The sequence below is a fragment of the Novosphingobium sp. SG707 genome, assembly GCF_012275515.1.
Classification (GTDB): Bacteria; Pseudomonadota; Alphaproteobacteria; order Sphingomonadales; family Sphingomonadaceae; genus Novosphingobium.
This window is the reverse complement of the sequence record NZ_JAAZQL010000002.1, coordinates 287,582-402,924: the sequence shown is the minus strand read 5'-3', so window position 1 is coordinate 402,924 and position 115,343 is coordinate 287,582. Positions and strand designations below refer to the sequence as shown.

At 63.3% G+C, this 115,343-nt stretch carries 103 protein-coding genes, 1 tRNA gene and 1 pseudogene (2 of these 105 running past the window's edge); 45 read left to right on the top strand and 60 right to left on the bottom strand.

The features are described 5' to 3' along the window. Together FHW92_RS06610 and FHW92_RS06605 are read left to right on the top strand one after the other, a co-directional pair. Window positions 1-2,294: the 3' portion of a TonB-dependent receptor gene (locus FHW92_RS06610; RefSeq protein ID WP_168602872.1), read on the top strand. 37 nt of this gene lie to the left of the window's left edge; the window shows 2,294 of its 2,331 coding nt (coding positions 38-2,331); its start codon lies beyond the left edge, outside the window; it ends in the stop codon at window positions 2,292-2,294. Window positions 2,295-2,508: 214 nt separating this feature from the next. Further along, the gene (locus FHW92_RS06605) at window positions 2,509-2,778 is read left to right on the top strand and encodes a hypothetical protein (RefSeq protein ID WP_168602464.1); all 270 of its coding nucleotides are present in this window, start codon (window positions 2,509-2,511) and stop codon (window positions 2,776-2,778) included. Window positions 2,779-2,794: 16 nt separating this feature from the next. Here FHW92_RS06605 and FHW92_RS06600 read toward each other — a convergent pair whose 3' ends face one another. Next, entirely contained in the window at window positions 2,795-4,810 is a 2,016-nt protein-coding gene (locus tag FHW92_RS06600; RefSeq protein WP_168602463.1) for a hypothetical protein, read from the bottom strand. A gap of 48 nt (window positions 4,811-4,858) precedes the next feature. Between FHW92_RS06600 and FHW92_RS06595 the strand changes: the two genes are divergently transcribed. Both FHW92_RS06595 and FHW92_RS06590 read left to right on the top strand, forming a co-directional pair. Beyond that, the gene (locus tag FHW92_RS06595) at window positions 4,859-5,263 is read left to right on the top strand and encodes a thioredoxin family protein (protein ID WP_168602462.1); all 405 of its coding nucleotides are present in this window, start codon (window positions 4,859-4,861) and stop codon (window positions 5,261-5,263) included. Window positions 5,264-5,585: 322 nt separating this feature from the next. Then, window positions 5,586-6,503, top strand: coding sequence for a LysR family transcriptional regulator (locus tag FHW92_RS06590; protein ID WP_246869977.1), 918 nt, complete (start codon window positions 5,586-5,588; stop codon window positions 6,501-6,503). Here the strand turns inward: FHW92_RS06590 and FHW92_RS06585 are convergent. Then, a complete protein-coding gene (locus tag FHW92_RS06585) occupies window positions 6,493-7,707 on the bottom strand; it encodes a cation:dicarboxylase symporter family transporter (protein ID WP_168602461.1) in 1,215 nt (404 codons plus the stop codon). The two genes, FHW92_RS06590 and FHW92_RS06585, sit on opposite strands and share 11 nt — an antisense overlap. Window positions 7,708-7,875: 168 nt before the next feature. On the opposite strand from FHW92_RS06585, the gene FHW92_RS06580 reads away from it, so the two are divergent. The 5 genes from FHW92_RS06580 (at window position 7,876) to FHW92_RS06560 (ending at window position 14,681) form a co-directional block, all read left to right on the top strand. Further along, window positions 7,876-8,748 carry a substrate-binding domain-containing protein gene (locus FHW92_RS06580; protein ID WP_246869976.1) on the top strand — a complete coding sequence of 291 codons (873 nt, stop codon included), beginning with the start codon at window positions 7,876-7,878 and terminating at the stop codon, window positions 8,746-8,748. Then, window positions 8,745-10,055, top strand: a complete 1,311-nt coding sequence (locus FHW92_RS06575; RefSeq protein ID WP_168602460.1) for an MFS transporter — start codon at window positions 8,745-8,747, stop codon at window positions 10,053-10,055. The genes FHW92_RS06580 and FHW92_RS06575 overlap by 4 nt, the downstream gene beginning before the upstream one ends. 35 nt (window positions 10,056-10,090) lie before the next feature. After that, a complete protein-coding gene (locus tag FHW92_RS06570) occupies window positions 10,091-12,952 on the top strand; it encodes a TonB-dependent receptor (protein ID WP_168602459.1) in 2,862 nt (953 codons plus the stop codon). Between the two features lie 60 nt (window positions 12,953-13,012). After that, complete coding sequence (locus FHW92_RS06565; RefSeq protein WP_168602458.1) at window positions 13,013-13,222, top strand: hypothetical protein; 210 nt, start codon at window positions 13,013-13,015, stop codon at window positions 13,220-13,222. Window positions 13,223-13,307: 85 nt separating this feature from the next. Continuing rightward, window positions 13,308-14,681, top strand: a complete 1,374-nt coding sequence (locus tag FHW92_RS06560) for an MFS transporter (protein WP_168602457.1) — start codon at window positions 13,308-13,310, stop codon at window positions 14,679-14,681. Window positions 14,682-15,100: 419 nt separating this feature from the next. Here FHW92_RS06560 and FHW92_RS06555 read toward each other — a convergent pair whose 3' ends face one another. Both FHW92_RS06555 and FHW92_RS06550 read right to left on the bottom strand, forming a co-directional pair. Next, window positions 15,101-18,034: a TonB-dependent receptor gene (locus FHW92_RS06555; protein ID WP_168602456.1), complete on the bottom strand. Its 2,934-nt coding sequence runs from the start codon at window positions 18,032-18,034 to the stop codon at window positions 15,101-15,103. A 173-nt stretch (window positions 18,035-18,207) separates the two neighbouring features. Continuing rightward, window positions 18,208-19,602, bottom strand: coding sequence for an MFS transporter (locus FHW92_RS06550; RefSeq protein WP_168602455.1), 1,395 nt, complete (start codon window positions 19,600-19,602; stop codon window positions 18,208-18,210). Between the two features lie 255 nt (window positions 19,603-19,857). On the opposite strand from FHW92_RS06550, the gene FHW92_RS06545 reads away from it, so the two are divergent. After that, window positions 19,858-20,871, top strand: a complete 1,014-nt coding sequence (locus FHW92_RS06545; RefSeq protein WP_168602454.1) for a TauD/TfdA family dioxygenase — start codon at window positions 19,858-19,860, stop codon at window positions 20,869-20,871. Between the two features lie 40 nt (window positions 20,872-20,911). Beyond that, window positions 20,912-21,826, top strand: a complete 915-nt coding sequence (locus FHW92_RS06540; RefSeq protein ID WP_168602453.1) for a fumarylacetoacetate hydrolase family protein — start codon at window positions 20,912-20,914, stop codon at window positions 21,824-21,826. A 262-nt stretch (window positions 21,827-22,088) separates the two neighbouring features. Here FHW92_RS06540 and FHW92_RS06535 read toward each other — a convergent pair whose 3' ends face one another. The 5 genes from FHW92_RS06535 to FHW92_RS06510 form a co-directional block, all read right to left on the bottom strand. Continuing rightward, complete coding sequence (locus FHW92_RS06535; RefSeq protein ID WP_168602452.1) at window positions 22,089-22,793, bottom strand: SDR family oxidoreductase; 705 nt, start codon at window positions 22,791-22,793, stop codon at window positions 22,089-22,091. Then, window positions 22,790-23,665 carry a TauD/TfdA family dioxygenase gene (locus tag FHW92_RS06530; protein WP_168602451.1) on the bottom strand — a complete coding sequence of 292 codons (876 nt, stop codon included), beginning with the start codon at window positions 23,663-23,665 and terminating at the stop codon, window positions 22,790-22,792. Before FHW92_RS06530 ends, FHW92_RS06535 begins: the two co-directional genes overlap by 4 nt. A gap of 112 nt (window positions 23,666-23,777) precedes the next feature. Next, the gene (locus FHW92_RS06525) at window positions 23,778-24,701 is read right to left on the bottom strand and encodes a LysR family transcriptional regulator (protein ID WP_216662323.1); all 924 of its coding nucleotides are present in this window, start codon (window positions 24,699-24,701) and stop codon (window positions 23,778-23,780) included. A 192-nt stretch (window positions 24,702-24,893) separates the two neighbouring features. Then, window positions 24,894-25,745 (bottom strand): 3,4-dihydroxyphenylacetate 2,3-dioxygenase, encoded by an 852-nt coding sequence (gene hpaD / locus FHW92_RS06520; protein ID WP_168602449.1) that lies wholly within the window; start codon window positions 25,743-25,745, stop codon window positions 24,894-24,896. A gap of 762 nt (window positions 25,746-26,507) precedes the next feature. Beyond that, window positions 26,508-26,597: transfer RNA gene (locus FHW92_RS06510), tRNA-Ser, on the bottom strand. A 154-nt stretch (window positions 26,598-26,751) separates the two neighbouring features. On the opposite strand from FHW92_RS06510, the gene hspQ reads away from it, so the two are divergent. Continuing rightward, entirely contained in the window at window positions 26,752-27,132 is a 381-nt protein-coding gene (gene hspQ / locus FHW92_RS06505) for a heat shock protein HspQ (protein WP_168602447.1), read from the top strand. Between the two features lie 80 nt (window positions 27,133-27,212). On the opposite strand, the gene FHW92_RS06500 is transcribed toward hspQ, so the two are convergent. Further along, window positions 27,213-28,106, bottom strand: a complete 894-nt coding sequence (locus tag FHW92_RS06500; protein ID WP_168602446.1) for an ABC transporter permease — start codon at window positions 28,104-28,106, stop codon at window positions 27,213-27,215. 111 nt (window positions 28,107-28,217) lie between these two features. On the opposite strand from FHW92_RS06500, the gene FHW92_RS06495 reads away from it, so the two are divergent. From FHW92_RS06495 to FHW92_RS06485, 3 genes are all read left to right on the top strand, one after another. After that, window positions 28,218-28,919: a GcrA family cell cycle regulator gene (locus tag FHW92_RS06495; protein WP_168602445.1), complete on the top strand. Its 702-nt coding sequence runs from the start codon at window positions 28,218-28,220 to the stop codon at window positions 28,917-28,919. 107 nt (window positions 28,920-29,026) lie between these two features. After that, window positions 29,027-30,778: a hypothetical protein gene (locus FHW92_RS06490; protein WP_168602444.1), complete on the top strand. Its 1,752-nt coding sequence runs from the start codon at window positions 29,027-29,029 to the stop codon at window positions 30,776-30,778. A 71-nt stretch (window positions 30,779-30,849) separates the two neighbouring features. Beyond that, window positions 30,850-32,037: a GGDEF domain-containing protein gene (locus FHW92_RS06485; protein WP_168602443.1), complete on the top strand. Its 1,188-nt coding sequence runs from the start codon at window positions 30,850-30,852 to the stop codon at window positions 32,035-32,037. 81 nt (window positions 32,038-32,118) lie between these two features. On the opposite strand, the gene pnp is transcribed toward FHW92_RS06485, so the two are convergent. The 6 genes from pnp to rbfA all read right to left on the bottom strand — a co-directional run bounded on the left by pnp (window position 32,119) and on the right by rbfA (window position 37,596). Then, on the bottom strand, window positions 32,119-34,425 hold the full coding sequence (gene pnp, locus FHW92_RS06480) for a polyribonucleotide nucleotidyltransferase (protein WP_168602442.1): 2,307 nt from the start codon (window positions 34,423-34,425) through the stop codon (window positions 32,119-32,121). A gap of 280 nt (window positions 34,426-34,705) precedes the next feature. Further along, entirely contained in the window at window positions 34,706-34,975 is a 270-nt protein-coding gene (gene rpsO, locus FHW92_RS06475) for a 30S ribosomal protein S15 (RefSeq protein WP_168602441.1), read from the bottom strand. A gap of 5 nt (window positions 34,976-34,980) precedes the next feature. After that, window positions 34,981-35,898: a tRNA pseudouridine(55) synthase TruB gene (truB, locus tag FHW92_RS06470; RefSeq protein ID WP_168602440.1), complete on the bottom strand. Its 918-nt coding sequence runs from the start codon at window positions 35,896-35,898 to the stop codon at window positions 34,981-34,983. Window positions 35,899-35,902: 4 nt separating this feature from the next. Continuing rightward, the gene (locus FHW92_RS06465; RefSeq protein WP_168602869.1) at window positions 35,903-36,577 is read right to left on the bottom strand and encodes a site-2 protease family protein; all 675 of its coding nucleotides are present in this window, start codon (window positions 36,575-36,577) and stop codon (window positions 35,903-35,905) included. Between the two features lie 5 nt (window positions 36,578-36,582). After that, a complete protein-coding gene (locus tag FHW92_RS06460; protein ID WP_168602439.1) occupies window positions 36,583-37,164 on the bottom strand; it encodes a thymidine kinase in 582 nt (193 codons plus the stop codon). A 9-nt stretch (window positions 37,165-37,173) separates the two neighbouring features. Next, a complete protein-coding gene (gene rbfA, locus FHW92_RS06455; RefSeq protein WP_168602438.1) occupies window positions 37,174-37,596 on the bottom strand; it encodes a 30S ribosome-binding factor RbfA in 423 nt (140 codons plus the stop codon). A 151-nt stretch (window positions 37,597-37,747) separates the two neighbouring features. Between rbfA and FHW92_RS06450 the strand changes: the two genes are divergently transcribed. Continuing rightward, window positions 37,748-38,113, top strand: coding sequence for an RcnB family protein (locus FHW92_RS06450; protein ID WP_168602437.1), 366 nt, complete (start codon window positions 37,748-37,750; stop codon window positions 38,111-38,113). Between the two features lie 190 nt (window positions 38,114-38,303). Further along, window positions 38,304-38,660 carry an RcnB family protein gene (locus FHW92_RS06445; protein WP_168602436.1) on the top strand — a complete coding sequence of 119 codons (357 nt, stop codon included), beginning with the start codon at window positions 38,304-38,306 and terminating at the stop codon, window positions 38,658-38,660. A gap of 182 nt (window positions 38,661-38,842) precedes the next feature. On the opposite strand, the gene infB is transcribed toward FHW92_RS06445, so the two are convergent. From infB to pspF, 6 genes are all read right to left on the bottom strand, one after another. Next, window positions 38,843-41,455 (bottom strand): translation initiation factor IF-2, encoded by a 2,613-nt coding sequence (infB, locus tag FHW92_RS06440; RefSeq protein ID WP_168602435.1) that lies wholly within the window; start codon window positions 41,453-41,455, stop codon window positions 38,843-38,845. A gap of 22 nt (window positions 41,456-41,477) precedes the next feature. Then, window positions 41,478-42,230 carry a DUF448 domain-containing protein gene (locus FHW92_RS06435; protein WP_168602434.1) on the bottom strand — a complete coding sequence of 251 codons (753 nt, stop codon included), beginning with the start codon at window positions 42,228-42,230 and terminating at the stop codon, window positions 41,478-41,480. Next, window positions 42,211-43,863: a transcription termination factor NusA gene (gene nusA, locus FHW92_RS06430; RefSeq protein ID WP_168602433.1), complete on the bottom strand. Its 1,653-nt coding sequence runs from the start codon at window positions 43,861-43,863 to the stop codon at window positions 42,211-42,213. The genes FHW92_RS06435 and nusA overlap by 20 nt, the downstream gene beginning before the upstream one ends. Before the next feature lie 2 nt (window positions 43,864-43,865). Then, on the bottom strand, window positions 43,866-44,438 hold the full coding sequence (gene rimP / locus FHW92_RS06425) for a ribosome maturation protein RimP (protein WP_168602432.1): 573 nt from the start codon (window positions 44,436-44,438) through the stop codon (window positions 43,866-43,868). Window positions 44,439-44,580: 142 nt separating this feature from the next. Further along, on the bottom strand, window positions 44,581-45,351 hold the full coding sequence (locus tag FHW92_RS06420; RefSeq protein ID WP_168602431.1) for an AAA family ATPase: 771 nt from the start codon (window positions 45,349-45,351) through the stop codon (window positions 44,581-44,583). Window positions 45,352-45,402: 51 nt separating this feature from the next. After that, on the bottom strand, window positions 45,403-46,428 hold the full coding sequence (gene pspF, locus FHW92_RS06415; RefSeq protein WP_168602430.1) for a phage shock protein operon transcriptional activator: 1,026 nt from the start codon (window positions 46,426-46,428) through the stop codon (window positions 45,403-45,405). Window positions 46,429-46,803: 375 nt separating this feature from the next. Between pspF and pspA the strand changes: the two genes are divergently transcribed. From pspA to FHW92_RS06370, 9 genes are read left to right on the top strand one after another with little or no spacing between them, the layout of a single operon-like run. Continuing rightward, window positions 46,804-47,517, top strand: a complete 714-nt coding sequence (gene pspA, locus FHW92_RS06410) for a phage shock protein PspA (protein ID WP_292692892.1) — start codon at window positions 46,804-46,806, stop codon at window positions 47,515-47,517. Between the two features lie 3 nt (window positions 47,518-47,520). Next, a complete protein-coding gene (gene pspB, locus FHW92_RS06405) occupies window positions 47,521-47,838 on the top strand; it encodes an envelope stress response membrane protein PspB (RefSeq protein ID WP_168602429.1) in 318 nt (105 codons plus the stop codon). After that, entirely contained in the window at window positions 47,835-48,212 is a 378-nt protein-coding gene (gene pspC, locus FHW92_RS06400; RefSeq protein ID WP_168602428.1) for an envelope stress response membrane protein PspC, read from the top strand. The genes pspB and pspC overlap by 4 nt, the downstream gene beginning before the upstream one ends. A 26-nt stretch (window positions 48,213-48,238) precedes the next feature. Continuing rightward, window positions 48,239-48,529 carry a hypothetical protein gene (locus FHW92_RS06395; protein WP_168602427.1) on the top strand — a complete coding sequence of 97 codons (291 nt, stop codon included), beginning with the start codon at window positions 48,239-48,241 and terminating at the stop codon, window positions 48,527-48,529. Window positions 48,530-48,550: 21 nt separating this feature from the next. Beyond that, entirely contained in the window at window positions 48,551-48,844 is a 294-nt protein-coding gene (locus tag FHW92_RS06390; protein WP_168602426.1) for a hypothetical protein, read from the top strand. A 27-nt stretch (window positions 48,845-48,871) separates the two neighbouring features. Further along, window positions 48,872-49,126: a hypothetical protein gene (locus FHW92_RS06385; RefSeq protein ID WP_168602155.1), complete on the top strand. Its 255-nt coding sequence runs from the start codon at window positions 48,872-48,874 to the stop codon at window positions 49,124-49,126. 30 nt (window positions 49,127-49,156) lie between these two features. After that, a complete protein-coding gene (locus FHW92_RS06380; protein WP_168602425.1) occupies window positions 49,157-49,390 on the top strand; it encodes a hypothetical protein in 234 nt (77 codons plus the stop codon). Between the two features lie 25 nt (window positions 49,391-49,415). Beyond that, the gene (locus FHW92_RS06375; RefSeq protein ID WP_168602424.1) at window positions 49,416-49,823 is read left to right on the top strand and encodes a SufE family protein; all 408 of its coding nucleotides are present in this window, start codon (window positions 49,416-49,418) and stop codon (window positions 49,821-49,823) included. A 7-nt stretch (window positions 49,824-49,830) separates the two neighbouring features. Continuing rightward, a complete protein-coding gene (locus FHW92_RS06370) occupies window positions 49,831-50,181 on the top strand; it encodes a YbaN family protein (protein WP_168602423.1) in 351 nt (116 codons plus the stop codon). 265 nt (window positions 50,182-50,446) lie between these two features. Here FHW92_RS06370 and FHW92_RS06365 read toward each other — a convergent pair whose 3' ends face one another. From FHW92_RS06365 to tpiA, 3 genes are all read right to left on the bottom strand, one after another. Continuing rightward, window positions 50,447-52,078: a CTP synthase gene (locus FHW92_RS06365; RefSeq protein ID WP_168602422.1), complete on the bottom strand. Its 1,632-nt coding sequence runs from the start codon at window positions 52,076-52,078 to the stop codon at window positions 50,447-50,449. 180 nt (window positions 52,079-52,258) lie between these two features. Next, window positions 52,259-52,600 (bottom strand): preprotein translocase subunit SecG, encoded by a 342-nt coding sequence (gene secG / locus FHW92_RS06360; RefSeq protein ID WP_168602421.1) that lies wholly within the window; start codon window positions 52,598-52,600, stop codon window positions 52,259-52,261. A gap of 118 nt (window positions 52,601-52,718) precedes the next feature. Continuing rightward, window positions 52,719-53,471, bottom strand: coding sequence for a triose-phosphate isomerase (gene tpiA / locus FHW92_RS06355; protein WP_168602420.1), 753 nt, complete (start codon window positions 53,469-53,471; stop codon window positions 52,719-52,721). Window positions 53,472-53,759: 288 nt separating this feature from the next. Between tpiA and FHW92_RS06350 the strand changes: the two genes are divergently transcribed. From FHW92_RS06350 to trpC, 5 genes are read left to right on the top strand one after another with little or no spacing between them, the layout of a single operon-like run. Then, entirely contained in the window at window positions 53,760-55,685 is a 1,926-nt protein-coding gene (locus FHW92_RS06350) for a peptidyl-prolyl cis-trans isomerase (RefSeq protein ID WP_168602419.1), read from the top strand. A gap of 27 nt (window positions 55,686-55,712) precedes the next feature. Further along, window positions 55,713-57,239 (top strand): chorismate-binding protein, encoded by a 1,527-nt coding sequence (locus tag FHW92_RS06345; RefSeq protein WP_168602418.1) that lies wholly within the window; start codon window positions 55,713-55,715, stop codon window positions 57,237-57,239. After that, window positions 57,236-57,829, top strand: coding sequence for an aminodeoxychorismate/anthranilate synthase component II (locus tag FHW92_RS06340; RefSeq protein ID WP_168602417.1), 594 nt, complete (start codon window positions 57,236-57,238; stop codon window positions 57,827-57,829). The genes FHW92_RS06345 and FHW92_RS06340 overlap by 4 nt, the downstream gene beginning before the upstream one ends. Then, complete coding sequence (gene trpD / locus FHW92_RS06335; protein ID WP_168602416.1) at window positions 57,826-58,821, top strand: anthranilate phosphoribosyltransferase; 996 nt, start codon at window positions 57,826-57,828, stop codon at window positions 58,819-58,821. Before FHW92_RS06340 ends, trpD begins: the two co-directional genes overlap by 4 nt. Continuing rightward, entirely contained in the window at window positions 58,818-59,606 is a 789-nt protein-coding gene (gene trpC, locus FHW92_RS06330) for an indole-3-glycerol phosphate synthase TrpC (protein WP_168602415.1), read from the top strand. Before trpD ends, trpC begins: the two co-directional genes overlap by 4 nt. On the opposite strand, the gene FHW92_RS06325 is transcribed toward trpC, so the two are convergent. Then, window positions 59,603-60,163, bottom strand: a complete 561-nt coding sequence (locus FHW92_RS06325) for an NUDIX hydrolase (RefSeq protein ID WP_168602414.1) — start codon at window positions 60,161-60,163, stop codon at window positions 59,603-59,605. The genes trpC and FHW92_RS06325 overlap by 4 nt on opposite strands. A gap of 92 nt (window positions 60,164-60,255) precedes the next feature. Between FHW92_RS06325 and moaC the strand changes: the two genes are divergently transcribed. From moaC to lexA, 3 genes are all read left to right on the top strand, one after another. Next, window positions 60,256-60,729 (top strand): cyclic pyranopterin monophosphate synthase MoaC, encoded by a 474-nt coding sequence (moaC, locus tag FHW92_RS06320; protein WP_168602413.1) that lies wholly within the window; start codon window positions 60,256-60,258, stop codon window positions 60,727-60,729. Further along, entirely contained in the window at window positions 60,726-61,931 is a 1,206-nt protein-coding gene (glp, locus tag FHW92_RS06315) for a gephyrin-like molybdotransferase Glp (protein WP_168602412.1), read from the top strand. The genes moaC and glp overlap by 4 nt, the downstream gene beginning before the upstream one ends. Before the next feature lie 66 nt (window positions 61,932-61,997). Next, a complete protein-coding gene (lexA, locus tag FHW92_RS06310) occupies window positions 61,998-62,681 on the top strand; it encodes a transcriptional repressor LexA (protein WP_168602411.1) in 684 nt (227 codons plus the stop codon). Here the strand turns inward: lexA and FHW92_RS06305 are convergent. Then, the gene (locus tag FHW92_RS06305) at window positions 62,675-64,777 is read right to left on the bottom strand and encodes a ComEC/Rec2 family competence protein (RefSeq protein ID WP_246869975.1); all 2,103 of its coding nucleotides are present in this window, start codon (window positions 64,775-64,777) and stop codon (window positions 62,675-62,677) included. The two genes, lexA and FHW92_RS06305, sit on opposite strands and share 7 nt — an antisense overlap. A gap of 171 nt (window positions 64,778-64,948) precedes the next feature. Here FHW92_RS06305 and gltX point away from each other — a divergent pair, with 171 nt between their 5' ends. Both gltX and gltA read left to right on the top strand, forming a co-directional pair. Next, window positions 64,949-66,403, top strand: coding sequence for a glutamate--tRNA ligase (gltX, locus tag FHW92_RS06300; protein ID WP_168602409.1), 1,455 nt, complete (start codon window positions 64,949-64,951; stop codon window positions 66,401-66,403). A gap of 36 nt (window positions 66,404-66,439) precedes the next feature. Next, complete coding sequence (gltA, locus tag FHW92_RS06295; protein ID WP_168602408.1) at window positions 66,440-67,723, top strand: citrate synthase; 1,284 nt, start codon at window positions 66,440-66,442, stop codon at window positions 67,721-67,723. Window positions 67,724-68,039: 316 nt separating this feature from the next. On the opposite strand, the gene FHW92_RS06290 is transcribed toward gltA, so the two are convergent. The 4 genes from FHW92_RS06290 to FHW92_RS06275 form a co-directional block, all read right to left on the bottom strand. Next, window positions 68,040-69,407: a HAMP domain-containing sensor histidine kinase gene (locus FHW92_RS06290; RefSeq protein WP_168602407.1), complete on the bottom strand. Its 1,368-nt coding sequence runs from the start codon at window positions 69,405-69,407 to the stop codon at window positions 68,040-68,042. Further along, window positions 69,404-70,336 carry a hypothetical protein gene (locus tag FHW92_RS06285; protein ID WP_168602406.1) on the bottom strand — a complete coding sequence of 311 codons (933 nt, stop codon included), beginning with the start codon at window positions 70,334-70,336 and terminating at the stop codon, window positions 69,404-69,406. Before FHW92_RS06285 ends, FHW92_RS06290 begins: the two co-directional genes overlap by 4 nt. A gap of 36 nt (window positions 70,337-70,372) precedes the next feature. Further along, entirely contained in the window at window positions 70,373-71,608 is a 1,236-nt protein-coding gene (locus tag FHW92_RS06280; protein WP_168602405.1) for a hypothetical protein, read from the bottom strand. A gap of 108 nt (window positions 71,609-71,716) precedes the next feature. After that, entirely contained in the window at window positions 71,717-72,019 is a 303-nt protein-coding gene (locus FHW92_RS06275) for an Hpt domain-containing protein (RefSeq protein ID WP_168602404.1), read from the bottom strand. 71 nt (window positions 72,020-72,090) lie between these two features. Between FHW92_RS06275 and FHW92_RS06270 the strand changes: the two genes are divergently transcribed. Continuing rightward, a complete protein-coding gene (locus FHW92_RS06270) occupies window positions 72,091-74,442 on the top strand; it encodes an ATPase (RefSeq protein ID WP_168602403.1) in 2,352 nt (783 codons plus the stop codon). Between the two features lie 10 nt (window positions 74,443-74,452). Here FHW92_RS06270 and FHW92_RS06265 read toward each other — a convergent pair whose 3' ends face one another. The 19 genes and pseudogenes from FHW92_RS06265 to FHW92_RS06175 all read right to left on the bottom strand — a co-directional run bounded on the left by FHW92_RS06265 (window position 74,453) and on the right by FHW92_RS06175 (window position 92,681). Beyond that, on the bottom strand, window positions 74,453-74,737 hold the full coding sequence (locus tag FHW92_RS06265; protein ID WP_168602402.1) for a DUF1467 family protein: 285 nt from the start codon (window positions 74,735-74,737) through the stop codon (window positions 74,453-74,455). Continuing rightward, complete coding sequence (locus tag FHW92_RS06260; RefSeq protein WP_168602401.1) at window positions 74,734-76,338, bottom strand: ribonuclease J; 1,605 nt, start codon at window positions 76,336-76,338, stop codon at window positions 74,734-74,736. The genes FHW92_RS06265 and FHW92_RS06260 overlap by 4 nt, the downstream gene beginning before the upstream one ends. A 115-nt stretch (window positions 76,339-76,453) precedes the next feature. After that, window positions 76,454-77,233, bottom strand: coding sequence for a type III pantothenate kinase (locus FHW92_RS06255; RefSeq protein ID WP_168602400.1), 780 nt, complete (start codon window positions 77,231-77,233; stop codon window positions 76,454-76,456). A 25-nt stretch (window positions 77,234-77,258) separates the two neighbouring features. Then, window positions 77,259-77,966: a biotin--[acetyl-CoA-carboxylase] ligase gene (locus FHW92_RS06250; RefSeq protein WP_168602399.1), complete on the bottom strand. Its 708-nt coding sequence runs from the start codon at window positions 77,964-77,966 to the stop codon at window positions 77,259-77,261. Between the two features lie 14 nt (window positions 77,967-77,980). Further along, on the bottom strand, window positions 77,981-79,444 hold the full coding sequence (gene nuoN / locus FHW92_RS06245; RefSeq protein WP_168602398.1) for an NADH-quinone oxidoreductase subunit NuoN: 1,464 nt from the start codon (window positions 79,442-79,444) through the stop codon (window positions 77,981-77,983). Then, entirely contained in the window at window positions 79,444-80,988 is a 1,545-nt protein-coding gene (locus tag FHW92_RS06240) for an NADH-quinone oxidoreductase subunit M (RefSeq protein WP_168602397.1), read from the bottom strand. Before FHW92_RS06240 ends, nuoN begins: the two co-directional genes overlap by 1 nt. Before the next feature lie 28 nt (window positions 80,989-81,016). Further along, on the bottom strand, window positions 81,017-83,059 hold the full coding sequence (gene nuoL, locus FHW92_RS06235; protein WP_168602396.1) for an NADH-quinone oxidoreductase subunit L: 2,043 nt from the start codon (window positions 83,057-83,059) through the stop codon (window positions 81,017-81,019). Between the two features lie 5 nt (window positions 83,060-83,064). Then, window positions 83,065-83,370, bottom strand: coding sequence for an NADH-quinone oxidoreductase subunit NuoK (gene nuoK, locus FHW92_RS06230; RefSeq protein WP_168602395.1), 306 nt, complete (start codon window positions 83,368-83,370; stop codon window positions 83,065-83,067). Between the two features lie 10 nt (window positions 83,371-83,380). Then, window positions 83,381-83,998 (bottom strand): NADH-quinone oxidoreductase subunit J, encoded by a 618-nt coding sequence (locus FHW92_RS06225; RefSeq protein WP_168602394.1) that lies wholly within the window; start codon window positions 83,996-83,998, stop codon window positions 83,381-83,383. Between the two features lie 21 nt (window positions 83,999-84,019). Continuing rightward, window positions 84,020-84,505 carry an NADH-quinone oxidoreductase subunit NuoI gene (nuoI, locus tag FHW92_RS06220; RefSeq protein ID WP_168602393.1) on the bottom strand — a complete coding sequence of 162 codons (486 nt, stop codon included), beginning with the start codon at window positions 84,503-84,505 and terminating at the stop codon, window positions 84,020-84,022. After that, window positions 84,502-85,548: an NADH-quinone oxidoreductase subunit NuoH gene (gene nuoH, locus FHW92_RS06215; RefSeq protein WP_168602392.1), complete on the bottom strand. Its 1,047-nt coding sequence runs from the start codon at window positions 85,546-85,548 to the stop codon at window positions 84,502-84,504. The genes nuoI and nuoH overlap by 4 nt, the downstream gene beginning before the upstream one ends. Beyond that, a complete protein-coding gene (gene nuoG, locus FHW92_RS06210) occupies window positions 85,545-87,569 on the bottom strand; it encodes an NADH-quinone oxidoreductase subunit NuoG (RefSeq protein WP_168602391.1) in 2,025 nt (674 codons plus the stop codon). Before nuoG ends, nuoH begins: the two co-directional genes overlap by 4 nt. Beyond that, on the bottom strand, window positions 87,569-88,864 hold the full coding sequence (gene nuoF / locus FHW92_RS06205; protein WP_168602390.1) for an NADH-quinone oxidoreductase subunit NuoF: 1,296 nt from the start codon (window positions 88,862-88,864) through the stop codon (window positions 87,569-87,571). Before nuoF ends, nuoG begins: the two co-directional genes overlap by 1 nt. A 3-nt stretch (window positions 88,865-88,867) precedes the next feature. Beyond that, complete coding sequence (nuoE, locus tag FHW92_RS06200) at window positions 88,868-89,536, bottom strand: NADH-quinone oxidoreductase subunit NuoE (RefSeq protein ID WP_168602389.1); 669 nt, start codon at window positions 89,534-89,536, stop codon at window positions 88,868-88,870. Beyond that, window positions 89,536-89,859, bottom strand: a complete 324-nt coding sequence (locus FHW92_RS06195; protein ID WP_168602867.1) for a nuclear transport factor 2 family protein — start codon at window positions 89,857-89,859, stop codon at window positions 89,536-89,538. The genes nuoE and FHW92_RS06195 overlap by 1 nt, the downstream gene beginning before the upstream one ends. A gap of 35 nt (window positions 89,860-89,894) precedes the next feature. After that, on the bottom strand, window positions 89,895-91,109 hold the full coding sequence (locus FHW92_RS06190) for an NADH-quinone oxidoreductase subunit D (protein ID WP_168602388.1): 1,215 nt from the start codon (window positions 91,107-91,109) through the stop codon (window positions 89,895-89,897). An 11-nt stretch (window positions 91,110-91,120) separates the two neighbouring features. Continuing rightward, window positions 91,121-91,732 (bottom strand): annotated as a pseudogene (locus FHW92_RS06185) (NADH-quinone oxidoreductase subunit C); the annotation flags it as partial. Window positions 91,733-91,743: 11 nt separating this feature from the next. Next, entirely contained in the window at window positions 91,744-92,298 is a 555-nt protein-coding gene (locus tag FHW92_RS06180; RefSeq protein WP_168602386.1) for an NADH-quinone oxidoreductase subunit B, read from the bottom strand. Next, window positions 92,295-92,681, bottom strand: a complete 387-nt coding sequence (locus FHW92_RS06175) for an NADH-quinone oxidoreductase subunit A (protein ID WP_168602385.1) — start codon at window positions 92,679-92,681, stop codon at window positions 92,295-92,297. The genes FHW92_RS06180 and FHW92_RS06175 overlap by 4 nt, the downstream gene beginning before the upstream one ends. 309 nt (window positions 92,682-92,990) lie before the next feature. Here FHW92_RS06175 and FHW92_RS06170 point away from each other — a divergent pair, with 309 nt between their 5' ends. Continuing rightward, window positions 92,991-94,184 carry an acetyl-CoA C-acyltransferase gene (locus tag FHW92_RS06170; protein ID WP_168602384.1) on the top strand — a complete coding sequence of 398 codons (1,194 nt, stop codon included), beginning with the start codon at window positions 92,991-92,993 and terminating at the stop codon, window positions 94,182-94,184. A gap of 320 nt (window positions 94,185-94,504) precedes the next feature. Here the strand turns inward: FHW92_RS06170 and FHW92_RS06165 are convergent, their stop codons facing one another. From FHW92_RS06165 to FHW92_RS06145, 5 genes are all read right to left on the bottom strand, one after another. Then, window positions 94,505-94,999: an SH3 domain-containing protein gene (locus FHW92_RS06165; RefSeq protein ID WP_168602383.1), complete on the bottom strand. Its 495-nt coding sequence runs from the start codon at window positions 94,997-94,999 to the stop codon at window positions 94,505-94,507. Between the two features lie 146 nt (window positions 95,000-95,145). Continuing rightward, a complete protein-coding gene (locus FHW92_RS06160) occupies window positions 95,146-96,552 on the bottom strand; it encodes a nitronate monooxygenase (RefSeq protein WP_168602382.1) in 1,407 nt (468 codons plus the stop codon). Between the two features lie 179 nt (window positions 96,553-96,731). Next, entirely contained in the window at window positions 96,732-97,652 is a 921-nt protein-coding gene (gene bla / locus FHW92_RS06155; protein WP_210428391.1) for a class A beta-lactamase, read from the bottom strand. Then, complete coding sequence (prfB, locus tag FHW92_RS06150) at window positions 97,652-98,779, bottom strand: peptide chain release factor 2 (RefSeq protein ID WP_168602380.1); 1,128 nt, start codon at window positions 98,777-98,779, stop codon at window positions 97,652-97,654. The genes bla and prfB overlap by 1 nt, the downstream gene beginning before the upstream one ends. Before the next feature lie 370 nt (window positions 98,780-99,149). After that, complete coding sequence (locus FHW92_RS06145) at window positions 99,150-99,704, bottom strand: peroxiredoxin (RefSeq protein WP_168602866.1); 555 nt, start codon at window positions 99,702-99,704, stop codon at window positions 99,150-99,152. A gap of 122 nt (window positions 99,705-99,826) precedes the next feature. Between FHW92_RS06145 and FHW92_RS06140 the strand changes: the two genes are divergently transcribed. Both FHW92_RS06140 and FHW92_RS06135 read left to right on the top strand, forming a co-directional pair. Next, window positions 99,827-100,669, top strand: a complete 843-nt coding sequence (locus FHW92_RS06140; RefSeq protein ID WP_168602379.1) for an SGNH/GDSL hydrolase family protein — start codon at window positions 99,827-99,829, stop codon at window positions 100,667-100,669. A gap of 10 nt (window positions 100,670-100,679) precedes the next feature. Next, a complete protein-coding gene (locus FHW92_RS06135) occupies window positions 100,680-101,426 on the top strand; it encodes a metallophosphoesterase family protein (protein ID WP_168602378.1) in 747 nt (248 codons plus the stop codon). A 12-nt stretch (window positions 101,427-101,438) separates the two neighbouring features. Here the strand turns inward: FHW92_RS06135 and FHW92_RS06130 are convergent, their stop codons facing one another. Beyond that, on the bottom strand, window positions 101,439-103,922 hold the full coding sequence (locus FHW92_RS06130; protein WP_168602865.1) for a transglycosylase domain-containing protein: 2,484 nt from the start codon (window positions 103,920-103,922) through the stop codon (window positions 101,439-101,441). A 154-nt stretch (window positions 103,923-104,076) separates the two neighbouring features. After that, on the bottom strand, window positions 104,077-105,087 hold the full coding sequence (locus tag FHW92_RS06125; protein WP_168602377.1) for an N-acetylmuramoyl-L-alanine amidase: 1,011 nt from the start codon (window positions 105,085-105,087) through the stop codon (window positions 104,077-104,079). Between the two features lie 411 nt (window positions 105,088-105,498). On the opposite strand from FHW92_RS06125, the gene FHW92_RS06120 reads away from it, so the two are divergent. The 5 genes from FHW92_RS06120 to zapE all read left to right on the top strand — a co-directional run bounded on the left by FHW92_RS06120 (window position 105,499) and on the right by zapE (window position 111,483). Beyond that, window positions 105,499-106,008 (top strand): hypothetical protein, encoded by a 510-nt coding sequence (locus FHW92_RS06120; RefSeq protein ID WP_210428390.1) that lies wholly within the window; start codon window positions 105,499-105,501, stop codon window positions 106,006-106,008. Then, window positions 105,932-108,718, top strand: a complete 2,787-nt coding sequence (locus FHW92_RS06115; RefSeq protein ID WP_168602375.1) for a ribonuclease E/G — start codon at window positions 105,932-105,934, stop codon at window positions 108,716-108,718. The genes FHW92_RS06120 and FHW92_RS06115 overlap by 77 nt, the downstream gene beginning before the upstream one ends. A gap of 262 nt (window positions 108,719-108,980) precedes the next feature. Continuing rightward, on the top strand, window positions 108,981-109,763 hold the full coding sequence (locus FHW92_RS06110; RefSeq protein ID WP_168602374.1) for a succinate dehydrogenase iron-sulfur subunit: 783 nt from the start codon (window positions 108,981-108,983) through the stop codon (window positions 109,761-109,763). A 154-nt stretch (window positions 109,764-109,917) separates the two neighbouring features. After that, the gene (locus FHW92_RS06105; RefSeq protein ID WP_168602373.1) at window positions 109,918-110,325 is read left to right on the top strand and encodes a hypothetical protein; all 408 of its coding nucleotides are present in this window, start codon (window positions 109,918-109,920) and stop codon (window positions 110,323-110,325) included. 18 nt (window positions 110,326-110,343) lie between these two features. After that, complete coding sequence (zapE, locus tag FHW92_RS06100) at window positions 110,344-111,483, top strand: cell division protein ZapE (protein ID WP_168602372.1); 1,140 nt, start codon at window positions 110,344-110,346, stop codon at window positions 111,481-111,483. Between the two features lie 48 nt (window positions 111,484-111,531). On the opposite strand, the gene FHW92_RS06095 is transcribed toward zapE, so the two are convergent. The 3 genes from FHW92_RS06095 to xrtA form a co-directional block, all read right to left on the bottom strand. Further along, a complete protein-coding gene (locus FHW92_RS06095; RefSeq protein WP_168602371.1) occupies window positions 111,532-112,467 on the bottom strand; it encodes a crotonase/enoyl-CoA hydratase family protein in 936 nt (311 codons plus the stop codon). Window positions 112,468-112,664: 197 nt separating this feature from the next. Then, window positions 112,665-114,575, bottom strand: a complete 1,911-nt coding sequence (locus tag FHW92_RS06090; protein ID WP_168602370.1) for an XrtA/PEP-CTERM system amidotransferase — start codon at window positions 114,573-114,575, stop codon at window positions 112,665-112,667. Window positions 114,576-114,586: 11 nt separating this feature from the next. Continuing rightward, a protein-coding gene (gene xrtA / locus FHW92_RS06085) for an exosortase A (RefSeq protein ID WP_349237653.1) crosses the window boundary here: on the bottom strand, window positions 114,587-115,343 show its 3' portion. Its footprint extends 785 nt past the window's final position; only the last 757 of its 1,542 coding nucleotides appear in the window; the start codon falls outside the window, past its right edge — the gene reads right to left on this strand; its stop codon occupies window positions 114,587-114,589.

Genomic DNA, 115,343 nt, shown 5'->3' with positions numbered 1-115,343 from the left:
CGGCGGAAGGCAACGGCACCGGACTGACCGACATTGTCGTGACCGCCACCAAGCGCGAAACCAACCTGCAGAAGACCCCGGTGGCCATCTCGGTGGTCAGCGAGCAGGTCATCAAGGACCGCCATGTTCAAAGCCTGATCGACCTGGCCGATGGCGGCGTGCCCTCGCTGCGCGTGGCCACCTTCGAAGCGCGCCAGTCGGCACTGACGGTCGGCATCCGCGGCATCGTCCCCTTTGACCAGAACCAGACCGCCCGCGACAGCGGCGTCGGCGTCTATATCGACGGCGTGTATCTCGCCCGCTCGCAGGGCCTGAACGCCGCGCTGTTCGACGTTTCGCGCATCGAAGTGCTGAAAGGTCCGCAGGGCACCCTGTTTGGCCGCAACACCGAAGGCGGCGCCGTCAGCATCGTGACGCGCGACCCCAGCGGCCAGTTCGGCGGCCGCTTCTCGGCAGGCGTGGGCAATTACGGCAGCCACACCGCCGAGGGCCATCTGGACCTGCCCGAATTCAACAATATCGCGGTCAAGATCGACGCGGTGGAACAGCATCAGGACGCCACCGTCAAGAACCCGCTGGCCGGGCAAGCCGGGTGGAACCAGTATGAGCGCGTGGGCGGCCGCATCAGCGCCAAGTGGACCCCGATTCAGGGCTTCTCGGCGCTGGTGTCCTATGACAAGGGCCGCGACGAAAACACGCCCAATTTCAGCCAGCTCATCAACTACAACCCCAATGGCCTGCCGGTCGGAACCTACAACGGCTCCAGCCTGACGCTGAACGGCGCCAACTGCACCGCTGGCAAGACCTGCATCGCCCCGCTCTCGCCGCTGGTCACCCCCACGGGCGGCAACCGCCTGTCGACGGCCCCGATCGGCGTGCCCCAGCAGCCCAGCGTCGACCGCACCGAAGGCACCTCGCTGCACCTGAACTATAAGGTGATGCCGGGCATGGAGCTGCGCTCGATCACGGCATGGCGCCGTGTTTCGACCGAGCAGTGGGACAATTCGGGCGGCGCGGCGCGCACCATCTTTGCCCCCAACACCGCTTTCAGCCGCTACAGCCTGTCTTACCTGAACCAGCGTCAGTTCAGCCAGGAACTGCAACTGGTCGGCAGCATCCCGCAGGTCGACTATGTGCTGGGCGGCTATTACTTCAACGAACGCGCCCAGGAACAGGCATCGACCCCTTCGTCGAACACCTGGAATGCGGACGGCACCGGCTATACGATCAACAGCGAAACGGTCTCGGGCGCTGTCACCTCGAAAAATCAGGGCTGGGCCATCGGTCAGCAGTTCCTGCAGCGCGCCAGCGAAGCCTATGCCCGCAGCTATGCCGCGTTTGGCCAGATGACCTATACGCCCGAATGGCTGGACAACAAATTCCACCTGACGCTGGGCGGCCGCTACACCAATGAAAAGCGTCACGGCACGCTTTACTTGGTGCAGGGCATTTCGTCGAACTTCCTGTTCAACGAAAGCGTCAGCCGCTTCGACCCGCTGGCGGTTGCCGCCTATGAGTTGACGCGCAACGTCAACCTCTATGCCAAATATTCGACCGGCTATCGCGCCGGCGGCGCCAATGACCGTTCGCAGACCTTCAACTCGTTTGGCCCCGAAGTCGTGCGCTCGTATGAAATCGGCACCAAGATGGACCTGATGGACCATCACGTTCGCCTCAACCTGGCCGGTTACATGATGGACCGCACCGGCACGCAGACCGACTTCGACAATGTCGACACCAATCCCAACAGCCCGACCTTCAACCTGCACACCGAGGAAACCCGCAACGCGCCGGGCACGTCCAAGATCCGCGGCATCGAGGCCGACCTTACGGTCAAGCCGGCCGAAGGCGTCACGCTGGGCGCGTCCTACGCCTACACCTACACCTTTGTTCCGCCCACGGCCAATCCGTTCCTGAACAATGCCCTGTATCAGGTCTATACGGTCTATACGCCGCGCAATGCCGCCTCGGCCTATGCCGATTACGTTATGCCGGTGAACGCCAATGGCAGCGAGGTGCGCGTGCATCTGGACGCCAACTATGCCCAGTCGCAGTACAGCTTCCAGAACGAGCCGGTGAAGACCGACGCCAGCTTCGTCGTCAACGGCCGCATCGCTCTGGCCTCGGTGCCGATGAGCGGCGCGACCAAGGCGACCTTCTCGGTGTGGAGCCGCAACTTGTTCAACACCACCTACATCTATCGCCGCTCGGGCGCGAATGATGCGGTGTTGGGCGATTACGGCAACTTCAACTCGCCCCGCACCTTCGGCGGCGAGGTGCAGATCACCTTCTAATCGGCATTACCCCACACGAGGTGCAGACTCCCTCGTGGTATAAAGAGAAAAGACCCCCATCCTGGACGGGCGGCCCGCAAGGTCGCCCGTCTTTTTGCGTCCGCCGATCATCGCCGGTTTTATGCAGACTTCACGCAATTGCGCCCAGCTTCGCGTAGAGGCTTAACGCCCATCAGGCTTAGGGATGGCCCTGCTCAAAGGCAGGAATTGTCCGATGTCGCCCATCTATCGCTTTTTGAAATTCGCCCCCGGCCCGCGCGCTGATCGCGCCTTGCGGCTGACGGGGCTGGTCTTGCTGGCTTTGGCGGCGGGGCTGGCGCGGATGCTCTTTATCGGGCGCCATGCCCTGCCGCCCCACCCCGGTTCCCCCTGGGAAATGGCCGTTGCGATGGGCGCGGTGCTGCTGTTCTGGGCGGGCAATGTGCTGGCGATGGCGGGCGATGCCCTGCTGCGCCCTATGGCGCGCCCTCCTCGCCCGCTTTGAACCGGCTGTCCGATCCTCAACTCTTGGGCTTGATCACTTTGACCGTGTTTATATTGCCTGGGATCACAAAACGCACGAAATCGCTGCTGGCGCTGCATGCCGCGCCGCGTTCGGGGCGATAGCTGGACTGATAACGCACCCCGGTAAACATATCGCGCGCCGCATCGGTAAACACAAAGGGCGGATAGGCGATCACCGTGCGGACTTGCGCGGTATGGCCATCGGCCTGAATGTCGAATTCGGTGCGCGCCCATCCCTCGAAGCCATAGCGCAGCGCCTCGGTCGGGAAATGCGATGGCGCGCTGTTGCTATTGGTCAACGCCGGGCGCGGGCCGATCAAGGCGCACTGCTCCTGTGTCAGACCGGTGGTGGCGAACCATTGCCCGGCCTTGTCCAGATCGCCGCTGCGCGCCGCCTCATTGGCCAGCCGCAATTGCGCGAACTGGCGCAGGGGGTGATGTTCTGCAAGCCGCTGGTCCTGCGCCACGCGGATCAGGGCGGCCTGGATGCGCTCGGCCTGACTGCTGCGTGCGCGGGCCGGCGCCCCTATCAACAGCGCGGTGTCCTGCGCCAGAGCATCCTGCGCCAACGCTGGATCATCGGCCAGCGCCAGCAACTGATCCATCGCCACCCGCTCGCTATCCTCCCCTTTATGACCCGTTTGGGGCCGCGAGGATTCGAGCAGCACCAGCGCAGCATGTGCAGCCTCGGCAGGAATGGCCCGCGATCCGCCCCGCGCCAGCACCAGCCCGCGCTCAATCGAAGCCTGCCGGTCCTGTGCCCCGCGCAGATCGACCAGCGCCAGTCGCACAAGCGCCGCCAGTTCGGCATCCTCCTTGCCCGCCTTCTGCGCCGCCTCGGCCGCCGCGAGCCAGCGCGACCATGGCAGCCCATCCGACGCAGGCGCCCATTGCGAAAATCGGGTCAGCAGCGGATTGAGCGCGGAAATACCGCCTGTACCTTCCGCGCGGGTACACACGATCTCGACCCGCGTGGCGATGCGAAAGAACTCAGGAATGCGCGCGGCATCTTCGCGCGGCCATACCCATTGCTGTACCGCACGGGCAAAGGCGGAGGCTTTGGCATAGGAGCCATTGGCATAAACGGTCCGCGCGCTTTCCACCTGCCCCTGACCGCTGATGGTGAATTCAACCACGGCGCGATCCTCCGGCTCCAGCCCGGTGTCGGGGCCGCACATCGGGGGTTCCATTTGCCCCGCCTTGGTAAAGAGGGATTTTTCCAGCCTGCCTGCGCCGGATGCGGCCATAAAGCTATAGGCCGTCTCGCGGTCCTTCGTCAGCATAGCCGCCTGCGCCAGATCGGCGCGCAGCAGCGCCTCCTCGACCGAAAGGCGGCCATTGGTGCCGGGGCTGAGCTTGAGGGCCTGCTCCAGCGCCGCCCGCCCTTCCTTGACCCGGCCATGATTGAGCAGGATGCGCCCCTTCATCATCTGCCACATCGCCTGTGCATGTTTGTCCGGCTTGGCCTCGGCCGAGGCCAGCGCATAGCCTTCCTCCACCGTGTCCAGCGCCTGATTTCCGCTGTCGAAACTGGTCAGTTGCGCCAGCCACATCAACGTCTGCGACCGCTCCTGACCTTTCAACAGCGCCAGCGCGGCCTTGTAATGGGCCAGCGCCGTATCGTGGTCCCACCGCGCCGCAGCCAGATTGCCCAATCTTTGTTCGACGCGCACCACCTCATTGGCGAATTCCTCCCCCGCGCGGGTCAATTGAGGCAGGCCTTGCTGCACCATAAGCTCGCCCTGCGCGGTTTGCCCTGTGGCGATCAGGCAATCGCCACGCCGCACGGCAATCGCGGCATAGGGCAAAGTGCCCGGCCTGATGCGCGGATCATCGGCCAGTTGCGCAAAGATCGGCAAAGCCTTGACGCAATCATTGTTCGCCCATGCGTCGGTGGCGGCATTGAACAGCGATTGAAGGTCGGGCTTGGCAGCGGGTGCGATTTGCGCGCAAAGCGGCGCCCCCATTTGCAGAACCAGCGCAGCGCCCAGAGCAATACGTGAGATCTGCAAGACATCCTCCCGATTTACACAACCCATTCATGGGCATAGTAAGTAGCGATGCGCAAACTGTCTATCGCCCTATGCGGAGCTTTTCTGACTGCCCTCCCGGTGAAAGCGCAGGCGCCATCGGGCGGCGGACAGGTCATTTTGCTGGGTGCGCGCTGGTGTGCGCCCTGCATGGCCGAATGGCGCGATCTGGCCGTTTTGGTGGCGGCGGCAAAGCCCGATCAGGTGGTACTGGCATGGGTGGACCGGCCGATTCCACCGCCTCCCGCGCTGGCCGGTCAGGTGGCCGTCATGCCCCACGCTCAGGCGCAGGAACTGGCGCAGCGTCTGGGCGGCGAGGGTTTTGGCCTGCCCATGGCCGCCTATGTCCCGGCGGGCCAGCGCCCCTGCGCCCCGTGGCGCGCGCCTCTGCGGCCCAAGGATCTGGAGTCGCTGCGCAAATTGTGCGGCCGGTGACCGGAATTCATCAACCCTCGCCGTCAAGCTGCGCCTGCGCTGGCGGGCAGGCCCAAACATAAAGACGCAGCATCCATAGGTTCCCTGCGGGGAAAGCGGGGGCGGCCTGGCCGACATTGAAACGCGCAGATTCCGATCGACCCGTCCGCAAGTCTCCCACTTTTCTAGAACCTTGGGCAAGGATCCACCCCTGCCCCTACCCCATGCATGACACGCGGGCTCTTCAATTGAGCCAAAGACTGGCCCATAGAAAGGAGGAACCGCCCTGTGAGGCTGTTCACAGTTTCTCGATGCGCGCAGCACCATAATCAGACAGGCCGGTATGACCTTTCCAATCCCGATGAACTGCGAATTGCTGGACCTGCGCGCGCTGGTGGCGGTAGCGGATGGGCGCAGCTTCATGCGCGCGGCGCAACAGTTGAACCTGTCCCAGCCCGCGCTCAGCCGCCGGATCCAGAAACTGGAACAGGCGGTCGGCACGGTTCTGGTCGAGCGGACCACGCGGACCGTGCGGTTGACAGCGGCGGGTGCGCAGGTGGTGCCGCTGATACGCCGGATGCTGCAGGAAATCGACGGCTCGCTCGTCGGCCTGATGGCGCAGGGCGAACGTGCGGCGGGCCGCATCACATTGGCCAGTATCCCAAGCGCCACGGTGCAGTTCCTGCCCGAAGTGCTGCAACGCTTTTCGCTCGATTATCGCAACACCCGCGTGCGCATCCTCGACCTTTCCGCCGGGGAATGCGCCGAAGCGGTGCGCACCGGCGAAGCCGAATTCGGCCTGTCTTTGCCGGTCGGGCCGGATTCCGATCTTGCCTATACATCGCTGCATGACGATCCCTATGGGCTGGTGTGCCGCAAGGATGATCCGCTTGCGGCCAAAGGCGAGGTCGGCTGGGCCGATCTGGTGGATCGCCGGTTGGTGACGGTCCACCGGGCCAGCGGCAACCGCACCACGCTGGAGGCGGGATTGGCCGCCCAAGGCATCAATCTGAGCTGGTTTTACGAAGTCACGCGCCTGACATCGGCGCTGGCGCTGGCGGATGCCGGACTGGGGCCATCGGTGCTGCCGCAACTGGCCTGCGCGGGGCCTGAGGCGGGTAATCTGGTCTGGCGCCCGCTCAGGGACCCTGTGATTTTCCGGAGCATCGGGCTGCTGCAAAGGCCCGGCGCGCAATTGTCGCCCGCCTGCGCCCGGCTGGTCAGCCTGCTGTCCGAGGCTTGGACAAAGGCTAAAGCGTAAAGCGCCCGCCGTTCCATCGCGCCACCAGCAAGGTAGCGCTGATATTCGCCACGCCGCTGGTCAGGGCGCGCAGGGTAGAGAGAATGCGATCCACCGCAATCAGCATGGCCGCCGCCGCCACGGGCACATCGGGCAGCAGCGAAAGCGTGAGCAAAAGCGCGGAAAAGCCGCTGCCGATCACCCCGGCCGCGGCCTTGGATGTCACCAGCATGACCAGCAGATAGAGCGCGATCCGCTCGGGCGGCAGGGGGATATTCAGCGCCTCGGACAGAAACAGCGTGGCGACGATCAGATAGACCGCTGTCCCAGCCAGATTGAGCGTATAGCCCACCGGCATCACCAGGCCGACCACCGCCGGATCGCCGCCCATGCCTTCCAGCTTGGACATCAGACGGGGCAGCACCACCTCGCTTGACGAGGTGCCCGCGATGATCAGCATTTCATCCCGGAAATGCCGCAGCAGGGCAAACGGGCGCAGGCCTGTGCGCGCATGGACCACCAGCAGCAAGGCCGCCATCAGCCCAAGGCAGGCCAGCGCCAAAGTGGCCACCAGCAGGCCCAGCGAACTGATGAAACCAATGCCATAGGCCCCCACCGTATAGGCGATCGCCCCGAAAGCGCCGATCGGCGCCACCCGCAGCAGGAAACCTACGATGGCAAACTGCAATTGGGCCAGAACGCGCAAGCCCCGGACAATGGGCTCGCCCGCCGCGCCGATATGGATCAGCCCAAAGCCCACCAGACCCGCGATGAAAAGCACGGGCAGAATGTCTCCGGCGGTAAAAGCGGAAAAGAAGGTTTCCGGCACCATGCGCAGCAGAAATTCGCCCGGCCCATTGATGGGCGCTCCGGCCAGTTGGTGATGCAGATCGACGCCGCCGGCCACCAGCGGGGGAACCTGAAGACCGGCGCCCGGACGCAGCAGGCTCGCCACCAGCAGGCCCATCAGCAGCGCGCCGACGGTGATCGCGGCAAACACGATCAGCGCCCGCACCACCGTGGTGCCCGTGCGCACCGCCCCGCCATGCAGCACGATGCCATCCACGATGGTGCAGAACAGGATCGGGGGCACCATCATCCGCATCGTCTTGACAAAAGCAATGCCCAGCGGCCCCAGCTCCACGCCCAGCCGCGGCCAGAAATAGCCCACGACGATACCGGCCAGCGCCCCCAGCACAACCTGCACATAAAGATGACGCAGCACTCTTCATCCCCCCGGCTATTTATGCGCCTAACGCATTACGTGCGCCAATAATTGCATTTGATAAATATATGTCCGGTTGCTTCTATAGTCAAACACAGGCGGGCGCCATCTTGCGTCCGGCCAAAGGCAAAAACGCCCAAAGAGGCGATCCAAGGGAGCGAGGCTGTCATGCACCGGCTGATGAATAGCGATGCGCGGACCGGCGCGGGCGAACCTGCCTCGCGGCTTCGCCGGGGCGTCGTGCTGGGGCTTGTGCTGGCCCCGCTGCTGGCCGCTTGCCACAATCCGACCGCGCGCGCGCCATCCGCCGTGCCTGTCGCCGCAAACGAACTGCATGTGTTGACCTCGGGCGGGTTCAACGCCGCCTTTGACGTGCTGGCCGCGCAATACACGGCCCAAACCGGCACAAGGATCGTCATTGGCCATGGCCCCTCGATGGGCGCAACGGCCAATGCCATCCCGGCCCGGCTGGCCCGCGGCGAGGATGCCGATGTCGTTATCCTCGCCCGCTCGGCCCTCGACGCGCTGACGGCGCAGGGCAGGATTACACAGGGCACCTCGGTGGATCTGGCGCTGTCCAAAATCGCCGTGGCGGTGCGGGAAGGCGCCCCCGCGCCAGACATTTCCACCCCGCAGGCCCTGCGCCAGACGCTGATCGCGGCCCCCTCGGTGGCATGGTCCGACAGTGCCAGCGGCGTCTATATCCAGACCACCATGCTCGACAGGCTTGGCGTGGCCGACATTGTCCGGCCCAAGGGTCGCATGATCCCCGCGACGCCCGTGGGCGAAATCGTGGCGCGCGGCGAGGCCCAGATCGGTTTTCAGCAATTGTCCGAACTCAAACCCGTCAAAGGCATCCGCATCATCGGCCTTGTGCCCGACGAGCTCCAGAAAGTGACCGCTTTTTCGGGTGGCGTCGTGGCCAGTTCGCCCCGGCAACAGGCTGCCCGCAGCCTGCTCGATTTCCTGTCCTCTTCCAAGGCCGAAGCCGCCATCCGCGCCAGCGGCATGGAGCCGGCATCGCAGAAGGTAACGCCATGAACACGTCATCCACCCTCTCGGCAGACCGTATTGCAGATGCCGGGGCCGCGCGCGGCAAATCGGCCTTCAAATCGATCTTCATCGTGGCCAGCGGCAATTTCCTTGAAATGTTCGATTTCATGGTTTTCGGCTATTACGCCACCTATATTTCCAAGGCATTTTTCCCCACGGGCAGCGAATTTGCCTCGCTCCTGCTGACGCTGATGACCTTTGGCGCGGGCTTTTTGATGCGGCCGGTGGGGGCGCTGGTGCTGGGGGCCTATGTCGACCGCCATGGCCGCCGCAAGGGGCTGCTGCTGACGCTTGGCCTGATGGCGGTGGGCACATTGGCGATTGCCGTCACCCCCACCTATGCCCAGATCGGTCTGGCCGCACCACTCATCATTCTGGCCGGGCGACTGGTCCAGGGTCTCTCGGCCGGGGTCGAGGTGGGCGGGGTTTCGGTCTATCTCAACGAAATCGCCCCGCCCCATCGCAAGGGTTTCTTCACCGCGTGGCAATCGGCCAGCCAACAGGCGGCGGTGGTCTTTGCCGCGCTCATCGGGCTGCTGGTTTCCTCCAGCCTGTCGCCCGAAACCATGCAGGACTGGGGCTGGCGCGTGCCCTTCGTGATCGGCTGCGCGATGATCCCCTTCCTGTTCCTGATCCGCCGCCATGTCGAGGAAACCGACGCCTTTCTCAACCGCAAGGAACATCCGCAGATCGGCCAGATCATGCGCATGATCGGCAGCAACTGGGGTCTTGTCCTGCAGGGCACGTTGATGGCGGTGATGACGACGGTGTTCTTCTATATGGTCACCGCCTACACCCCCACCTATGGCAGCAAGGTGCTCAAGCTTGGCCCGGGCGAAAGCCTGTTCATCACGGCCTGTGTGGGCATCACCAATTTCGTGCTGCTGCCGGTTATGGGGGCGCTGTCGGACCGTATCGGCCGCCGTCCTCTGCTGATCGGGGCCACCGCGCTGGCGGCTGTGATGACCTATCCCCTTATGGTCTGGCTGGTGGCCAGCCCCAGCTTTGGCGGGTTGCTGACCGCCGAACTGCTGATGGCGGCGGTCTATGCCACCTACAACGGGGCCTTCATCGTCTATCTCACCGAGGTGATCCCCGCACACGTCCGCACGGTCGGCTTCAGCCTCGCCTACAGCATGGCCACGGCGATCTTCGGTGGCTTCACCCCGGCGATCTGCACCGCATTGATCGAGGCGACCGGCGACAAGGCCATTCCGGGCGCATGGTGCGCGGCGGCCGCTCTGCTTTCCCTGCTGGCCTTGCTGATCGGTGGCAGGCTCAATCGTCAGGCATAAAATTTCAATAATTATATAAGTTTAGGGAGATGAAAGTGACCAACACCAACGCGAAAAGCAAATTCATCCAGGGGGCGGCGCTGATGCCGGTTGCCATGGTCCTGCTGATGGCGGCCCCCGCGCTGGCCCAGCAGGCGGACCCGGCGCCCGCCGCAACCCTCCCCGCCGAAACGCCCCCGGCGGCCGAAACCGCCCCCGCCAGCCCCGCTGACGCCGCGATCGTCGTAACCGGCAGCCGCGTCGCCACCGGCTTTAAGGCACCCACCCCAGTCACCATCACCACCACCGAGCAGTTGCGCGCCTCGGCCCCGACCAATCTGGCCGATGGCCTCAACCAATTGCCGGTCTTCAACGGCAGCACCAAGACATCCAGCCCCTCGACCACCAACAGCCGGGGCGGCAACAGCGGCCAGAACCTGCTCAACCTGCGCGGACTGGGCGCCCAGCGCACGCTGGTCCTGCTGGACGGCCGCCGCATGCCCGCCACCAACAGCGGCGGTTCGGTCGATATCAACATCCTGCCCCAGGGCCTGATCAGCCGGGTGGATGTGGTGACGGGCGGCGCATCGGCGGCCTATGGTTCGGACGCGGTGGCCGGCGTGGTCAACTTTGTGCTCGACACCAAATTCAAGGGCTTCAAGGCCGAGGTGCTGGGCGGTGTGTCGGGCCATGGCGATCTGCCCTCGGTGGGCGGATCGGTGGCCTATGGCGTATCGGCGGCCGATGACCGCCTCCACTTCATTGCGGGGGCCGATTATTTCCATCAGGATGGCCTGCGCGCCGATCAGAACACCGGGCGGGCATGGTTTGACAACAATGCGGGCCTCATCGCCAACCCCGCGACCGGCGCCTTCCCGCGCAACCTTGTCATCCCCTCGATCCGCAGTTCGGCGGGCACCTATGGCGGGCTGATCTCTTCCGGGCCGCTCAAGGGCACGCAGTTCCTGCCCGGCGGCGTTTCGGCGCCCTTCAATTACGGGACCAACACCGGCACAGCCTTTCAAAGCGGCGGAGACGGGGCGCGGGCGAATATCGGCCTGATGCCCACGCAAACCCGCTATAACGCCTTTGCCCGTGCCGAATTCGACCTTTCCCCCGCCACCACTATCTTTGCCGAGGGGCTTTACGCCAACAGCCACACCACCCAGGGCGCCTTTGTCAGCCAGAACACCGGATCGAGCGCGGCCTATACGATCTATCGCGACAATGCCTATCTGCCGCCTGACGTTCTGGCGCGGATGGTGACGGCCGGTGTCCAGTCGTTCCAGATGGGCCGGTTTGAGGGCGAATTGCCGCTGTCGGAAAATGAATCGAAGATCAGCGTCTATCACGGATCGCTGGGCGTGCGCGGTGCGCTGGGCGGATCATGGAAATATGATGCCAGCTACACCTTCGGCCAGACGGATCAGGAACTGCGCTCCAACCACCTGACCATCGCGCGCAATCTCTATGCCTCGGCCGACGCGGTGCGCGATCCGGTGTCGGGGCGGATCGTCTGCCGTTCAACGCTCGCCGGGCTCGATCCGGGCTGTACGCCGCGCAACCTGTTCGGTCCGCAGGCCGCCAATCAGGCCATCACCGATTATGTGACGGGCGACAATGTGCTCAACCTGCGCCTGCGCCAGCAGGTTGTGTCGGCCAACATTCGCGGCGATCTGGGCGACAAGATCCAGTTGGCCGGGCCGATCGCGGTGGCCGCCGGTTTGGAATACCGCAAGGAAACCGCCAACCAGACCACCGACGCGCTGTCGCCCACTCGCATTGATTTCACCGGCATCCGGGGCGGCCCTTCGGCGCTCAACGGCCGTCAGGGGCCCTATCGCTTCTTCAACCCCCTGCCCTTTTCCGGCCAGTATGACATCCGCGAAGGCTATCTCGAAGTCGCCGTGCCGGTGCTCAAGGATGTGCCCTTTGCCCGTTCGCTCGATCTGAACGGCGCGGTGCGCTATGCCGATTACAGCACCTCGGGCGGGGTGACGACATGGAAGCTGGGCGGCAGCTGGCAGATCAATCAGGCGCTGCGTTTGCGCGGCACGGTCTCGCGCGATATCCGTGCGCCCAATCTGCTCGAACTCTACAATCCGGCCACCCAGCTTAACGGCAATGTGGTGTATAACGGCGTCCAGACCGCGCAGGTCAATTTCGCCACCGGCAACCCCAACCTGCGGCCCGAAAAGGCGCTGACCACCACCTTTGGCGCCGTGTTCCAGCCCGACTGGCTGCCCGGCTTCTCGGCTTCGGTCGATTATTACAAGATCAAGCTGGACGATGCCATCACCACCCTGACCGAACAGCGCGTGGTGGATGAATGCGCGGCGGGCAATCAGGTGCAATGCGCCAATATCACCGTGCTGCCCTCCGGTTCGCTCAGCATCCAGCGGCCCAACCTCAATCTGGCCGCGCAGACCGTGGCCGGGATCGATTTCGAACTGGGTTACAAAACCACGCTGGCGGGCGGCAAGCTGAACCTGCGCCTGGTGGGCAACCATGGGCTGCAGAACAACTCGCAATCGCCCGGTTCGCCGGTGCTGGAAGGGCTCGGGGAAACCACCACGCCCAAATGGAGCGGCGTGGCGCAGGCCACCTGGACCAAGGGCGATCTCTCGCTCTTCGTGCAGGAGCGCTTTATCAGTGCGGCCAAGCTGCGCGCGGATTGGGTTGAAGGAGTTGACGTGAACATCAACCACACACCCGCCGTGTTCTACACCAATGTGACGGGCACCTATAATCTCCATCTGGGCGGCGGCAATCAGCAGATCTATCTGTCGGTCGCCAATCTGTTCGATCGCGATCCTCCGCTCTCGCCGCCCCCCGTCACCACCTTCACCACGGCAGCCAGCAGCGCCTATGACCCCATCGGTCGCTATATGACCATGGGTGTGCGGGTCAGCTTCTGATTGAGCCGTCGGCGGGGGCCGGCCCTCACCGGCCCCCGCCATACACATGGGAGGCAAGCGATGAATGAGCCTTTGCCCAAGCATCAACGGGTCGTGCCACTGGACCTGGTGGAGCGCATGGCACAGCATCTGAACCGCCAGTCGCGCGATGAACTGATGGATCGCTATGGCATCAGCTACAACACATGGCGCAAATTGCGGGCGGGCGATCCTATCTGCGCCTCGGTGGCAGAGCGGCTGGAGCAGCGGGTCAGGCAGAATTTGGCCTGATACCGCCCTCTCATGTTGACGTGCGGGGTTGCGCATTGCAGGCGAACGCGATCATACGGTCCGCTTGATCGAAAGGACATGCAGCATGGACCTGCCGGCGGGCAAGCCGCGCAACTTTCGTCTGATCGCGCTGGTGATCGCCTCGGCGCTGTTGATGCAGCAACTGGATGCCACGGTGCTGGCCGTTGCCATGCCGGCGATGGCGCGCGATTTGAAAGTGCCTGCCTCGTGGCTCAGCGTGGGCCTGACGTCCTATCTGGTGGCCTTGGCGATTTTCATACCGGCCAGCGGCTATCTGGCGGACCGCTGGGGCGCACGGCGGATTTATTGTGCGGCCATCGTGGTGTTTCTGCTGGGGTCGGTTGGCTGCGCGCAGGTGCAGGGATTGGGCGCGCTGGTCGTGGCGCGCATGGTGCAGGGGTTGGGTGGTGCGCTGATGATGCCGGTGGGGCGTCTGATCCTGATCCGCTGTACCCCGCGCGAAGAACTGATGGCGGCTCTGTCATGGCTGGTGATGCCCGCGCTGGTGGGCCCCATTCTGGGGCCGCCGCTGGGGGGCTTCATCATCACCTGGCTGGACTGGCGCTGGATTTTCTACATCAACCTGCCGGTCGGCGTGTTGGGGCTGGTGCTGGCCCTGTGGCTGATGCCGCCTATGCCCAGTGGCGTCGCCATGCGTTTTGATGGCAAGGGCTTCGTGCTGTCTGGTGCTGCGCTGGGCTGCGGGGTGTTCGGGCTGGAGCTGGTGAGCCGCGCGTGGGGCGGGCCGTTGGCTTGGGCGCTGCTGGCGGCCGGGCTGATGTGGGGATGGAGCTATGTCCGCCATGCGCGCCGGGTTCCGGGCGCCCTTCTGGACCTTTCACTGTTGCGCATTCCCTCGTTTGGACTGTCGGTGGCGGCGGGCAATCTGATCCGTATTGCACAGGGAGCGCAGCCTTTCCTGCTGGCCTTGATGCTGCAGACCGGGTTCCACCGTTCCGCCGCCGCCGCAGGCGTGATCGCCATGGCGGGTGCGGTGGGAGCCGTAGTGATGAAGCCGCTGGCACCGCGCATCATCGGCCATTTCGGTTATCGCACCAGCCTGAGTGTGGCGGGCATCATCTCCAGCATCGGCTATGGCGCGCTGGCCTTTTGGCAGGAGGCCTGGCCAAGCAGCGGGATGATGGCCGTTCTGGCGGCGACCGGCTTTTTCACATCGCTGGGGTTCACCGGATACAACACTGCGGCCTTCCTCAACGTTCCTGCCGAGAGGATGAGTGCGGCCACCAGCCTTTATGCCACGATCCAGCAATTATGCTTTTCGTTAGGGATCTGCATCGCGGGCGTGGTGCTGGAAGTGGTTGGGCATGTCGCGGTGACGGGTGCAAGCGTCATTGGCTATCGCGCCGCCTTCCTCGCCGTCGCTGTGGTTTCAGCTTGGGCGCTTTTGTTCAATATCAGGCTTCTGAACCGGTATTGATCATGAATTGCAGCGAGGTTGGCGTCCATGGCGGCGGGATTGCCGCCGCAAGAGCAATATTCCCACGGCGAATTGGCCTTGTCGGAAGACGTCGTCCATTCACATTCCAACTGGCAATCCTGAAGGCCCCAGGCTGGAACAGACCGTCATATGGGCGCAGACATTCGCGCGCAGGCGGTGATGCGCGGTGGCGCATTGGTCCATGATTTCTGATCCGGGAAACGGGGCGTTGCCTGCAAATGTACAACGCGCCCTCCCCGCCGCGATTTCGGCAACCCCATCGGCAAGCATCTGGCGCAAGCTTTTCTTGAATTCACCACCCGGCCGCAGTTTGGCAAAATAGAGTAAAACGAAGCCCCGGTCCGCCTGTGATGGCGGACCGGGAGCATCTTCCGGCTCATGTCCAAGGCAAGGCGGGATCAGTAGCTGAAGCGGACACCTCCCGTGACACGGGCACCGACCAGATCATAGAAGCTTCCCGAATTGGCGATGGGGTTGATACCTCCCTGAACAACAATCGGTGGAGACTTGTCCAAAATATTATCGCCACGCAGGAACAGTTCCACCTTTTTTCCGGCCGTCGAGATGATTTTATAGGACACCGCCAGATCGAAATAGGAAACCGACGCGATGCTGTTGTTCTCAATGTAATTCGCAACACCGGGCGTGGTCGTTTGCGCCGTCACATCATAAACACCGGGGCCGACATAGCGCCATTGCCCAAACAGATCGAGCGGCCCGCGCGAATAGTTGACGTTGAAAGTATGGCGCCACTTGGGGCTGCCATTGGGGACGCCGTTGAAACCGTTTTGGGAAACTTCGCCCGCGCGATCCACGACTGCGCTGGCAAGCCCGGTGCCCTGATCGATAATCATGGCATTGAGCGCATTGCCCAGAAAACGAAATCCGATCCGCCCGCTACCCAGCGCCCGGTTATAAGCGACCTCCACATCGAGCCCGCGCGTCTTCAGCCTCTGGAGGTTGAAATTGGTGGCAATGATGTTCTTCAAGGAGCCATCCGCATTGCGGTTCACATAATTGCAATAGCTGGTGTCCTTGTTAAAGCCGCCCTGACCATAGCAGAAGTTCAGGATCTGCTGGGCGGTCAGCGAACCGATCACCCCGCCGACCTTGATGTCATAATAATCAAGGGCAATGCGCAGCCCCGGAATGACCGCAGGCTGAAGCGTGACGCCAGCGGTAAACGTATCGGCCCGTTCCGGCTTGAGCGCGGCATTGCCCTGCACCAGCCGCACAGCCTGCACCGAAGCATTGCCATTGCCATAATCCGTCACACCTTCGACAAAGGTCTGGGTGGAGAGGAACAATTCGTTGATGTTGGGCGCGCGGATATCGCGCGAGCGGGTCACGCGGAACATCACCCCTTCGATCGGCTTGACGGTGCCGCCCACCTTCCATGTGGTGACGGTTCCGCTGGTGCTGTAATCGGTCAGGCGGACGGCACCGTTCAGCGCGATGGCATCCGTGCCATGCGATTGCAGCAACGGCACGGCGGCTTCGACAAAGCCCTCCTTTACATCATAATGGCCGTTGATCGGCTTGGGGTTCCCGTAATTGAAACCGCCCGAGGGGAATGTTGCGGTCGATTGGTTCGAGATCGGGTCACTGTTGCCGACGAGGGATTCGCGGCGGATCTCAATGCCGCTCGACATGGCCACCGGCCCTGCCCAGGTCGAGAACGGCTCGCCGCTCAATGAGGCATCGGCAAAGGTTTGCCCCGTGTGGAAGTCGAAGGTCTGTGTGCCCATCACATAGGCCGCCGCCGCGCTGGAGATCGAATTGGTCCCGAACACATTCACCGGAACGCAACCGCCCCCGGCGCCAAAGCCCGCATAGGACGGGTTCGAGGTCATGGCCACATCGGCGGGGTTGGTGGAATTGATGCGGCAGATGATGGTGTTGTTCGGGCCAAGCACGGCATCCTGCGCCGCTTTCCAATTGGCCGAAATCAGGTGATTGACGATTTGCGAATGGTTATCGGTGCGCCCGTAACCGGCGGCCACATTCCATTTCCAGCTCGTGCCGAATTTGCCGTTGAAGCCGCCCACGATGCGCCACGTCTGGTTGTCCGCCGTCAGCGTGGTGCGCCCCAGCTCACTGTTGAAACGGCCGATGTTGTAAGACGCCGTGCCCGCCGGGGTAATCGCCAGCAAGGCTGCGGGGACATAAGGATTGGTCGTCAGGATGTTGATCCCAAGGCCCGCGTTGGGCGAAAACACGTCCAAGGCATTGGTGGACGACTTGGTGCGGCCATAGGACGCCTGCGCCGAAAAATGCACGTCGCTGCCGAGGTCATAATCCAGCGTGCCATAGAGCGTGCCGCGCTGGAGCGGGCTGTTCATGGCCTGCGTGATACCGGGGTTCACCCCCTGCCCGCCGACCTGAAGGTTGGCGTTGTTCTGGATGGGATTGCCCAGCGCGTCGGTACCATAGGCAAACGGCAGAACAGCGCCATTCGCACCAAACTGGATTCCCCGTAATGGATTGCCGACCGGCAGCAGACCGCCAGCGCCGGAAATGACCGTGCCGCCGGGCGCCAGAATGGGCGAGGTCGTGCCCGAGCGCAGATAACGCCCAGCGCCCGCCGCAGGATTGGCCGTGGGGCCGACCACATAGCCCCAACCCTGCGATGCCCAACCGCGGCTGGTGCCATAAAGGTAGTCATAGGATTTGCTGAGTTCGCCGGCCAATTGGACATGGCCTTTGCCATTGGCAAAATCACTGCCACCGGCCAGCGAGAAGGCATATTCGCGGGAATCGCCATGGGTCGATTGGCCATATTGCGCCGTTCCGGTCAGGCCCTGCAGGTTTTTCTTGAGGATGAAATTGGAAACGCCCGCAACCGCATCCGACCCCCAGGCGGCCGAGGCGCCGCCCGTCACCACCTCGATGCGCTCGATCAGACTGGTCGGGATCAGGTTCACGTCGACCAGATTGTTCACCGTCGTGGCAACGAAACGCTGATTGTCCACCAGCACCAGCGTGCGTACCGAACCCAGCCCGCGCAATTGCACATAATTGCCGCCCTGCTGCTGCGAAACGGTTGAGGGTGAAGTGGTCTGGCGCAGCGCTGGCAAAGTGTTGAGAACATCGGTGATGCGCACTGCGGCCTGATGCTCAACCTGTTCGCCGCCCACAACCGTGACCGGCGTCGGCGAGACAAAACCCTGACGCGAGACACGGCTGCCCGTGACGATGATGGAAGGCGCATCGTCATCGGCCTTGGGCGCTTCGTCGGCGGCCATGGCGGGAGCGGCGGCAAGGGCCAGTGCCAGCAGCGATGTGGAAAGCGCAAGGCGGCGAGCCCCGCGAAGCGTGGTGTTTCGTGTCATCGATTTTCTCCCCTGCAAATCCGCCAGTTTTCTTATGTCTGGCATTATCGGGCGGCCGATCCGTGGCCGCGGGTTACTCAACTCAAACGGCGTAAATCCCCGGCTTGCCCCCATCTGCCGGGCAAGCAGCCGATGCATGGGCACCGGCATCGGCAATTCCAATGCGCTCCATCTCACTTGTTTCCTTCGAGTACGTCGTCCCACATGCGCTGGCCGCTGCGATCGGGGATCCAGCGCCAGTAAATCGCGCCGCCCAAGGCCAACACCGCGATGGGCCACAGGATGCCGCCCATGCCGCTGGGCGTCAGGCTGGACAGCAACAGGGCGGCGCCGGGCGAAAAGCCGCCAATCACCCCGCCGACGGAAAAGGCCAGCGCCACCGATGTCGCGCGGCGCCGGGCGGGAAAGGCCTCGGTCATGGCGGCAAAGCCGGGGCCCACAATCATCGCGCCGGGCAATTGCATCGCACAGGCCCAGAACCACAGATCGATCCGTCCGGCGCGCGCGGCATCAACCAGCATGACATAGATCGGATAAAACAGGACCACGCCCGCCAGCATGCCGCAGATCTGAACCCGGCGGCGGCCCAGCCGATCCGACAGAGCCCCGAAACAGACCGTGGCCAGCGAGCCGAACAGGCTGCCAAAGGCAACCACCAGAGTGGCATAACCGGTATCCACATGGGCCAGCGTCTGGAGCGAATAGAGCGTGAACATCGACCCGGTCAGCCCTGCGGTGATTTGCGGCGTGCAGATGCCAAAGGCCACCGCCATGCAATCACCCAACGCCTGTTTGTTGGTCAGCACGTCGCGCAGGGGCGACTTGGCCACGCCCATCTTCGCCTTGAGGTGAAGGAAGATCGGCGATTCTTTAAGCTGGGACCGCACGAACAACGCGAAAACCAGCATTACCGCCGCAAACAGGAAGGGAATGCGCCAAGCATAGTCATTGAAAGCCTTCGGGCCGAAAACCCGCGAGGTGACGCTGACCGCGACCAGCGAGAGCAGCAGCGAAACGCTGGTCATGGCACCCAGCCAGCCGGTGTAGAAGCCGCGCCGAGCGTCCGGCGCATGTTCCACCACATAGGTTGAGGCCGCCGCATATTCCCCGCCGACCGCCAGCCCCTGAACAATGCGCAGGCCCAGAATGATCAGCGGCGCGGCCATGCCAATCGCCGCATAAGGCGGTACGACGCCCATGAGGATGGTGGCAAGGCTCATCAGGATCAGCGTCACCATGAAGGTGAACTTGCGCCCCACCGTGTCGGACAGGATGCCAAACAGCATGCCGCCCAAGGGCCGCACCAGAAAGGCCAGCCCCGTGGACCCCACCGCCAGAATGACGCCAGTTTTGGCATCCTGCGGCGGAAAGAAATGTACGCCGATCTGCACCGCCATCGAGGAATAGATGCCGAAATCGTAATATTCGATCACCGTGCCGATAGAGGCCCCGGCCACAACCTTAACAAGGGGGGGAGAGGCAGGCGCCACGGGATGCGCGCCATAGGGCGCTGCAGTGCCTTGCCGGTGGTCATCGCCGCCCGTTTCGCGAACCGATGTCACGTTCATTCCAGCTTCTCTCCCCAGACCCGGGCGGTTTGCCGCCGTGGTGCGCCATTTGCGTCGCTACCGACCTCGCATTTTCGGAAGGATCGACAAAATGCCAAAATGCGATAGCTGTATAAGCTGTGGCGATGGCCCTGGTGTCCGCCACAGCCCCCCGCCACATCGCCGCGTGCGATAGCCCCTTCGTCATCCGGTATTTCCCAGCCCTGCGTCCATGATGGCAGTCGGAAGCCATCAAAAATTGTGGGAGCAAGCCAGATGGCCGACGAAATGCTGTGCACTCCGATCACCGGGCGTGCATTGTGGGGGCCCGGGGACTTCAAGGGAGACGGGTGGATCTGGAGGATTACACCCGAAGAGGCTGACGAAATCGAGCAAGCCTTGCGCGCCGTTCAAAAACTGGGCCTTGGCGTGGGCCAATTCAGTCGTGAGCAGTTCACCCTCCCCCTTTTCAGCGTCAAGCTGGCCGCGATCCGCAAGGAACTGATCGAAGGCATCCGCTTTGCGCTGGTCCGCAAGCTACCGGTCGAGCGTTTCAGCGTGGCCGAGCTGGAAATCATCTATTGGGGCCTTGGCCTTTATCTGGGCACGGGCATCGGGCAGAACGCGGCGGGCGCCCTGCTTTCGCATGTCACTTTTCATGGCCTTGACGCGTCGACCGGGCGCGTGCGCGGTTATCAGGACCGGCGCCATCAGGAACCGCACAATGACCTGGCCGATGTCGTCGGCCTGCTCTGCGTGCGCAAGGCAAAGTCGGGCGGCGCCAGTTCCATCGTCAACATCCCGGCGGTCTATAACGAGCTGTTGGCGACGCGCCCCGACCTGCTGCCGGTGTTTTACCGCGGCTTTCACCTCGACTATCGCGGCGAAGGCGATGATCCCAACGCTACGACCAGCTATCGCGTGCCCAACTTTGGCGTGGCCGATGGCAAGCTTTGCGTCTTCTTCGGGCGGCGCGGGATCGAGGCGGCGATGCGCAAGCGCGGCGAAACACCCACCGCGCTGGAGGCCGAAGCCATCGACCTGTTGCAAACCTTGCTGGAAAAGCCGGAATACCGCGTCGATATGGAGCTGGAAACCGGCGACATGCAATTCGTCAACAATTACGCGGTGATGCATGCGCGCACCGCCTATGAGGATTACGATGATCCATCGCTGTGGCGGCTGATGCTCCGGCTGTGGCTCAATCTCGACGATATGGTGCTGCCCGAACGTCTGGGCCGCTTTACGCGCGCAGGCTTTGCCGACGTGGCCGTATCCGGCGCCGGATAAAGCCTCCCCTCCCCCACAAACCAGAACCAAGGTGAATGCGATGCGGATCGTTCGATTTGGTGCGCCCGGCGAGGAAGTGCCGGGCCTGTTGCTCGATGCCGGCATCGTGGCGCTGGCCCCGCTGATCGGGGGACGGGATGTGGAGGCCATTTTGCCCGATTGGGCCGATGTTGCCGCCGAAATCCCGGCCTTTTGTCAGACCGCCACGGCTATGCCGCTGGCCGGGCAAAGGCTGGGGGCGCCGCTGGGGCGCCCGCCCAAGATCATAGGGGTGGGCGCCAACTATCGCTCTGCCGCTGGAGAGGCCCCGCGTGGTCCCATCGACCCCATCCTGTTCTTCAAACCGGCGTCCAGCCTTGTCGGCCCGGCAGATCCCGTCATCTTGCCCTATGAGGCAGGCGTGGTGGTCGCCGAAACGGAGCTGGCCGTGGTGATCGGCCGCAAAGGCCACCGCATTGCCCCCGAACAGGCGATGGACCATGTCTTTGGCTATACCATCGCCAATGACATCACCGCGCCCGAAGTCATGCTCGGCGACAGCAGCCAAAGCCCGCTGTTTTTCCAGCAGGGGCGCGGCAAGGGCTTTCCCAGCTTTTGTCCGCTGGGGCCGTGGATCGTGCCCGCCAGCCACCTCCCCGATCCCAACGGGCTGCACATCACGCAGGAGATTGACGGCACCGTTGAACTGGCCGGGCCGACCACGCTGATGATCCATTCGATCGCCATGCTGGTCTCGGAGGCCAGCCATGCTTTCGGGCTGGAGCCGGGGGACATCATCCTGTCCGGCTCGCCCCGCCCCGCGCCTGGCGCCGGGCGCCGCCCCCTGGCAGGTGGTTCTTTGCTGGTCAGCCGCATTGATGGTATCGGCAGCATAGCCAACCCCATCATCGCCGAGGAGGACCGTTGGCCGGGCCAACCGCTTCGGCGTTGGGGCGCCAAAGCGGTCGGGTATTAGGCCGTATACCCATAAACTACGCCTTCGAGGTTTGAGGCCAACCGGCCCAGTGCAAGGAGGCGAGGTGAGGGAATATGTCGATATTTCGAGCCGAGCCGACGCCGCAATGGGCCGGTTGGGTCAAATCGCGGAGCGACGCCAAAATGGCTTCGATCTCGAACAAAAGCGTCCTTGGAAAGGCAACCAGCCTTCCCTGCGGCCGCTTCCGCCCGATCTCTTCGCCATTTTGGCGCCTCGAAGGCGTGGTTTATGGGTATACGGCCTAGAATGCGAAACGGTGGAAGCCGCCATCGACAGCGATAACTTCGCCGGTGATGTAACGGGCACGCGGACTGGCCAGAAAGGCCACCAGCGCGCCCACATCGGCAGGATCGCCATAATGGCCCGCAGGAATGGCGGACACCGGCACGGGCGCAGGCCCCTGCTCGCTGACGATAAAGCCCAAAGCGATGGTGTTCACGGTCACCCCGTCCGCCGCTACCATGTGGCTCAGGCTCTTGCCATAGACCGTGCTGGCCGCGTTGAAGACCGAGGCGGCGTTGACCACCTGCTGCACCTCGAAGCCGCCGCCGATCATGAAGATGCGCCCGTATTTCTGCGCCCGCATATGCGGCAGGCAGGCCTCGATCAATTGGCGTCGCCCGATGCCGCGGATCTGGTAACTCGCCTGCCAGTCCTCCTCCGACCCGCCGATGCCCAGCGGCGCCGAGGCACCGGCACAATTGACGAGAATATCGACCGCCCCCGCCGCCTCGGCCAGCGCTTTGGCTGTATCGGGCCGGGTCAGATCGATGGCGACGGTCTGCGCCCCGCCCAGTTCAGCCGCCGCGCGCTCCAACGCATCGGCGCGGCGCCCTGCCAACACCAGTTCCACACCTTCTTCGGCCAGCGCCCTGGCGATGCCCAGCCCGACCCCCGCCGACCCGCCCGTCACCAGCGCGCGGCGCCCTTCCAGACCCAGTTTCATCTGTCTTCCACCAAGGTGCGCACCAGTTGGCGCGGCTGATCATTCTCACGGTAACGACATGCGCGGTGCAGGGTCGAGCGGTTGTCCCAGATGACAAGATCACCCGGCGTCCAGCGGTGACGATAGCGATAGCGCGGATCGCACGCATGTTCGCGCAGCGCCGCGATCAACGCCCGCCCTTCCGGCATCGGCATCCCCTCGATATGGGAGAGGTGCGAACCGATGTTCAAAACCTGACGGCCGGAACCGGGGTGCGTTTCGATGATCGGGCGCGGTTGATCGGGCAGTTCGCTGAAGAACCCGCCCTGATCGGGCCGCGTGGCGCCCAGATGGTCCATGATGGTGCGCGGGCTGTGAATGCCGATCAGCCCTTCGGCCTCCTCGCGCAGCGCCTGAGGCAGCTCTTCGCACGCCGTTGCCATATCGGCGAATTCGGTATCGCCGCCATCCCGCGGCACCAGGATCGCCTGAAGGAAGGTGTATCGGGCGCGCACCGGGCGGAACGTGCTGTCGGCATGCCAAAACTGGTTCGCATATTGGAAAATCCGGCGCATGTCGGTGGCGCCAAGAATGGTCGCGCCATCCACCAGATTGGAAATTTCCGACACGCGCTGGTCGGTGTATTTCATGTCCTCGCGCAGCTTGCGATATTTCGGATTGCCTTCATCGGAGTTTTCCAGCGGCCCCAATTGCTCGCTGAAGGCGATCTGCTCATCAGGCGTCATTTTCTGACCGGCCAGCACCACCACCCCGAAGCGGTCGAGCGCCGCAAGGATGGTCTGGATTGTGCCGGCATCGCATGGTGGTGACAGCGCAATCCCTTCGGCTTTCCCCGCAAATGTCCTGCCCACCTGCTCAAAGGTGATCGACATGTCTGATCTCTCCGCATGTGAATTCTTGTTGGTGTGAACTCCTTCACACATAGGTCGGCGCAGTTCTAATCCTGTATGGTGATGGGGGTATGCGCGAAATCTATGGCATGCTTCAGCCCGCGATCCGCACATGCCGCCAGGCCGTGCGCATCAGCTCCTCCGTCAGCATCTGTTTGAGTTCGCGGGCCAGCACCCGGGCCGCAAGAGTGCGCGGGCGATCATTGGCAGAACACAGGGCCAGATCACGGCGCAGCGGCAAGTCGCGCAGACGTTTCAGGCATACGCGCCCACTGGCAATGTCGCTTTCAACGAAGCTGGCGGGCAGGATGCAGGCCCCAAACGAGCCCGCAATAAGATCGCGAATGGCCTCGCCGTCGATTTCGGCCTGAATGTTGAGATGGATGCCGCGATGGCGCAGATATTCGAGCAGATAACGCCCGCTGGCAAAAGACCGCGCCGTGGGAAAGACAAAGGGCAGACCGGACAATTGTTCGGGCGCGATCACATCTTCAGGCGGCAGGCCGGGCAAGTCGGGGCTGGCGACAAGGAAGAGTTCCTCGGTCAGCAGGAGATCGATGTCCAGGCTGCCAATTTCCTTGTCATGCACCAACAGCCCCAGATCGAGCAATCCATCGCACAGCGCCCGATACAGATCGCCGCTTTGGCCTGCCACAAACGAGAGCCTGACATTGGGATAGGCCTCGCGCACCCGCCTGGCCAGCGCGGGGCCGATCATGCGCGTCAGACTGTTGACGCAACCCACCCTTACCTCGCCGACCGGATTGTCTTCGGCGGAGTGGACCTGATCGATCACCTTGGCCATATCATGCAGAACACGCTGCGCCGCCTGATACAGCAAAAGCCCCTGCTCGGTCGCCCGTATCCCCGTATGTCCGCGATGCAGCAGAGGCACACGCATGGCAAATTCAAGATTGGCAATGCGCTTCGACAGTGCCGGTTGCGCGATGTTGCACAGGCGCGATGCCTTGGAAATACTGCCCGCGTCGACGACGGCCACGAAGTAACGCAACTGCATCAAATCGATATTTGCATTAACCTCAGTTATGTCCGCCATCCTCCCCCCAATCTCACACCGCGAAGGTCGAGCATGACCGAGCCGCCAGCCATGCCTGCCGTTATTTATTGTTGATACTTAACAATATCATCTTTTGCAAAGATATGCAAAATAAACAGGACGGCCCCGCGATGGAAACCACTGATCAGGGCATCAGGCCGCGAGCGGGAACTGGGCAATCACCTGCCCGGTGCCCGAAGCAATGAAATAGGGGACGATCACCTCGGCGCAACCTTGATAGGCATCCCAGCCGAGCGTCCCCATCAGCATCGCCGTATCATGCATCCAACCCTCGCCGCTGCAAGCGCGCGCATAGGTCGGCAGCATCCCCGCAAACTCCTTCCAGCGCCCCTGCGTCCACAGATCAAGCGCGCGCAGATCGCACTGGCGGTTGAATTCGTCACTGATCTCATAGGGGTGATCGAGCACGACCGCATTGTCGTGAATGCGATGCGACAGCGAACCACTGGCCAGCACCGCCACCTTGCGATCCGAAGCCTCGATGGCGGCGCGCAAGGCGGCCCCGACCTTCCGGCTCTCGTCGATGGACGCCCAGGCCAGCCAGCCCGACATGGAGACGACCTTCAATCTGTCGCCGGTATTCATAAAGTGCAAAGGCACAAGCGTGCCATATTCAAGCCCCATCGCCTTGTTTTCATGCGCAAAGGTCGGCACCCCGGCGGCCGAGGCGGCAGCCGCGATGGCATGGCCCAGTTCAGGATCACCGGGCGCGTGATATTCCAGATCCTTCAACTGAGTCGGAAACTCACTGCTCGAATAGACGCCATCAAAGTGTGACGCACAGTTGACATGATAGCCCGCATTGCTGAGCCAGTGCGTATCAAGCACAATCAGCGTTTCCGCCCCCGCATCGAGAATCCGGCGCCCAACCTCGCGCAACCCCTCGACGGCGTCGTCGCGACACCCATGCAGCGGGCCGGGCTGCTCCGACAGGATCATGCGCGGGATGTGAGTGATCTTGGCCGCGTAAACAATTTTGCCCATCTTAAGCTCCTCCACAAAGTGAAGGCGTGATGGCATATTGTGCAGTCAATGTTTTTAATATGGATCAAAAGTTAGATTATTTTTATAATTCCCCGGCCGTCAAGAGATCGACACCGCATAGCAACCTCCATTGCCATATCAGGGCCTGCGATCGGGCTGAACTGGTAGCCGAGGTTGTCGTCCCAAGCTTACCATTTGTCAAAACGGTCAAGTCCAACAGCCGAAGCTCAGATTACGGCCGGAACGCATTCCGTGGGACCTGGCGCCTGACTATCCAACGCTCCAAATAGAAGACTTTCGGCAGGACAACACTATCTCAATGGTGAAGATAGTGAGTGGCCGCCCCCTTTATGAACATCCTGATCGAGGAAGGGTCCCTGCCATCATCGAGTTGTGCACGTGTCTCGTCGCGCTTGCCCCGCGCTGCGACGAGGCTGACCGCCGGGTAACTCCCGAAGGCCATCGTTTTCCGCACGCCATCGAAGGCGTAATTCCACTTCCAGAGTTTGGAGCCGTTCGGCCTCACCAGAGGGTAAAGCCGATGTCTGTCGGTAAGCTTGCAGGCCTTGTCGCGCGGATTTTTGCGTCGCTCAACATAGTCATCGCCGAACCACGTTTTCCAAACGCCGAGACCACGAATCGAACCCACGCCATGAGTGGAGGCGTATGGACCGTTATGGTCGCCTCAGGCCGTTAAGTGTCGATTTTTAAGAAAAAACGTCAATCCGAGTGGACTGTTGCGCACCCCTCTGGAGGGGTAAGTGGCGGAGAGGCAGGGATTCGAACCCTGGATACCCTCACGAGTATGCCGCATTTCGAGTGCGGTGCATTCGACCACTCTGCCACCTCTCCGCAGAGGTTTTGGATGAAACCGCAAGGGCTTCGTCCCGGTCGGGAGCCGCCCTCTAGCCAACGAATCATACCTTGCCAAGCCCTAATTTCACATGGCTGTGGATTTTCTGATGCGCGCCTTGTTTTGCGCTGCAACAGGCCTATATTTCCCATCATGGACAGAACGAGTTTCTTCTCTCCCCAGGCCGGACGTCGGATTGACGTACCTCGCGCCGCACAGGCCCGCTTTGCGATCGGCGATGTTGTACGCCACCGCGACCATGATTTTCGCGGTGTGGTGTTCGATGTCGATCCTGTGTTCGCCAACAGCGAGGAATGGTACGAATCCATTCCGCAAGAGCTACGCCCCGACCGCGACCAGCCCTACTACCACCTCTTTGCCGAGAGCGAGGAGGACAGCTATATCGCCTATGTCAGCCAACAGAACCTGATCCGCGACACAGGCGGCGATCCGGTCGAACACCCTGCCCTGCCGCAGGTGTTCGAGCCGTTTGACGGGGCCCGCTACAGGCTGCGCGCCGGGTTGAGCCACTGAGGTCAGACCCGCCACGGAAACAAAAAACCCGCCGAGGATCGCCCCGGCGGGTTTTTTGTCGCCCGGCTTGGCCGAAAGGATCAACCCTTGAGCTTCCACCCCGATTTCAGCACCAGATAGGTCACCACGCCGATCACGGCATTGAGCGCCGCCAGACCCAGCGCGCCATGCAGTACCGCCTGATTGGTCGCGCCAATGTCGCTTTGCCCCAGAAAGCCGAAGCGGAAGCCGGAAATCACATAGAAGAAGGGGTTGACCCGGCTGACCGACTGAAACGCGGGGGCCAGGTTGTCGATAACGTAAAACGTGCCCGAGAGCAGCGCCAAGGGCTGCACCACGAAATTGGTCACGGCGGCGTTATGATCGAACTTCTCCGCCCAGACCGACGAGAGCAGCCCGATCAGCGAGAGCAGCATCGTGCCCATCAACCCGAACCAAACCACCGCCCAGGGATGCGCCACACTCAGCGTCACCCCCGGCCACAGCAGCATCGCCCCCGCCAGCGCCAGCCCGACCAGAATGCCGCGCGTCATCGCCCCGGCGATCATCCCGGCCATCAATTCAGCCGCCGTCAGGGGCGGCGTCAGGAAGTCGACGATGGTCCCCTGGATCTTGCCCGCAAGGAAGCTGAACGAGGCATTCTGGAACGCATTGTTCATCATGCCCATCATGATCAGGCCCGGCGCGACGAAGGTGGCAAAGTTCACCCCCAGCACGATCCGCCCCCCGCGCCCCATCGCCACGGTAAAAATCACCAGAAACAGCAGAGTCGTCACCGCCGGTGCCCAGATGGTCTGGGTCTGCACCTTGATGAAGCGGCGCACCTCCTTCATGTAGAGAGTCCACAGCCCAAGGCGGTTAATGCCATGGATCAGCGGCTCTCCCTGCACAGGAAATTGCCTTAAACGGGGGCGAACCGGCGAATCATCGGTGATAGCGGCGGTCTGGGCGGCATTGCGGGGTTGATCGGCCATGCTTGCCCGACTATCGGGTAGCGCGCGGGCTGGCAAGACTTGCACCGCGCTTTCAATCACCCCACATTAGGGCGAGCGGAAGATTTCAGGACAAAAGGCAGCAAGGCACGCATGAGCTGGACCGAAGAACGCATCGACAAACTGACCCGCATGTGGGAAGGCGGCGCCACCGCCAGCCAGATCGCTGAGGAATTGGGCGGCGTGTCGCGCAATGCCGTGATCGGCAAGGCGCACCGTCTCGGGCTCAAGGCCCGCCCCAGCCCGGTCAAGTCGAATGATCGCCACGAGGAAGCCGCGCCCGCCCCGGTTCAGGCCGCGCCGCCGCCGCCCCGCCCCGCCCCTGTCGAAGCGCCCGCGCCCCGCGCTGCGGCGCCCGCTCCGCGCCCGGCGCCTGCCGCCCCTGTGGCACCGCCGCCCGCGCCTGTCGCTGCTGCGCCTGCCGCGCCTTCGGGCGATGCTCCGGCCGCTCCGCCTGCCCCGCGCATCGTCTCGGTCGGCCCCGGCGGTTTTCTGCGTCAGGGTCCGGGTGAGCAGCAGGCCCCCATTCCCCCCGCCCCGCCGCGCCGCCTCGTGCCCGCCAAGCCCAGCGCCGATATTGCCGACAAGACCAGCCTGCTGGATCTGAACGACCGTATCTGCCGCTGGCCGATGGGCCATCCGGGCGAACCGGATTTCCATTTCTGCGGCGAGAAGGTGAACCCCGGTTTCCCCTATTGCGTCGAACATTGCGGCCGCGCCTATCAGGCGCAATTGCCGCGCGGCCATCGCCGCCCCCCGCCGCCGCTGCCTTTTGGCAATCCGCGCGTGCGATAAGTTCCTGTTGAGCAGCCAGGGCGCGCAAGTGGCATGATCGGCCACTTGCGCGCCCTGTTGCATTTGGCCACATCCAAACCGCAATTTTTGGGGCGCGCACCGTTTTCATGACCCTTGATCACACCAGACTGTTTCCCAATCTGCGCCGTGTGGTGGTGGCAGGATTGCTGATCGCGCTGGTCGCGGGGATGTTTCTGCCGATCTATTCCGACGAAATCGGCTGGCGGCTTCAGGAACGCGCCTGGCTCGATGGGCTGGACAAGCTCTATTCGGAAAATTGCGGGCCCAACACGCTGGCCGTACCGCCCTTTTTCATGTGGCCGGTGCGATGGTATTCGGCCTTTTTCAACACGCGCTTTCCCGATCCGCTGTTCGTGCGCGTTTCGGGCGTGGGCTATGCGATTGTGTTCATCATCATGGTGCTGCGTCTGGTCAAACAGATCGGGCGCAGTTCGGATGAACGCCATTCGCTGGCCATCATCGCCTCGGCTCTGATGGGGCTGGGCGTGATGCCGCTGCTTCTGGTGTGGAGCCGCCCGGAACAGCCGATCTTTCTGGCCGCCACGGCCGCCGTGCTGATCGCCAGCGCGGGCTGGCGCTCGCCGGGCAATCTGTTCGCGCCGTTCAACGGCATCGCCTATACCAACGCCACCGCCAGTCCCGGCACGGCATGGCGCCGCTCGCTGACCATTCTGGCGCTGGCGCTCATCGCCATGTCCTATCACTTCAAAGCGGTGCTGGTGGTGCCTGCATTTGCCGCCTGCATCATCTTTGCCAGTCGCGGGCGGCGGGCGCTGTTTGCGCGGGGGGTGGCCATTGTGCTGCTGCTGCTGGCCACGGGCAGCGCGGCGAAATATTGGATCAACCGCGTGGAATGCCCCGCCGATCCCGTCATCGCCAAGATGCATGCCCGCAACAACCTTGCCGGACAGCTCGACATTGGCGCGATCGGCAAGACGCAGCTGGTCCTCAAGGTTCTGCAGAACTACAAGCTCTCCGCCTATATCGACAAGGCTGCGCCCTCGGTCAGCCCACGCTCGATGTGGCTGCCCGTGGGCATGGTCAGCGATGACGAAATGAGTGGCTGGCGCGGGGGCATGACGATCATCTGGGCCACCGCCCTGCTGGCCGCGATCATTAGCTTTGTGGGCGGTGTACGCAATATGTGGCGAGAGAAGGTCATCCCGCCCGAGCCGGTGATCGCGCTGATGCTGCTGGGCGCGGTGTCGATCTGGTGCGTCAGCCAGTATGACCGCAACCCTTACGAATCCAGCTTTGTCCTGCCGCTGCTGATGCTGGCGATCATTCTGGCCATGGCCAGCCCCCATCGCTGGGAGGGCCTGCGCCGTTGGACCAGCACGCTGGCGCTGGCGATCGGGCCGCTGATGCTGCTGTCGATTGTGCTGGTGTCGGGCCTGTACGGCCCGCGCCTGATCGATGATGCCCAGCGACGTGACTGGTTGCCCTCGCATCCCTGGTCGGTGCCGGTTTTCGGCTATCACGCCTCGTATAAGGATATCATGGGCGCGGCCCGGCAATGCAACCTGCCCATGCCCCGTGAGGCGCGGCATCTGCTGCTCGATGATGTCACCTATTTCGCCTATATGCAGAGCCGGATGCCCGATCACGAACTGGCCGTGCTGCCCCCGCATTTCCGCGGCTCGATCAATGATCCGGTGGCCTATCTGGCCGCGCAGAACAGCGATGGCATCCTGATGCGCTGCAAACGGCTGCCGCCTTTTCTGCAAAACATCGCCCATCGCAGCGGCAATTATTGCTGCGTCACCCCCGCCGACTGGTCGAAACTGCCCCCCGGCGCCACGGTGTTTCAGGACAATCCCCCGCCCGCCAAGCCTTAATCTGCGAACTGCGTAAAAATCCGGTGCAAAGCGGCAACAGGCTTTCCATAGGCCTGGGCTAGAATGCGCCGATGACCTCGCATGATCCGAATCTTTCGCGGCGCCCGTCCAAAGGGCTGCTTGGCTGGCTGAGGGGCGCCGGGCGCGAAGAGGATATGCCGCAGGAGGATGAGGCCCGCGATACGTCGGTCGTGCTGGATCCGCGCCGTCTGGCCCGCAGCCAGTTGCTGACAGATATTGCCGATTTTCTTCTGGCCCATGATCTGGAAATCAACCCGATCACGCTGGGCGTGGCCCATAATTACCTGACCGGCGGCGACGGTTCGATAACGCGCAGCATCGATCAACGCATCCAGTCACGCCAGGCCCTGACGCTGGAATGGATCGAACTGATCCTGCGCGAGAATGGCGGGGACCAGAGCGAGTTTCTTAACCGGCTGATGAACCGGCTGGAATCAAACATCGAGGCGTTTGACCGCACCAGCACCGCCGCAAAAACGGCGGCCAGCGAATATGGCGATGCCCTTTCGGCCCATGTCGACGGGCTGGAGGAAATGAAGCCCGCCAGTGCGCCCGCCGATACGGGAGAACTCGTGCAGGAACTGGTTTCCATCGCACGCACCATGCTTGAGCGCACCGCCAGTCTGGAAAAGGATATGGCGCGCTCCATGCTGGAAACGCGCGCCCTGCGCCGCAGCCTCGAACAGGCCCGCCGCAGCGCCGAGGAAGACCACCTGACCGGCCTGCCCAACCGGCGCGCCTTTGAGCATCGCTTTGCCAGCGAATTTGCCAGCGCGCGCGATGCGGGCGACCAACTGGCGGTGGCCTTTTGCGATATCGACAATTTCAAGCGCATCAATGACGAGCATGGCCATGAGGCGGGCGACCGGGTGCTGCGCAATGTCGCCTCGGCGTTGACGCGGATTTCCGATGACCGCTGCCATGTCGCCCGCCATGGAGGCGAGGAATTCGTCGTCCTGCTACGCGGGCGTTCGCTGCATCAGGCATGGGAATTGCTCGACGATGCCCGCGCCGCGCTGGCCGAGCGGCGGATGGTCAACCGCGCCACCGATATGCCCATCGGCAAGGTCACCTTTTCGGCCGGGATTGCCGATGTGTTTTCCTTTGCCGATTCGCGCGCCGCGCTGCGGGCCGCCGACCGCGCCCTGTATCGCGCCAAGGCCGAGGGCCGCAACCGCGTGATCGTCGCCGAACCGACGCCGGAGGAACGGGCGCGCAGCAAACCCGCCGGCAAATAGAAAGGCCCGCCTCCATCGCTGGAGGCGGGCCTTTTCCTTGATCCCAAGGGAGAGCGCGAAACGCCCTCCCCTATTTTTGGATCAGTCTTCCGACTTCAGGAAAGCCGGCATGTGATCGGGGTTGCCACCCTCTTCACGGTCACGACGGGGACCACGGTCACGGCCACCATCGCGGCCGCCTTCACGGCGCGGCCCACGGTCGCGGTCGCCGCCGCGCGGACGGCGATCGCCGCCGCGGTCGCCACGATCAGCGCGCGGTTCGCGCGGTTCGCGGGGCGGACGAGTGTCTTCCAGCTCGGCGCCGGTTTCCTGATCGACGACGCGCATCGAGAGGCGGACCTTGCCACGGTTGTCGATTTCGAGAACCTTGACGAAGACTTCCTGGCCTTCCTTCACCACATCGGTCGGCTTTTCCACGCGCTCGTTCTTCATTTCCGACACGTGGACGAGACCGTCCTTGCCGCCCATGAAGTTCACGAAAGCGCCGAAATCGACGATGTTGACGACCTTGCCCTTGTAGATCTTGCCGACTTCGGCCTCTTCCACAATGCCCAGGATCCAGGCCTTGGCGGCCTCGATCTGCCCCAGATCGCTCGACGAGATCTTGATCACGCCTTCATCGTCAATGTCGACCTTGGCGCCGGTGGTGGCCACGATCTCGCGGATCACCTTGCCGCCCGTGCCGATGACGTCACGGATCTTCGACTTGTCGATGCTGATGGTTTCGATGCGCGGAGCGTGTGCCGACAGTTCGGTACGAGCTTCGCCCAGCGCCTTGAGCATTTCGCCCAGGATATGCGCGCGGCCTTCCTTGGCCTGAGCCAGAGCCTGCGCCATGATTTCCTGCGTGATGCCCGCGACCTTGATGTCCATCTGCATCGTGGTGATGCCTTCGGAGGTGCCGGCCACCTTGAAGTCCATGTCGCCCAGGTGATCTTCATCACCCAGAATGTCGGACAGCACGGTGAAATCGTCGCCTTCAAGGATCAGGCCCATCGCGATGCCCGAAACCGGGCGCGCCAGCGGCACACCGGCGTCCATCATCGAGAGCGAACCGCCGCAGACGGTGGCCATCGAGGAGGAACCGTTCGACTCGGTGATGTCCGAGAGAACGCGGATCGTGTAGGGGAAGTCTTCCTTCGACGGCAGCACCGGGTGCAGCGCGCGCCATGCCAGCTTGCCATGGCCCACTTCGCGGCGACCTGGGGCGCCAAAGCGGCCCACTTCACCCACCGAATAAGGGGGGAAGTTGTAGTGCAGCATGAAGTTCTGATACGACAGGCCATCAAGGCCGTCGATCATCTGCTCGGCGTCCTTGGTGCCCAGCGTGGTGGTGCAGATCGACTGCGTTTCACCGCGCGTGAACAGCGCCGAGCCATGGGTGCGGGGCAGGAAGCCGACCATCGATTCGATCGGGCGGATCTGCGTGGTGGTGCGCCCGTCGATACGCTTGCCGTCCTTGAGGATGGCGGTGCGAACGATTTCGGCTTCCAGCTTCTTGGTCACCTTGATGGCGACCATCTGGGTCTGGGGCGTTTCATCGGCGAAAGCGGCCTTGGCCTTGGCGCGCACTTCATTGAGCGCGTTGGAGCGGGCCGACTTGTCGGTCAGCTTGTAGGCAGCAGCGATGTCCTTGCCGACCAGCTTCTTGAGCTTGGCCTTCATGTCGGCAGTGTTGTCCGACAGGTCGACTTCCCAAGGCTCCTTGGCTGCCTTTTCGGCCAGTTCGATGATCGCATTGACGACCTTGCGGCTTTCGGCGTGGGCAAACATCACGGCGCCCAGCATTTCTTCCTCGGACAGCTCCTTGGCTTCCGATTCGACCATCATCACGGCATTGCCGGTGGCCGCAACAACGAGGTCGAGACGGCCTTCGGCCACCTGCGCCATCGACGGGTTGAGCTGGTATTCGCCATCCTTGAAGCCCACGCGCGCAGCGCCGATGGGGCCCATGAAAGGCACGCCCGAAATGGTCAGCGCGGCCGAGGCGGCGATCATCGCGACGATATCGGGTTCGGTTTCGCCGTCATAGCTCATCACCTGAGCGATAACGTTGATTTCGTTATAGAAACCTTCGGGGAACAGCGGGCGGACCGGACGGTCGATCAGACGGGAAACCAGCGTTTCCTTTTCCGTCGCACCGCGCTCGCGCTTGAAGAAACCACCGGGAATACGGCCTGCAGCCGAAAACTTTTCCTGATAGTGGACGGTCAGCGGGAAGAAGTCCTGGCCTTCCTTCACCGACTTGGCGGCGGTCACGGCGCAGAGCACCACGGTTTCGCCATAGGTGGCCAGAACAGCGCCGTCAGCCTGACGGGCGATACGGCCGGTTTCGAGGGTGAGGGTCTTTCCGCCCCACTCCAGCGATACGGTCTTAACGTCGAACATTTCTTATCCTTCAGCCCACATGGCCCTATTGCCATGCAGGGTTTGCTGCCGGGATAGCCGTCCCGGTGCGGTGCAGGGCTTTTGATCATGCCCCAAGGCCCCCGCCGAATTGCGGGAAAAGCCCCAAAATCAGTCATGCTCCCGATATGCAAACCGCCCCGAAGCGGGGCGTGTTCAACAAATCGGGCGCTGTATAGCGGAAAAGGCGGCGCCGATCCATCGGCAACCGCCTTTGCCTAAAAACGAAACGCCCCGGTTGGGGCGCTTCGACAAACCTGGCTTACTTACGCAGGCCCAGCTTGGCGATGAGAGCGTTGTAACGCGCCACATCCTTCTTCTTCAGATAGGCCAGCAGCGTGCGACGCTTGTTGACCAGCTGAAGCAGACCGCGACGCGAGTGGTTGTCCTTCGCGTGGGTCTTGAAGTGTTCGGTGAGGTTGACAATGCGCGTGGTCAGGATCGCAACCTGCACTTCGGGCGAACCGGTGTCGCCGGCGTGCTGGGCGTTGTCAGCGATCAGTTCCTGCTTCTTTTCAGCGGTAATCGTCATAATCTCTACTCCGCGACATCCGAAAGGTTGAACCCACGCTCGACCTTGGCCGAGCCCCCTTCGAGCCTCATCAACGCGACGGGCACATCGCCCAGCCGCGCCAGATAAAGCCCATCGGGATAGGGCTGCCCGAAAAGAACGCGGCCCTGACGGACCGCCCCTGCCTGTTCGGGCGAGAGGGATAGAGCCGGGATGTCGACCAGCCCTGCCTCAAGCGGCAGAAGTTTAGTTCCAAGCGGCGCCCCCTGACCGATTTCGTTCAAGGAGTCCAGCGAAATCGCGTGATCCAGCGTAAACGGCCCCGCCGAGAGCCGCCGCAGCATCGTTACCGACCCGCGCGTGCCCAGGGCCAGCGCGATGTCGCGCGCCAGGCTGCGGATATATGTGCCCTTCGACACATGGGCGCGCAGGGTCGCCCAGTCCTCGCCGGCGTCGATCAGGTCGAGCGCATGGATCGTGACCGCGCGCGTGGGCATATCCACCGCCTCGCCCCGCCGCGCGCGGTCATAGGCGCGCACCCCGTCGATCATCAGCGCCGAATAGGCGGGCGGCACCTGCTCGATCGGCCCGGTGAAGGACGGCAGAACCGCCGCAATTTCCGCCGCGATGGGGCGCACATCGCTGGTGGCCACAACCTTGCCCTCAAGATCGAGCGTCTCGGTCTCCTCGCCGAACTTCACCGTGAAATCATAGGTCTTGGACGCATCCAGCATCCGCCCCGTCAATTTCGTCGCCTCGCCCAGCGCGATGGGCAATATCCCGCTGGCCAGCGGGTCCAGCGTGCCGCCATGGCCCACCTTGATCCCGCCCTTCAGCTTCATGTTATAACCCGCCGCGCGCAGGTTGCGCTTGACCGCGCTGACGGCCTGCGTGCTGCCCAGCTCCAGCGGTTTGTCCAGAATGATCCAGCCGTGGACGCTCATCGCCCTATTCTCCCATCACCAGACGCGCGAGCGTGAGGACCTGTCGATAGGCCCAGTCAAACGGCGGCCCCACCCAACGGTCCACCAGATCGAAACCCGGCACCAGTTGCGGCAAAACCACCAGCAGAACCAGCACCAGCGCAAAGCCCAGACGGCGAAAGCGCGCATAAAACACCGCCGCCTTTTGGGGCAAAAGCCCCTCCACAATATGCGAACCGTCAAAGGGAGGGATCGGCAGCAGGTTGAACAGCGCCAGAAACAGATTGATCTGGATAAAGGTCAGCAGCATCTCGGCCGCTACCTGCACGCCCATCGCCTGCGGCAGATGCGCCATCGCGCCCAGCAGCAGCGCGCCCAGCACCGCCATCACGATGTTCGAAACCGGCCCCGCCGCCGCCACGATCATCATGCCCACGCGCGGATTGCGCAGCCGCCATTTGTTGACCGGGACCGGTTTGGCCCAACCGAACACCGGCAATTTGGCCAGAGCGAGCATCCCCGGCAGCAGGATCGTGCCTACCAAATCAACATGGCGCAGCGGATTGAGGCTCAGCCTTTTGGCCTCGTCGGCCGTAGGATCGCCCAATGCGCGCGCCGCCAGCCCATGCGCCACCTCGTGAAACACGATGGCGACCACCAAAGGCACGATCAGCCCGGCAAAGCGCAGGACGGGCAGCATATCCATCAGCCCGCGCGCCGCGCCTGCGTGAAATGCCGCCTGCAAAGCGCCACATAGCGGTCATTCCCGCCGATCTCGGTCTGCGCACCCTCGATCACCGCATGGCCCGCCGCGTCCACGCGCAGGTTCATCGTCGCCTTGCGCCCGCAATGGCAAACCGCCTTCAATTCCACCAAAGCATCGGCAATGCCCAGCAAGGCCGCCGATCCGGGAAACAATTCACCCTGAAAATCGGTGCGCAGACCATAGCACAGCACCGGAATTCCGCCCTCGTCGGCAATGCGCGCGGCTTGCCACACCTGATCGGCGGAAAGGAACTGCGCCTCGTCGATCAGCACGCAGGAAAGCGGCGTTTCGCCATGCGCGGCCATCACCGCGCCGTGAATATCCGTCTGTGCGCCAAACCGATGCGCATCCGCCGCCAGCCCGATCCGGCTCTCGATCGCATGATCGCCCCCGCGATGGTCCAGAGCCGCCGTCCAAAGCATCGTGGCCATGCCGCGTTCGCGATAGTTGAAATCGGCCTGGAGCAGCGTGGTCGATTTGCCCGCATTCATGCTGGCATAGTAGAAATAGAGCTTGGCCATCGGGCGGGCTTACTCGCCGTCCCCCTGCTCATCCCCATGCTCACCGATATCGCGCCGCACGCGCGGATCGGCCAGCAGCGCGTCGATCCGGCTCGCCTCGTCAAAGCTTTCATCGGGCAGAAACTTGATCTTGGCCGCATATTTCAGCTTCAGCTTGCCCGCGACCTCTTTCTGGAAAAAGGCGATGTTCGTGCGCAGGGCCTTGAGCACGATCTCCTCATCCTGGCCCAGAAGGGGTTTCACAAAGACCGTGGCATGGCGCAGATCCGGGCTCATGCGGACCTCGGTGACGCTGACCGAATGGGCGGTCAGCACGTCGTCATGCACCATCTGGCGCGTCAACAGGTCGGAAATCACATGCCGCACCTGCTCGCCCACCTTGAGCAGGCGGACCGAGCGGTTCTCGGGGGTGGAAGTTTGGTGGCGTGCCATAATGTCTCGTCAATTCTGTCGCCGGATCGTCCCGGCCTGTCGTAAATTTGCTTTGCTCACGGAACGCATCGCTTGGCAATGACTTCTGTGCTCCGAGCGGTATTGAAATCGGAGCTCAGCCGTCGATTTCAACGCCTTCAAGGAGGAATGAATGCGTAAAATTATCGGACTGGCGCTTTGCGCGCTGATTCTTGCCCCCACGGTTGCCTCGGCCGACCCCGATCATGGGCGCGGCGGGCGGGGGCATTGGGACCATGGCCGCCACGGCGGTCGCGGCCCCCAATGGCACGGCGGCCACGGCTGGGCGCCCCAGCCCGGTTGGCGCCAGTTCCGTCGCGGCGAACGCTTCTATGCCGAACGCGCCCCCAACTATGTCATCATCAACGATTACCGCCGCTGGCACCGCCTGCGCCCGCCCCCGCGCGGCTATCGCTGGGTGCGCAGCGGCGATGACGCCCTGCTGATCGGCATCACCAGCGGCATCGTCGCCAGCGTTATCGTGGGCGCCATGCGCTGATCGTCACGCCTGCCTCATCCAATGCGGCCCGCCTTGCATGGTCAAGGCGGGCCTTTTCGTTTGTGTCATCTTCGGTCGGCCATGCGACAATTTAACACAAGAATGACCGGCACCGTTCAGGTTCCCGCGCATTAGGCTCTTGTAAGAAAGGGACATTGAAGAGTTCAACTCTTCCTGAAGGAGAAGCAATATGAAGACCCTCATCGCGCTGGTGCTGGCCGCAGCCCTGCTGGCCCCCTCGGCGCCCGCTCTGGCGCAGCCGGGCAGGCATGACGGCCCGGGCGACCATCGCGGCCCCGACAACCGGGGCGGCCACGACTATCGCGGCCCGCAAGGTCACGGCCCCTCCGCCTTTGTCCAGTTCCGCAAGGGCGAGCGTTTCGACCGCCGCCGTGCGCCCAATTATGCCGTGGTCGACTATCACCGCTATCGCCGCCTTGGCCCGCCCCCGCGCGGCTATCAATGGGTGCGCAGCGGCAATGACGCCGTGCTGGTGGCCATCACCACCGGCATCGTGGCCAGGGTGATCGTCGGCGCCATCCGTTAAGCCTCTCAGGGCGGTGCCTTGCGCATCGCCCGACCCTGAACCCGCTTTGGCCCGATAATGGAAACATGGCAGGGGCCGTTCCCCCTTGCCCCCTTTCCCACCGGCCGGGCGGGCCTCAGACACGGAAAAGGGCGGCCTCCCCATCGGGAAGCCGCCCTTTTCTTCGTCGATCCGTTAATGGATCAGAGCGTGCGCTCGCGCATCTCGACTTCGAAGACTTCGAGCATATCGCCCGCCTTCACATCGTTGGTCGCCTCGAGCACCACGCCGCATTCCAAACCGGCGCGAACCTCGGCCACATCGTCCTTGAACCGGCGCAGCGAGGCCACGGTGGTCTTGGAGACGATGACGTCGTTGCGGGTAAGACGGGTGTGGAGACCCTTCTTGATATAGCCCTCGACGACCAGCAGACCGGCGGCCTTGTTGTGCTTGCCCGCCGGGAACACTTCCTTGACCTCGGCGCGGCCCACCACGGTTTCGATCCGCTCCGGACCCCAGACGCCCGCCATTTCCTTGGCGATGTCATCGGTCAGGTGATAGATCACGTCAAAATACTTCATCCGCACCTTGAAGCGTTCGATGATCTCGCGCGCCTTGGCATTGGGACGGACGTTGAACCCCACGATCGGCGCACCCGAAGCCGCCGCCAGATTGACGTCGCTTTCGGTGATCGCACCCACGCCGCTGGCCAGAACCTTGAGCTTGATCTCGTCATTCGACAGGCGGTTGAGCGCATTGACGATGGCTTCGACCGAACCCTGCACGTCCGCCTTCACCAGAATCGGATATTCGATCACCGACTGCTTGGCGGCCAGAGCCGAGAACATGTTTTCAAGGCTGGAAGGCGCCGAAGTCGTGCGCTTGGCGGTGGCCTGCTCCTGACGGAAGGCCGCCACTTCGCGGGCACGCGCTTCGCTTTCCACCACGGTCAGCGTATCGCCCGCCATCGGGACGCCGCCAAGGCCCAGAACCTCAACCGGCAGCGAGGGCGGAGCCTGCTTCACCTGACGGCCCTTGTCGTCCAGCATGGCGCGCACGCGGCCTGACTGGGTGCCGACCACGAAGATGTCGCCGACCTTGAGCGTGCCGCGGTTGATAAGCACGGTGGCCAGCGGCCCCTTGCCCTTGTCGAGCTTGGCCTCGATCACGGTGGCTTCGGCCGCGCGATCGGGGTTCGCCTTCAGTTCCATCAGTTCGGCCTGCAGCAGGATCTTGTCGATCAGGTCCTGAAGGCCCGCGCCGGTCTTGGCCGAAACTTCCACGTCCTGAACGTCACCCGACATCTGCTCGACGATGATTTCATGTTCGAGCAGGCGTTCGCGGATCTTCTGCGGGTTGAATTCGGGCTTGTCGCTCTTGGTGATCGCCACGATCATCGGCACGCCGGCCGCCTTGGTGTGGTTGATCGCCTCGATCGTCTGCGGCATCAGCCCGTCATCACCGGCCACCACCAGAATGACGATGTCGGTGACATTGGCACCGCGCATACGCATTTCGGTGAAAGCCTCGTGGCCCGGCGTATCGAGGAACGTCACCAGATCGCCGCCCTTGGTCTTGATCTGATAGGCGCCGATATGCTGCGTGATGCCGCCCGCTTCGCCGCGCACCACGTCCGTACCGCGCAGCGCGTCGAGCAGCGAGGTCTTGCCATGGTCAACGTGGCCCATGATCGCCACGACCGGCGGCCGGGTCTTGAGCGTTTCATCGGCGTCCACGTCAACGGTCGTGTCGATATCGACATCGCTTTCCGAAACGCGCTGGATGTTGTGGCCGAATTCCTCGACCAGCAACTCCGCCGTGTCCTGATCGATGGTGTGGTTGAGCGTCACCACCATGCCCATCTTGAACAGCGACTTGACCAGATCCGCGGCCTTTTCGGCCATACGGTTGGCCAGTTCCTGCACCGTGATCGCCTCGGGCACGATCACATCGCGCACCTGCTTTTCACGCTGCTGATACTGACCGCCAAAGTGGGCGCGGCGTTCCTTTTCGCGGGCGCGCTTGAGAGCGGCCAGCGAACGGGCGCGGGCGCCCTCGTCCTCGTTCAGCGCGCGGTTGACGGTCAGCTTGCCGCCACGACGCTCATCGGCGGCCTTGCGGTCGCGGCTGGGTGCGGGCTTCTTGGCAGCAGGCGCGGCAGCCTCGGGGCGACGCGGCGCGGGCGCAGGCGACTGCACCGGGGTAAAGCGGCGCGGCGCAGGGGCAGCGGGCTTTTCTTCCACCGGCGCGGCCTTCGGAGCCTCAACCTGAACCGGAGCGGCCGGAGCGGGCGCAGGCGCAGCCTCGACCACCGGGGCCGAGGCAGGAGCTTCCTCAACCTTGGGCGCTTCCTCAACCACCGGCGCGGGCGCAGCGGCAGCTTCGGCTGCGCGGCGATTTTCCTCGGCGCGGCGGCGCTCTTCCTCGATCTGGCGGGCCTTTTCTTCCTGCTCACGGCGCGTTGCCGCTTCGCTGGCGGCCAAGCGGGCCTCTTCTGCTTCACGCAGCAGGCGGGCCTGCATTTCCTGACGCGTTTCGCGGCTTGCGGCCACGGGCGCAGGGCGCACAGGCGGCAGCGGCGGGCGCACCGGCTGGGCCACGGGCGCGGGCGCAGGGGCGGGAGCGGCCGCAGGCGCTTCAGCGCCCTGCCCGCCCTCACCCGGCTTGCCCGGGATCACCTTGCGGCGTTTTACTTCAACCACCACCTTGTTGGTGCGGCCGTGGCTGAAGGTCTGCTTGACTTCGCCCGCTTCCACCGAGCGCTTCAGCCCCAGCGGCTTGCGGCCCAGTGTCGGTTTGTCATTGCTATCGGTCATCGGTTCAAACAGCCCTTCAGTCTCAATTCGTCTCAGCCGGCGACTCGCAGTCGTCAGCGTCATCATGATGTGCGTCCGGTTCGGCGGCATCGCCACCAAAGCCTTGATTATCTTTGGCAAGATAGTGATTCAGGCGCGCGAGCAAAGGGGCCAGCCTTTCGGCCGATGCCCGGTCGGTCAACGCCAGATGCACGACATTGTCCCGGCCCAATGCCACAGACAGGGTCGCCCGGTCCAGTGGCAAGGTATCACCCTTTTCACCGCTGCCCTCGGTTTCCCTTCCCACGCGCCAGGCCTGGTCCAGCTTGCGATTGCCATCGTCGCCGGCATCCGCCGCATGGGCCAGCCATACGACCCGCCCCGTGCGCGCATTTTCAGCGATGCGGTCGGAACCAACCAACAAGCGCCCGCTGCGCATTTCCAGACCCAGCCGGTCGGTAAAGGCGCGCGTCAAAGCGGCCTCAATCCTTTCGGGCAGGTCATCGGGAATGGCAATCTTCGCGCCCTTGTAGGCCCGCGCCAGAGCGCTCTTCAGACGCCCCTTGGCCATGGCCTGCACCAGTTCATCCTTGCGCACACCGATCCACGCCCCGCGCCCCGGCGCCTTGGCCAGGGCATCGGGCGCGACAAAGGCGACCCCATCAGGCCCGTCGGGCGAAATCGCCAGACGGATCAGCGCATCGCGCGGGGCCACCTCGCCGGAAAGGATGCATTTCCTTTCCGGCCCGGCGTCAGCAATGTCGGAGCTTACGCGCTCATTGCGAGGAATCCGCATCGGCGGCTCCCCCGTCTACTTCCGGCACACCAGCTTCCGGTTCATCGGCGAACCAGTGGGCGCGGGCGGCCATGATGATCTCATTGCCCTGTTCTTCGCTCAGGCCATATTCGCCCAGAACGCCGCCACGGCTGACTTCCTCGCGCTTTTCATCACGCTTGTCGTCGCGCTTTTCATTGCGGCGGCGCTGGTCATTGGCGCGCTTCTTGGCGATCAGCTCGTCGGTGGCCAGATCGGCCAGATCGTCGAGCGTCTTGATCCCCGCCTTGCCCAGCGTCACCAACATGGTTTCGTTGAGATGCGGCAGTTCGGCCAGCGCATCCTCGACGCCCAGCGCGCGGCGCTCCTGACGGGCGGCCTCTTCGCGGCGGTCGAGCGCTTCCTGTGCGCGGTTCTGGAGCTCTTCGGCCAGCTCTTCGTCAAAGCCTTCGATCTGCGCCAGTTCGGCGATTTCGATATAGGCTACTTCTTCCAGCTCGCTGAAGCCTTCGGCCACCAGCAATTGCGAGAGGGTTTCATCGACATCCAGCTCTTCCTCGAACAGCTTGGACTTTTCGGCGAATTCCTTCTGGCGCTTTTCGCTCGCCTCGGCCTCGGTCATGATGTCGATCTGACGGCCGGTGAGCTGGCTAGCCAGACGCACGTTCTGACCACGGCGACCGATGGCCAGCGACAGCTGATCGTCGGGAACCACGACCTCGATACGGCCTTCTTCCTCGTCAATCACCACGCGCGACACGGTCGCGGGCTGAAGCGCGTTCACCACGAAAGTGGCGGTGTCTTCGCTCCAGGGGATGATGTCGATCTTTTCGCCCTGCATTTCCTGCACGACGGCCTGCACGCGGCTGCCCTTCATGCCGACGCAGGCGCCGACCGGGTCGATGCTGGAATCGCGGCTGATCACGCCGATCTTGGCGCGCGAACCCGGATCGCGGGCGGCGGCCTTGATCTCGATGATATTGTCGTAGATTTCAGGCACTTCCTGAGCGAACAGGCGCTTCATGAAATCGGGATGCGCGCGGCTCAGGAAAATCTGCGGGCCGCGGTTCTGACGCTCGACCTTGAGGATCAGCGCACGGACGCGCTCGCCCACGCGGGCGGTTTCACGCGGGATCTGCTGATCGCGGCGGATCACGCCTTCGGCGCGGCCAAGGTTGACGATCACATGGCCGAATTCGACCGACTTGATGACGCCCGTGACGATTTCGCCCGCGCGGTCCTTGAACTCGGCATACTGACGGTCGCGCTCGGCATCGCGCACCTTCTGGAAGATGACCTGCTTGGCGCTCTGCGCGTCAATGCGGCCCAGATCCACCGGGGGCAGCGGATCGACGATGAAGTCGCCGATCTTGGCGTCCTTCTGCAGCTTTTCCGCCGCCTTCAGGTCAACCTGCTTGAAGTAGTCATCAACATGCTCAACCACTTCCACCACGCGCCACAGGCGCAGATCGCCGGTGCGCGGGTCCAGCTTGGCGCGAATGTCGTTTTCGGCGCCATAGCGGTTGCGGGCCGACTTCTGAATGGCCTCTTCCATCGCCTCGATAACGATCGCCTTGTCGATCATCTTCTCGGTGGCAACGGCTGTCGCAATCGCGAGCAGTTCGGCGCGGTTGGCGGAAATCGCACTGGCCATAATCAGTCTTCCTGCGTTTCGGTTTCTTCGTCGATCTCGTCGAAATCTTCATCGAGATCAATGGGTTTTGTTGCGGCCAGCAAGCGATCGGTCAACACCAGCTTGGCGGAATGAATATCGGCAAAGGGGAAAGTAACGCGGCCCGACTTCTTGTCGTCCAGCGCGATCACCTCGCCCTCGACCGAGAGAAGATTGCCCACAATGCTCTTGCGGTTGCCATCGACGGGCACGGTCAGATTGACCTTGGCCTCATGGCCGATCCACGCCGTGAAATCCTTGAGCCGGGTCAGCGGACGGTCGATGCCGGGCGAGCTGACCTCAAGGCGATAGGCCTCCTCGATCAGCGTCTCGCCCGCTTCTTCCAGCGCGTCGATCTTGTCCGAAATGCGGTGCGAGAGCGCGACGCAATCACCGATCACCAATTGCCCGGTTTCGGGGCGCTCGGCCATGATCTGAAGCGTATGCTCCTCATCGCCCACGTCCGACTTGCCAAACAGAATCACGCGCACAAGATCCAAGCCCAAAGCCTTCACCTCTGGTTCGACAATCTCGGTAATACGCGCGATATTGGCCATGTAAGTTCCTGTATTGAACGACAGAATAGCAAGCAGTTTCGCGCCGGCCCCTTCCGGCGCCAGCCCCGCTTTGCTTCACAATGTCGGGATTGATCGGGCCATTACGCCTGTTTGGAACGGAATGCAAGGGGGTGGTCGGCAATTACTCCTTCACCCACCCCTCATCCGTCGCCTGCGTCAGCCAGACCCCGCTGCCCAGCATCAGCTCCACCCGCGCCAGGACATTTTCCACCGCCGGCATGGCCGCGCTTTTGCCCGCAAATTCGGCCAGAGGCGCCTGTTTTTGCCCCATCTGCTCGATCACGCTGGCATGGGGGATTGCGGGCCAGTCGGGGTGCTGGGCCAGAATGTCGCGGTGCATCGCCTTGCGCCGGTCCACCATCGAGAGAACCGGCAGAATGCCCGGCGCCTTGCCGCCGCGCTCGGCCTCCAGATGCTCCTTCACCTGCTCCAAAGTCCGCATCGCCAGCGGCGCAGGCAGCAAAGGCACCACCAGCAGATCGGCGGCGCGGAAAATCTGATCCGAAATCCCGCCCAGACCCGGCGGGCAATCCACCACAATCCGGTCATAATCGGGCGAGAGACTCTCCAGCAATTTCTTCAACCGCTTGGGCTTGTCATCGGCCAGATCGCTTTCCAGATGGCGCAGCGACAGGTCCGCCGCGATCAGGTCCAGTTCGGGCCAGTTGGTCGGCACGATCGCATCGGCGGGATCGGCATCGCGAGCAAAGATCTTCTTCGCCTTGGCCGCTGCGCCCGACTGCCCCAGCAGGAAAGCCACCGCCCCCTGCGCATCAATATCCCAGATCAGCGTCCTTTTGCCCGACACCGCAAAGCCATGCGCCAGATTGACCGCCAGCGAGGATTTTCCCACCCCGCCCTTCATGCTGTAAACCGCGATCACCTTGCCCATGCGCGCGCCTTTCTCAACTTTGCGCGCAACTTAGCCCTCGCCGCCCCCAAGTCAAAGCAGATGATGTTTCCGCATTGTGTGGCGCAACTGGTCATAGGTCAGGCCCAGCGCCTTGGCGGTCTGGCGCTGATTATAGCGGTGGCGGGCAAGGGCGGCTTCGACAATGGCCTTTTCATGCGCATCAACCGCCCCGCGCAGATCCGACACCCCGGCCAGATCGCCCGCCATCACAGGCGCGGGCGCGGCCTCATGATCGGCGGCGCGCAGCGATTGGGTCGGCTTCCATGGCGAATCGAAGGGATCAAAGGTGATTTCGGCAATCGGCATTTCCGGACTGTCGCTGCGATAGACCGCCCGCTCGATCACATTGCGAAGCTCGCGCACATTGCCCGGCCAGTGGTATTTTTCCAACGCCGCCGCCGCCGCCCCGCTGAACCCCGGCCAGCGGTCCCAACCCATCTCGCTGGCCATGCGCCGCCCGAAATATTCGGCCAGCACCGAAATGTCGCCCTCGCGAGCGCGCAGCGGCGGTAGGGTGATAACCTCAAAGCTCAAACGGTCGAGCAAGTCGGCGCGAAAACGCCCCTCGCGCGCCATGCGGGGCAGATCCTCATTGGTGGCCGCCACGATACGCACATCCACGCGCAAAGGCCGAGAGGCCCCGATCCGCGTCACCTCGCCATATTCCACCGCGCGCAGCAGGCGCTCCTGCGCGCCCATGCTCAGCGTGCCCAGTTCATCGAGGAACAGTGTACCGCGATCCGCCTCTTCAAAGCGTCCCGTCCGCGCCCGCGTCGCCCCCGTAAAGGCCCCAGCCTCATGCCCGAACAATTCCGCCTCGATCAGCGTTTCAGGCATGGCCGCGCAATTGAGCGTCACCAATGGCTCATCCCAGCGCGAGGACAGGCGATGCAGGCGCTCGGCAATCAGCTCTTTGCCCGTCCCCCGCTCGCCGATCACCAGCACCGGGCGGCGCAGCGGGGCAGCGCGACTGGCGCGCTCGACCGCATCGAGGAAAGCGCCCGACTGGCCGATAAATTGCACATCGCGCGGAGCATGGTGGGGAGATAGCGCCATGAATTGCCTATCCTTGGTGAAATTTCCCGAAGTTTGGCAAAACCCACAAATCCCGTCAAGCGGCGGCGCAGCGCAAAACCCCCAATTTTCGCGCCATCCGCAAATTGGCACGGGCTTTGCGTTATATCCGGCATGACCAAACTTTCGCCTCTCGAACCCATCCCTCATGCCGAAACCCCCGGCATGGCGGGCGCATCGCCGACACACTCGATGCGCATTCCCATGGGTGTGGCGAAAGTCGGGCCGGAGGGGCCATTCGCCCGTCCGTCGGGCGATGATCGCGCAACGCCCCTGCGTGATCGCCACACTCCCCCTCCGGCCCGGTTTTTTTCGCTTCAGGATTTCTCGCGCGGCCACAACAGGCTAGAACGGGAAATCGAGAAACTGCAATCCAATCCACCTTCGGGAGCAAGCCGCATGGGCATTTTCAGCCGCACCCGCGACATTATCGCCGCCAATTTCTCCGATCTTCTGGAAAAGGCCGAGGATCCTTCCAAGATGATCCGCATGATCATCCTCGAAATGGAGGAAACGCTGGTCGAAGTGCGCGCGTCGGCCGCCCGCACCATCGCCGATCAAAAGGAGATGCGCCGCCATATCGCCAAGCTCGACCGGCTGCAGGCCGACTGGGGCGAAAAGGCGCAACTGGCCCTGTCCAAGGGCCGCGAGGATCTGGCCCGCGCCGCATTGGTGGAAAAGCGCAAGGCATCGGACATGGCCGACCAGCTGCAATCCGAAGTCTCGGTGCTGGACGATTCGCTGCGCGCCTTTGAGGCCGACATCGAAAAGCTCCAGACCCGCCTGCGCGAAGCCCGCAGCCGCCAGACCGCGATTGCCGCCCGTCTGGAAAGCGCGGAGAACCGCGTGAAACTGCGCACGCTGCTGGCCAGCGAGCGGGTGGATGAGGCGATGGCCCGCTTTGATGCGCTGGAACGCCGCGTCGATTATGCCGAAGGCCGCGCCGATGCGCTGGGTCTGGCCGACAATGCCAAGCCCAGCCTTGCCGACGAAATCGCCGCCCTCGCCTCGGGCGACAAGGTGGACGAGGAGCTTGAGGCTATGAAGCGCGCCTTGAAGAAGGAGGGCTAAGCCATGGATATCGTGCCTTTGGTGGCCATTTGCGCGCTTTTCATCGGCCTGCCGTGGATCATCCTGCATTATGTCACCAAATGGAAAACTTCCGCCACGCTGACATCGGATGACGAAGCGCTGCTGGAGGAGCTTTACCAACTGGCGCGGCGGCTGGATGAACGGATGGAAACGGTCGAGCGCCTCGTCGCCTCCGATCACCCCGATTTCCGCCCCGCCGCCCAAATGCCCAACCGCGAAATCGACAACCAACCGCTGCGCGAAATCGCCAAAGACATTGACCGCTTGCGCGCCCGCTCTTCCGACAGGAGCTTTCGATGAACCCGATCCACACCCGTTTTTACCGTGACAAGGCCAATGGCAAGTTCATGGGCGTTTGCGCCGGGATTGCCGATTATACCGGAATTGACGTGCTCTGGGTGCGGATCGCCACGCTGGTCCTGCTCTCGATGAGCGGGGGCACCGCCTGGGTGATCTATTTCGGCATCGGCTTTCTGGCACCCGACAAGCCCCGCGCGCTCTATACCGATCGCGAGGAGCAGCGTTTCTGGCAGGGTGTGCGCCAGTCGCCGGGCCGCACCACCCGCGAGGTCCGCGCCAAGTTCCGCGATCTGGACCGCCGTCTGGCTGCGGTGGAGGACTACTATGTCTCCTCCAACCCGCGCCTGTCCGAAGAAATCGAAAAGCTGCGCTGAAAGCACAGCATTTAGGGGGAAATTCCATGTCCGCTGGCACTATTGGCGCTCTGATCCCGATTGTCGCTTTGTCGATCCCGATCGTGGCGATCTGGACCAAGCACAAGACGCGCATCGCCGAAATGCAGATCCGCGCCACCGCCGACGATACCGCCGAACGCGCCGCGCAATATGTCACCAAAACGCGCGAGCTAGAGGAACGGGTCCGCGTGCTGGAGCGCATCGTTACCGACAAGGGCTATGACGTTGCCGCGCAAATCGAGGCCCTGCGCGATACAAAAGCGGTCGAAGATTACCGCCGCGACCCTCTGAACTGATCTCTCGCCGGAGCCAGTGCCATGAACTTCTGGGAAGCCATTGTTCTCATTGTCATCGTCACCTCGGTCGCCAAAGTGTTTCAGGCGGGCCTCTACAGCCGGTCGGGCCGCGCACGCCGCGTAACCATCGATGACAAGGGCAAGCAGACCATCATCGAACACGCCGACCGCGATGCCGAAACCGAAATCCAGAACCAGCGCCTGAAAAGCGAGGTCGCGGAATTGCGCGAACGCATCAAGGTGCTCGAACGCATCGCCACCGAGGACCGCAAGGCCCGCGATCTGGCCGATGAAATTGAATCGCTCCGTCGATAAGAGGGGCCGATAAAAGGGTTTGAAGCCATGTTGCATGATTTCATTCATAGCCTTGCCCCCCTGATGTGGACCGGCATCATCCTGACCGCCATCGTCCTGCGCCACCGCCGCAAGATGGCCGCGATGTCCTATGGCGAGGCACGCCCCGCCGCCCAAGATGCCGAGGTCGAGGCCCTGCGCGAGCGCATCCGCGTACTGGAACGCATCGCCACTTCCTCCTCGCTGGAGGGGCGCAGCGCGGATCGGCTCTCGGCCGAAATCGAAGCCCTGCGTGATCATTAAACCTGTGATCGTTAAACCGGAGGATTTCCCATGGACAGCCTGACCCTGCCCGAACTGGTCTCCGCCCTGACCGCCATCGCCATGCTCAGCATCGCCCTGCTGCGCGGATGGTCGGGATGGCTGACGCTCAAGCATCGCGAACTGGATCTGGTGAGCAAGGCCGATCAGCCCGCCCAGCCTTCGGCCACCCATCGCATCGAGATCGCAGACCTGAAAGAACGCATCCGCAAGCTGGAAGCGATCGCCGCCGGGGTTGATTTATAAGCCCCTTGGGCGCTATCGCATCCCCATGCGCAGCCTTTCCGATATTGCCGAGGAATATGAATTCCTCGAAGCCGACGAACGTTACCGCCTGTTGATCGAACTGGGCCGCGAGCTGGACCCCATGCCCGACGCGCTGAAAACCGACGCCACGCTGGTGCGCGGATGTTCGGCCAGCGTCTGGGTCTATCCGGTGGAACAGGGCGACCGGCTGCAATTCCTGGCCGATTCGAACGCGGCGATCACCAAGGGCATCATCGCGCTGGTTCTCTCGGCGGTGCAGGGCAAGCCCGCCGAGGAAGTGGCCGCGATGGACATTGCCGAGGCGCTCGCTCCGTTTGATCTGAAAAACCAGCTTTCCAGCAATCGGACGCAGGGCGTACCCAACATGATCGCGCTGATCAAGGATCACGCATCACGGCTCGCAGCGGGCTGAACCGGGAATGCGCCGCCACCTCTATCAAGCGGGCGGCCTGTTCTTTGTCGGCCTTGGCATTGTGGGGGCGTTTCTGCCGCTCTTGCCCACGGTGCCCTTCCTGCTGCTGGCGCTGTTCTGTTTTGCCCGCTCCAACCCCGCGTGGGAGCAGCGTCTGCTCGATCATCCCACCTATGGCCCGCCCCTGCGCCAATGGCGCGAGCGGCGGGCGATCCCGCGCCGGGCGAAGAAAGCCGCGCTGATCGCTATGGCGGTGTCGGTGGGGATTACCGCGTTTACGGCGGGGTGGCCGTGGGTGTTGATTCCCGCTGGGGTGATGGTTCTGTCGGGGACTTGGATCTGGACAAGAGCGGAATAGAAGGATGAATGCGAGGGTCTAGACCCTCGCGCTCCCGTTACTGTCTTCGTGGTGCCAAGGGTTCGGCGTTGTGTGTCGGACGCACCGTTCAAAATTAAAGCCTGCGGCGCCAATGATATGCGCCGCAGGCTTTAATCATAATAACACAAGGCTTCAAACCACCCCCATTAACGGGATTGCAAAGGGCGATCTTTGTTAGTCGCATTTTTCAAGAAAAATGCTCCGCGCCCTTTGCCCGCCGGAGGCACCCTTAAACCTTGAACCCTTAAACCAACCGCGCCTGACGCAACGCCGCGCCGATAAACCCGGCAAACAGCGGATGCGGCTCGAACGGACGGCTCTTGAGTTCGGGGTGGAACTGCACGCCCACGAACCACGGATGGTCCGGCCGCTCGACGATTTCGGGCAACAGGCCGTCGGGCGACATACCCGAGAACACCAGCCCGCCCTGCTCCAGCGCCTCGCGGTAATGCGAGTTCACTTCGTAACGGTGGCGATGGCGCTCGCTGATGGTCTCGCTGCCATAGATCGCCGCGACATGGCTATTGCCCGCCAGCTTGGCTTCATAGGCGCCAAGGCGCATCGTGCCGCCCAGATCGGTTTCGGCGGTGCGCTGTTGCAGCCCCTCTTCGCTCATCCATTCGGTGATGATGCCGACGACCGGTTCCTTGGTTTCGCCAAATTCGGTCGAGGAAGCGTCCGCGATCCCCGCCGTGTTGCGCGCACCTTCGATGCAGGCCATCTGCATGCCGAGGCAGATGCCGAAGAAGGGCACCTTGCGTTCGCGGGCAAAACGGACCGCCGAGATCTTGCCCTCGGTGCCGCGCTCGCCAAAGCCGCCGGGCACAAGGATGCCGTGCAGCGGTTCGAGCGTCGAGACGATCTCTTCCTCGTCCTTTTCAAAGATTTCGGCGTCGATCCACTTGATGTTGACCTTGACCTTGTTGGCAATGCCGCCATGCACCAGAGCTTCGTTCAGTGACTTATACGCATCCTGAAGCACGACATATTTGCCCACCACACCGATGGTCACTTCGCCCTCGGGGGCGGCATAGGTCTTGGTCAGCGCCTGCCACTGGTCGAGCTTTGGCTCGGGCGCGGTCAGGCCAAAGTGGTGCAGCACCGCATTGTCCAGCCCTTCGGCGTGATATTGAAGCGGCACGGCATAGATATTGGGCGCGTCGAGCGCCGGGATCACAGCTTCCTTGCGCACGTTGCAGAAGAGCGCAATCTTGCTGCGCTCATTCTCGGGCAATTCCTGCTCGCAGCGGCACAGCAGCACGTCGGGCTGGATGCCATACGAAGTCAGCTCGCGCACCGAGTGCTGAGTCGGCTTGGTCTTGAGCTCACCCGCCGCCGCGATGTAGGGCACCAGCGTGACATGGGCAAAGCAGGTCTGCTCGCGGCCCAGTTCGTTGCGAAGCTGACGGATCGCCTCGATGAAGGGCAGGCCCTCGATGTCGCCCACCGTGCCGCCGATTTCGCACAGCACGAAATCCAGATCCTCGGTGTCGGCCTGCGCGAAATCCTTGATCGCATCGGTCACATGCGGGATCACCTGCACCGTTGCGCCCAGATAGTCGCCGCGGCGTTCCTTGGCGATGATCGTCTGATAGATGCGGCCCGAGGTGATATTGTCGCTCTTGCGCGCCGAAACGCCGGTAAAGCGTTCATAATGCCCCAGATCGAGGTCCGTCTCTGCACCATCGTCGGTCACATAGACTTCGCCATGCTGATACGGGCTCATGGTGCCGGGGTCGACGTTGAGATAGGGGTCGAATTTGCGGATGCGGACCTTGAAGCCGCGTGCCTGCAACAAGGCGGCCAGTGAAGCCGCCATAAGACCCTTGCCCAGCGAGGAGACCACGCCGCCGGTGATGAAAATATACCGCGCCATGGGGATTGCGCCTTACCTTTTTTGAACCATCAATCCAAGCGCGCAATGCGCGCCAACGAGCAAGCAATCCACAGTCCTGTTCATGGACGCGCCAAAAACGCGCCGCAGACGGCGGAATGCCCAAACGCCAGACCACCCCACCGCGACTGCGGCAGGGTGGGCTGGCACAAATACACCAGATTACTTCTTGGCCGCGCCGGCCAGCGGATCGGCAGGAAGCGGAGCCGCAGGTGCGGCAGGCGCCGCAGCCGGGGCCGAGACGCTGCGGTCGAGCGAGGTGTCAACCTTCTGGCTCGACGCGCTGGCCACGGCCAAAGCCGCCAGAACAATCGACAGACCAACGAAAATCGCAGCCAAAACGCCCGTGCTGCGCGTCAGAAAGTCCGCCGCGCCGCGCGCCGACATGAATCCCGAAGGGCTGCCGCCAACGCCCAGACCGCCGCCTTCCGACTTCTGAATCAGGATCACCACGACCAGCATGGCCGCGACAATGGCCTGAAGCACAATAAGGAAGATGAACATGAAGCGCGACTCTCGACATGGCAGCCAGCAAAGGCCACCGCATGAATGGAATGGCGCGCATCTAGGCGCGCGAGCGCGTAGTTGCAAGGGGGTGCTTCCCCCCTGCAACAATACAGTATCAACCTTCGATGAGCATCGCGGCGGCATTGATGATCGCGGCAAAGCTCTCCGCCGTCAGGCTGGCCCCGCCGACCAGCGCGCCGCCGACATCGGCCACGCCCAGCAATTCCGAGGCATTGCCCGCATTGACCGAGCCGCCGTAAAGGATCCGCACGCCCTTGCCCGCATCGCCATAGATCGACACCAGATCGGCGCGGATCGCACGGTGCATGGCGGCCACATCCTCCACCGAAGGCACGCGGCCCGTGCCGATGGCCCAGACCGGCTCATAGGCCACGGCCAGACCCTCGGCGCTCTCCTTGGGCAGCGAGCCGTGAAGCTGGCCCGAAACCACCGCTTCGGCCTGCCCGGCGTCGCGCTCGGCCTCGGTTTCGCCCACGCACAGGATCACGCCAAGGCCCGCCGCGCGCGCGGCAAGCGCCTTGGCCTGCACATCGGCATTGCTCTCGCCATGCAGGCTGCGACGCTCGCTGTGGCCCACGATGGTGAAGCGCGCACCGGCATCTTCAAGCATGGGCGCAGAAATGTCGCCGGTATAGGCGCCGCTGGGCTTGGCATGGACGTCCTGACCGCCCACGGCCATCGCCTGGGCTTCCTCGGCCATCGCATGGACCAGCGTGAAGGGCGGGGCGATGCCCACATCCACCGCCGGATGGCGGGCCGCCACGCGGTCGATCGCGCGCGCCTCGGCCAGCGTGGCGCGCAGGCCGTTCATCTTCCAGTTGCCGACGATATAGGGCCGCAAAGCCATGATCCCTTTGTCCTTCCTAAATCGCGGGGAGCCAGGCTGTGGCCCGTCACAGGCCGCAAGCCGCCACGCTTCCCCAGCATGCGTATGCGCGCCTAGGGCAAGGAGGCGCCGCTTGTCAAAAGGCGCGTGGTCGACAACCCACCGAAAAGACGCAAACGCAGCATAAGGGCACCACAAATTTGCGCGATGGCGCCGCTTGCGGGATCCGGCCAAGCCGCCTAAAGCCGCCTGCTGATGGTTTTGACGGCGCGCGCCTTTTTGGCGGGGCCGCGGTGACGGGTTGGTTTGATGCTGCAAGTGTTCCGCAAGTTCTTCCACTCCTCGGTGGGCGTGTTCGCCGCGCTGGGGTTGATCGTGATGCTGGCCATGGCGTTTGCCGCGGGCGATGTGTCGAACATGATCTCATCGGGCAGCATCACCGGGGGCGACCGCGTGGCCAAGGTCGACGGCACCGCCATCGGCACCGCGCAATTGACCAAGCAGATGCAGCAGGCCGTGGAAATCACTCGCCAGCAGCAGCCCGGCGTCACCATGAAGAGCTTTCTGGCCGAAGGCGGGCTCGATCTGGTGCTGGACCAGATGATCGACGGCGAGGCCCAGATGGCCTTTGGCCGCAAGGTCGGCATCGTTGCGGGCAAGCGTCTGGTCGACAGCGAACTCGCCAAGATCCCGGCGTTTCAGGGCGCAGGCGGCAAGTTCGATCAAAACGCCTATCTCTCGGTTCTGGCCCAGCGCCAGATGAACGATGCCGATGTGCGCGACAGTTTCGCGCGCGATCTGGTCTCGCGCCAGTTGCTGGCTCCGGCGCAGTTCGGCGCCGCCCTGCCCCAGAGCGCGGTGGTGCAATATGCCTCGCTGCTCAAGGAACATCGCGCCGGTTCGGCCGCCATGCTGCCCTCGGCCGCCTTTGCGCCCAAGGGCCTGCCCACGCAGGCCGAAGTGACCGCGTGGTACAACAACCACAAGGCCGCCTACACCGTGCCGGAACGCCGCGTGATTCGTTACGCCCGCTTCGACGAATCGGTCATCAAGCAGTCCTCGGCCCCCACCGACGCCGAAGTGGCTGCCCGCTTCAAGGCCAATGCCGCCCAGTATGGCGCCAGCGAAACCCGCAAGGTGTCGCAGGTCATCGTCATCAGCGAGAGCATGGCCAAGGACATTGCCACCGCCGTTGCCAAGGGCGAAAGCCTTGAGGCCGCCGCCAAGGCCAAGGGCCTTTCGGTCGCCTCGCTGGGCGCGGTCAGCAAGGCCGACCTGACGATCAAGAGCAGCGCCGCCGTGGCCGAGGCCGCCTATGCCGCCAAGGCCGGGGCCATCGCTGGCCCGGTCAAGGGCGCGCTGGGCTGGGCGCTGGTGCGCGTGGATGCTATCGACGCCAAACCTGTGCGCACGCTGGAGCAGGTGAAGGGTGAGATCACCGCCGCCCTGACCGAGGAAAAGCGCAAGGCCGCGCTGGCTGCTCTCACCGAAAAGGTGAACGATGATTTCGGCAAGGGCGGCGCGCTGTCCGATACCGCCAAGGAACTGGGCCTGACCATGGCCGAAACCCCGCTGCTGACGGCCAAGACGCCCGCTGGCATGGGGCTTCCGGCCGAACTGGCCTCGATCCTGCCCGCCGCCTTTGGCATGGACCACGAAGGCCAGCCTCAGATCAGCGAACTGGTCGCGGGCAAGAGCTTTGTGATCTTTGACGTGACCAAGATCGTGCCCGCCGCCCCTGCCCCGCTTGACCAGATCAGCGCGCAGGTGATGGCCGACATCCAGCTTGAAAAGGGCTCGGTCGCCGCGCGCGCCGCCGCCATGAAGCTGCTGGCAGCAGGCAAGAAGGGTGGCGATCTGGCCGCGGAAGTGGCCAAGCTGGGCGTGGCCCTGCCCCCGGTGCAGCAGATGAATCTGGGCCGCGAGGAAATCATGTCGCGCGGCGGCCAGATCCCGCCCGCCGTTGCGCTGTTCTTCGGCATGGCGCCCGGCACGACAAAGCTGATCCCGATTGCGGGCAACAAGGGCTTTATGGCCGTGCAGCTGAAAACCATCACGCCGGGCGCCGTGGCCGCCAATGATCCGCTGGTCGGGCAGGTCAAGGGCGAGCTGGGCAATCTGGCGGCGCGCGAACAGGCCGAAAGCCTGCGCCGCGCGATCCGCACCGAAGTCAAGGTGGAGCGCAACGAAAGCACCATCAAGACCGTCGCCGGCCAGCTTGCCAGCGGCAACTGACGTTCAATCCCAAAAAGCGAAAGACCAATGACCGACAACACCCATCGCCCAGAAAACTGGGACGCCGCCCTTTCCTTGCTGTCTGGCGGGAATCCGGCGCTGGTGTGGCGTCGCGTCATTGCCGACACTGAGACACCCGTGGGCGCGGCGGTAAAGCTGTTCGCGGGCGAGCGGGGCGATTTCCTGCTCGAATCGGTCGAGGGCGGCGAAGTGCGCGGGCGTTACAGCCTACTGGGTCTGGCCCCCGATCTGGTGTTCCGCGCCACGGGCCATGCGGCTGAAATCAACCGCGTCTGGGCGCAGGACTGCGAGGCGTTTGAGCCTCTGGCAGGCGACGCGCTGGGCGAATTGCGCAAGCTTGTCGAAAGCTGCCGGATGGATGTGCCCGCCGCGCTGCCTCCGGCGCTGGCCTGCATCGTGGGCTATTTCGGCTATGAAACCTTTGGGCTGGTCGAAAAGCTGCCCCGTGCGCCGCAAAGCGCGCTGGAATTGCCCGACATGCTGTTTGTCCGCCCCACGGTGATCCTTGTGTTCGACCGGCTGGGCGATGAATTGTTTGCCGTCGCGCCGGTCTGGCCTTCGGATCGCGCGCCCGAAGCTGCGCTGGAAGTGGCACAGGAGCGCATTGATGACGCCCTGCGCGCACTGGCTGCGCCCGCGCCCGAACCTGTGCGCGCCGCGCCCGACATGCCCATGCCGATGCCGACCCCGGTGATGGCGCCGGGCCGCTATGGCGAGATGGTCGAGCAGGCCAAGGCGTTCATCGAGGCGGGCGACATCTTTCAGGTCGTGCTGGCGCAGCGCTTCACCGCGCCCTTTACCCTGCCGCCGCTCTCGCTTTATCGGTCGCTGCGCCGGGTCAATCCCTCGCCCTTCCTCTATTTCCTCGACCTGCCCGGTTTTGCCGTGGTTGGGTCCAGCCCGGAAATTCTGGTGCGGGTGCGCGATGGCGAGGTGACCATCCGCCCCATCGCGGGCACGCGCCCGCGCGGCAAGACTCCGGCCGAGGACAAGGCCAATGAGATCAGCCTGCTGGAGGATCAGAAAGAGCGCGCCGAACATCTGATGCTGCTCGATCTGGGCCGCAACGATGTGGGCCGTGTGGCCGCCAAGGGCACGGTCAAGGTCACCGAAAGCTATACGATCGAGCGTTACAGCCATGTGATGCATATCGTCTCGAACGTGGTGGGCGAATTGGACACCAATCGCGCCGATGCGATTGACGCTGTGTTCGCCGGTTTCCCGGCGGGCACCGTCAGCGGTGCGCCCAAGGTCCGGGCCTGCGAGATCATCGCCGGACTGGAAGGCGAAACGCGCGGCGCTTATGCCGGGGGCGTGGGCTATTTCGGGCCGGACGGCAATCTGGACAGCTGTATCGTGCTGCGCACCGGCATCCTCAAAGATGGCGTGTTGCACGTGCAGGCGGGCGCGGGCATCGTGGCCGACAGCGATCCGGTCTATGAACAGCGCGAATGCGAACATAAATCCGGCGCCCTCTTTGCCGCCGCCCGTGAGGCGGTGCGCGTGGCGCAGGAAGCGGGGTTTGGGCAATGAATAAAAAAATCCTCGTCATCGACAATTACGACAGCTTCACCTGGAATCTGGTCCATTACATCATGGAACTGGGCGCTGAGATCGAAGTGGTGCGCAATGACGCGCTGACCGCCGCGCAGGCGATTGACAGCGGCGCGGCAGGCTTCCTGCTTTCGCCCGGCCCCTGCACGCCAAACGAGGCCGGGATCAGCCTCGATCTGGTGGGCGCGGCGGCGGATGCAGGCAAGCCCTTGCTGGGCGTATGCCTTGGCCATCAGTCGATCGGGCAATATTTCGGCGGCACGGTGCAGCGCGGCGGCCTGATGCATGGCAAGACCAGCCCGGTGACGCATGACAACAGCGGCCTGTTCGAGGGCATCCCCTCGCCCTTCATCGCCACGCGTTATCACTCGCTGATCGTGACCGACATTCCGGCCTGCCTGCATGTGAATGCGCGCAGCGACGATGGGCATGTAATGGGCTTCCGCCATGTCAGCCTGCCGATCCACGGGGTGCAGTTTCACCCCGAGAGCATCGCCACGCAACATGGCCATGCGATGCTGGCCAATTACCTGAAACTGTGCGGGATTGATGCCCGTATGCCCGCATGAACGCCCTGCCCGAAGTCTCGGCCCATCCCTTTGACGAGGGTGAGGCGCAGAGCATTTTCGGCGCGATCCTTGACCGGCAGGTGTCCGACGAAGCGATTGCCGATTTTCTCGTCGCCCTTTCGGCGCGCGGGGAAACGTCGAGCGAGATCGCGGGCGCGGCGCGGGCCATGCGTGCGCGGATGATCGCGGTCCATGCGCCCGAGGGAGCGATTGACGTGTGCGGCACCGGCGGCGATGGGCATCATACGCTCAACGTGTCCACCGCCGTATCGCTGGTGGTCGCGGCCTGCGGCGTGCCGGTGGCCAAGCATGGCAACCGGGCGGCATCATCCAAGGCGGGCGCGGCCGATACGCTGGAGGCTTTGGGCCTTAATCTGGCCCATGCCGGAGAGCGGGCGGAAAGTACGCTGGGCGAGATCGGCATCGCGTTCCTGTTTGCGCAGGCACATCATCCCAGCCTCAAGCACATCGCCCCGATCCGGCGGGCGCTGGGCACGCGCACGATCTTCAACCTGATGGGGCCGCTGGCCAATCCGGCCAATGTGCGCCATCAACTTGTGGGCATCGCGCGCCCGGCCTATGTGCCGATCTATGCCGAAGCGATCCGCCGCCTTGGCACCGAGCGCAGCTTTGTCATTTCGGGCGATGAGGGGTTGGACGAACTGAGCCTTGCAGGCGGCAATGAAGTGGCCGACGTGCGCGGCGATGGGGTGGCGATGAAGCGCGTGGTTCCTGCCGACGCTGGCCTGCCCGAATATCCGGTTGAGGCAATCAAGGGCGGCGATCCGGCCTATAATGCCGATGCTTTGCACCGCCTGCTGATGGGCGAGCATGGGGCCTACCGCGATGCGGTACTGCTGAACACTGCCGGCGCGCTGATGGTCGCGGGCGAGGTTTCGAACTGGCGCGAGGGCGCCGAAGAGGCCGCAGAGGCCATTGACAAGGGGCTGGCCAAGGGGCTGCTCGATTGCTGGATCAAGGCTTGCGAATGACCGACAAACTGACCCAAATCTGCGACACCAAGCGCGAGGAAGTCGCCGCACGCAAGCCTTTGGCCAGCATCGCTGACCTTGACGCGCGCGCCAGCGAACAGACCCCCACGCGCGGGTTTGAAGCGGCGCTGCGCGCAAAGGCCGCCGATGGCTTCGCGCTGATTGCCGAGATCAAGAAGGCCAGCCCGTCCAAGGGATTGATCCGCGCCGATTTCGATCCGCCGGCCCATGCCCGCGCCTATCAAGCGGGCGGGGCGGCCTGTCTCTCGATCCTGACCGATGCGCCCTATTTTCAGGGGCATGAGGATTACCTGATCGCGGCGCGCGCGGCTTGCGATCTGCCGGTCCTGCGCAAGGATTTCATGGTCGATCCTTGGCAGGTGGCCGAGGCCCGCGCGATTGGGGCCGATGCGATCCTCATCATCGTGGCGGCCCTGTCGGACGCCCAGATGGCCGAGATCGAACAGGCAGCCATCGAGCGGGCGATGTCGGTTCTGGTCGAGGTGCATGATGAGGAAGAGATGGCGCGCGCCGCCAATCTCCGCTCACGCCTGATCGGGGTGAACAACCGCAACCTCAAGACCTTCAAGACCGACATCGCCACTACGGAGCGCCTCGCTCCGCTGGCGCCCGAGGGGACCTTGCTGGTGGCCGAGAGCGGGATCAACACTCATGCCGACCTGCTGCGTCTGGCCCCTTGCGGGGCGCGGACTTTCCTTGTTGGGGAAAGCCTGATGCGGCAGGCCGACGTGACGGCTGCGACAAAGGCCCTGCTGGGCCTTTAACCCCAGAGTTCAGGATGGCGCAGCATCAACGCCTGCGCCAAAATCAGCGTCTTGGCGTCCTCCAGCGTACCGGCCATCACCCGGTCGCGCAGGACGTCAAGGCTGATCTCGGCCACGCTGATATGCTCATCCTCGCCATCGGCCCCGCCGCCTGCGCCCACCCGATCGGCCGCAGTATATTCGGCCAGATAGAGCATCACCCGCTCGGTCGAAACCGGCGGAATGGGCCAGATATTGGCCAGCGGTTCGAGCGCGGAAAGGCGAATGCCGCCCTCCTCCATCGCCTCCTCATGAATGCGCTCCTCCGGGCTGGCCCCATCGAGCCCGCCCGCAATCGCCTCCAGCAAGGGCGGATGGCCCGCATCCAGCACCGCCGCGCGCGGCTGGGTGATCAGCATCGCCACCCGCCGCGCCCGGTCAAAGGGGAGCACCGCCACCGCCTGGCCATTGTCGATCAGGTGGCGTTCGGCCACGGTGCCGTCGGGCATCCGCAATTCCAGCCGGGAAAAGCGATACCAGCCATCGTAGATCAGATGCCGGGCAATAATTTCGGCCATATTTCCCTATTCCCTCAAAATCTTGAAGCAGGCTTACCCCAGCTCGCACATTTCTTCGTTGCCTGATGCCTCCGCTTTGGCAAGAGAGAAGCATGAGCGAATTGACCCATCTCGATGCCCAGGGCCATGCACGCATGGTCGATGTCGGCGCCAAGGCCGAAACCGCGCGCGTAGCGATTGCCGCAGGCCGCATCCGCATGAGCGCGGCGGCACTCAGCGCGATCCGGGACGGCGATGTGCCCAAGGGCGACGTTCTGGCGGCAGCCCGCATCGCCGGGATCATGGCGGCGAAGAAAACCGCCGACCTGATCCCTTTGTGCCACCCCTTGCCGCTGCACAGCGTGAGCGTCGATTTTGCCATTGAGGAAAGCGCGATACGGGCCACGGCCACGGCCAGCCTGACCGGCAAAACCGGGGTGGAAATGGAGGCATTGACTGCTGTTTCCCTTGCGCTCCTGACCATTTACGACATGGCCAAGGCCATCGACAAGGGCATGGTGATCGAGGAAGTGCGACTGATCGAAAAGCGCGGCGGCAAATCGGGCCACTGGAAGGCCGAGGCATGAGCCGCGCGCCCCTGCCGCTGGACGAGGCGCAGGCGCGCGTCCTGGCGCTGGCCAGTCTGACGCAGGCGCAGGAGACGCCCATTGAGGCCGCGCTGGGCTGCTATCTGGCCGCGCCGCTGCTGGCCCGCCGCACGCAACCTGCCGCTGATCTGTCGGCGATGGATGGCTATGCGCTGGCGCCGGGCGATCTGGCGGGACCGTGGGATATTGTGGGCGAAAGCGCGGCGGGCCATCCCTTTGCGGGCGCGGTTCAACTCGGACAGGCGGTGCGCATTTCCACCGGTGCGCTGGTGCCCGAGGGCGCGGGCGTGGTGCTGTGTCAGGAAGACACCGCGCGCGAAGGCAATCACCTCACCCTGACCGGAACCCCGCCCAAGCCGGAGGGGCGCCACATCCGCCGCAAGGGTCTGGATTTCCGCGACGGCGACATGGTTCTGCCCGCAGGTACGCGGATCGGTGCGGCACAACTGGCGCTGGCGATTGCGGCGGGGCATGGCGCGCTCTGCGTGCGGCGGCGCCCGCGTCTGGCGATCCTCGACAGCGGGGATGAGCTGATCGCAACGGGCCTTCCCTGCCCGCCCGACCGCCTGCCTGCCAGCAATGGCGCGATGCTGGGGGCGATGGTGGCCGGACTGGCCGGGGAAGTGCTGCGTCTGGGGCCGGTGGCCGATGATCTGGACGCGTTGGACGCGGCGCTGGCGCGCGCGGGCGATGCCGATGTGATTGTGACCAGCGGCGGGGCCTCGGTCGGCGATCATGACCTGATCCAGCCCGCACTGGCCCGCTGGGGCGCGCGGGTCGATTTCTGGAAAGTGGCGATCCGACCGGGCAAACCCTTGCTGGTGGCCACGCGCGGGGCGCAGGTGGTGATCGGCCTGCCGGGCAATCCGGTGTCGAGTTTTGTCACCGCCCATCTGTTCCTGCTGCCGCTGCTGCGCGCGATGCAGGGCGCGGGCGATCCCCTGCCCCGCACGGCGATGGCGCATTTGACCGAGCCTCTGGGGCCGGGCGTGGACCGGCGCGAGTTCATTCGCGGGTGGTGGGACGGGCGCAATGTGATGCCGCGCCCGATGCGCGATTCCTCGGCTTTGGCGGCCATGGCGGCCAGCAATTGCCTGATCGAACATGACGCCCATGCTCCCGCGATGGCGGCGGGCGACGCGGTGCGCATCCATTTGATCGAAAATGGCGGAAGCGCTTGACGAAAGGGTAATGGTTGCGTAATTGTTCCGCAATTGTTCACGCAACACCCCCGTTGGGAGGTTTCTATGCTCACCCGCAAACAGCACGAATTGCTGCGCTTCATCCAATCCAGCCTCGAAGAGTCCGGCGTCTCGCCCAGCTTCGAGGAAATGAAGGAAGCGCTGGATCTGAAGTCGAAATCGGGGGTGCATCGGCTGATCTCCGCGTTGGAGGAACGCGGCTTTATCCGCCGCCTGCCCAACCGCGCCCGCGCGCTGGAGGTTTTGCGCCAGCCTGAGGATGTGACGCCGCCGGTGGCGGCCAAGCCTGCCGCCCCGAAAAAGCCGGTTGAACTGGCCAGGCCCGCAGCGCCCGCGCCCGCCAATGATGTGATTGAAATCCCCCTGCATGGGCGGATCGCGGCGGGCGTGCCGATCGAGGCGATGGAAGGGCAGACAATGCTGCCGGTGCCTGCTGCGCTGCTGGGCGCGGGCGATCACTATGCGCTTGAGGTGTCGGGCGATTCCATGGTCGAGGCGGGCATTCTTGACGGCGATCTGGCGCTGATCCGCAAGACCGATATCGCGCGTGAGGGCGAGATCGTCGTCGCGCTGGTGCGCGGCGAGGAAGCGACGCTCAAATATCTGCGGCGTGAACGCGGCATGGTGCGGCTCGATCCGGCCAATGCGGCCTATGATCCGCAATATTATCAGCCCGGCGAGGTTCAGGTGCAGGGCAAGCTGGCCGGATTGCTCCGCCGCTATCACTGATCCAGCAATGTGACGGGAGGGGGCTCGATGGCCCCCTCCTGCGGTTTCAGACTGGGCGCGCGCCACCATGGATGCTGGCCCTGACTTTGCGCCACGGTGACGATCCGCCCCTGCGCCAGATAAAGCGCGAAGCCGCCGGTGCGATAGAGCAAAGGCTCATCGGCCCTCAGCAAGCGGGGGCGGCACGAAGGCGAAAGCGCCACCCGCGATACGACAATATCGACATAGGCGCAGGCCGCCGCCATCGCCCGCTCCTCCACCATACCGCCGCCCCGCGCCGCCAGAATGCGCCAGTCACGGCCGCCCTGCCGGATGGTGATGCGGCAAAAGCTCTCGTTGCATTCCGCGCCGCGCCATTGTTCGATGGGCATGGCCTCGCCGCTGGCGCCCATCGCCTCCTGCATCATGTCGCGGGCATAGGTGGAGCGGCCCTGTCCCAATATCAGCAATTGGCGGCTTTGCGGGTCGATCATGCCGAATTGGTGCCCATCGCCGGTGATGACCATATCGGGCGGCGTCAATAGCGCCAGCCACAGACATCCCACCACCGCCGGAACCAGCCCGAAGAGCCGCACATTGCCCCGCCAAAGCGCCAGCCACAGCATCCCCAGCACTATCAAACCATAGGCCCAGCCGCCCATCACCGGCAATTGCGCCACCGCATCGGGCCGCGCCGCCACCCATCGCGCCAGCGCCAGCAGCAGATCAAGCGACCAGCCGCACAGATGCCAGAAGGGCGCCCCCGCCCCGACCAGATCGAAGGCCAAGCCCGCCCCGATCAACGGCATGGAGACAAAGGTGGTCAATGGGATGGCGACCAGATTGGCCAGCGAGCCATAAATGCCCGCACGATGGAAATGGAAAAAGGCCACCGGCATGAGGGCCAGTTCGATCACCAGCCCGGTCAGCAACAGCATCGCCAGATCGCGCCCCAGCCGGATCCACCAGCCTTCATGACGCCGGGCGAGAAAGGCCCGTACCGGCGCGGCCTCATGCAGGGCCACAATCGCCAGCACCGAGCCGAAACTCATCTGGAAACTCGGCCCCACCACCGCCTCGGGCCAGAGCAGCATGACGAAACCGGCCGCCAGCGCCAGCAAACGCACCGAAAAGGGCCGCCGCCCCGCCGCCATCGCCGCCAGAGCCAGCAGCGCGCCAAGGCAGGAACGCACCGTCGGCACCTCCGCCCCGGTCAGCAGCGTGTAGCCGACCGCCGCCAGCACGCCCATCCCGCTGGCCAGCACGGGGAGGCGGACCCGTAACACCAGCCATGGCCACAGGGCCAGCAGGCGCAACGCGAGAAAATAGGTCGCGGCCACCACCGCGCTGACATGCAGGCCGGAGACGGACAGGAGATGCGTCAGGCCCGCGTCGCGCATCGCGGCTTCGTCGGCAGGTGTGATGCCTCCGCGTTCGCCGCTGGCAAAGGCCGCCGCCATGCCGCCCGCCGATCCCGGCACCGCCGCGCGCACATGAGCCGCCAGCGCATGGCGCCACGGCGCAAGGCCCGACTCGGCACCCTGCGACTCGACCTGAACTGGCCCCAAAGCGCTGCCCGTGGCGGCCAGACCGTCAAACCACGCCGCGCGGGCAAAGTCATAGCCCCCCGGCAGGCGCGGCGGCGCCGGAGGGAACAGCCGCGCGCGCAACCGGATCACCGCACCTTCGCGCGCGCCGGACGCCAAATCATTGGGCTTCAAAGAGATCCGTGCCTTGATCGCCCGATCCGCGCCCGGCAGGCGCAGGCCAACCACCAGCCGAATCCGCGACTGGGCGGTCAATTCCTGTCGCTCGAGCACCACGGCGCGCAGATCGAGTGCCAACGGGCCGGGAATCGCGGGCGCGCCGACCAAGGTCGACTTGCCCCAGACCAGACCGCAACCCAGCGCGACCGACAAAGAGAGCGACAAAATCGCCCGAGGCAGGCACACCAAATCGCCACCCCGGCGCAGAACCAGACCGGCCGCGACCGACGCCAATAAACACAATGTTATCAGATATATCCATTGCCTGACGTCAGCCAGAACAAACCACCCCGCCACACCCGCCGCCATGCCCACGGCCAGCCATGGCGCGAGGGTCGGCCCAGCGTTCAACAGAAAATGCTCTAAGACCAAAGCAAAACTTGCCAAGCGCGCGCGGCTGCGCCAAGGGCCATGTTGCGTTGCAGCGCTATCCCCCCCCAAAGAGGCGGGACGCTCTGCCGATTGGGTGTTGCTGTGGGTCGCTGGAACCATGGGCCCTTATAGGACAGAAAGGACAAGGGAATGACAAGTTCGGGGTTGGCTGGCAGCAATAGCACCGGCAAACGCCCTGTTGTCACCCGTTTTGCGCCTTCTCCCACAGGTTTTCTGCATATTGGCGGCGCGCGCACGGCTCTGTTCAACTGGCTCTATGCCCGTGCGACCGGCGGCCAATATCTGCTGCGTATCGAGGATACCGACCGCGCGCGTTCGACTGATGCCGCCATTGACGCGATCTTTGATGGTCTGCGCTGGCTGGGCCTTGATGGCGATCAGCCTGCGGTGATGCAATTCGAACGCTCGCCCCGCCATGCCGAGGTGGCGCATAAACTGCTCGACGCGGGCCATGCCTATCGCTGCTATCTGACGCAGGAAGAACTGACCGCAATGCGCGAGGCGGCGCAGGCCGAAAAGCGGCCCTTCCGCATTCAGTCGCCCTGGCGCGACGCCACGCCCGATCAATGGCCCGAGGGTCAGCCCTATGTGGTGCGCATGAAGGCGCCCCGTGAAGGCGCGACCGTGATCGACGATCTGGTGCAGGGCAGCATCACCGTGCAGAACGTCGAGCTGGATGATTTCATCATCCTGCGCTCTGACGGCACGCCGACCTATATGCTGGCCGTGGTGGTGGACGATCACGATATGGGTGTAACCCATGTGATCCGCGGCGACGACCATATCAACAACGCCTTCCGCCAGTTGGTGATCATCCGCGCGATGGATGCCATCGAAGGCAATTGGCCCGATCCCGAATATGGCCATATCCCGCTGATCCATGGCGCGGACGGAGCGAAACTGTCCAAGCGCCATGGCGCACTGGGCGTGGATGCCTATCGCGACGACATGGGCCTGCTGCCCGAGGCCGTGCTCAACTATCTGATGCGTCTTGGCTGGGGTCATGGGGATGAGGAAATCATTTCGATCGCGCAGGCCATCGAATGGTTCGACATCAAGGATGTGAACAAGGGCGCCTCGCGTTTCGACTTTGCCAAGCTGGCCAATCTCAATGGTCATTACCTGCGCGAAGCCGATGATGCGCGTCTGGCCGAACTGGTGGCTGCGCGGATCACAGATCTGCCGGTTGACCTCGACCTGCTGGCCCGCGCCATGCCGGTGTTGAAGGTGCGCGCCAAGGATCTCAATGAGTTGGCAGGCGCCGCGCGCTTCCTGTTCGTGTCGCGCCCGTTGGCGCTGGAGGAAAAGGCCGCCGCGCTGCTGACCGAAGAAGCGCGCGCCATTCTCCAAAAAATACACGCAACGCTGTTGCAGGAAACGCACTGGACAATCGAGGCCCTGGAGGCCACGGTCAAATCACTGGCCGGCGAGCTTGGGCTCGGTCTTGGTAAACTGGCGCAACCGCTTCGCGCGGCGCTGACCGGGCAAACCACGTCTCCGGGCATTTTCGACGTTTTGATCCTACTTGGGCGAGAGGAAAGCCTCGCGCGCATCGCGGAGCAAATGGAAACCACAAACATTTGAGCCCATATTTAGAGCCAAAGTACAAGGAGTGTTGCGGTGGGTGATACGGCAAAGTTCATCGTCGAGGGCAAGGAAGTTGAATCTCCGATCCTGAAGGGCAGCGTGGGTCCGGATGTTATCGACATCCGCAAGCTCTATGCCCAGACTGGCGCATTCACCTATGACCCCGGCTTCACTTCGACGGCATCGTGCGAAAGCGCGCTGACCTATATCGACGGCGACGAGGGTGTGCTGCTGCATCGCGGCTATCCGATCGGTCAACTGGCCGAAAATTCGTCCTTCATGGAGGTCTGCTACCTCCTGCTGAACGGCGAACTGCCCAGCGCCGCCGAACTGGACGGCTTTACGCGCACGATCACGCGCCACACGATGGTGCATGAGCAGCTTTCCAGCTTCTTCAAAGGCTTCCGCCGCGACGCCCACCCGATGGCCATCATGGTCGGCGTGGTCGGCGCGCTCTCGGCCTTCTATCATGACAGCACGGACATCTCCGATCCGGTGCAGCGCCGCATTTCGGCCCACCGCCTGATCGCCAAGATCCCGACGATTGCCGCCATGGCCTACAAGTATTCGGTGGGTCAGCCCTTTGTCTATCCCGACAACAAGCTGTCCTATGCCGGCAACTTCCTGCGCATGACCTTTGGCGTTCCGGCCGAAGAATATGAAGTTGTGCCCGCCGTCGAAAAGGCAATGGACCGCATCTTTATCCTGCACGCCGACCACGAGCAGAACGCCTCGACCTCGACCGTGCGTCTGGCAGGGTCCTCGGGCGCCAACCCGTTTGCCTGCGTTGCCGCCGGTATCGCCTGCCTGTGGGGCCCTGCCCATGGCGGCGCGAACGAAGCCTGCCTCAATATGCTGCGCGAAATCGGCACGCCCGACAAGATCCCGCACTATATCGAACGCGCCAAGGACAAGAACGATCCGTTCCGTCTGATGGGCTTCGGTCACCGCGTGTACAAGAACCGCGACCCGCGCGCGACCGTGATGCAGAAGACCGTGCGCGAAGTGTTCGAAGCACTCAACGTTCAGGATCCGCTGTTCGAAACCGCGCTGCGCCTTGAAGAGATCGCGCTGAACGATCCCTACTTCATCGAAAAGAAGCTGTTCCCCAACGTCGACTTCTATTCGGGCATCATCCTGTCGGCCATCGGCTTCCCCACCACCATGTTCACCGTGCTTTTCGCTCTGGCGCGCACCGTGGGCTGGGTGGCCCAGTGGAACGAAATGATCGAAGATCCCAGCCAGAAGATCGGCCGCCCGCGCCAGCTCTACACCGGCCCGACGCAGCGCGATTACGTGCCCGTTGGCCAGCGTTAAGCCTTAAGGCTCGACCATTCAGGAACGCGGGGGAAGGGAAACTTTCCCCCGCGTTTTTGTTCGGGGTTTGGGTATTGAGAAAGGGGTTGAATGCGAGGGTCTAGACCCTCGCGCTCCCATTACTGTCGGCGTTGCGTATCAGGATCGGCGTTTTGTGTCGGACGCGGCGTTGGAAAAATGGAAGCCTGCGGCGCCTATCATCTGCGCCGCAGGCTTTAATGATTACGGCACAACGGCCTCAAACCAACCCAAAATTAACGGGATTGCAAAGGGCCCCCGCCCTTTGCCCGCCGGAGGCACTCTTACCTTAAAACCCCTACCCCTGCGGCAATTCCAGCACAAACCGCGCGCCCTGCCCTTCATGCCCCTCAACGCTCAATTCGCCCCCCATCGCCCGCGCCAGACGCCGCGAGATATAGAGCCCCAGCCCCGATCCGCCATCCCCGCTGCGCCCCAGCCGTTCGAACTTGTCGAACACGCGGGCGGCGTCCTGCGGCGAAAGGCCCGGCCCCTGATCCGCGATGGTGATCCGCGCGCGCCCCGCGCCAGCGGTCAGCAGCACCGAGATGGCCGAGTTTTCCGGGCTGTAACGGATGGCATTGCCGATCAGATTGAGCAGCACCTGAAGCACCCGGCGAAATTCGCCCACCGCGCCCAGATGCATGGTTTCGTCCGGCGCATGGATGGTGATGTTCTTTTCCCGCGCCCGCACGCCCAGAATCCCCGCCGCCCGCCGCGCCACATCGGCCAGGTCAATGCGGTCCGCCGCGGGGGCAAAACCTTCCGCCTCGATGATCTCCATATCGGAAAGATCCTCGATCAACGTCAGCAGATGCTGCCCCGCCGCCGCGATATCGCCCGCATAACCGGCATATTCCTCGGTCAGCGGACCCGCGCGGCGGGTGCGGATGGTTTCGGCATTGGCGATAATCCGCGCGATGGGCTGGCGCAGAACAGGCGCCATTTCCCGGCCGATCACCGAACTGGCCTTGCTTGGCGGGCTGGGAGCAGGAGCCGCTGGTTCGACCGGTTCCGGCAAAGGCTGATCGCTGGTCAGGCACAGGTCGAAACCGAGCGTTTCACCCTCCGGCCCGGTTTGCGGCAGGATCGTCGCGCGCCACACGCGCTGCGATCCGGGCACCACGACGGCCGCACCATCCAGCAGACGCCAATGCAAAGGCTGGCGCAACCCGCTGCCGGGCAATTCGACAAAATCGGTCCATGGCCGCCCCAGCCCGCCGCGCATCGCCTGCGCCACCTGCGCCAGATCACCGGCCGAAGCATCGACCGTCATCAGACGCTGGCCCGGATCGAGCCGCGCGGTCAATTCGGCCAATGCCCTGTCAATTTCCACACGCCGCCGGTTGGCCAGATCAGCCGGTTCGGGCGGCAGACTGCTCGCCTGCCAATGGCGCAGGATGATCAGGCAACCGCCCTCCTGCGGGGTCACTTCGATCCATGCTCGGATGGTTTCCTGTCCATCCTGCGCGATGATCGGCCGCGCCAGTTTCAGGCCAAAGCCGCGCGCCTTGCTCACCAGTTCGCGCAGTTCCGGCACGGCAATCGCGCCCGGAATCGTTCCCCCACAGCGGATCTGCAGCGCCGAAAGCGGTTCGTCTGCCCTTAGCAGCCGATCCTCACCATCGCTTTGCGCCTCAACCTGAATGCGCTCGGGCGCGCTCATGCAAGCCGCCCCAAAGCCTGCGCCGCCTCGACAAGCAATTCGCCCGCGCGCTCAACGCTGAGCCGCGCCAGACCGTCGGGGCGGATCGTCTGCGGATGGAGGATGAGCAGATTTTCTTCAATCACGCCCAGTTTAGCCCCGCCCGCGCGCAGCGACACCGACAAGCGCGCCTGTTGCCCGTCACGCATCGAGAGCAGCACCGATTCGCGGACTCCATCACCCGCCAAAGCCAGCGCAGAGGCGAACATCGCCACCCCGCCATGTGCCAGAGCCAACGCCGCCACCGACCCTGCGCCCATTGCCGCCACCAGCCGCGCCAACAGGCCAAGGCGAGTCGACGCCTCGTCATAATGTTCGCGCAGGGCCTGCGCCGCCCGGGCGGCAGCCTCGCCATCATCCTCGACGGCAACATGCAGCGCGACCAGAACGCCATGCAGCAATTCGGCGGGCAGCTCGCTCAGGGGCAACTGCATCCGCCGCTGATTTTGGGCAAACCGGGCCTGCGCGGCCAGCAATTTCATGCCACGCGCCGATGTTTCCGCCTCGCTCGATGCAATAAGCGCCTGCAACAAAGGCGAAACCACCGGATCGACCCCCAGCCGGTCGGCCAGACGCTGGGTCATTTGCCATTCCAGCGCCAGCGCGTGAAGATGGGCCAGCAGGCCGGGAACCTCGGGCAATTGCTCCATCAGCATGTCGATAATGCCGCCGCGCCCGCCCGCATCGACCAGCGCATATTCCAACTGATTCGCCAGATCGTCTAGCATCGCACGCAGCCGCGCCAGCACATCGTCGCCAAACAGGCCCTGATCGCCGCAGACCAGCAAATGCCGCAAAACCGGCACCACCGACCCCACCACAGCATCGCCCCGCGCCAGTTGCAGGCGCAGCGAGGAATCACTCGAATCCCTGCCAGGAGCTTCAGACATACGGTCGGTCATGTGCCCACTATAGTGGACAGGGAGTTAAGTTGGCGTTAGCCGATTTTGCCTTCCGGCCATAATTATGCCGCCCAGCAGCAGCGCAACCGCCAAAACCGCCACCCCATTACGCAACAAACCGAGAAGCGATAGCAGCGAAAGGACCAGCGCCAGCAGCGCCCGATCCTCCATCCACGCCGCCTTGCGACTCGCCACCACCGCCGGCACCAGCCGGATCAGCCCCAGCAGCATCAGCGGCGCAAACAGGCCCGCGACATAGCCCCGTTCGCCATGGGCCAGCCCCAGCAGAGCGAGTAAAACGCCATCGACAATCCAGCGATAGGTGACCGCAGGAGCCATACGCGGCCGGGGCAAACGCAGCGAACGCCGCTCAAAACGGCCAAACATCGAGGCACAGGCAAAGCCCAGCCACGCCAGCGCCACCAGCATCAGCCCCAGCGTCAAGGCACCAAAGCCCCCCGCCACCAGCCCCAGCGCGGCCAGCACGCCCGCCGCCATGGCCACCACCGTTCCGCCCGACCCGGCCTCAAGCAAGGCAGGTCCGGCCAGACGCACCACCTGTCCCGCAAGCCATTCGGAGGGTTGCAGCGGGCCATCCTCGAACAAATGATGACTGATCCAGTCCGGCTCTACCGCCTGAATTTCGCGTTCGTTGTGGAGCAGATTCCACCGCCCCTGCGCGATTACCTCGTCGGGCACCGAACGCTGGGGCACACCGCCCTGCAAGGCGATTCGCTGAAGGCAGGCGAAGGGTTCAACATCGCCCGGCAATTCGGACAAACGCTCGACCAGACGGCCGGGAAAGCGCATCGCCCCGGCCGAGGCATAGTTGAAATCGAGCCGCTCGAAACCGGCGGCCACCCCCTGTTCGACCGGCTGCACCAGCACGGTAGGCGTCGCCAGCAACTCCTGCGCCAGATCCGGCCATGCCAACACGCCATCGCCCAGCGCGATCACCTCGTCCTGCGCGCTGACCAGCCCCATAATGCCATGCGCGCCGGTGACGCGGTGGAACAGCGCCCCTGCACTTTCGGCGGCATGTTGCAAAGGCAGCAGCCCGTCGAGCCCGCCCGGCGCCACCACGATCACCCGGTCACATCCCAAAGAAAGCGCAATGGCCAATTGATGCCGCGCCAGCGTATGCCCGCCCAGCCGCATCAATCCGCGCGGCGCAATGAGGGACGCGCCGCCGGGGACGCCGCCTGCACCGCCACCATCGCCAGTGACGGGCGCGATCAGGGATAAAAGCGCAACGCGCAAAACATTCTCCGGAAATGCCAATCTGGCCGAACCGGGCGGGTTGTAATCAAGGCCAACGATTATGCCAAGCAGCGATACGCAACCGACACCCGAATGCGCACGGCAGGGTCAACCCAGCGGAAATTCATCCAGAAAAGCCTGCAACTGGCGCAGCACCACCGGATCGCCCGGCGCGCCATCCAGCGCCTGATCGGCCAGAGCGATCAGCGGCCAGACCTGAAAACTGGCGGCAAGGCCCTTGAGCCGCATCGCGGCAACTTCCCAATTGCCGTCGCAGCGCGCGCGGCGCAGCAGGTCGATCTGTCGCGCAAGGCTTTCATGAAAGCTCGCGCGCAATTCGCGCATCAATACCGGATCGTCGCCGGCGGCGGCGGCGAGGGTCGCGTCAAGGGCACCTGCTTCATAAGCCATGGGATGCACACTACGCCGCAGAAGTTAAAGCAGTGTTTCCCCAAACGCGGCTTGTGCGCTATCAAGGAAGGATGGCGAGCGGAACACCCATCTACAGCATCGAGGCCCAGCTATCTTCCGAGGAAGAAGTGAATAAGGGCATACCCTTAGACGCGCTGACCGGAGGCGAGGAAGAGGCCGGCTGGGATGAGGGCGGGCCTGCGCCGCGCCGGATGCCCGAATGGCTGCCTCCCGTGGTGGCGCTGGTTTTGGCGGCGGGTTGGAGCGCGCTGTTTGCCGCCGGTCAGGCCGTGGCCATAGCGACGGCGCGCACGCCTGAGGCGTGGAGCGCGCTGGCGCTGCAATGGTCGCCCCCGGTGCTGCTGATCGCGCTGGTCTATCTGATCGTGCAGCGCTCGAGCCGCCGCGAGGCTGGCCGTTTTGGCGATGCCGCCGCGCTGCTGCGCCGCGAATCGCAGGCGCTGGAGGATCGTCTGACCTCGCTGAACCGCGAATTGAGTCTGGCGCGCGAATTTCTGGCGGCACAGACACGTGAGCTGGATGCGCTGGGGCGCACCGCCGTTGATCGTATCGGCCAAAGCGCCGGGCGCATCGATTCGCTGGTGCGCGACAATGCCGCGCAGGTCGAGGTGATCGGCAATGTCAGCGCCGCCGCGCTGAACAATATGGAACAATTGCGCGTCCATCTGCCCGTCATCACCAATGCGGCCAAGGATGTGACCAGCAATATCGGCAATGCGGGCCGAATCGCCCATGCCCATCTTCAGGACATGGTCAAAGGTCTGGAACGTTTGCAGGATTTTGGCCAGTCGAGCGAATTGCAGGTGGCGGCCCTGCGCGAGCGGATCGAGAGCGGGCTGGCTGCGCTGGAGAGCCGGACGCAGCAGTTGGACGCGGTGATCACCGGGCGCTTCGACGCGCTGGAGGCCCGCTCGACCGGCTTTGCGCTGGATCTGGAACGGCATGAGGCCGAGGCCCGCGACACGCTGCAACGGCGCGCGGCCGCGATGGGCGATGAAATTGCTGCCACCCGCGCCCGGCTGGATCAGGATGAGGCCGAGGCGTTGACCTCGCTGCGCGCCCGCCTGTCGGCCCTGCGCGATGAGGCGGCGACGATCGGCCGTTCCTTGCGTGAGAATGAGGCCGTGGCGCTGGGCGACTGGCAGGCGGCGACGGCGCGCCTGACCAATGATCTGTCGCGCATCGACCGCGAATTGGCGCAGCGCCATGATGCAGCCATTGAGCGCGCGGGCAAGCTGGGCGTGATGAGCGAGGCCACAAGCCTGCGTCTGGCGCAGGCCGAGGCGCGGCTGGAGGCGATTGCCGCAGCCGATGTGGCGGTGTCGGGCGCGATGGAGCAGCGGATTGAAGGGCTGGAACGGCGTCTGGGCGAGACCGACAGGAGTCTGGAAAAGCTGACAGCATCGAGTGTGCGCCTGCTCGAACTGATCCAATCCTCGGCGCTGCACAGCCGTGAGACGCTGCCCCCCGCTCTGGCGCAGAGCGAGGAGCAATTGGCCGGGTTTGAGGCAAGGATTCAGGCTTTGCGCGGCATTGTGGTCGAGGCGGGCGCGCAGGGCGAAATGCTGGCCCATCGGATGGATCAGGCTCAGGGTGTGGCCTTGGGCGTGGGTCATGCACTGAGCGCGCAGGATACGGCCGTCGGCCTGCTGCGCGACCATCTGGCGCAGGTGGAGAGCGAGGCCCAGCGCATCGCCAGCGACGCCCAGGGCGAATTGGGCGAGGCTATCCGCCAATTGGGCGGCAGCGTGGTGCAGACGCTGGCCCTGATCGAAAGTCAGGGCGCGGCGCATGTCACCGCGCTGGCCGATCAATTGTCGAATGAAAGCGGTGCGGCACTGGAACGCGCGATGCGCCTGAAGGCCAGCGAGATCACCGGACAGTTGGAGCAGGCCGCAGCCCATGCGTTGGGCATCAGCCGAGAGGCGGCGCATCAATTGCGCGATCAACTGCGCGAGGTGGAAAGCGTGATCGCCCATCTCGAAACCCGCGTGGCCGAGGCGCGCGACAAGGCCGAGGATCGCATGGACGGTGATTTCTCACGCCGGATGGCCATCATCACCGACACGCTGCAATCCAAGGCTGTGGACATTACGCGCGCGCTGGACACCGAAGTGGCCGACACCGCATGGGCGGCCTATCTGCGCGGCGACCGGGGCATTTTCACCCGCCGCGCGGTGCGCCTGCTCGATACGGGCGATGCGCGCCATGTGCTGCATCTCTATGAGAATGACGGCGCGTTTCAGGCCCATGTGAACCGCTACATCCATGATTTCGAGGCGATGCTGCGTCATCTGCTCTCGACGCGCGATGGCCACGCGATCACGGTGACGCTGCTGTCCTCGGATATGGGCAAGCTCTATGTCGCGCTGGCACAGGCTATCGAGCGCCTGAGAGCCTAGAGATACGCGCCTAGTCCTTTTCGAGCGAGGCAGGCATATGAAAGGGTGCGAGATCCTCGATCCGCACCCAATCATAGACATAATTGGCGTAAAACAGCGCGAACAGGATGGCCGAAACCAGTGTTGCGCGGACCGCCACGCGGCCGGGGCGGAAATTGCCCGGCGCGCTGGTGGCCTGCCCCTTGACCATTTCCTCGCCCGTCTCGTCGGGCGTGCGGATGCCGAAGGGCAGCACCAAAAAGGCCGAAATGACCCAGAAAAGCAGATAGATGGCAAGGATGGAGGCCGGTTTCACCGATCCAGCCCCTCCACCATCATCATCACCTTGACCTGCGGCTTCTTGCCGCACCAGCGCCCAGCCGCCCGCCGCGCCGCCAGACGCGCCGCCTCGGCCATCGCGCTTTCATTGCGCTTGTCCGGCCCGCGCAGCTTGCCCAGCGCCTCGATCACATCATTCTGCGCCTCGGCCACAAAGGCATCGTAATCCTCGACCAGCGGCAGGCCCAGACCCGCCACCTGAACGTGGTAATCCTGATGCTTGCCCCTGCCCGAAACCGCCACCATCAGCACGCCATGCCAGGCCAGGCGGCGGCGCATCGCCACAGCCTCGCCATCGGCGGGCGCGATAATGTCGCCATCCAGCACGAGACGCCCGTTCGGCACCTCGGCAAATTTGCCTGGACGGCCCGGCGCCAGACGTACCAGATCGCCGTTCTTCTGCACGACCTGCGTGGGAATGCCGCTTTCCTTGCCGACCTTGGCCTGCTCGCGCATGTGGCGCATTTCGCCATGCACGGGCATCAGGATCTGGGGACGCAACCAGCTATAGATGGCCTCCAGCTCGGGCCGCCCCGGATGGCCGGACACGTGGATATCGGCCTGACGGTCGGTGACGACGGTGATGCCATCGCCCGCCAACTGGTTCTGGATGCGCCCGATGGCGATCTCATTGCCGGGGATCTGGCGGCTGGAAAACAGCACCACATCGCCCGACTCCAGCTTGATCGGATGATTGCCCTCGGCAATGCGTGCCAAGGCGGCGCGCGGTTCGCCCTGCCCGCCGGTGGCCACGATCAGCACCTGCCCGCGCGGCAGGCTCATCGCGGTTTCCGGGTCGATGATATCGGGCAATTTGCCCAGATAGCCGCACCCTTCCGCCGCCTGAATGATCCGATCAAGCGAGCGGCCCGAGACACAAAGCCGCCGGTTGGTCGCCTTGGCCACCTCGCCCAGCGTGTGCAGGCGCGCGACATTGCTGGCAAAGGTCGTGACCAGCACGCGCTTGCCCTTGTGGCGGGCCACTTCCTCTTTCATCGCGCGGGCCACTTCGCCCTCGCTGCCCGAAGGCGCGGGATTGAACACATTGGTGCTGTCGCAGACCAGCGCCAGCACGCCATCATCGCCAATCGCGGTCAATTGCGCGGGCGTGGCGGGCGTGCCGATGATCGGTTCATCATCCAGCTTCCAGTCGCCGGTATGGAACACCCGGCCATAGGGCGTGTCGATCAGCAGCGCGTGGCCCTCGGCAATCGAGTGCGCCAGCGGCACATAGCGGATGCCGAAAGGTCCCAGCTCAAACTGGTCGAAATGGTCGATGACGTTCAGTTCAACGTCACGCTCGATCCCCGCCTCGGCCAGTTTTGCCGCCACCAGTTTCGCGGTAAACGGCGTGGCATAAAGCGGCACATCCAGATCGGCGGCGAAATAGGGCACCGCGCCGATATGATCCTCATGCGCATGGGTCAGCACGATACCGACCAGATCCTCGCGCCGCTCCTCGATAAAGGCCAGATCGGCAAAGACCAGTTCGCTGCCCGGATATTCATTCCCGGCAAAGGTCATGCCCAGATCGACCATCAGCCACTTGCCATGCGCGCCGTAGAGATTGACATTCATGCCAATCTCGCCCGACCCGCCCAGCGCGCAAAACAGCAATTCCTTGCCGGGCGTGAACGGATCCTTGTTGTCAGACTTGCGCGCTATCGTACTTCTCCGTTTATCGTGTGCCAGTTTATCGTGTAGCCGAGCGTTCGGCGAGCAGCGCCAGGCCGTTAAGGGTAAGGTCGTGTTCGACCACGTCAAACAATCCGGGCTGATGATCGAACAAGACGGCAAGGCCGCCCGTCGCAATCACCGTCACGGGCCGCGCAATCTGGGCCCGCATCCGCGCGATCAGCCCCTCGATCATCGCAACATAGCCCCAATAGACCCCGATCAGCATCTGGTCCTCGGTATTCGTCCCGATGACGCCGGGCTTTTCCGGCACGGCAATCGCGATACGCGGCAATTTCGCCGTATTGCCCACCAGCGCATCAAGCGAGAGGTTGATGCCGGGCGCGATGATCCCGCCCTTATAGGCCCCTCGCCCGTCGATATGGTCAATGGTGGTGGCGGTGCCAAAATCGACGACGATCAGATCGCCGGGGAATTTCTCATGCGCGCCAATCGCATTGACGGCGCGGTCCGCACCCAAAGATTTGGGTGAATCCACATCAACATCAATGCCGTAATCGGCCTTGCCCACGCCCGCGACCAGCAGTTCGGTGTCGAAATATTTGGTGGCCAGCACCTGAAGATTATGCAGCGCGCGCGGCACCACGGTCGATACGATCATGCCCCCAATCTGATCGCGGGTATATCCCTCGATCGTCATCAGTTGCAGCAGCCAGACCGCAAATTCATCGGCCGTGCGGCGCGGATCGGTAGCAATGCGCCAACGCGTCTTCATCTCGCGCCCGTCATAGAGCGCAAAGACGACATTGGTATTGCCCACATCAATGGCCAGCAGCATGCCGCCTCTCTCCGCTTGTCTTATATCAGGCGAGTTCGACGTCGCCTGCGTGAATGGTTTGGACCGTGCCGCCCGAAAGCTGCAACCGCAAGGCCCCATCCTCGTTCAGCCCGGAAAAATTGCCGCTGATCACCCGTCCGCTTGCCTCGCGCACCAGCAAGGGAGTGCCGATGGGATGGGCCGCAGCCTGCCAGCGATGCACCAGCGCCGAAAGGCCGAACTGCCGCCAATGCGCCAGTTCCTGCGCGAACCGCGCCGCCAGCCTCATGGCGAAGGCATCGCGATCAGGCGCCGGACCATAATGGCTGAGCGCCGCCGTCTCACGATCAGGCAATTGCGGTGCGCTGGCCAAGTTGACTCCGATGCCGACAATCACAAACCCGGCCACCGCCTCGAGCAGGATCCCGGCCACCTTGGCCTGCCCTACCAGCACATCATTGGGCCATTTCAGCAAGGCGCAGCGTGGCGGAGGCACCAGATCGGCAACGCAGGCCTGAACGGCAACGCCTGCCACCAGCGCGAGGCTGGGAGCAGGCGGTTGATGCGCGTCGAGGCGCACCACAGTCGAGCCCATGAAATTGCCAAGCCCGTCATTCCAGACCCGGCCCAAGCGCCCCCGCCCCGCGCTCTGGCGGTCGGCGATCAGCCAATGCCCTTCAGCAACCGGCTCGCCCGATGTCAGCCTTTGCGCAAGGTCAGCATTGGTCGAGCCGGTCAGGCCGATGATTTCCATCAAAGCACAGTTTCTCAGGCCGCGTGGAACAGCGCCGCCGCCGCCGACTGGGCCAGACCGCCCAGCCAACCGGTGAACAGATAGCCGATGGGCGAAATCACGATGGCGCTGCCATAAAGCAGAACCGCGTGAACGCCATCCACCGAGCCAACAACCTTGTCCGCCGGTTCGTCGAAATACAGCACCTTGACCACCTTGAGGTAGTAGAAAGCACCGATCACCGAAGCCGCGATGCCCACCGTGGCCAGCGGAACCAGACCGGCGGCAACCGCCGACTGGAACACCACAAACTTGCCCCAGAAGCCGAAGAGCGGCGGGATGCCGGCAAGGCTGAACATCACCATCGCCAGCACAAAGGCCAGACCAGGCTTGCTGCGCGACAGACCGGCAAGATCGGCGATCTTTTCCACCGAATTGCCTTCGGCATCACGCAGCGACAGGATCGCCACGAAACCGCCGATTGACATCACGACATAGATCGACAGGTAAACCAGCATCGAAGCCGCGCCGCCCGGCGTGGCAGCGGCCAGACCGATCAGCATGAAGCCCACGTTGTTGATCGACGAATAAGCCATCAGGCGCTTGATATTGCCCTGACCGATAGCCCCCAGCGCGCCCACGACGATCGAGAGCAGCGAAATGGCAACAATGATCTGCTGCCACGCGGCAGCCTGCATGCCAAAGGCAAACAGCGTCACGCGCATGGTCAGCGCCAGAGCGGCAACCTTGGGCGCGGTGGCGAAGAAGGTGGTCACCGGGGTCGGCGCACCTTCATAAACGTCAGGCGTCCACATGTGGAACGGCACGGCGCTGATCTTGAAGGACAGGCCGACAAGAATGAACACCAGGCCAAAGAGCGAGCCGGTCGACATCTTGCCCACCAGCGCGGTGTGGATGGCGTCAAAGCTCGTGCTGCCGGCAAAGCCATAGGTCAGGCTGATGCCAAAGAGCAGAATGCCCGAGGCCAACGAACCCAGCACGAAATATTTCAGACCCGCTTCGGGCGAACGATCATCCGAGCGCGACATGGCCGCCAGCACATAGGCCGCCAGCGAGTTCATTTCGAGGCCGACATAGAGCGTGAGCATGTCGGTGGCCGAGACCATCAGGCCCATGCCCAGCGCCGCAAACAGCGCCAGCACCGGATATTCGGCACGATAGCCGCCCTGACGCTCAAAGAAGCCGGGCGCCACCAGCAGCGATACACCCGCAGCACCGTAAATCAGCAGCTTGGCAAAGGAGGAGAAGCTGTCCGCCGCATACTGGCCATAAAAGGCCGAAGCCTCGGCACCGAACACGCCGCCGAACAGCGCAGGCGCGACAAGCACGCCCGCCACGGCCAGAGCCGCGACCGCCAGCCAGGTCACCAGACGGGCGGATTTGTCACCCGCCCACGCGCAGACCAGCAGGAGCACCAGCCCGGCAACGCTGAGGAATTCCTCAGCAGCCACCAGGCGAAGGGAAGATGCCCAGTTCATTACTTTTCACTCCCTTCGCCGCTATGCTCGGCGCTTTCATGAGTTTCAGCCACAGGATGGCCCGGCGTCACCTGCGCATCGCCGGCCGGACGGGCCGCGGCAAGGCGGGCGTCAAGATGGGCGATGTCGGCGCGGATAGGCGCGATGAAGCTTTCGGGATAGATGCCCATCCACAGTGTCGCGATCACCAGCGGCGTCAGCAGCAGATATTCGCGGGCCGTCAGATCGGGCATCGCGGCGGCATCGGCATTCTTCTGCTCGCCAAAGGCAACCCGGCGATAGAGATACAGCATATAGGCCGCACCTAGAATGATGCCCGTGCCCGCGATCAGCGCGGTCCAGCTCGAAGCCTTGTAGATACCCTGCAGCGACAGGAATTCACCCACGAAGTTGGCGGTGGCGGGCAGACCCACCGAAGCCATGGTGAAGAACATGAAGAACAGCGCATAATGCGGCATGTTGATCGCGATGCCGCCGTAGCGGTTGATCTCGCGAGTGTGCAGGCGGTCATAGATCACGCCGACGCAGAGGAAGAGCGCGCCCGACACCAGACCATGGGCCAGCATCACCACCATCGAACCTTCAAGGCCCTGACGGTTGAAAGCGAACAGACCCAGCGTCACGATGGCCATATGCGCCACCGACGAATAGGCGATCAGCTTCTTCATATCCGACTGAACCAGCGCGACCAGCGAAGTGTAAACCACCGCGACGATCGAGAGGCCCCACACCAGCGGCGCGAAATAGGCGCTGGCTTCAGGGAAGAAGGGGAGACTGAAGCGAATGAAACCATAGCCGCCCATCTTGAGCAGCACGCCCGCCAGGATCACCGAACCAGCGGTCGGCGCCTGAACGTGCGCATCGGGAAGCCAGGTGTGCACCGGCCACATCGGCATCTTCACCGCAAACGAGGCGAAGAAGGCCAGCCACAGCAGATACTGCGCCTGCACCGGGAAGTTATATTCCATCAGCACGGGGATCGAGGTGGTGCCCGTCAGGTTAACGATCCACAGCATGGCGATCAGCATCAGCACCGAGCCAAGCAGCGTGTAGAGGAAGAACTTGTAGCTGGCGTAGATACGATCCGCGCCGCCCCAGATGCCGATGATCAGATACATCGGGATCAGCCCTGCCTCAAACAGGATGTAGAACAGGAAGAGATCCTGCGCCGCGAAAACGCCGATCATCAGCGTTTCCATGAACAGGAACGCGGCCATATATTCAGGCACGCGCTTCTCGATCGCGTCCCAGCTGGCGCCGATACAAATCGGCATCAGGAAGACGGACAGGACGATCAGCACCAGTGCGATGCCGTCAATGCCAAGCGCCCAGCTGAAACCGCTGAATAATTGGGCGTGTTCGACGAATTGCCACTGGGGCCCGCCGATCTGGTAATTGGCCCAGAGATCGAGGCCCAGCGCCAGGTCGATCAACGTCGCCACCAACGCGATGGTGCGCGCGGCGCCGGCCGAGGCGAACAAAGCCGCCACAGCCGCAACCGCTGGCACCGCCAGCATCAGCGAAAGGATGGGAAAACCGGTCATTGCCATAAAACCTTTTCGCTGCCCGCCTTTATCGAGTGAGAACCCAGCTGACCGCAGCCACCAGGCCGATCAGCATCCACAGCGCATAGCTGGTGAGCAGACCAGATTGGAGACGACGGGCCAGACCCGTGCCCTGAACCACAACCCAGGCCGCACCATTGGGGCCAAAGCGGTCAATGAAGCCGACATCGCCAGCCTTCCAGAACAACCGGCCCAGCGCGAAGGCAGGACGGACGAACAGGAAGTTGTAGAGCTCGTCAAAGAACCACTTGTTGTAAACGAAAGTGTGGATCGGCTTGATCGCGCGGACAAAGGCCGCCGGGAAGCCGGGATTGATGATGTAAGCGTAGATCGCGCCCAGCAGGCCGGTCACCATCACGCCGAACGGAGCCCACTTAACCCACACCGGCACTTCGTGCATGTGGTGGATCAGGTGTTCGGAGAACACGAGGCTGCCCTTCCAGAATTCACCGTCGCCTTCGGAGATGAAGGCATGGTTGAAGACGAAACCGGCAAAGATCGCGCCCATGCTCAGGATAATGAGCGGGAGCAGCATCACCAGCGGGCTTTCATGCGGGTGATAACCGGCGGTGCCGTCATCGTCATGGGCGTGACCATGGTGATGGTCGTGGCCATGCGCATGATCGTGGCCATGGCCGTGATCGTCGTGAACCGCGTGCTGGATATGCTCCGACTGCGACCAGCGGGCCTTGCCGAAGAAGGTCAGGAACACCAGACGCCACGAGTAGAACGAGGTCAGCAGCGCGGCCGTGATGCCCATGAAGAAGGCAAAGTGGCCAACGCCGGTGCCCGAACCATAGGCCGCTTCGAGGATCGAGTCCTTCGAATAGAAGCCTGCGAAACCGAACACATCGACGATACCCACGCCGGTGATCGCCAGCGTACCGGCCATCATCGCCCAGTAGGTGAGCGGGATCTTCTTACGCAGCGCGCCATAATAGCGCATGTCCTGCTCGTGATGCATCGCATGGATCACCGAACCGGCGCCAAGGAACAGCAGGGCCTTGAAGAAGGCGTGCGTGAACAGGTGGAACATGGCCGCGCCGAACGCGCCCGAACCAGCCGCAAAGAACATATAGCCCAGCTGCGAACAGGTCGAATAGGCGATCACGCGCTTGATGTCCCACTGCGTCGTGCCGATCGTGGCGGCAAAGAAGCAGGTGGCCGCGCCGACGATGGTGACAAAAGTCATCGCATCGGGGCTGGCCGAGAACAGCGGCGAAAGGCGGCAAGTCATGAACACGCCCGCGGTCACCATGGTGGCCGCGTGGATCAGCGCCGACACAGGCGTCGGGCCTTCCATCGCGTCCGGCAACCAGGTGTGCAGACCAAGCTGGGCCGACTTACCCATCGCACCGATGAACAGCAGGATCGAAATGATCGTCAGTGTGTCAAAACGGTGGCCAAGGAAGCCAATCGTGCTGCCCGCATGGTTGGGAACATTGGCGAGGATCTCGGGGATCGACACCGTGCCGAACACCAGAAACACGCCGAAGATACCAAGCATGAAGCCAAGGTCACCCACGCGGTTGACCACGAAAGCCTTGATCGCGGCCGCGCCGGCCGAAGGCTTGCGGAACCAGAAACCGATCAGCAGGTATGAAGCCAGACCCACGCCTTCCCAGCCGAAGAACATCTGAACCAGATTGTTCGCGGTCACCAGCATGAGCATGGCGAAGGTGAAGAGTGAGAGATAGGAGAAGAAGCGCGGCTGGTCCGGCTCTTCGTCCATATAGCCCCAGCTATAAAGGTGGACCAGCGCCGAGACGCTGGTGATCACCACCAACATCACCGCCGTCAGCGTGTCGACGCGCAATTCCCAGTTAAAGCTGAGATCGCCCGACTGCACCCACTTGAGCACAGGAACGACGGTGGCTTCGGCATGGCCGGTCAGAAAGCTGATGAAGATCGGCCAGGAGAGCAGACAGGCAGCGAAAAGCCCGCCCGTCGTCACCACCTTGGCCGGGAACTTGCCCAGCGCCTTGTTGCCTAGCCCGGCGATAACCGAGGCCAGCAACGGCAGGAAAACAATGAAGAGGATCGAATGCACAGGTCTTACCCCTTCATCCGGTTGGCGTCGTCCACCGCGATCGTGCCGCGGCTGCGGAAGTAGATCACGAGGATGGCCAGGCCCACGGCTGCTTCACCCGCGGCCACGGTCAACACGAACATCGCGAAGATCTGACCGGCCAGGTCATGCAGGAAGGCGCTGAAGGCCACGAGGTTGATGTTCACCGAGAGCAGGATAAGCTCGATGGCCATCAACACGATGATGATGTTCTTGCGGTTGAGCACGATGCCCAGCACGCCCAGCCCGAAGAGGATCGAGCTGACAACGATATAATGTTCAATACCGATCATGGCCGCCCCCTTACAGCTTCACGCCGCCGCCCACTTCGGGACGGGTGTTGATGGTGGCATCTTCCGGACGGCGCTTGACCTGTTCGGAGATATTCTGCGGACGCACGTCATTACGCTGGCGATGGGTCAGCACGATGGCGCCGATCATGGCCACCAGCAGCACGACACCCGCCGCTTCGAACAGGAACAGGTAGTGCCCATAGAGCACCGCGCCGATCGCCTGAATATTGGGCACATTGGCCGCAGGAGCCGTCGCCGCGTCGGGCGTGCCCAGCACGAGGCCTCCGGCCGAATGAGCGCCAAGACCAAACAGCAGTTCAGCCAGCAGAATGCCGGCAATCGCCAGACCCAGCGGGAAGTTCTTCACGAAACCGGCCCGCAGCGTGGCAAAGTCGATGTCGAGCATCATAACCACAAAGAGGAACAGCACCGCCACCGCGCCGACATAGACGATGACCAGAAGCATCGCGATGAACTCGGCACCGATCAGGATCATCAGACCCGCGGCGTTGAAGAAGGCCAGGATCAGCCAAAGCACGGAATGCACCGGATTGCGCGCCGTGATGGTCATCACGGCCGAGGCAATCACCAGCGCGGCGAACAGATAAAAGGCAAGCGTTTGGATCATCTCTTGTCTCCGGCCCGCGCCTTAACGGTAGGGCGCATCGGCTTCAAGGTTCGCGGCAATCGCCCGCTCCCACTTGTCCCCGTTCGCCAACAGCTTGTTCTTGTCATAGAGCAGTTCGGCACGCGTTTCGGTCGCGTATTCGAAGTTCGGCCCTTCGACGATGGCGTCGACCGGGCATGCTTCCTGGCAAAAACCGCAGAAGATGCACTTGGTCATGTCGATGTCATAACGCGTGGTGCGGCGGCTGCCGTCATCGCGCGGTTCGGCCTCGATGGTGATGGCCTGCGCGGGGCAGATCGCCTCGCACAATTTGCACGCGATGCAGCGCTCTTCCCCGTTGGGATAGCGACGCAGCGCATGTTCACCACGGAAACGGGGCGAAAGCGGGTTCTTCTCATAGGGATAGTTGATGGTCGCCTTTTCCTTGAAGAAATACTTCAAGGTCAGGGCGTGAGCCTTCACGAACTCCCAGAGGGTGAAACTCTTGATGAGATGGGCGACGCTCATGCAAAATGTCCCGTAGCCATGAGGTAACCGCTGACGAGGAAAACGAACAGCAGCGAGAGCGGCAGGAAGATTTTCCAGCCCAGACGCATCAGCTGGTCATAGCGATAGCGCGGCACGGTGGCCTTCACCCAGCTGAACACAAAGAAGAAGAAGAAGATCTTGAGCAGCAGCCAGATCACGCCCGGCACCATGTAAAGCACCGGAATATCCAGCGGCGGCAAGTAACCACCCCAGAACAGCGTGGCATTCAATGCGCACATCAAGAGCACGTTGCCATATTCGCCGAGCCAGAACAGCGCGAAGGCCATCGAGGAATATTCGGTCTGATAACCGGCGACGAGTTCCGACTCCGCTTCGCAAAGGTCAAACGGAGCGCGCTGGGTTTCCGCCATGCCCGAAATCAGGAACAGCACCCACATCGGGAACAGCAGCGGATTGAAGCCAAAGCCGTTCAGGATGCCGAACACATGGCCCTTCTGCGCCGAAACAATCGTGCCCAGATTGAACGAGCCCGCCCACAGCACCACGCAGATGAGGATGAAGCCGATCGAGACTTCATAGGAAATCATCTGAGCCGAGGCGCGCATAGCACTGAAAAACGGGTATTTTGAGTTCGAAGCCCAACCAGCCATGATCGTGCCGTAAACGCCCAGCGACGAAATCGCCAGAACATAGAGCAGGCCCACATTGATGTCGGCCAGGATCGCGCCCGAGTTGAACGGGATCACCGCCCAGGCCAGCAGCGTCACCGTGAAGGTAACCACCGGGCCAATCAGGAAGATGCCCTTATTCGCGGCGGTCGGAACGATGGTTTCCTGCAGGAAAACCTTCAGACCGTCGGCAAACGACTGAAGCAGACCCAGCGGGCCGACAACGTTCGGACCGCGACGCAGCGCCATGGCCGCCCAGATCTTACGGTCGACATAGATGATCATCGCCACGCTGAGCATCAGCGGCAGCGCGATCAGCAGGATGCCCGCAATGGTGGAAATCAGCCATGCCGCTCCAAACGGCAGGCCAAGCGATTGGAAGAAGGCGGTCATTCCGCAGCCTCCGCTTGGGGTTGCGACCCGTGCAGCAGTTCGGCCGAGCAACGCGCCAGCGTCTCACTCGCCCGGGCAATCGGGTTCGTCAGATAGAAATCCTTGATCGGATAGGCGATTTCGCCAGCGGCCGAACCCGAAACGCCGGTGGGCAGCGGACCGAAATCGATCAGACCACCATCAACCAGCAGCGCCGGATATTCGGCAAACAGCGCCGAGCGGAGTTCGTCAAAGCTGTCAAAGCCGACGTTCACGTTCAGCACCTGCGCAATCGCGCGCAGGATCGCCCAGTCTTCACGCGCATCACCCGGCGCGAACACAGCCTTTTCGGCAAACTGCACGCGACCTTCGGTGTTGACGTAAATGCCAGCCTTTTCGGTGAAGGCCGAAGCGGGCAGGATCACGTCAGCGGCATGGGCGCCCTTGTCGCCATGATGGCCGACATAGACGATCATGCTGTCGGCGAACTTAGTGTAATCCACCTCATCCGCGCCCAGCGAAAGCAGCAGCTTGGGCTTGGCAGCGGCGACATCATTGATGCCGCCCTTCTGCGCATAACCCAGCAGCAGACCGCCCATGCGCGAAGCCGCCATGTGCAGAACGTTGAAACCGTTCCACACCGAACCGTCTTCCAGCGTGCGCACGAAACCAAGCTGTTCGCTGATCGCCAGACCCGCTTCGAGCGCGCCCTTGGCCAGCCCTGCCCCGCCGATGATCAGCGCGGGACGCTTGGCGCCCTGCAAAGCCGACCAGACATGCGCGGGGAGCGCATTCAGCACCGAAGCGTCGGAGCCCAGGAATTCGGCCGGATAGGTCGTTTCCCATTCGGGGCCGATGATGAACACCTTGGCGCCATGCTTGACCGCCTTGCGCAGACGGGCGTTGAGCACCGCAGCTTCCCAGCGGACATGGCTGCCCACGATCAGGATGGCATCAGCGCTTTCAATCCCGGCCAGGCCCGAATTGAAATTCACCGCCGCCAGATTGGCCGTGTTGTAAGCCAGACCTGTCTGACGCCCTTCGAGCACCGACGAACCAAGGCCCGACAGGAGCTTCTTGGCCGCATACATGGTTTCGACATCGACCAGATCGCCAGCGACCGCCGCAATCGAATTGCCCGGTGCGATCTTGGCGACAGCGGCGAGAGCCTCGTCCCACGACACGGCCTTGAGCTTGCCATCGAGACGGATGAACGGGCGATCAAGACGGCGCTTGGACAGGCCATCGACCATGTAGCGGCCCTTGTCGGACAGCCATTCCTCGTTCACGTCATCATTGACGCGCGGCAGGATGCGCATGGCTTCGCGGCCGCGCGCATCGACGCGGATGTTCGAGCCGATAGCGTCCGAAACGTCGATCGAGATCGTCTTCTTGAGTTCCCAAGGACGGGCTTCGAACGCGTAAGGACGCGAAGTCAGCGCGCCCACCGGGCACAGATCGATCACATTGGCCGACAGCTCATGCGTCGAGGCCTTTTCCAGATAGGTGCTGATCTGCATGTTCTCGCCGCGATACAGCGCGCCGATTTCATCCACACCCGCGATTTCCTCGCTGAAACGGACGCAGCGCGTGCACTGGATGCAGCGCGTCATCACCGTCTTGATCAGCGGCCCCATATACTTCTCGGTCACCGCGCGCTTGTGCTCGTGGTAACGCGAAGAACCGCGGCCATAGGCCACGCTCTGGTCCTGAAGGTCACATTCGCCGCCCTGATCGCAGATCGGGCAGTCGAGCGGGTGGTTGATGAGGAGAAACTCCATCACCCCTTCACGCGCCTTCTTGACCATCTCGCTGTCGGTGCGGATTTCCTGGCCTTCGCTGGCCGGGAGCGCGCAGGAAGCCTGCGGCTTGGGCGGCCCGGGCTTCACCTCGACCAGGCACATGCGGCAGTTGCCCGCAATGCTCAGACGTTCGTGATAACAGAAGCGCGGAATTTCCTTCCCCGCCATTTCGCAGGCTTGCAGAACAGTGGCGCCGGCAGGCACCTCAAGTTCCACGCCGTCAACTTTGACCTTAGGCATTACTCAGCGGCCTCCCGCAGCGCACCGCCCTTTTCGGCAATGCGACGCTCAATTTCGGGGCGGAAATGACGGATCAGACCCTGGATCGGCCAAGCCGCCGCATCACCCAGCGCGCAGATCGTGTGACCTTCAACCTGCTTGGTGACGTTCCAGAGCATGTCGATTTCCTGCACATCGGCATCGCCCTTGCGCAGACGCTCCATCACGCGCCACATCCAGCCGGTGCCTTCGCGGCACGGCGTGCACTGGCCGCAACTTTCGTGCTTGTAGAAGTACGAAAGGCGGCTGATCGCGCGCACGATGTCGGTCGACTTGTCCATGACGATGACCGCCGCCGTGCCCAGACCCGAGCCGACCGCGCGCAGACCGTCAAAGTCCATCGGCGCGTCCCAGATCTGATCGGCAGGCACCAGCGGAACCGACGAACCGCCGGGGATGACCGCCAGCAGGTTGTCCTTGCCGCCGCGAATGCCGCCGCAATGCTTCTCGATCAGCTCGCTGAACGGGATCGACATCTCTTCTTCGACCACGCAGGGCTTGTTCACATGGCCCGAGATCTGGAAGAGCTTGGTGCCCTTGTTGTTCTCACGCCCGAACGAAGCGAACCAGCCCGCGCCGCGACGCAGGATGGTGGGAGCCACCGCGATGGATTCGACATTGTTCACCGTGGTGGGGCAGCCATAGAGACCGGCACCGGCGGGGAACGGAGGCTTGAGACGGGGCTGGCCCTTCTTGCCTTCGATCGATTCGATCATCGCGGTTTCTTCGCCGCAGATATAGGCGCCCGCGCCGCGATGGACGAAGACGTCGAAATCATAGCCCGAACCGCTGGCGTTCTTGCCGACCAGCCCGGCGTCATAGGCCTCGGCAACAGCAGCAAACAGCGTTTCGGCTTCGCGGATATATTCGCCGCGAATATAGATGTAGGCCGCGCGGGCCCCCATCGCAAAACCGGCCACCAGCGCGCCTTCGATCAGCTTGTGCGGATCGTGACGGATGATTTCGCGGTCCTTGCACGAACCGGGTTCGGATTCGTCGGCGTTGATGACCAGGAAGCTGGGACGACCGTCCTTGCTTTCCTTGGGCATGAAGCTCCACTTCATACCGGTGGGGAAGCCCGCACCGCCACGACCGCGAAGGCCGGAATCCTTGATTTCCTGAATGATTGCGTCGCGACCACGCTCCATCAGCGCCTTGGTGTTGTCCCAATCGCCGCGAGCGCGTGCCGCTGCCAAATTCCACGGTTGATAACCGTAGAGATTGGTGAAGATACGATCCTTGTCCTGAAGGGCCATGACTTACCACTCCCCCCGATAATCGTGATTTTCATTGACCATGGCGGTCAGCGACGAAAGCGCGCCCACCGGCTCCACCGTGTGGCGGCCCGGTTCCTGCGTGCCCGTCTTGGGGCTTTCGCCGCGCGCCAGAGCATCCAGAATGCCCTCGAAACGTTCGGCGGTCAGGTCTTCGTAATTGTCGTCATTGATCTGCACCATCGGCGCCGACGAGCAATTGCCCATGCATTCCACCTCGGTGAAGGTCCAGAGACCATCCTCCGAAACGCCGCCGGTCGGCATCTTCTTGGCCTTGCACACCGAGATCAGGTCGTCGCTGCCGCGCAGCATGCAGGGCGTGGTGCCGCAGACCTGCACGTGGAACTTTCCGACCGGAACCAGATTATACATGGTGTAGAAGGTGGCGACCTCGACCACGCGGATGATCGGCATGTCGAGATAATTCGCGACATATTCCATCACCGGGATCGGCAGCCAGCCCTGCGTGCCGGTTTCCGCGCCAACCTGACGCTGCGCTAGATCGAGCAGCGGCATCGAGGCTGAGCGCTGACGCCCTTCGGGATAGCGCGCGACGATTTCCTTGGCCTTGGCCGCATTGGCCTCGGTCCAGGCGAAATTGCCCCAGCGCGCGCGCAGCTCAGGGCTATCGGGGTAGATATGACGATCAGCCATTAGCGGATGAACTCCACGCGAGAGCACTTGTCGCCCTCGAACGAATAGACGGCGATGACTTCGAACGGCTCGACCAATTCCGAACCATCGCTGGCCGGGCCGCGCGTGACATATTCGCGGAACAGCACATAATTGCCGATGGCCTGCTTTTCGCGGATCTCGGCATGGTTCTGCGGCCACTTGGCGAAAGCCGCGGCCAGACCCGTGCGGGTGCCTTCCTTGCCTTCGCGCACCACAGCGCCGCGATAGCCCGCTTCGCAGGCATCGTCAGTCATATAGGACACGTAAAGGTCGGCATCCTGCGCGTTATAGGCCGCAATCATCGCCTCGGCGGTTGCCAGATGGTTGAGGCTCTGGCTCACCGGTCGCACTCCCCGAACACGATATCCATCGCGCCAAGGATGGCGGTGATATCGGGCAGCATGTGGCCCTTGGTCATGAAGTCCATCGCCTGAAGATGCGAGAACGCCGTCGGGCGGATCTTGCAGCGATAGGGCTTGTTCGAGCCGTCCGACACCAGATAGACGCCGAACTCGCCCTTGGGGCTTTCGGTGGCCACATAGACCTCGCCCGCCGGAACGTGGAAGCCTTCGGTGTAGAGCTTGAAGTGATGGATCAGGCTTTCCATGTCCTGCTTCATCTCGGCGCGCTTGGGCGGGGCCACCTTGCGGTCGCTGCTCAGCACCGGCCCGGCGGGCATCTTTTCGATGCACTGGCGGATGATGCGGGCCGACTGGCGGACTTCTTCCACGCGGACCATGAAGCGATCATAGCAGTCGCCGCGCGTGCCCACGGGCACTTCGAAATCGACCTGATCGTAGGCGTCATAGGGCTGCGACTTGCGCAGATCCCAGGCAATGCCGCTGCCGCGGATCATCGGGCCGGAAAAGCCCCATGCCAGCGCGTCTTCCTTGCTGACCGTGGCGATATCGACGTTGCGCTGCTTGAAGATGCGGTTGTCGCACACCAAGCTCATCGCGTCCTCGAACAGTTCGGGCAGACGCTTGTCGAGCCAGACGCTGATATCGTCGATCAGCTTCTGCGGCACATCCTGATGGACGCCGCCGGGGCGGAACCATGCCGAGTGCATACGCGCGCCGGAAGCGCGCTCGAAGAAGTTGAGGCAATCCTCGCGGATTTCGAACAGCCACAGGTTCGGCGTCATCGCGCCCACGTCCATGACGTGCGAGCCGATGTTCAGCATGTGGTTGCAGATACGCGTGATTTCCGCAAACATCGTGCGCAGCCACTTGGCACGCTCGGGCACTTCCAGGTTCAGCAGCTTTTCCACCGCCAGAACATAGGAATGCTCCATGCCGAGCGGCGAACAATAGTCCAGCCGGTCGAAATAGGGCAGCGCCTGCAGATAGGTCTTGTATTCGATCAGCTTTTCGGTGCCGCGATGCAGCAGGCCGATATGCGGATCGATACGCGTGACGATTTCACCGTCCAACTCGGTGACCATGCGCAACACGCCGTGTGCGGCGGGGTGCTGAGGGCCGAAGTTGATGGTGTAATTGGTGATGATCTCATCGCCGGTGGTCGGCGATTCCTCGAGGATCAGACCGCTCATTTGCCTTCCCCAGCTTTCTCGTCGCCCGGCAGCACATAGTCTGCGCCTTCCCACGGCGAGGTGAAGTCGAACTGGCGCAGATCCTGCGCCAGACGCACCGGCTCATAAACCACGCGCTTCTCTTCGTTCGAGTAGCGCAGTTCCTGATAGCCCGTCAGCGGGAAGTCCTTGCGGAAAGGATGCCCTTCAAAGCCATAGTCGGTCAGGATGCGGCGCAGGTCCGCATTGCCCGCAAAGACCACGCCATACAGGTCGAACACTTCGCGTTCGAGCCAGCCAGCCACCGGCCAGAGCGTCGTCACGGTCGGAACCGGGGCGACTTCATCGGTGGTGGTCTTGACGATGATGCGGTGATTCTTGGTCAGCGAGAGCAGCATGTAGACGACTTCAAACCGCTCGGGGCGGTTGGGATAGTCGGCGCCGGCGATTTCCACCAGCTGCTGATATTCATGCTTGTCGCGCAGGATACGCAACGCATCCTCGACGTGCTCGCGCGTCACCGTGATGACGATTTCGCCATGCTCTTCCTTGGACGCCGCGACGCGGTGGGCCAGAGCGGCAACCAGCTTGTCGAGAACGCCCTCGTTCGAACTCCACTTGGGGGCGGAATGCAGAACAGCCATTCGTCCCTCCCTCAACGCTCGATGGTGCCGACGCGGCGGATCTTCCGCTGCAGCTGCATGATGCCATAGAGCAAGGCTTCGGCGGTCGGCGGGCAACCGGGCACATAGATGTCGACCGGCACGATGCGATCGCATCCGCGCACCACCGAATAGGAATAGTGGTAATAGCCACCACCATTCGCACATGACCCCATCGAGATCACATACTTCGGGTTCGACATCTGGTCATAGACCTTGCGCAGCGCCGGGGCCATCTTGTTGCACAGCGTGCCGGCCACGATCATCACGTCCGACTGACGCGGCGATGCGCGCGGAGCAGCACCAAAGCGCTCCATGTCATATCGCGGCATATTGACGTGGATCATTTCCACGGCGCAGCAAGCCAGGCCAAAGGTCATCCACCACAGCGAGCCGGTGCGGGCCCACTGAAACAGTTCCTCGGTGCTGGTTACCAGAAAGCCCTTGTCGGACACTTCGTTCGACAGGTCGTTAAAGAAACCCTGATCGGGGGCGACCAACTTGCCGTTGGCCGCCATGATCGGTTCAAAGGAGGGATTTGTACTCATTCCCAGTCCAACGCTCCCTTCTTCCACGCATAGGCAAAGCCGATCACGAGTTCGGCAAGAAACACCATCATCGTCAGCCAGCCAGCCCAGCCGGTTTCCTTCAGGCTGACCGCCCAGGGAAACAGGAAAGCTGCTTCGAGATCGAAGATGATGAAGAGGATCGCCACGAGATAGAAACGCACGTCAAACTGGCTGCGCGGTTCTTCAAAGGCGGGGAAGCCGCATTCATATTCCGAAAGCTTGTCAGCATCCGGCTTGTACGAACCCGTAAGGCGCGACACGAGAATGGGCAAAATGACGAAGGCCGAAGACAGACCAAGCGCGATCCCGAGAAAGATCAGGATGGGAAGGTAGTTCGACAGGTAGTGCGACAGGTCGATCAAGAGCTGACTCGCAGATTAAGTTGAGCTTTGGCGGCCCTAGTCCCCCTTTCCGGGGTGTGCAAGTGTCCTGAAGCCTCAAACTGTGCAGGAGCGAAAAGAACCTGCGAGAATATCTGCAAGTGCTTCTCAATAGCGCATTTTTCACCTATTTGCGCCACTTCGGGCCATAGACCTATCCCTGATTGCCTTTGCTGCATGGCGACACTATCTCTTGATTCAACAGGCACGCACGCCTGTAACCTCAGGCGCCTATGCGCCTCGCAGCATCAGGCGCAACCTGCGCCTTACATACCGGAGGGTCCAAGTTTCATGGCACAGATTTCCGCTGCTGATCCGATCGTCATTCTTTCCTACGCCCGCACCCCGATGGGCGCGATGCAGGGCAGCCTCTCCGAAGTTTCCGCCACCGAACTTGGCGCCACCGCCATCAAGGCCGCCGTCGAGCGCTCCGGCATCGCTGGTGAGGAATTCGAACGCGCCTATATGGGCTGCGTCCTCCCCGCAGGACTTGGCCAGGCCCCTGCCCGTCAGGCCGTGATCAAGGCCGGTCTGCCCAAGTCGGTTCAGGCCACCACCGTCAACAAGGTCTGCGGATCGGGCATGCAGACGGTCATCATGGCCTCCGAAGCGCTGGCCGCGGGCAGCGTCGATTTCGTCATCGCGGGCGGTATGGAAAGCATGACCAACGCGCCCTATCTGCTGAAAAAGCACCGCTCGGGCGCGCGCATCGGCCATGACACCGCCTATGACCACATGTTCCTTGACGGCCTCGAAGACGCCTATGAAGGCGCCGCCATGGGCAGCTTTGCGCAGGTCACCGCCAATGATTACGGCCTGACGCGCGAGGGCATGGACGCCTATTCAATTGAATCGCTGGCTCGCGCCAAGGCGGCTGTCGCAGAAGGTCGTTTTGCCGACGAAATCGCACCGGTCACGATCAAGACCCGCGCCGGCGAAGTCGTCGTCGACACCGACGAAGCCCCCGGCAAGGGCCGTCCGGACAAGATCCCTGCCCTCAAGCCCGCCTTTGCCAAGGACGGCACGATCACGGCGGCCTCCTCGTCCTCGATCTCCGACGGCGCGGCGGCCATGGTGCTGACCCGCCAGAGCGTGGCCGACGCCAAGGGCGCCAAGCCCGTCGCCATCGTCAAGGCCGTTGCCGCCCACGCGCATGACCCCAAGCTGTTCACCACGGCCCCGGTCGGCGCGATCCAGAAGGCGCTGGATCAGGCGGGCTGGACCGTTGCCGATGTCGACCTGTTCGAAGTCAACGAAGCCTTTGCCTGCGTGGCCATGTTCGCGATCCACGACCTCGGCCTCGATCACGCCAAGGTCAATGTCAACGGCGGCGCAACCGCCCTGGGCCACCCGATCGGCTGCTCGGGCGCGCGCATCCTCGTCACGCTGATCGCGGCGCTCAAGGCGCGCGGGCTGAAGAAGGGCGTGGCCGCGCTCTGCATCGGCGGCGGTGAAGGTACGGCTGTGGCGGTTGAACTGGTTTAATTCACCGGCATTTGTTTAAAAGAGGCGCTCTGACGGCGACGTTGGGGCGCTTCTTTTTTGTGGCGCGGGGTTTTGGATGCCTCCGGCGGGCAAAGGGACTAGGTCCCTTTGCAATCCCATTAATGGGGTGCCGTTATGATCGCTGGTGTTGCTGTGGCGGAATGGTTTTAAAGCCTGCGGCGCGGGAAACTCAGATCTTGCCGCGCCGCAGGCTTTCAAAATTCGAACGGCGCGCCTGACACCCAACGCCGAACCCTTTACACAACGCAGACAGTAACGGGAGCGCGAGGGTCTAGACCCTCGCACCTATCCCTAAATCTTCAAGGCTTCCCCGCCCCCCACAAACGCCCCTCAGGCACAAAGCCCACATGCCGCTCGACATCAATCTGGCACCAGCCGTCCTTACACCCGCCCAAGCGTCCGACCAGCCCCGGCGCCAGTTTCCACAACAGCGGCGTACCCTCGCCTGGCCCAGCGTGCATTTCCACCGGCCCCTTGCCACGGATCAGCGCGGTGGGCGTCTTGTTGAGAAACCGCATCATCATCCAGCCGCGGGCGCCATCGGGGTCTTCGACCAGATACCAGCCCTGAAACGCGCGCAGCACCTTGATCGGCAGGAACTGACGGCGATAGACGAAGCGGATCGCATAATCCTCGCCCGGTCCGGTGCGCATATTGACCACCGGATCGCGCAGCGAGCGCCATGCCGGGAATTGCGGCGTTTCGGCCCCCGCCGGATTGGCCGACAACGCGCCGATCATCAGACCCGCCAGCAGGCCGGCACGCCCGAACTTATTCCAGAATTCATGCAACATGGGCCAACTATAGCCACCTTGCCACCGGTGCGGCAAGGTGCGCCATACGCAATCCGCCGCAAGACCGGGCATAAGCGGACACGAAAAAGCCCGGCCACGCCTGCGCATGACCGGGCCAATTCGTGTTTGGAGCCAGAACCCGCCGATCAATCGCCGGTCAGGATGCGATCCACCAACTGCTTCACCGTGGGGGTGAAGTTGTTCGAATAGAACGGGTCCTGCTTGAACCGATAGGCAGCATGGCCCGCAAACATCAGGTTTTCGTTGATGTCGCCGCCATGGGCAATGTTCTGCAGGCTCTTCTGGATGCAGAAGCTGCGCGGGTCAGCCATGCGGCCCGTGGTCCAGTCGTCATGGTCCTTCCAGCTGGAAAAACCGCAATGCGACAGACAGCCCATGCAATCAGCCTGATCCTTGCGGATTTCCTCGCGCTCGGCCTTGGAGACAAAGATCACCGTGTCGTCGGGCGTGCGCAGCGCCTCGACAAAGCCTTCGTTCACCCACTGATGCGCGCGGGCCCGGTCGCAAGGCGTGACCCAGAAATTCTTGCCCTTGACGCCAACATCGAGCTGTACCGTATGATCGCCCGCTTCGACCTTGGAATAGGGGATCTGGCGCTCGCTGCGCGCAACCAGGCTCATGAGGAAGGGATTCTTGACCGCCGAGGAATAGAAACCCGTGGGCGAGAACTTGTGCAACAGCACATCACCCGGCTCGATGGTGCGCAGATGGTCCTTCCACGCCTGCGGAATCGGGCTTTCCTCGGTCAGCAGCGGACGCGTGCCGAACTGGAACAGGATCGCGCCAAGCTCCGGATTATCAATCCAGTTTTCCCATTCGCGCAGGAACCACACGCCGCCCGCCATCACGATGGGAACGCTGTCCGGCACGCCCTCGGCGCGCATGGTTTCGCGAAGTTGTTTAACGCGGGGATAAGGATCCTGAGGCTTGGTCGGGTCTTCCGCGTTCGACAGACCATTGTGCCCGCCCGCCAGCCAGGGGTCTTCATAGACCACCGCCGCCATCAGTTCGGCCACCTTGTGATAGGCCCGCTTCCACAGCGCGCGGAACGCGCGGCCCGAGGAGACGATGGGCAGGTAATGCACGTTGAACCGCGCCGCGATCTCCGAGAGCTTGTAAGGCATGCCCGCCCCGCAGGTCACGCCCGTCACCAGCCCCTTGGTGCGTTCGAGCACGCCTTCGAGAACCTGCTGCGCCCCGCCCATTTCCCACAGGACGTTGATGTTGATCGCGCCGCGGCCCGAGGCGATGTCATAGGCACGCTTCACCTGTTCCACAGCGCCATCAATGGCATAGCGGATCAATTCCTCATGCCGCCCCTGTCGGGTCAGCTCATGATAGACCTGGGGAATGATCTTGCCTTCGGGGTCATAGCTGTCGGCGTTAACCGCACTGACGGTGCCAATGCCGCCTGCGGCCGCCCATGCGCCCGAGCTGGCATGGTTGGTCGCCGCCACACCCTTGCCGCCTTCCACCAGCGGCCAAACCTCACGACCACCATAAAGGATCGGCTGCAAACCCTTGAAACTCATTGCCTGTAACTTTCACCACAAACCCCGACACACCACAGAAAGAGAAGCACCCTCCCTCCCCTCTGCGGCCCCGGAAGATCCAATCGGGGCGACCGGATCTTCCAATTGTTCAAATAGCGTTCATAAACCTTTCGGCCAAGCATGCGACTAAAATCAGCATAGCTCGTCTGCATTCTGCCTCATTTTCCTTGCAGCACAATGGTCTGGGCAATGTTTTGACCGACCTGCGCCAGCACCGTTTCGGCATTCGAATCGCCGTCGGGCGTGGGCTTTGGCGGCTGATAAAAGGCCGCAATCGCAAATGGCGCCAAATCGGGCGGTTCCACCCAGGCCAGATCGACATAGGTGCCGGGGATATCGGCCGGAAGGCCGGTCCCCGTCTTGTCCCCGGCCCACCAGTTACCAGGCAGGCCCGCGCGCAGGCGCTTCGCCCCGGTGGTCGTATCGTGCATCCAGCCTTTCAGCCGGGTGACAACGGCGGGCGACAAGGCCCCTTGCCTGAACATCCTGAACAGATTGTCCGCCATGGCCTCAGGCGTGGTGGTGTTGCGCAAGCTGCCCGGAGGCACGCGATTGAGCGCGGTTTCGTAGTCGTCCAGCCTGCTGACCATATCGCCAAGGCCCCGCCAGAACCGGTTAACCCGGTCGAAACCGCCCATCCGGCGCATCAGCAGATTGGCCGCGCCATTGTCGGACTGCTTCTGCACCGCCTCGGCGGCCTCTGCCATCGAGATGCTGCCCAGCCCCAACCGTGCCTGCAAGGCGGGCGAATTGAAGAGAACCTCGCCTTTGCCGAAAGGCAGCTTCTCATCCAGCCGCCACTCGCCCTTTTCCGCCCCGGTCAGCACCAGCGCAGCGAGGCTCAGTTTGAAGGATGAGCAAAATGCAAAACGCTCATGTCCGCGCCAATTGACGATACCGCCCGACGAGAAGGCCACAGCGAAGCCCAGACGCCCGCCATATTGCCGCTCAATATCGCGCCCGAGATGAAGGCCCCATTGCCGGGGCAAGGACGACGACGCGCCCGCGCGCGCACCGACCAATGCCCCCGCCGCCAGAGCGCCACTCATAAAATGCCGGCGCCCCAGCATCGGGATCATCAGTCCACGTCCTCGACATTGACCTTTTCGCCCGTCACGCGCTGCGACAGGGCGGCGGCCATGAAGGCGTCCAGATCGCCGTCCAGCACATCGGCGGGCGTCGGACTGGTCACGCCGGTGCGCAGATCCTTCACCATCTGATAGGGCTGCAGCACATAGGAGCGGATCTGGTGCCCCCATCCAATGTCGCTCTTGGAGGCATGTTCGGCATTGGCCGCTTCTTCGCGGCGCTGCATTTCGGCCTCGTACAAACGCGCCTTCAGCATGTTCATCGCGGTTTCGCGGTTCTTGTGCTGGCTGCGGTCGATCTGAGACGCCACGATGATGCCGCTGGGCACGTGGGTGATACGCACGGCCGAATCGGTGGTGTTCACGTGCTGACCACCGGCACCAGAAGCCCGGTACGTGTCGATCTTCAGGTCGGCGGGATTGATGTCGATGGTAAAGCTGTCGTCGATCACCGGATAGACCCAGACCGAGCTGAACGAAGTATGCCGCCGCGCGCTGCTGTCATAGGGGCTGATGCGGACGAGGCGATGCACGCCGCTCTCGGTCTTGGCATAGCCATAGGCGTTCTCACCCTTGCACAGGATGGTCGCGCTCTTGATCCCGGCCGTATCGCCCGCCTGAAACTCGATCAGATCGACCTTGAAGCCCCGCTTTTCCGCCCAGCGCGTGTACATGCGCAGCAGCATCGAGGCCCAGTCCTGCGATTCGGTGCCGCCGGCGCCCGCGTGGATTTCGATATAGGTGTCCATGCCGTCGGCTTCCCCCGCCAACAGCGCCTGCACCTTGTCGCGATCCGCGCGTTCGGCCAGAGCGGCCAGAGTCGAGAGACCTTCCTCAACGGTGGCCTCATCATCCTCCATCTCGCCCAGCTCGATGAACTCGATCGCGTCGCGCATTTCTGCGCTGATCTCGTTGACCGCGCCGATGCTGGCTTCAAGGCGGCGACGTTCCTTCATCACCGCTTCGGCTTCCTTGGGATTGTCCCAAAGCTTGGGGTCCTCGACGCGCGCGTTCAGCTCGTCAAAGCGGCGCAGCGCACGCTCCCAGTCGAGAAACTTGCGGACCAGCGCCAAAGCTGCTTCGATCCGGTCAATATGGGCCTGCCCTTCGGCACGCATGGTCTTTACCCTTGTCTTTTATCCAAACCACGGCGCGTTAGCCGGATTGAGGGGAAAGTAAAGGGAAAGCGACAGGGCTTCCCTGCGTTATTCGGCGCAGCCACCCCGACCGCCCCGATCAATGCCCGCCCCGCATTATCAGGGGGGCCAGCATCAGCAGGGAAATCGCCGAGGTGCGCAGTGTCAGATTGTTCAACACAGTTTGCATCATCGCACACCTCCTTGGCCCATGCGGGTAAATCAAACGCCCGGAATCAGGCGCAAAACCCTGATGTCCCAGGATGGTCGCCACGCCCATTCGCACAATGCAAAAGTCTCAAAACGGGATGGCCGGGCGGGCAGGTGTTAACCCCCTCGCCCGGCTCCTGCGTCAATGCCTGGCCAGGCCCTGCACGGCGGCCAGCGTCTTGGAGACGTGATCCTTGTAGTCCATGTCGGTGAAGGCCAGCTTGATCCTGCCATCCATGCCGATCACATAGGAGGTCCGTTTGGTCACCGACGCCGAGATGCCGAGGATGGAAAGCGCAACGTCATATTTCTTGATAATTCCGGCATCGGCAATCGCCACGGGGAACTTGTCGCGGCATTCCATCGTCGAAAACTTTTCCAGCGTGGGCAGATCATCGGCCGACATACCGATCACCATCGCGCCCGCCTTGGCAAAATCATCGGTGGCCTCGGCAAACGCATGGGCCTCGAGCGTACACCCCTTGGTGAAAGCCTTGGGATAGAAATAGACCACGACCGGCCCCTTCTTCAGCGCCTGTTTCAGGTCGAACGTGAAGGGTTTGCCGGCCTTGGCCCCTTGCGTGACAAAGGCGGGCGCGGCGGCTCCCACCGCCAGTTCGGCCTGCGCCGGGGTGGACAACAGGGCGCCGGCGGCAACAGCGGCCAGCGCAGGGGCGAACAGGGAACGGGGGTTCATCATGGATGCGCAGAATGTGCCTGTTGCCCCCTCCTGTCCAGAGACCTGAACGAACGGACACGTTGGGCGAAACGCAGCCGCTCTCTTGCCAGCGGGGCGATAATCGGCAAATCCTGCCTCCCATGAAAAACTCCGCCCTGCTCGCGCTCTCGCTCCCCCCTGCCCTGCTGCCTGCCGCCGCCTTTGCGGGCGCGCCCTATGTCGCCATGGGCAGCTCCTATGCCGCAGGCCCCAACATCGGCCAGAGCGCCGACACGCCCGCCAACCGCTGCGCCCGTTCGGCCAGCAATGCCGCACATATTTTCGCGCAAAAGGCCGGGCTGGAATTGAAGGATGTCTCATGCAGCGGGGCGACCACCGCGCATATTCTGGGGCCGTGGAATGAATTGCCCGCGCAGGTCGATGCGCTGGATGCCGATACCCGGCTGGTGACGGTGACGATCGGCGGCAATGATCTGGGCTATATGACCGCCATCGGCAAATTGCGCTGTCCGGCGCTGAGCGAAGCGGAGCGCGCACGCTATTTCGGCGGCGGCTGCACGCCCTTCGCCCCGCTGACGCAGGAGGCCAAGGCGAAACTGGCCGCCGATATGGACCGGATGATCGCCACCATCCACCAGCGCTCGCCCAAGGCCCGCGTGCTGATCGTGCAATATTTCTCGCTGATGCCCGCCAAGGGCAATTGCCCCGCCACCGGCCTGTCGGATGAAGCGGTCGAACAGATTCGCCCGATTCCCGCCACGCTCAGCGCCATCACCGAGGACGCCGTGCGTCCCTATCGCGCCTTTGCCCGGACGGTGGCGCTGGATCGCGCATCGGCGGATCACGGCATTTGCGGCGCGGCGCCGTGGTCGAACGGCGCCAGCCCCGATCTGGCCAAGAAGGACGGGGTCAATTATCACCCCAATCAGGCCGGGATGGCCGCCGCCGCCGCGCTGATCGAGGCGGCGTGGAAGGCGCGTTAGGGCGCGCCAGATGAGCCTGCATTTCGCCGCCGTTTCCGATATTCACGGCAACCTGCCCGCGCTTGAGGCCGTGATGGCCGACATTGCCGCGCGCGGGATCACGCAGATCGTCAATCTGGGCGATTCCCTCTCCGGCCCGCTCTGGCCGCGCGAAACGGCGCAAAGGCTGATGGCGCTGAACTGGCCCACGCTGGCGGGCAATCATGAGCGGCAATTGCTGACCATCGACCCGGCCGAGATGGGTCCGACCGATGCCGCCGCCCATGCCGCCATTGATGATGACATCCGCGCATGGATGGCCGCCCTGCCGCCCACCATCGAATGGCCGGGCAACGTCCTGTTGTGCCACGCCACGCCCGACAGCGACGACACCTACTGGCTCCACCGCCGCCGCAAGGGCAGTCGCGGGCGGATGCGCGAATCGACGCATGAGGAAATCCTGCCCCACGCCAGCCATCATGCGCTGACGCTTTGCGGCCATACGCATATGCCGCGAGCTGTCACCCTGCCCGATGGACGCCAGATCGCCAATGCGGGCAGCGTCGGCCTGCCCGCCTATGAGGATGATGTGCCATCATGGCATGTGGTCGAAACCGGCACGCCCGACGCCCGCTATCTGAGCGCCGAATTTGCCGACGGGCGCTGGCATGTCACGCTGCACGCGGTGGCCTATGACCATGAAAGCGCGGCGCGGCGGGCCGAGGCGATGGGCCGCGCCGGATGGGCGCAGGCCCTGCGGACCGGCAAGATGGGCTGATGGCGGCCGGGCTTACTGCTCGACCACCATATCCTCGCCATCGCCGCGCTGGAACACGCGCCCGCCCAGAGCATCAAACCCGCGCCGGATCGCGTCGAGCAATTCGCTGCGCTTGGCCGCGACCTGTTCCTGACGGCCCACGCGCTGCGGCTCGGTCTCGGGCTTGAAGGCCTCCCAGATGACTTCCGCCTTGGGATCATCGCCCGGCGTGCCGCCGAACACGCGCTGACCGGTGGCGCGGCTGATCTTCATCATGCGGATGCCCGGCGGCGCGACAAAGGGCGTGTGATCCCAGCGCGTTTTCGTCAATTGCACGAATTGCTTGAAGATCGGCGCGGCATAGGTCCCCCCTTGCGCATAGCCGCCCAGCGATTTGGGCTGATCATAGCCGATATAGACGCCGCCGACGATCTTGGGCGACCCGCCCACAAACCACACATTGGTCGGCCCGGTGGTCGTGCCCGTCTTGCCAAACAGCGGCAGGCCCAGATCGCGCAGCGTCACCGCCGTGCCGCGCTGGACCACGCCTTCGAGCATATGGACGGTCTGATAGGCTGTGCGCGCATCCATCACCTGATGCCCGCGCGGGGCAAAACGCGGCATCGGCTTGCCATCCCAATCGGGCATGTTGCAGCCATTGCAGGCCCGCTCATCCGCGCGCCAGACGACCTTGCCGTTGCGATCCTGAATGAAGTCCACAAAGGTCTGGTCATGCTGGACCCCGTTCGAGGCCAGCGCCGAATAGGCATTGACCATCTGGGCCACGGTGGTTTCGCCCGCGCCCAGCGCAAAGCCGAAATAGGGCGGATATTTGCCGATGCCCATATTGGCAAAGGTCTTGACCACCTTGTCCATGCCCACATCATTGGCGATGTGAACCGTCATCAGGTTGCGCGACTGTTCCAGGCCCCAGCGCATCGTATGGATGCCGCCCATGCCCCGGCTGTCAAAGTTGCGGAAGCATTTTTCGCCCAGATTGGCGCCCTGATAGACGCAGAAGGGTTGGTCCGCGACCATGCTGGCGGGTGTCATGCCATTGTCGAGGCCAGTGGCATAGACGAAGGGCTTGATGGTCGAACCGGGCTGGCGCTGGGCCTGCGTGGCGCGGTTGAAGGCGTCGAGCCCATCGTCAAACCCGCCCGCCACGGCCAGCACGCGGCCCGTGCCGGGCTGCTCCACCATCATACCGCCGCCGACGCCGGGCAGCAGGCGCAGGCCATAGACCCCGCCGCCAACCGGCGCAGCGGTCACGACATCGCCCACCCGCACCGGATCGAGCAGGCCCGTCAGCGCCGCCGTGCTGCCGTCGGTAAAGCCGATCTGGCCATTCCCGCCCCGGCGCAGGACTACGCCGACACGCCAGTCCTTGTACGCAATCGTCTTGTTCAATCCGATCAACTGGCTCTGCCAATGTTCGGGGTCGAGGTCGATATGGGCGATCGGCCCATGCCATCCCTTGCCCGCCGAATAACGCAGCAGGCCCCCACGCAGGGATTCCTGCGCCGCCTTCTGAAGCTCGGAATCGAGCGAAGTGCGCACCCACAGCCCGCCCGCGTAGACGCTGTTGGGGCCGTCCTCGGCATTCTCGCCATATTTGGCGATCAACTGGCGGCGCACTTCCTCGACGAAATAGCCGACCGAAGGATCATAGGTTTCCACCCGGCGCTGGATCAGGCCGAGCGGCTGCGCCTTGGCATTGGCGGCGGCACCGGCATCGACCGCGCCGTTCTTGACCATCTGGTCCAGAACCCAGTTGCGGCGCGCGATGGCCTTGTCGGCGAATTTGGCGCGGCCATAGACTTCGGGCGCCTTGGGCAGGATGGCGAGGAAGGCCGCCTCATGCAGCTCCAGCTTGTCCACATCCTTGCCGAAATAGGCGCGCGCGGCGGCCTGCACGCCAAAGCTCTGGCGGCCCAGCGGGATTTCGTTGAGATAAAGTTCAAGGATCTGCTGCTTGTTCAGCACGCCCTCGATGCGGAAGGCGACGATCATTTCCTTGAGCTTGCGGCTGACCGAATATTCATCGCCGATCAGGATGTTCTTGGCCACCTGCTGCGTGATGGTCGAGCCGCCGCGCGCGCGCTCACCGCTGCCATATTTCAGCGCGTAATCGACCACCGCCTGCCCCAGACCGATGAAATCGACCCCGCCGTGATGGAAGAAGTTCTTGTCCTCGGCCGAGAGGAACGCATTCACCAATTGCTTGGGGAAATCGACATAGCGCAATTGGACGCGCCGCTCGCGGGCATAGGAATAGACGATGCCGCCGTCATTGCCGCGCACCATCGTGGGCAGCGGCGGCTGATAGGTCAGCAAAGTATCCGCCGAGGGCAGCGTGCGCAGAACCGTCACATAGAGCAGCACCCAGAAAGCTAGGCCCAGCCCCAGCACCAGCGCGCCGATGCGAAACAGCCGCCCGCTTTGCCAGCGCGCGCGCAGCCATGCGCCAAAGCGCCCCGTTATCGGCCCCAGAAAAGCCAATGGCCGCGCCAGCATCCGGCGCCATGCGCCACCCGCCTGACGGCGGATACGCAGGTGGGAGTTTTCATTCTGATCGGGCGAATTGTTCGGATCAGAACCGGGTTGGGAAGGATCGCTGGGCGCCATAGACTTGCGCCCCTAGCATGGGCGGGCAGGGTTTTGCCAGCGGTTAAGGTGTTGCAAGCGCACCGGGGGTTTCGGGCTGTGCCGGCGTTTTGCTCGATGTTGGCGTTTCACTCTGTGTTGGCGTTTCACGCTGGCGGGCAAAGTAAACGCGGATCGCCTGCGCCGTGGCATGGGCGAAATCGCGCCGCCCGGCGGGCGAGGAAAGGCGCGCGGCATCCTCGGCATTGGAAATATAGCCCGCCTCATACAGCACCGAGGGTACATCGGGCGATTTGAGCACGACAAAGGCCGCCGACTGCAGCGCGCGTTCGCGGAAATCGATTCGCGCGCCGCTCTCGCCCCCCTGCCCCTCGCGCAGGATGAGCCGGGCAAGGTTGGTCGACATTTCCGCCGCATGGCGCTGCGAAAGATCGACCAGAATGGCCGACACCGAGCTGCTGGTATTGGCCAGCGACACGCCGTTGACCGTATCGGCGCGATTTTCCGCTGCGGCCAGGTGTTCGGCCTCCTGACTGCTGCCCCGGTCGGACAAAGTGTAAACGGTCGCGCCATGGGCGCCGGGCGTATCGGCGCTGTCGGCGTGGATCGAAATGAACAGGTCCGCCTTCATCCGCCGCGCAATGTCCGAACGCTCCTCCAGCAACAGATAGCGATCATCCATCCGGGTCATGGCCACGCGTATGCCGCCCACCTCCAGCAAACGCTGGCGCAGCGCCAGAGCCAGCGAGAGGGTCAACTCCTTTTCCGCCTGATGCTCGCCATGCGCGCCCGGATCATGCCCGCCATGCCCGGCGTCAATCACCACCAAAGGGCTGCGAGGATCGCTGGGCCCGGCGATTTCGGGCAAGGCCGCCAATGCGCCCGCCGGAGGCAGATCAAAACGCACCACATAATCGCGGGTAAAACCCGGCGCACCCATCCAGCCGTCCATCAGCAGCATTGCCACCAGCAGAAGCAACGGCGCGAACAGCGCAAAGATCAGCAGGCCCAGCCCCAACCCGCGCCGGGGCGCCTCATCCGGCCCCGGCCCGTGATCCGGCAAGGAAAGATCCATGAGTGCGGCAACAGGATCGGACGGGGCTTGGGGCATTGCGTGGGGCTATGGGGTCCATCGGGGCGAAAGCGTAATCTTTGGTAAGCGCTGCCCCTTATGGGCGCAATGGGGTTAACGACGCGTTGGTGTTAATCGCATGGGGGCCGCCAAAAAAAGGGTAGAATCACGCATCGCATGGAACTTGCCCGGAAAGACAAGGGGTGCTAGCAGGGAAAGACCGGGGGCAGTCTATTCCCCGCGCCCCTGCCTTTTTCAGGGCCCGCCCGCACAAACCAGACAGGTACGCAGGCGTGTCCACCCCAAGGCATCGCCGCCCGCCATTATGGCCGGGCCAAGCAAAAGGGAAGCGCGATAAAACCTGCCCTTGGCCCCGGTCGTGTTTTCTGGCCGGACGTACAGGTTGATGCAGGTATGATGAGTTGTGTTCCGTCCCAGAATCCGCAGCCGCAAGGCGGCTTTGCGGCGTGGGCGGAAGACTTGTCGATGGCCGATCGCTTCACGACAATTTGGTCGCATTCCAGAAAACAACCCGAGATTTCCTTTCCGGAAGCAATGGGTTGCGTTTCGATGAAGCAACATGCCATCGCCGCGCGCAGCATTTCGCGGCGCCTCCCCTGCCTTGCAGACACGAAAAACGCCGGCGGCCCTGATGGCGCCTCCGGCCTTTCCACTCATGCCCGGCGCGCGATGAACGCGCCAGGTCTGTCGATCCTCGCGCAGACGGCCATGGCCCCAACAAAGCCATATGCCACGCCGCGCGAACACCACAACAATTGCCGCGCCCCATTGCCGGGCCTTTCGCCGCTGGGCACAGCCCGGACCGCGCGCGGCTGGAGAAATCATAATGTCAACGCGCATGCTGATCGATGCGCGCCACTCGGAAGAAACCCGGGTGGCGGTGCTCAAGGGCAACCGTATTGAAGAATTCGACTTTGATTCTGCCGATCACAAGCAGATCAAGGGTAATATCTATCTGGCCAAGGTGACGCGCGTCGAGCCGTCGCTTCAGGCCGCTTTTGTCGATTTCGGGGGCAACCGCCACGGTTTCCTCGCCTTTTCCGAAATCCACCCCGATTATTACCAGATCCCCAAGGAAGACCGCGAGGCATTGCTGGCCGAAGAGGCCGCCCATGCCGAGGAAGAAGCGGCCCTGCGCGCGGTGGCCGAGGGTGAGGAAGATTTCGTCGGCGACGACGATCTGGGCGAAGGTCTGGCCGACGATTTCGCGGGCGGCAGCGTCGAGGACGCCGGTTCGCTGATCGAGGTGGACACGTCCGAAAAGGGCAGCGTGGCCACGATCGAGGCCGGTCATATCGAAGACGGCTTCGACGGCGATCATGAAGCCGAAGAAGCATCGGAAAGCGAAGAAGGCGGCGAACGTCGCGGCCGTCGCGGGCGCCGTCAGGGCGGGCGCAACGCCACCCACGCCAAGGAAGCCGAAGAACTGCGCGCCAAGCGCATGGCGCTGCGCCGCCGCTACAAGATTCAGGACGTGATCCATCGCCGTCAGGTGCTGCTGGTTCAGGTCGTGAAGGAAGAGCGCGGCAACAAGGGTGCGGCTCTCACCACCTATCTCAGCCTGGCGGGCCGCTATTGCGTGCTGATGCCCAATTCCAGCCATGGCGGCGGGATTTCGCGCAAGATCAGCAGCTTTGCCGACCGCAAGCGGTTGAAGACCATCATCGCCGAAATGGACCTGCCCAAGAGCATGGGCTGCATCGTGCGCACGGCGGGCCTTCAGCGCACCAAGACCGAAATCAAGCGCGACTTCGACTATCTGGCCCGCCTGTGGGACGATATCCGCGAGAACACGCTGAAATCCGCCGCGCCCGCGCTGATCCATTCGGACAGCGATCTGATCAAGCGCGCGATCCGCGACATCTATAACCGCGATATCGAGGAAGTGATCGTCGAGGGCGACGATGGCTATCGCGCGGCGCGTGATTTCATGAAGCTGCTGATGCCCAGCCATGCGCGCCGGGTGAAGCATTATGCCGATCCGGTCCCCCTGTTCCAGCGCTTTGGCGCCGAGGATCAGTTGACCGCGATGTATGATCCGGTGGTTCAGTTGAAGTCGGGCGGCTATATTGTCATCAACCCGACCGAAGCGCTGGTTTCGATCGACATCAACTCGGGCCGTTCCACCAAGGAGCATGGCATCGAGCAGACGGCGGTCGCCACCAACCTTGAGGCCGCGCGCGAAATCGCCCGCCAGTTGCGCCTGCGCGATATGGCCGGTCTGGTCGTCATCGACTTCATCGACATGGAATATGGCTCGAACGTCCGCAAGGTCGAGAAGGCCATGAAGGAAGCGCTCAAGAACGACCGTGCGCGCATCCAGGTGGGCCGCATTTCGTCCTTCGGCCTGATGGAAATGAGCCGCCAGCGCCTGCGTACGGGCGTGCTGGAGGCCACCACCCGTTCGTGCCCGCATTGCGACGGCACGGGTCTGGTGCGTACCGCCGGGTCTGCGGGCCTGTCGGCGCTGCGCCTGATCGAGGAAGAGGCGGCCAAGGGCAAGGGCACGATCATCACCCTGTTCGCCAGCCAGGAAGCCTCGATCTACCTGCTCAATGCCAAGCGCATTGATCTGGGCGAGATCGAGCATCGCTATGGCGTCTCGGTCGAAGTGATCCCCGAAGGCGAAAACGAAGGCGCCAAGATGCGCGTCGTCTCGTCGGGTCCGCGCAACGAATTCGTGCCCAAGTTCGAGCCGCTGGTGCTGGAGGAAGACCTCGAGGACCTGCCCGAGGAGGACTTTGAGGACGAGATCGAGGAAGAGGCCGAGGAAGCCGAAGCCGAAAACGGCGGCGAAAGCGCCGATGGTCGCCGTAAGCGCCGCAAGCGTCGCCGTGGCCGTGGCCGCGACCGCCGCGAGGATGGCACCGCCGAGGAAGGCGTGAACGAAGGCGCCGAGCCGGTTGAGGGCGAGGAAGGCGACGAGGCCGAGGAAGCCGAGGGCGACATCGAAGCACAGTCCGAAAGCGCCGAAGCGGGCGAGGAAGGTCCGCGCAAGCGCCGCCGTCGCAAGCGCCGCCGCAGCCGCAACCGTGGCGAAGGCGAAGAAGGCACCAGTGAGGAACAGGCCGAAGCGGGCGAAGACGAAGCCGATGCCGCTCCGGCGGTCGAAGCTGTCGCCGAGCCGGTGATCGAAGCGGTTGCCGCCCCGGTCGAGGCCGCTCCGGTGGAAGCTGTTCCGGCTGAGCCTGTGGCCGAGGAAGCCCCGGCCAAGCCCAAGCGCGTCCGCCGCAAGAAGGCCGATGCCGCGCCGGTCGAAGCCGTTGTGGAGGCCGCTCCGGCTGAAGCTGCTCCGGCCGAACCTGCGGCTGAGGAAGCCCCGGCCAAGCCCAAACGCGTTCGCCGCAAGAAGGCCGATGCCGCACCGGTCGAAGCCGTTGTGGAGGCCGCTCCGGCCGAACCGGCCGCCGAGGAGGCCCCGGCCAAGCCCAAGCGCGTTCGCCGCAAGAAGGCCGATGCCGCGCCGGTGGAAGCCCCTGTCGAAGCCGCCCCGGCTGAGGTTGCCGTTGAGGCAGCCCCGGTCGAGACGCCGACCGAAGCCGCCCCTGCGGCCGAGGATGACGCTTCGGCTTCACCCCGTCGCGGCTGGTGGCAGCGTACCTTTGGCGAATAAGCCTCTGAAAGGGTGACGGCCTTCGGGCCTTTGCCAGAGTATCAAGCCGGGGAGCCCAGCGCTCCCCGGCTTTTTACATAGGCCTGCGACAGCGGCCGATCGGGCACAAAACCTGCGACTTTCGCCGCAGTGCAAAAATCTCTGCTTGCTCCTGCCCGACAAGACACTAGACAGGCGGGCAAGCAGGGGGCTATGCGCGCCCTACGGAGCGGGGGCTGTACGCCCCTAACAGAATCGTGTTCAGAGATGGAAGCAGCGGAAAATGGCCCAGTTCTCCCTCCCCGCCAATAGCAAGATCAGCAAGAATGGCATCGTCCATAAGGCAGAGGGCGCGACCAAGGTGAAGAAATTCACCGTGTATCGCTATGATCCCGACAGCGGCGAAAACCCTCGCTATGACACGTTCGAGATCGATCTCGACGCATGCGGTCCGATGGTTCTGGACGCGCTGCTCAAGATCAAGAACGAGATGGACTCGACGCTGACCTTCCGCCGTTCGTGCCGCGAAGGCATCTGCGGTTCCTGTGCGATGAACATCAACGGCCGCAACGGCCTTGCCTGCACCACCGCGATCGAAGACCTTTCGGGCAATGTGCGCATCACGCCGCTGCCGCATATGGAAGTGATCAAGGACCTCGTTCCTGACTTTACGCATTTCTATGCGCAATATGCCTCGATTCGCCCCTGGCTGCAGACCGTTTCGACCACGCCTTCGGGCAAAGAGCGCCTGCAGAGCCCCGAACAGCGCGAAAAGCTCGACGGCCTGTATGAGTGCATCCTGTGCGCCTGCTGCTCGACCTCGTGCCCGAGCTACTGGTGGAACAGCGACAAGTTCCTCGGCCCGGCGATCCTGCTGCAGGCCTATCGCTGGCTGGCCGACAGCCGCGACGAATTCACCGGTGAGCGTCTGGACGAGCTGGAAGATCCGTTCCGCCTCTATCGCTGCCACACGATCATGAACTGCGCCAATGTGTGCCCCAAGGGCCTCTCGCCCGCCCGCGCCATTGCCGAAATCAAGAAGATGCAGGCCGAGCGCCACGTCTGAGGCCGACGCCCCGAACGCAAAAAGCACCGCCCGGGTCCCGCCCGGCGGTGCTTTTTTGCATCCGATTTCCGCGCAAACTCTTGATGCCCCCCGTATGAATAGGTTAGCGACACGTAAATGATCGCAATCTGCGCTTGATCCTCGGGAAAATACGATGCTCCGCACCACCCTTGCCAGCCTTATCGCTTTTGCCGCCATCGTCGGCGGCGCGCAGCAAGCCTCTGCGCAGGCGCGGCGTCAGATCTTTGTCCAGAACGCCTGTCCGCGCCCGCTGCGCGTCCTGCTGGATTATACCGATCACAAGGGGCTGCACGATCAGGGCTGGTATTATTTCAACCCGCGCGAAAGCTCCTATCTGCGCGCGCCCACCGGCGAGAAGCTGACCCAGATTGAAGATATCCCGCTTTACGCCTATGCGGAAACGACCGACGCGGGCCGCAAACTGCACTGGCAGGGCAACGGCCCGGAAATGAAGCGTGACGGCGGTATCTATCGCTCGATGCCCTTGACCACGCGGGTCGATGGCGATGGCGATATTCTGGCCCGCATCACCTGCGATTGAGAGTTCAAAGACGCTACGATGGCCAATCCTGCGACTGTGATCGAACGCTATCGGGCGCTGATCCATACCCATGAATTACGCGTCGATCGGGAACAGGCGGCCGCCGCAGAACGGTTGAACAGGCTGCAACAGGAACTGGAGGCGGCCCCTGCGGGCGGCGGGTTCTTTGGCCGCTTGCTGGGGCGCAAGCCGGTACGCGCGCGCGGCGTCTATATGTGGGGCGGGGTCGGGCGCGGTAAGTCCATGCTGATGGACCTGTTTCACGACACGCTGAACATCACCGAAAAGCGGCGCGTGCATTTCCATGCCTTTATGCAGGAAGTCCACGCGATCATGCGCGATGTGCGTCAGGGCGAAACGGGCGACCCGATCCCTCAGGTCGCCGCGCGCATTGCCGAGGGGCTGCGCGTGCTGGCCTTTGACGAGATGGTCGTCAACAATTCAGCCGATGCGATGATTATGAGCCGGTTGTTCACCGCTCTCATCCACGATCACAATCTGACGCTGGTCACCACCAGCAATCGTGCGCCGTCTGAACTGTATAAGAATGGGCTCAACCGCGAGCATTTCCTGCCCTTCATCGCGCTGATCGAGAACGAACTGGATGTGCTGACGCTCAATGGCCCGGTCGATTACCGGCTTGAGCGTCTGGCCGGTATCCGCAGTTGGCATTGTCCGCTTGGCCTGCCCGCGACCGAGCGGGTGCGCGAAGTGTTCTTCCGCCTGACCGACTTTCCGCCTGAGGATGCGCGCCATGTGCCCTCGGCAGATCTGGATGTGGGCGGCGGGCGCATCCTGCATGTGCCCAAAAGCCTGAAGGGCGTGGCGGTGTTCAGCTTTAAAAAGCTGTGCGGCGATGCGCGCGGGGCGGCTGATTATCTGGCGGTGGCGCGGGCCTATCACACGGTGATTCTGGTGGGCATCCCGCGGCTCGGCAAGGATACGCGCAACGAGGCGGCGCGTTTCGTCACGCTGATCGACGCGCTTTATGAGCATAAGGTCAAATTGTTCGTGACGGCGGACGCGCCGCTCGACCGGCTTTATGATGCGGGCGACAAGGACACCGACACCGGCAGCTTTGAATTCGACCGTACGATCAGCCGCCTGACCGAAATGCAGAGCCAGGATTACATGGCCAAGGGGCATGGCGAAGAATAAAGGCGGGAAGAATAAAGGGGCGCCCGGTAAAAGCGCCCCCTTTGATCCTTATGCCACGGCCGAATGGTTGCGCGATTGCGCCCCGGCCAGACGCGACATCAGCTTGAGATCACTTTCCGACAGGCCCAGCGCGGCCTCGGCCCACAGGTCGACGATATCGTTCAATTCCTGCAGTTCGAGCGGAGCGGCGCGCCGGATCGCCTTTTGCGCCGCCACCAGCCCGCCATGGCGGCGCTGATTCTTGGCGATGAAATCATGCACATAGGCCACGCCCTCGCCCCTTTCGGCCAGATGCGTGACGACGCCCAGATCATACATTTCCTGCGCGGTGTAGGTACGGTTGGACAGAATGATGCGCTGCGCCGCCGCCGTGCCCAGCTTGCGCGACAGGATCGCATGGGCGCCCATGCCGGGAAACAGGCCGAACATCACCTCAGGCAGGCCAAAACTCGCGCCCTTTTCCGCCACCAGATAATCGAAGGACAGCACAGCCTCGAAACCGCCGCCCAGCGCCTGCCCCTGAACCAGCCCGATCGTGACAATCGGCAGATCCAGCGCGCGCCGGTTGCGGTCCAGAATGGCCACACAGCGATGGCCATAGGCGGCCAGCCCTTCGCGGTCCTGCGCCCGGATCAAGCCCTGAAACAGCTCGAGATCGCCGCCAAAGCCGAACACGCCCGGCGTCCGGCTGCCCAGCACCAGATAGCGCAAGGGGATCTTGTCAGGCCCGAAATTGGCCGCGATCAGGTCCTGCCAGTTTTCGAAATCGCGCAGCAACGCCGGGGTAAAGCTGGGCCGCCCGTTGGGGCGCATAAAGGTCCAGATCGTCCCGGCCGCATCGTCATACAGGACGTCGAGCTGTTCAAGATCGGTCAGCGCATCGGGAACGGCAAGCCGGTTTCTGGCCGCCTGGGCAGCATCTTCTTGCGGAAAGAAGATGCCATGATTGCCCCCCTTGTCCCCATAGGGAGGCAAATTTCCCATTTCACCGGTCATCCGGTCCATCTCGTCACGACCCTTTCCGATCACGAAAAATGCCGCGCGATTGCGTCATTTCCGCTCTCTAGTACCGGGTAAAGTTTAGGCACGCTAAACCACGGATTGCAAAGACTTTTTGCATCGCAATGTATCAAAATGGGACAATTTTCCCGGATTGATCCCTGTGCCGATTGCAAAGCGTATCAGGCAATTCCCAGATGGACAAGCGACCTGTCGAGCATCAGCAACTGCCACAAGAGGCGCGAATGGTCGGAAACCCCGGAAATATGCGCTTCTGCGATTTCATTGAGGTTAATGGGATTTAACCAACCCAAACGGCCCAAGGCCCCACCCCCGTCTTTGGCCTGCGCAGCGATTTTTCGCGCTTCGCCCGCCAAAGGCCCGCGCAGCCATTGCGCGATGGGGGTGACGAATCCCTGTTTGGGCCGAAACAGGATGTCATCGGGCAGATAGCGCCGCATCGAATCCTTGAGCAGCCATTTGCCCTGCCCGCCCTTGACGCGCATCGCTTCGGGCAACCCGGCGGCAAATTCGATCAGCCGGTGGTCGAGCAAAGGCTCGCGTGCCTCAAGGCTGACCGCCATGCTGGCCCGGTCCACCTTGGTCAGGATGTCACCCGGCAACCAGAATTTGAGATCGGCATATTGCGCCCGGTCCAGCCCCGATCGCGCAGGTGCGCGGGCCATACAGTCCAGAAACGCCTGCTCCGCGCGGTAATCGCCCCGCAACCGCCGGTATTCCTCGGTATAGAGCCGGTCGCGCAGGGCTGGCCCCGTCACGCTGATCGCGTCCGTATAGGCCTCCTCGCTGGACCGCGCGAGGTTGAGCAGCGTGGTTTTCGCCCGCAGGGGACGCGGCGCCCAGTCCGCCTTGGGGTAAATCCCCCCCAGTGTGCCGAACAGGCCCCGGCGCAGTCCATCGGGGAGCATCCCCCTCACCCGGTCCTCACCATGCTGAAACACATGGCGACGGTATCCGGCAAAAGCCTCGTCCGCCCCGTCGCCCGAGAGCGCCACCGTCACCGTCTCGCGCGCCAATTGGCACACACGCCATGTCGGCAGGGCGCTGGCATCGGCAAAGGGTTCGTCGAACATAGCGGTCAGATGATCGACCGCCTCGAAGTCATTGGGCGAGACGATGCGGCTTTGATGATCGGTGCCGAATTGCTCGGCGATCCGCCGCGCATAATCGCTTTCGTCCAGCGCCTTGACGTCGAACCCGATCGAGCAGGTCTTGACCGGCGAATGGCTCGCCTCGGCCATCAGGGCAACCACCGAGGAGGAATCGACCCCGCCCGACAGAAACGCGCCCAGCGGCACATCGGCCACCATCCGGCTGGTCACGGCATCGCGCATCAGATGGATCAGTTCAGCCGACAGATCCGCCGCGCTGCCCTTGCGCCGCTCGGCAAAGCTGACATCCCACCATTGGCGCGGGGCCGGTTTGGGGGTGCCATGCTTCAGGATCATCAGATGGCCTGCGGGCAATTTCTCCACGCCGCGCAGCATCGAGCGATGATCCGGCACATAGCCCCAGGCCAGATAATCCTCGACCGCCAGCGGGTCGATCTCGCGCCGCAGCGCTGGATGCGACATCAGCGCTTTCAACTCCGACCCGAAAATCAAACTACCATCCGACAGTTCGGCCAGAAACAGCGGCTTGACCCCCAATCGGTCGCGCACCAGCAGCAGCGAGCGCTGATCGAGGTCATAGATGGCAAAGGCAAACATGCCCGACAGGCGCGACACGCAATCGGCGCCCCAGCGCTGATAGGCGGCAAGGATCACCTCGCTGTCGCCATCGGTATGAAATACCGCGCCCTGCGCCGCCAGTTCGGCGCGCAATTCGCGGTAATTATAGATCTCGCCGTTGAACAGCAGCATCGCGCGGCCATCGGTGCTGGCCATCGGCTGGGGCGAACCGGCAATGTCGATGATCGAGAGGCGGCGATGGCCCATGCCGATCCCCGGCGCCGTCCACACGCCAAAGCCATCCGGCCCGCGATGGGCAATGGCGTCGCACATCCGCTCGACCCGCGCCGGATCAACCGGCTTGGGGGTCTCAAGGTGAAAGATTCCGGCAAAACCACACATATGAGAACCCCTTACAAACCCTTGGCCGCCGCGTCCATCCAGCCGCCGATCGGCCCGACGCTGGCCCGGAACGCAGCCAGCGAATCGGCGGCGCGAAACGCCCCGCCCTCCTCGGCCGAGAGGATCAGCAGCATTGTCGCGCGGCGGCGCAGCAGCAGCCGGTCCATGATATTGGCCAGTTTCAGCCGTGCATTGCTGCCCGTCACCAGATCGCCGGTCTTGTAACTCGTCTCCGCCAGCCTCTCGGTCGGGCCACCGGCCAGCAGGCGGTCGCTGTGGGCACCCGGCACATCCGGCCCCGGCGCCTGCCACGACCATCCGGTTTCGGGGCGCAGCGCCCCTTCGCCAAAGCCGCCCGCTTTTTTGCCCGGCCCCTGCGAGGCGTAGAGCGCGAAGAACACGTCCACCTCATGACCCTGCGCATCGGCATAGCGGCCCAGCAGGCGATGATCGGCCCCGCCCGCGCGCGGCTCCCACGCATGGCGCGGTGCATAATCGACCCGGTGCCAGCCCGCCACCTCGGGCAAGGCAATACGCGCGGGCATAGGCGCGGCCAAACGATCCGCCGCCATCACCCAGCCCTGTGCCGCCAGCACCATCACCGCCAGCGCGCCAAAGCACGCCCCCACCGACATCCCCCGCCCCCCAGGCAAACGCAGCGCCATCACCGCGCCCACGTCCAGCATCGGCGCCCCCGCCGCCCGGTCGAAAAACCGCCAGCCCAGCGCGATCACTCCGGCAATCACGGCCGCAAAGAAAAACCAGCCA

Bases quoted from the DNA above. Each gene is read 5' to 3' on its own strand.
- nuoN (WP_168602398.1), bottom strand. From the start codon at position 79,444: ATGAACTGGGCATCTTCCCTTCGCCTGGTGGCTGCTGAGGAATTCCTC.
- rimP (WP_168602432.1), bottom strand. From the start codon at position 44,438: ATGGCCAATATCGCGCGTATTACCGAGATTGTCGAACCAGAGGTGAAG.
- truB (WP_168602440.1), bottom strand. From the start codon at position 35,898: ATGAGCGTCCACGGCTGGATCATTCTGGACAAACCGCTGGAGCTGGGC.
- FHW92_RS06290 (WP_168602407.1), bottom strand. From the start codon at position 69,407: ATGAGCGCGCCCGAGCGCATTCAGGTTGAGGCGCAAAGCGATGGTGAG.
- gltX (WP_168602409.1), top strand. From the start codon at position 64,949: ATGACAAGTTCGGGGTTGGCTGGCAGCAATAGCACCGGCAAACGCCCT.
- FHW92_RS06135 (WP_168602378.1), top strand. From the start codon at position 100,680: ATGAGCCTGCATTTCGCCGCCGTTTCCGATATTCACGGCAACCTGCCC.
- FHW92_RS06390 (WP_168602426.1), top strand. From the start codon at position 48,551: ATGAACTTCTGGGAAGCCATTGTTCTCATTGTCATCGTCACCTCGGTC.
- FHW92_RS06120 (WP_210428390.1), top strand. From the start codon at position 105,499: ATGATGAGTTGTGTTCCGTCCCAGAATCCGCAGCCGCAAGGCGGCTTT.
- FHW92_RS06160 (WP_168602382.1), bottom strand. From the start codon at position 96,552: ATGAGTTTCAAGGGTTTGCAGCCGATCCTTTATGGTGGTCGTGAGGTT.
- FHW92_RS06170 (WP_168602384.1), top strand. From the start codon at position 92,991: ATGGCACAGATTTCCGCTGCTGATCCGATCGTCATTCTTTCCTACGCC.
- FHW92_RS06250 (WP_168602399.1), bottom strand. From the start codon at position 77,966: ATGGAAATCATCGGCCTGACCGGCTCGACCAATGCTGACCTTGCGCAA.
- FHW92_RS06590 (WP_246869977.1), top strand. From the start codon at position 5,586: ATGACCTTTCCAATCCCGATGAACTGCGAATTGCTGGACCTGCGCGCG.
- FHW92_RS06420 (WP_168602431.1), bottom strand. From the start codon at position 45,351: ATGGGCAAGGTGATCGCGGTTTACAGCATGAAGGGCGGGGTGGGAAAA.
- FHW92_RS06555 (WP_168602456.1), bottom strand. From the start codon at position 18,034: ATGACACGAAACACCACGCTTCGCGGGGCTCGCCGCCTTGCGCTTTCC.
- FHW92_RS06105 (WP_168602373.1), top strand. From the start codon at position 109,918: ATGCTCCGCACCACCCTTGCCAGCCTTATCGCTTTTGCCGCCATCGTC.
- FHW92_RS06140 (WP_168602379.1), top strand. From the start codon at position 99,827: ATGAAAAACTCCGCCCTGCTCGCGCTCTCGCTCCCCCCTGCCCTGCTG.
- FHW92_RS06385 (WP_168602155.1), top strand. From the start codon at position 48,872: ATGTTGCATGATTTCATTCATAGCCTTGCCCCCCTGATGTGGACCGGC.
- trpD (WP_168602416.1), top strand. From the start codon at position 57,826: ATGAACGCCCTGCCCGAAGTCTCGGCCCATCCCTTTGACGAGGGTGAG.
- nuoF (WP_168602390.1), bottom strand. From the start codon at position 88,864: ATGGCCCTTCAGGACAAGGATCGTATCTTCACCAATCTCTACGGTTAT.
- FHW92_RS06145 (WP_168602866.1), bottom strand. From the start codon at position 99,704: ATGAACCCCCGTTCCCTGTTCGCCCCTGCGCTGGCCGCTGTTGCCGCC.
- FHW92_RS06375 (WP_168602424.1), top strand. From the start codon at position 49,416: ATGCGCAGCCTTTCCGATATTGCCGAGGAATATGAATTCCTCGAAGCC.
- FHW92_RS06370 (WP_168602423.1), top strand. From the start codon at position 49,831: ATGCGCCGCCACCTCTATCAAGCGGGCGGCCTGTTCTTTGTCGGCCTT.
- FHW92_RS06485 (WP_168602443.1), top strand. From the start codon at position 30,850: ATGACCTCGCATGATCCGAATCTTTCGCGGCGCCCGTCCAAAGGGCTG.
- FHW92_RS06180 (WP_168602386.1), bottom strand. From the start codon at position 92,298: ATGAGTACAAATCCCTCCTTTGAACCGATCATGGCGGCCAACGGCAAG.
- FHW92_RS06525 (WP_216662323.1), bottom strand. From the start codon at position 24,701: ATGCAGTTGCGTTACTTCGTGGCCGTCGTCGACGCGGGCAGTATTTCC.
- FHW92_RS06130 (WP_168602865.1), bottom strand. From the start codon at position 103,922: ATGCTGGCGCGGCCATTGGCTTTTCTGGGGCCGATAACGGGGCGCTTT.
- FHW92_RS06450 (WP_168602437.1), top strand. From the start codon at position 37,748: ATGCGTAAAATTATCGGACTGGCGCTTTGCGCGCTGATTCTTGCCCCC.
- FHW92_RS06260 (WP_168602401.1), bottom strand. From the start codon at position 76,338: ATGAATGTCAATCTCTACGGCGCGCATGGCAAGTGGCTGATGGTCGAT.
- lexA (WP_168602411.1), top strand. From the start codon at position 61,998: ATGCTCACCCGCAAACAGCACGAATTGCTGCGCTTCATCCAATCCAGC.
- FHW92_RS06575 (WP_168602460.1), top strand. From the start codon at position 8,745: ATGAACACGTCATCCACCCTCTCGGCAGACCGTATTGCAGATGCCGGG.
- FHW92_RS06545 (WP_168602454.1), top strand. From the start codon at position 19,858: ATGGCCGACGAAATGCTGTGCACTCCGATCACCGGGCGTGCATTGTGG.
- FHW92_RS06110 (WP_168602374.1), top strand. From the start codon at position 108,981: ATGGCCCAGTTCTCCCTCCCCGCCAATAGCAAGATCAGCAAGAATGGC.
- FHW92_RS06340 (WP_168602417.1), top strand. From the start codon at position 57,236: ATGAATAAAAAAATCCTCGTCATCGACAATTACGACAGCTTCACCTGG.
- FHW92_RS06530 (WP_168602451.1), bottom strand. From the start codon at position 23,665: ATGTCGATCACCTTTGAGCAGGTGGGCAGGACATTTGCGGGGAAAGCC.
- FHW92_RS06190 (WP_168602388.1), bottom strand. From the start codon at position 91,109: ATGAGCGGTCTGATCCTCGAGGAATCGCCGACCACCGGCGATGAGATC.
- pnp (WP_168602442.1), bottom strand. From the start codon at position 34,425: ATGTTCGACGTTAAGACCGTATCGCTGGAGTGGGGCGGAAAGACCCTC.
- FHW92_RS06350 (WP_168602419.1), top strand. From the start codon at position 53,760: ATGCTGCAAGTGTTCCGCAAGTTCTTCCACTCCTCGGTGGGCGTGTTC.
- moaC (WP_168602413.1), top strand. From the start codon at position 60,256: ATGAGCGAATTGACCCATCTCGATGCCCAGGGCCATGCACGCATGGTC.
- pspB (WP_168602429.1), top strand. From the start codon at position 47,521: ATGGATATCGTGCCTTTGGTGGCCATTTGCGCGCTTTTCATCGGCCTG.
- FHW92_RS06095 (WP_168602371.1), bottom strand. From the start codon at position 112,467: ATGGGAAATTTGCCTCCCTATGGGGACAAGGGGGGCAATCATGGCATC.
- zapE (WP_168602372.1), top strand. From the start codon at position 110,344: ATGGCCAATCCTGCGACTGTGATCGAACGCTATCGGGCGCTGATCCAT.
- glp (WP_168602412.1), top strand. From the start codon at position 60,726: ATGAGCCGCGCGCCCCTGCCGCTGGACGAGGCGCAGGCGCGCGTCCTG.
- FHW92_RS06445 (WP_168602436.1), top strand. From the start codon at position 38,304: ATGAAGACCCTCATCGCGCTGGTGCTGGCCGCAGCCCTGCTGGCCCCC.
- FHW92_RS06395 (WP_168602427.1), top strand. From the start codon at position 48,239: ATGTCCGCTGGCACTATTGGCGCTCTGATCCCGATTGTCGCTTTGTCG.
- FHW92_RS06380 (WP_168602425.1), top strand. From the start codon at position 49,157: ATGGACAGCCTGACCCTGCCCGAACTGGTCTCCGCCCTGACCGCCATC.
- FHW92_RS06495 (WP_168602445.1), top strand. From the start codon at position 28,218: ATGAGCTGGACCGAAGAACGCATCGACAAACTGACCCGCATGTGGGAA.
- FHW92_RS06540 (WP_168602453.1), top strand. From the start codon at position 20,912: ATGCGGATCGTTCGATTTGGTGCGCCCGGCGAGGAAGTGCCGGGCCTG.
- FHW92_RS06435 (WP_168602434.1), bottom strand. From the start codon at position 42,230: ATGCGGATTCCTCGCAATGAGCGCGTAAGCTCCGACATTGCTGACGCC.
- FHW92_RS06560 (WP_168602457.1), top strand. From the start codon at position 13,308: ATGGACCTGCCGGCGGGCAAGCCGCGCAACTTTCGTCTGATCGCGCTG.
- rpsO (WP_168602441.1), bottom strand. From the start codon at position 34,975: ATGACGATTACCGCTGAAAAGAAGCAGGAACTGATCGCTGACAACGCC.
- FHW92_RS06240 (WP_168602397.1), bottom strand. From the start codon at position 80,988: ATGACCGGTTTTCCCATCCTTTCGCTGATGCTGGCGGTGCCAGCGGTT.
- FHW92_RS06165 (WP_168602383.1), bottom strand. From the start codon at position 94,999: ATGTTGCATGAATTCTGGAATAAGTTCGGGCGTGCCGGCCTGCTGGCG.
- tpiA (WP_168602420.1), bottom strand. From the start codon at position 53,471: ATGGCTTTGCGGCCCTATATCGTCGGCAACTGGAAGATGAACGGCCTG.
- FHW92_RS06115 (WP_168602375.1), top strand. From the start codon at position 105,932: ATGTCAACGCGCATGCTGATCGATGCGCGCCACTCGGAAGAAACCCGG.
- FHW92_RS06255 (WP_168602400.1), bottom strand. From the start codon at position 77,233: ATGCTGCTGGCCATTGATGTGGGCAATACCAATGTCGTCTTTGCGCTC.
- FHW92_RS06500 (WP_168602446.1), bottom strand. From the start codon at position 28,106: ATGGCCGATCAACCCCGCAATGCCGCCCAGACCGCCGCTATCACCGAT.
- secG (WP_168602421.1), bottom strand. From the start codon at position 52,600: ATGTTCATCTTCCTTATTGTGCTTCAGGCCATTGTCGCGGCCATGCTG.
- prfB (WP_168602380.1), bottom strand. From the start codon at position 98,779: ATGCGTGCCGAAGGGCAGGCCCATATTGACCGGATCGAAGCAGCTTTG.
- FHW92_RS06550 (WP_168602455.1), bottom strand. From the start codon at position 19,602: ATGAACGTGACATCGGTTCGCGAAACGGGCGGCGATGACCACCGGCAA.
- FHW92_RS06225 (WP_168602394.1), bottom strand. From the start codon at position 83,998: ATGATCCAAACGCTTGCCTTTTATCTGTTCGCCGCGCTGGTGATTGCC.
- nusA (WP_168602433.1), bottom strand. From the start codon at position 43,863: ATGGCCAGTGCGATTTCCGCCAACCGCGCCGAACTGCTCGCGATTGCG.
- hspQ (WP_168602447.1), top strand. From the start codon at position 26,752: ATGGACAGAACGAGTTTCTTCTCTCCCCAGGCCGGACGTCGGATTGAC.
- nuoG (WP_168602391.1), bottom strand. From the start codon at position 87,569: ATGCCTAAGGTCAAAGTTGACGGCGTGGAACTTGAGGTGCCTGCCGGC.
- FHW92_RS06345 (WP_168602418.1), top strand. From the start codon at position 55,713: ATGACCGACAACACCCATCGCCCAGAAAACTGGGACGCCGCCCTTTCC.
- FHW92_RS06465 (WP_168602869.1), bottom strand. From the start codon at position 36,577: ATGCTGCCCGTCCTGCGCTTTGCCGGGCTGATCGTGCCTTTGGTGGTC.
- FHW92_RS06125 (WP_168602377.1), bottom strand. From the start codon at position 105,087: ATGGATCTTTCCTTGCCGGATCACGGGCCGGGGCCGGATGAGGCGCCC.
- nuoE (WP_168602389.1), bottom strand. From the start codon at position 89,536: ATGGCTGATCGTCATATCTACCCCGATAGCCCTGAGCTGCGCGCGCGC.
- hpaD (WP_168602449.1), bottom strand. From the start codon at position 25,745: ATGGGCAAAATTGTTTACGCGGCCAAGATCACTCACATCCCGCGCATG.
- FHW92_RS06195 (WP_168602867.1), bottom strand. From the start codon at position 89,859: ATGATTGCGGCCTATAACGCGCAGGATGCCGACCTTTACGTGTCCTAT.
- nuoK (WP_168602395.1), bottom strand. From the start codon at position 83,370: ATGATCGGTATTGAACATTATATCGTTGTCAGCTCGATCCTCTTCGGG.
- bla (WP_210428391.1), bottom strand. From the start codon at position 97,652: ATGATCCCGATGCTGGGGCGCCGGCATTTTATGAGTGGCGCTCTGGCG.
- FHW92_RS06285 (WP_168602406.1), bottom strand. From the start codon at position 70,336: ATGTCTGAAGCTCCTGGCAGGGATTCGAGTGATTCCTCGCTGCGCCTG.
- FHW92_RS06270 (WP_168602403.1), top strand. From the start codon at position 72,091: ATGGCGAGCGGAACACCCATCTACAGCATCGAGGCCCAGCTATCTTCC.
- FHW92_RS06090 (WP_168602370.1), bottom strand. From the start codon at position 114,575: ATGTGTGGTTTTGCCGGAATCTTTCACCTTGAGACCCCCAAGCCGGTT.
- FHW92_RS06365 (WP_168602422.1), bottom strand. From the start codon at position 52,078: ATGGCGCGGTATATTTTCATCACCGGCGGCGTGGTCTCCTCGCTGGGC.
- FHW92_RS06605 (WP_168602464.1), top strand. From the start codon at position 2,509: ATGTCGCCCATCTATCGCTTTTTGAAATTCGCCCCCGGCCCGCGCGCT.
- FHW92_RS06325 (WP_168602414.1), bottom strand. From the start codon at position 60,163: ATGGCCGAAATTATTGCCCGGCATCTGATCTACGATGGCTGGTATCGC.
- pspC (WP_168602428.1), top strand. From the start codon at position 47,835: ATGAACCCGATCCACACCCGTTTTTACCGTGACAAGGCCAATGGCAAG.
- FHW92_RS06460 (WP_168602439.1), bottom strand. From the start codon at position 37,164: ATGGCCAAGCTCTATTTCTACTATGCCAGCATGAATGCGGGCAAATCG.
- trpC (WP_168602415.1), top strand. From the start codon at position 58,818: ATGACCGACAAACTGACCCAAATCTGCGACACCAAGCGCGAGGAAGTC.
- infB (WP_168602435.1), bottom strand. From the start codon at position 41,455: ATGACCGATAGCAATGACAAACCGACACTGGGCCGCAAGCCGCTGGGG.
- FHW92_RS06595 (WP_168602462.1), top strand. From the start codon at position 4,859: ATGCGCAAACTGTCTATCGCCCTATGCGGAGCTTTTCTGACTGCCCTC.
- FHW92_RS06535 (WP_168602452.1), bottom strand. From the start codon at position 22,793: ATGAAACTGGGTCTGGAAGGGCGCCGCGCGCTGGTGACGGGCGGGTCG.
- nuoH (WP_168602392.1), bottom strand. From the start codon at position 85,548: ATGACCGCCTTCTTCCAATCGCTTGGCCTGCCGTTTGGAGCGGCATGG.
- FHW92_RS06275 (WP_168602404.1), bottom strand. From the start codon at position 72,019: ATGGCTTATGAAGCAGGTGCCCTTGACGCGACCCTCGCCGCCGCCGCC.
- FHW92_RS06580 (WP_246869976.1), top strand. From the start codon at position 7,876: ATGCACCGGCTGATGAATAGCGATGCGCGGACCGGCGCGGGCGAACCT.
- FHW92_RS06490 (WP_168602444.1), top strand. From the start codon at position 29,027: ATGACCCTTGATCACACCAGACTGTTTCCCAATCTGCGCCGTGTGGTG.
- FHW92_RS06565 (WP_168602458.1), top strand. From the start codon at position 13,013: ATGAATGAGCCTTTGCCCAAGCATCAACGGGTCGTGCCACTGGACCTG.
- rbfA (WP_168602438.1), bottom strand. From the start codon at position 37,596: ATGGCACGCCACCAAACTTCCACCCCCGAGAACCGCTCGGTCCGCCTG.
- pspF (WP_168602430.1), bottom strand. From the start codon at position 46,428: ATGGCGCTATCTCCCCACCATGCTCCGCGCGATGTGCAATTTATCGGC.
- nuoI (WP_168602393.1), bottom strand. From the start codon at position 84,505: ATGAGCGTCGCCCATCTCATCAAGAGTTTCACCCTCTGGGAGTTCGTG.